The 115,343-nt window shown below is 47.2% G+C and carries 110 protein-coding genes, 2 tRNA genes, 1 rRNA gene and 3 riboswitches (1 of these 116 running past the window's edge); of the genes, 82 read left to right on the forward strand and 31 right to left on the reverse strand.

Annotated features, from left to right (window positions below; all coding sequences use genetic code 11):
• From rrf to ligA, 21 genes are all read left to right on the forward strand, one after another.
• A 5S ribosomal RNA gene (rrf, locus tag KNP91_RS12190) occupies window positions 1-89 on the forward strand; the annotation flags it as partial.
• Between the two features lie 98 nt (window positions 90-187).
• Window positions 188-394 (forward strand): NETI motif-containing protein, encoded by a 207-nt coding sequence (locus KNP91_RS12195; protein ID WP_214766541.1) that lies wholly within the window; start codon window positions 188-190, stop codon window positions 392-394.
• A gap of 223 nt (window positions 395-617) precedes the next feature.
• A riboswitch (purine riboswitch) is annotated at window positions 618-719 on the forward strand.
• An 89-nt stretch (window positions 720-808) separates the two neighbouring features.
• Window positions 809-1,300 carry a 5-(carboxyamino)imidazole ribonucleotide mutase gene (purE, locus tag KNP91_RS12200; protein WP_012369353.1) on the forward strand — a complete coding sequence of 164 codons (492 nt, stop codon included), beginning with the start codon at window positions 809-811 and terminating at the stop codon, window positions 1,298-1,300.
• Window positions 1,297-2,400, forward strand: coding sequence for a 5-(carboxyamino)imidazole ribonucleotide synthase (gene purK, locus KNP91_RS12205; RefSeq protein ID WP_214850261.1), 1,104 nt, complete (start codon window positions 1,297-1,299; stop codon window positions 2,398-2,400). Before purE ends, purK begins: the two co-directional genes overlap by 4 nt.
• Window positions 2,397-3,692 (forward strand): adenylosuccinate lyase, encoded by a 1,296-nt coding sequence (gene purB, locus KNP91_RS12210; protein WP_214850262.1) that lies wholly within the window; start codon window positions 2,397-2,399, stop codon window positions 3,690-3,692. The genes purK and purB overlap by 4 nt, the downstream gene beginning before the upstream one ends.
• Before the next feature lie 60 nt (window positions 3,693-3,752).
• Window positions 3,753-4,460 (forward strand): phosphoribosylaminoimidazolesuccinocarboxamide synthase, encoded by a 708-nt coding sequence (gene purC, locus KNP91_RS12215; protein ID WP_214766545.1) that lies wholly within the window; start codon window positions 3,753-3,755, stop codon window positions 4,458-4,460.
• Window positions 4,457-4,705 (forward strand): phosphoribosylformylglycinamidine synthase subunit PurS, encoded by a 249-nt coding sequence (gene purS / locus KNP91_RS12220; protein WP_214766547.1) that lies wholly within the window; start codon window positions 4,457-4,459, stop codon window positions 4,703-4,705. Before purC ends, purS begins: the two co-directional genes overlap by 4 nt.
• Window positions 4,702-5,385, forward strand: a complete 684-nt coding sequence (gene purQ / locus KNP91_RS12225) for a phosphoribosylformylglycinamidine synthase subunit PurQ (protein WP_214766549.1) — start codon at window positions 4,702-4,704, stop codon at window positions 5,383-5,385. The genes purS and purQ overlap by 4 nt, the downstream gene beginning before the upstream one ends.
• Entirely contained in the window at window positions 5,366-7,585 is a 2,220-nt protein-coding gene (gene purL, locus KNP91_RS12230) for a phosphoribosylformylglycinamidine synthase subunit PurL (protein WP_214850264.1), read from the forward strand. Before purQ ends, purL begins: the two co-directional genes overlap by 20 nt.
• Complete coding sequence (gene purF, locus KNP91_RS12235) at window positions 7,561-8,970, forward strand: amidophosphoribosyltransferase (protein ID WP_012369360.1); 1,410 nt, start codon at window positions 7,561-7,563, stop codon at window positions 8,968-8,970. The genes purL and purF overlap by 25 nt, the downstream gene beginning before the upstream one ends.
• Before the next feature lie 19 nt (window positions 8,971-8,989).
• The gene (purM, locus tag KNP91_RS12240; RefSeq protein WP_012369361.1) at window positions 8,990-10,024 is read left to right on the forward strand and encodes a phosphoribosylformylglycinamidine cyclo-ligase; all 1,035 of its coding nucleotides are present in this window, start codon (window positions 8,990-8,992) and stop codon (window positions 10,022-10,024) included.
• Window positions 10,021-10,596, forward strand: a complete 576-nt coding sequence (gene purN, locus KNP91_RS12245) for a phosphoribosylglycinamide formyltransferase (RefSeq protein WP_214850266.1) — start codon at window positions 10,021-10,023, stop codon at window positions 10,594-10,596. Before purM ends, purN begins: the two co-directional genes overlap by 4 nt.
• Complete coding sequence (gene purH / locus KNP91_RS12250) at window positions 10,593-12,113, forward strand: bifunctional phosphoribosylaminoimidazolecarboxamide formyltransferase/IMP cyclohydrolase (protein ID WP_214850269.1); 1,521 nt, start codon at window positions 10,593-10,595, stop codon at window positions 12,111-12,113. The genes purN and purH overlap by 4 nt, the downstream gene beginning before the upstream one ends.
• 15 nt (window positions 12,114-12,128) lie before the next feature.
• Window positions 12,129-13,385, forward strand: coding sequence for a phosphoribosylamine--glycine ligase (purD, locus tag KNP91_RS12255; RefSeq protein ID WP_214850273.1), 1,257 nt, complete (start codon window positions 12,129-12,131; stop codon window positions 13,383-13,385).
• 218 nt (window positions 13,386-13,603) lie between these two features.
• The gene (locus KNP91_RS12260) at window positions 13,604-15,343 is read left to right on the forward strand and encodes an adenine deaminase C-terminal domain-containing protein (protein WP_214850276.1); all 1,740 of its coding nucleotides are present in this window, start codon (window positions 13,604-13,606) and stop codon (window positions 15,341-15,343) included.
• A gap of 67 nt (window positions 15,344-15,410) precedes the next feature.
• A complete protein-coding gene (locus KNP91_RS12265) occupies window positions 15,411-15,725 on the forward strand; it encodes a YerC/YecD family TrpR-related protein (RefSeq protein WP_012369366.1) in 315 nt (104 codons plus the stop codon).
• A gap of 39 nt (window positions 15,726-15,764) precedes the next feature.
• Window positions 15,765-17,144, forward strand: a complete 1,380-nt coding sequence (locus tag KNP91_RS12270; RefSeq protein WP_214850278.1) for a TrkH family potassium uptake protein — start codon at window positions 15,765-15,767, stop codon at window positions 17,142-17,144.
• 12 nt (window positions 17,145-17,156) lie between these two features.
• Window positions 17,157-17,381 carry a hypothetical protein gene (locus KNP91_RS12275; protein ID WP_131504454.1) on the forward strand — a complete coding sequence of 75 codons (225 nt, stop codon included), beginning with the start codon at window positions 17,157-17,159 and terminating at the stop codon, window positions 17,379-17,381.
• An 84-nt stretch (window positions 17,382-17,465) separates the two neighbouring features.
• The gene (gene pcrB / locus KNP91_RS12280; protein WP_131504455.1) at window positions 17,466-18,149 is read left to right on the forward strand and encodes a heptaprenylglyceryl phosphate synthase; all 684 of its coding nucleotides are present in this window, start codon (window positions 17,466-17,468) and stop codon (window positions 18,147-18,149) included.
• A gap of 44 nt (window positions 18,150-18,193) precedes the next feature.
• A complete protein-coding gene (gene pcrA, locus KNP91_RS12285) occupies window positions 18,194-20,419 on the forward strand; it encodes a DNA helicase PcrA (protein ID WP_214850279.1) in 2,226 nt (741 codons plus the stop codon).
• A 14-nt stretch (window positions 20,420-20,433) separates the two neighbouring features.
• Entirely contained in the window at window positions 20,434-22,428 is a 1,995-nt protein-coding gene (ligA, locus tag KNP91_RS12290; protein ID WP_012369371.1) for an NAD-dependent DNA ligase LigA, read from the forward strand.
• Between the two features lie 93 nt (window positions 22,429-22,521).
• Here the strand turns inward: ligA and KNP91_RS12295 are convergent, their stop codons facing one another.
• Window positions 22,522-23,094: a class D sortase gene (locus KNP91_RS12295; RefSeq protein ID WP_114596947.1), complete on the reverse strand. Its 573-nt coding sequence runs from the start codon at window positions 23,092-23,094 to the stop codon at window positions 22,522-22,524.
• 134 nt (window positions 23,095-23,228) lie between these two features.
• Between KNP91_RS12295 and KNP91_RS12300 the strand changes: the two genes are divergently transcribed.
• The 3 genes from KNP91_RS12300 (at window position 23,229) to KNP91_RS12310 (ending at window position 26,668) form a co-directional block, all read left to right on the forward strand.
• On the forward strand, window positions 23,229-24,407 hold the full coding sequence (locus KNP91_RS12300) for a CamS family sex pheromone protein (protein ID WP_026829293.1): 1,179 nt from the start codon (window positions 23,229-23,231) through the stop codon (window positions 24,405-24,407).
• Window positions 24,408-24,625: 218 nt separating this feature from the next.
• The gene (locus tag KNP91_RS12305; RefSeq protein ID WP_214766567.1) at window positions 24,626-25,480 is read left to right on the forward strand and encodes a MurR/RpiR family transcriptional regulator; all 855 of its coding nucleotides are present in this window, start codon (window positions 24,626-24,628) and stop codon (window positions 25,478-25,480) included.
• A gap of 12 nt (window positions 25,481-25,492) precedes the next feature.
• Window positions 25,493-26,668 (forward strand): amidohydrolase, encoded by a 1,176-nt coding sequence (locus KNP91_RS12310; protein ID WP_214850281.1) that lies wholly within the window; start codon window positions 25,493-25,495, stop codon window positions 26,666-26,668.
• A 64-nt stretch (window positions 26,669-26,732) separates the two neighbouring features.
• Here KNP91_RS12310 and KNP91_RS12315 read toward each other — a convergent pair whose 3' ends face one another.
• On the reverse strand, window positions 26,733-26,924 hold the full coding sequence (locus tag KNP91_RS12315) for a YwbE family protein (RefSeq protein WP_012369376.1): 192 nt from the start codon (window positions 26,922-26,924) through the stop codon (window positions 26,733-26,735).
• A 192-nt stretch (window positions 26,925-27,116) separates the two neighbouring features.
• Between KNP91_RS12315 and KNP91_RS15880 the strand changes: the two genes are divergently transcribed.
• The 3 genes from KNP91_RS15880 to glsA all read left to right on the forward strand — a co-directional run bounded on the left by KNP91_RS15880 (window position 27,117) and on the right by glsA (window position 31,643).
• A complete protein-coding gene (locus KNP91_RS15880; RefSeq protein ID WP_214850283.1) occupies window positions 27,117-27,983 on the forward strand; it encodes a DnaJ C-terminal domain-containing protein in 867 nt (288 codons plus the stop codon).
• Window positions 27,984-27,990: 7 nt separating this feature from the next.
• A complete protein-coding gene (gene clpB, locus KNP91_RS12325; protein ID WP_214850285.1) occupies window positions 27,991-30,564 on the forward strand; it encodes an ATP-dependent chaperone ClpB in 2,574 nt (857 codons plus the stop codon).
• Between the two features lie 146 nt (window positions 30,565-30,710).
• Window positions 30,711-31,643, forward strand: coding sequence for a glutaminase A (glsA, locus tag KNP91_RS12330; protein WP_012369379.1), 933 nt, complete (start codon window positions 30,711-30,713; stop codon window positions 31,641-31,643).
• On the opposite strand, the gene KNP91_RS12335 is transcribed toward glsA, so the two are convergent.
• A complete protein-coding gene (locus KNP91_RS12335; RefSeq protein ID WP_214766571.1) occupies window positions 31,640-32,422 on the reverse strand; it encodes a CHAD domain-containing protein in 783 nt (260 codons plus the stop codon). The genes glsA and KNP91_RS12335 overlap by 4 nt on opposite strands.
• 96 nt (window positions 32,423-32,518) lie before the next feature.
• Here KNP91_RS12335 and KNP91_RS12340 point away from each other — a divergent pair, with 96 nt between their 5' ends.
• From KNP91_RS12340 to KNP91_RS12360, 5 genes are all read left to right on the forward strand, one after another.
• On the forward strand, window positions 32,519-33,874 hold the full coding sequence (locus KNP91_RS12340) for an MATE family efflux transporter (RefSeq protein WP_214766573.1): 1,356 nt from the start codon (window positions 32,519-32,521) through the stop codon (window positions 33,872-33,874).
• Window positions 33,871-36,429, forward strand: a complete 2,559-nt coding sequence (gene mprF / locus KNP91_RS12345) for a bifunctional lysylphosphatidylglycerol flippase/synthetase MprF (protein ID WP_214850288.1) — start codon at window positions 33,871-33,873, stop codon at window positions 36,427-36,429. Before KNP91_RS12340 ends, mprF begins: the two co-directional genes overlap by 4 nt.
• 148 nt (window positions 36,430-36,577) lie before the next feature.
• On the forward strand, window positions 36,578-37,723 hold the full coding sequence (gene nagA, locus KNP91_RS12350; RefSeq protein ID WP_214766577.1) for an N-acetylglucosamine-6-phosphate deacetylase: 1,146 nt from the start codon (window positions 36,578-36,580) through the stop codon (window positions 37,721-37,723).
• A gap of 6 nt (window positions 37,724-37,729) precedes the next feature.
• Window positions 37,730-38,488, forward strand: coding sequence for a glucosamine-6-phosphate deaminase (gene nagB, locus KNP91_RS12355; protein WP_026829284.1), 759 nt, complete (start codon window positions 37,730-37,732; stop codon window positions 38,486-38,488).
• A gap of 212 nt (window positions 38,489-38,700) precedes the next feature.
• Window positions 38,701-39,798: an LCP family protein gene (locus KNP91_RS12360; RefSeq protein WP_214766579.1), complete on the forward strand. Its 1,098-nt coding sequence runs from the start codon at window positions 38,701-38,703 to the stop codon at window positions 39,796-39,798.
• 122 nt (window positions 39,799-39,920) lie between these two features.
• Here KNP91_RS12360 and phnF read toward each other — a convergent pair whose 3' ends face one another.
• The gene (gene phnF / locus KNP91_RS12365; protein WP_012369386.1) at window positions 39,921-40,655 is read right to left on the reverse strand and encodes a phosphonate metabolism transcriptional regulator PhnF; all 735 of its coding nucleotides are present in this window, start codon (window positions 40,653-40,655) and stop codon (window positions 39,921-39,923) included.
• Between the two features lie 128 nt (window positions 40,656-40,783).
• On the opposite strand from phnF, the gene KNP91_RS12370 reads away from it, so the two are divergent.
• The 12 genes from KNP91_RS12370 to lysA all read left to right on the forward strand — a co-directional run bounded on the left by KNP91_RS12370 (window position 40,784) and on the right by lysA (window position 53,298).
• Window positions 40,784-41,935 (forward strand): alanyl-tRNA editing protein, encoded by a 1,152-nt coding sequence (locus KNP91_RS12370; RefSeq protein WP_214850291.1) that lies wholly within the window; start codon window positions 40,784-40,786, stop codon window positions 41,933-41,935.
• A complete protein-coding gene (locus KNP91_RS12375) occupies window positions 41,932-42,360 on the forward strand; it encodes a GNAT family N-acetyltransferase (protein ID WP_214766583.1) in 429 nt (142 codons plus the stop codon). The genes KNP91_RS12370 and KNP91_RS12375 overlap by 4 nt, the downstream gene beginning before the upstream one ends.
• Window positions 42,361-42,480: 120 nt before the next feature.
• A complete protein-coding gene (locus KNP91_RS12380; RefSeq protein WP_214850294.1) occupies window positions 42,481-43,686 on the forward strand; it encodes an argininosuccinate synthase in 1,206 nt (401 codons plus the stop codon).
• On the forward strand, window positions 43,683-45,053 hold the full coding sequence (gene argH / locus KNP91_RS12385) for an argininosuccinate lyase (RefSeq protein ID WP_214850295.1): 1,371 nt from the start codon (window positions 43,683-43,685) through the stop codon (window positions 45,051-45,053). The genes KNP91_RS12380 and argH overlap by 4 nt, the downstream gene beginning before the upstream one ends.
• Before the next feature lie 70 nt (window positions 45,054-45,123).
• Window positions 45,124-45,302, forward strand: a riboswitch (Lysine riboswitch).
• A gap of 113 nt (window positions 45,303-45,415) precedes the next feature.
• Window positions 45,416-46,615 carry an aspartate kinase gene (locus KNP91_RS12390; protein WP_012369391.1) on the forward strand — a complete coding sequence of 400 codons (1,200 nt, stop codon included), beginning with the start codon at window positions 45,416-45,418 and terminating at the stop codon, window positions 46,613-46,615.
• A gap of 12 nt (window positions 46,616-46,627) precedes the next feature.
• Window positions 46,628-47,620 carry an aspartate-semialdehyde dehydrogenase gene (locus tag KNP91_RS12395; protein ID WP_214850296.1) on the forward strand — a complete coding sequence of 331 codons (993 nt, stop codon included), beginning with the start codon at window positions 46,628-46,630 and terminating at the stop codon, window positions 47,618-47,620.
• Between the two features lie 20 nt (window positions 47,621-47,640).
• Window positions 47,641-48,522, forward strand: a complete 882-nt coding sequence (gene dapA, locus KNP91_RS12400; protein WP_012369393.1) for a 4-hydroxy-tetrahydrodipicolinate synthase — start codon at window positions 47,641-47,643, stop codon at window positions 48,520-48,522.
• Window positions 48,519-49,265 carry a 4-hydroxy-tetrahydrodipicolinate reductase gene (dapB, locus tag KNP91_RS12405; RefSeq protein ID WP_214850297.1) on the forward strand — a complete coding sequence of 249 codons (747 nt, stop codon included), beginning with the start codon at window positions 48,519-48,521 and terminating at the stop codon, window positions 49,263-49,265. The genes dapA and dapB overlap by 4 nt, the downstream gene beginning before the upstream one ends.
• Complete coding sequence (gene dapD / locus KNP91_RS12410) at window positions 49,252-49,959, forward strand: 2,3,4,5-tetrahydropyridine-2,6-dicarboxylate N-acetyltransferase (protein WP_214850298.1); 708 nt, start codon at window positions 49,252-49,254, stop codon at window positions 49,957-49,959. The genes dapB and dapD overlap by 14 nt, the downstream gene beginning before the upstream one ends.
• Before the next feature lie 25 nt (window positions 49,960-49,984).
• Window positions 49,985-50,917 (forward strand): branched-chain amino acid transaminase, encoded by a 933-nt coding sequence (locus tag KNP91_RS12415; protein ID WP_012369396.1) that lies wholly within the window; start codon window positions 49,985-49,987, stop codon window positions 50,915-50,917.
• On the forward strand, window positions 50,914-51,972 hold the full coding sequence (alr, locus tag KNP91_RS12420; protein WP_214850299.1) for an alanine racemase: 1,059 nt from the start codon (window positions 50,914-50,916) through the stop codon (window positions 51,970-51,972). The genes KNP91_RS12415 and alr overlap by 4 nt, the downstream gene beginning before the upstream one ends.
• 12 nt (window positions 51,973-51,984) lie before the next feature.
• Window positions 51,985-53,298: a diaminopimelate decarboxylase gene (gene lysA / locus KNP91_RS12425; protein ID WP_214766599.1), complete on the forward strand. Its 1,314-nt coding sequence runs from the start codon at window positions 51,985-51,987 to the stop codon at window positions 53,296-53,298.
• A gap of 53 nt (window positions 53,299-53,351) precedes the next feature.
• Here lysA and KNP91_RS12430 read toward each other — a convergent pair whose 3' ends face one another.
• Window positions 53,352-54,374, reverse strand: coding sequence for a LysM peptidoglycan-binding domain-containing protein (locus tag KNP91_RS12430; RefSeq protein ID WP_012369399.1), 1,023 nt, complete (start codon window positions 54,372-54,374; stop codon window positions 53,352-53,354).
• Between the two features lie 205 nt (window positions 54,375-54,579).
• Between KNP91_RS12430 and KNP91_RS12435 the strand changes: the two genes are divergently transcribed.
• Window positions 54,580-55,707 (forward strand): ABC transporter ATP-binding protein, encoded by a 1,128-nt coding sequence (locus tag KNP91_RS12435; RefSeq protein WP_214766601.1) that lies wholly within the window; start codon window positions 54,580-54,582, stop codon window positions 55,705-55,707.
• On the forward strand, window positions 55,704-57,287 hold the full coding sequence (locus KNP91_RS12440) for an ABC transporter permease/substrate-binding protein (RefSeq protein ID WP_214766603.1): 1,584 nt from the start codon (window positions 55,704-55,706) through the stop codon (window positions 57,285-57,287). Before KNP91_RS12435 ends, KNP91_RS12440 begins: the two co-directional genes overlap by 4 nt.
• Before the next feature lie 144 nt (window positions 57,288-57,431).
• On the opposite strand, the gene KNP91_RS12445 is transcribed toward KNP91_RS12440, so the two are convergent.
• On the reverse strand, window positions 57,432-57,629 hold the full coding sequence (locus tag KNP91_RS12445) for a hypothetical protein (protein WP_012369402.1): 198 nt from the start codon (window positions 57,627-57,629) through the stop codon (window positions 57,432-57,434).
• A 108-nt stretch (window positions 57,630-57,737) separates the two neighbouring features.
• Window positions 57,738-58,277, reverse strand: a complete 540-nt coding sequence (locus tag KNP91_RS12450; RefSeq protein WP_214766605.1) for a gamma carbonic anhydrase family protein — start codon at window positions 58,275-58,277, stop codon at window positions 57,738-57,740.
• 124 nt (window positions 58,278-58,401) lie between these two features.
• Between KNP91_RS12450 and ade the strand changes: the two genes are divergently transcribed.
• Window positions 58,402-60,132, forward strand: coding sequence for an adenine deaminase (gene ade / locus KNP91_RS12455; RefSeq protein ID WP_214766607.1), 1,731 nt, complete (start codon window positions 58,402-58,404; stop codon window positions 60,130-60,132).
• A gap of 187 nt (window positions 60,133-60,319) precedes the next feature.
• Window positions 60,320-60,577: a hypothetical protein gene (locus tag KNP91_RS12460; protein WP_012369405.1), complete on the forward strand. Its 258-nt coding sequence runs from the start codon at window positions 60,320-60,322 to the stop codon at window positions 60,575-60,577.
• A gap of 87 nt (window positions 60,578-60,664) precedes the next feature.
• Here the strand turns inward: KNP91_RS12460 and KNP91_RS12465 are convergent, their stop codons facing one another.
• Both KNP91_RS12465 and KNP91_RS12470 read right to left on the reverse strand, forming a co-directional pair.
• On the reverse strand, window positions 60,665-62,299 hold the full coding sequence (locus KNP91_RS12465) for a peptide ABC transporter substrate-binding protein (RefSeq protein ID WP_214766608.1): 1,635 nt from the start codon (window positions 62,297-62,299) through the stop codon (window positions 60,665-60,667).
• Window positions 62,300-62,407: 108 nt separating this feature from the next.
• The gene (locus tag KNP91_RS12470; RefSeq protein WP_214766609.1) at window positions 62,408-63,091 is read right to left on the reverse strand and encodes an MgtC/SapB family protein; all 684 of its coding nucleotides are present in this window, start codon (window positions 63,089-63,091) and stop codon (window positions 62,408-62,410) included.
• A gap of 118 nt (window positions 63,092-63,209) precedes the next feature.
• Here KNP91_RS12470 and KNP91_RS12475 point away from each other — a divergent pair, with 118 nt between their 5' ends.
• Window positions 63,210-64,604, forward strand: a complete 1,395-nt coding sequence (locus tag KNP91_RS12475) for a basic amino acid/polyamine antiporter (RefSeq protein ID WP_214766611.1) — start codon at window positions 63,210-63,212, stop codon at window positions 64,602-64,604.
• 85 nt (window positions 64,605-64,689) lie between these two features.
• Here KNP91_RS12475 and KNP91_RS12480 read toward each other — a convergent pair whose 3' ends face one another.
• Entirely contained in the window at window positions 64,690-66,747 is a 2,058-nt protein-coding gene (locus KNP91_RS12480) for a sensor domain-containing protein (RefSeq protein ID WP_214766613.1), read from the reverse strand.
• A gap of 173 nt (window positions 66,748-66,920) precedes the next feature.
• Here KNP91_RS12480 and KNP91_RS12485 point away from each other — a divergent pair, with 173 nt between their 5' ends.
• The 3 genes from KNP91_RS12485 (at window position 66,921) to nagE (ending at window position 70,134) form a co-directional block, all read left to right on the forward strand.
• Entirely contained in the window at window positions 66,921-68,123 is a 1,203-nt protein-coding gene (locus KNP91_RS12485) for an ornithine--oxo-acid transaminase (RefSeq protein WP_012369410.1), read from the forward strand.
• A 145-nt stretch (window positions 68,124-68,268) separates the two neighbouring features.
• Window positions 68,269-68,466, forward strand: coding sequence for a CsbD family protein (locus KNP91_RS12490; RefSeq protein ID WP_012369411.1), 198 nt, complete (start codon window positions 68,269-68,271; stop codon window positions 68,464-68,466).
• 159 nt (window positions 68,467-68,625) lie between these two features.
• A complete protein-coding gene (gene nagE, locus KNP91_RS12495) occupies window positions 68,626-70,134 on the forward strand; it encodes an N-acetylglucosamine-specific PTS transporter subunit IIBC (RefSeq protein WP_012369412.1) in 1,509 nt (502 codons plus the stop codon).
• A 30-nt stretch (window positions 70,135-70,164) separates the two neighbouring features.
• On the opposite strand, the gene KNP91_RS12500 is transcribed toward nagE, so the two are convergent.
• The 4 genes from KNP91_RS12500 to yhfH form a co-directional block, all read right to left on the reverse strand.
• Window positions 70,165-71,070: an EamA family transporter gene (locus KNP91_RS12500; protein WP_214766615.1), complete on the reverse strand. Its 906-nt coding sequence runs from the start codon at window positions 71,068-71,070 to the stop codon at window positions 70,165-70,167.
• A 93-nt stretch (window positions 71,071-71,163) separates the two neighbouring features.
• Entirely contained in the window at window positions 71,164-71,814 is a 651-nt protein-coding gene (locus tag KNP91_RS12505; RefSeq protein ID WP_214766617.1) for a YkyA family protein, read from the reverse strand.
• A 12-nt stretch (window positions 71,815-71,826) separates the two neighbouring features.
• Entirely contained in the window at window positions 71,827-72,675 is an 849-nt protein-coding gene (locus KNP91_RS12510; protein ID WP_214766619.1) for a polysaccharide deacetylase family protein, read from the reverse strand.
• Between the two features lie 205 nt (window positions 72,676-72,880).
• Window positions 72,881-73,027: a protein YhfH gene (gene yhfH, locus KNP91_RS12515; RefSeq protein WP_251135546.1), complete on the reverse strand. Its 147-nt coding sequence runs from the start codon at window positions 73,025-73,027 to the stop codon at window positions 72,881-72,883.
• Between the two features lie 195 nt (window positions 73,028-73,222).
• Between yhfH and KNP91_RS12520 the strand changes: the two genes are divergently transcribed.
• Together KNP91_RS12520 and KNP91_RS12525 are read left to right on the forward strand one after the other, a co-directional pair.
• Window positions 73,223-73,834: a nitroreductase family protein gene (locus KNP91_RS12520; RefSeq protein WP_214850303.1), complete on the forward strand. Its 612-nt coding sequence runs from the start codon at window positions 73,223-73,225 to the stop codon at window positions 73,832-73,834.
• A gap of 143 nt (window positions 73,835-73,977) precedes the next feature.
• Window positions 73,978-74,050: transfer RNA gene (locus tag KNP91_RS12525), tRNA-Val, on the forward strand.
• A gap of 43 nt (window positions 74,051-74,093) precedes the next feature.
• Here KNP91_RS12525 and KNP91_RS12530 read toward each other — a convergent pair.
• Window positions 74,094-74,660: a YdhK family protein gene (locus KNP91_RS12530; RefSeq protein ID WP_214766623.1), complete on the reverse strand. Its 567-nt coding sequence runs from the start codon at window positions 74,658-74,660 to the stop codon at window positions 74,094-74,096.
• A 152-nt stretch (window positions 74,661-74,812) separates the two neighbouring features.
• On the opposite strand from KNP91_RS12530, the gene KNP91_RS15735 reads away from it, so the two are divergent.
• From KNP91_RS15735 to KNP91_RS12545, 3 genes are read left to right on the forward strand one after another with little or no spacing between them, the layout of a single operon-like run.
• Window positions 74,813-76,174, forward strand: a complete 1,362-nt coding sequence (locus KNP91_RS15735; RefSeq protein WP_214766625.1) for a sensor histidine kinase — start codon at window positions 74,813-74,815, stop codon at window positions 76,172-76,174.
• Between the two features lie 4 nt (window positions 76,175-76,178).
• The gene (locus KNP91_RS12540) at window positions 76,179-76,859 is read left to right on the forward strand and encodes a response regulator transcription factor (protein WP_131973655.1); all 681 of its coding nucleotides are present in this window, start codon (window positions 76,179-76,181) and stop codon (window positions 76,857-76,859) included.
• Window positions 76,860-76,872: 13 nt separating this feature from the next.
• Window positions 76,873-77,433 (forward strand): histidine phosphatase family protein, encoded by a 561-nt coding sequence (locus tag KNP91_RS12545; RefSeq protein WP_214766627.1) that lies wholly within the window; start codon window positions 76,873-76,875, stop codon window positions 77,431-77,433.
• A 47-nt stretch (window positions 77,434-77,480) separates the two neighbouring features.
• Here the strand turns inward: KNP91_RS12545 and KNP91_RS12550 are convergent, their stop codons facing one another.
• Together KNP91_RS12550 and KNP91_RS12555 are read right to left on the reverse strand one after the other, a co-directional pair.
• Complete coding sequence (locus KNP91_RS12550; protein WP_214766629.1) at window positions 77,481-78,965, reverse strand: phytoene desaturase family protein; 1,485 nt, start codon at window positions 78,963-78,965, stop codon at window positions 77,481-77,483.
• 22 nt (window positions 78,966-78,987) lie between these two features.
• Window positions 78,988-79,533 carry a methyltransferase family protein gene (locus KNP91_RS12555; protein WP_214766631.1) on the reverse strand — a complete coding sequence of 182 codons (546 nt, stop codon included), beginning with the start codon at window positions 79,531-79,533 and terminating at the stop codon, window positions 78,988-78,990.
• A 235-nt stretch (window positions 79,534-79,768) separates the two neighbouring features.
• Here KNP91_RS12555 and KNP91_RS12560 point away from each other — a divergent pair, with 235 nt between their 5' ends.
• Both KNP91_RS12560 and KNP91_RS12565 read left to right on the forward strand, forming a co-directional pair.
• Window positions 79,769-80,581, forward strand: a complete 813-nt coding sequence (locus KNP91_RS12560; protein ID WP_012369425.1) for a D-alanyl-D-alanine carboxypeptidase family protein — start codon at window positions 79,769-79,771, stop codon at window positions 80,579-80,581.
• A 94-nt stretch (window positions 80,582-80,675) separates the two neighbouring features.
• Complete coding sequence (locus KNP91_RS12565) at window positions 80,676-81,152, forward strand: DUF456 domain-containing protein (protein WP_214766633.1); 477 nt, start codon at window positions 80,676-80,678, stop codon at window positions 81,150-81,152.
• A 44-nt stretch (window positions 81,153-81,196) separates the two neighbouring features.
• On the opposite strand, the gene KNP91_RS12570 is transcribed toward KNP91_RS12565, so the two are convergent.
• A complete protein-coding gene (locus KNP91_RS12570) occupies window positions 81,197-84,301 on the reverse strand; it encodes an efflux RND transporter permease subunit (RefSeq protein ID WP_214850306.1) in 3,105 nt (1,034 codons plus the stop codon).
• A gap of 176 nt (window positions 84,302-84,477) precedes the next feature.
• On the opposite strand from KNP91_RS12570, the gene KNP91_RS12575 reads away from it, so the two are divergent.
• Window positions 84,478-84,550, forward strand: a tRNA-Val gene (locus tag KNP91_RS12575).
• Between the two features lie 92 nt (window positions 84,551-84,642).
• On the opposite strand, the gene KNP91_RS12580 is transcribed toward KNP91_RS12575, so the two are convergent.
• On the reverse strand, window positions 84,643-85,665 hold the full coding sequence (locus tag KNP91_RS12580; RefSeq protein ID WP_041261459.1) for a PTS sugar transporter subunit IIC: 1,023 nt from the start codon (window positions 85,663-85,665) through the stop codon (window positions 84,643-84,645).
• A gap of 338 nt (window positions 85,666-86,003) precedes the next feature.
• Between KNP91_RS12580 and KNP91_RS12585 the strand changes: the two genes are divergently transcribed.
• On the forward strand, window positions 86,004-86,738 hold the full coding sequence (locus KNP91_RS12585; RefSeq protein ID WP_214767287.1) for a metallophosphoesterase family protein: 735 nt from the start codon (window positions 86,004-86,006) through the stop codon (window positions 86,736-86,738).
• A gap of 52 nt (window positions 86,739-86,790) precedes the next feature.
• Here the strand turns inward: KNP91_RS12585 and KNP91_RS12590 are convergent, their stop codons facing one another.
• From KNP91_RS12590 to KNP91_RS12605, 4 genes are all read right to left on the reverse strand, one after another.
• Window positions 86,791-87,069: a hypothetical protein gene (locus tag KNP91_RS12590; protein ID WP_147269821.1), complete on the reverse strand. Its 279-nt coding sequence runs from the start codon at window positions 87,067-87,069 to the stop codon at window positions 86,791-86,793.
• A gap of 78 nt (window positions 87,070-87,147) precedes the next feature.
• Complete coding sequence (locus KNP91_RS12595; RefSeq protein WP_214767289.1) at window positions 87,148-87,708, reverse strand: TetR/AcrR family transcriptional regulator; 561 nt, start codon at window positions 87,706-87,708, stop codon at window positions 87,148-87,150.
• Window positions 87,695-90,136, reverse strand: a complete 2,442-nt coding sequence (locus KNP91_RS12600; protein ID WP_214767291.1) for a YhgE/Pip domain-containing protein — start codon at window positions 90,134-90,136, stop codon at window positions 87,695-87,697. The genes KNP91_RS12595 and KNP91_RS12600 overlap by 14 nt, the downstream gene beginning before the upstream one ends.
• A gap of 191 nt (window positions 90,137-90,327) precedes the next feature.
• On the reverse strand, window positions 90,328-91,293 hold the full coding sequence (locus KNP91_RS12605; RefSeq protein WP_214767293.1) for a quinone oxidoreductase family protein: 966 nt from the start codon (window positions 91,291-91,293) through the stop codon (window positions 90,328-90,330).
• Window positions 91,294-91,398: 105 nt separating this feature from the next.
• Between KNP91_RS12605 and yidD the strand changes: the two genes are divergently transcribed.
• On the forward strand, window positions 91,399-91,665 hold the full coding sequence (gene yidD / locus KNP91_RS12610) for a membrane protein insertion efficiency factor YidD (RefSeq protein ID WP_214767295.1): 267 nt from the start codon (window positions 91,399-91,401) through the stop codon (window positions 91,663-91,665).
• Window positions 91,666-91,716: 51 nt separating this feature from the next.
• Here yidD and KNP91_RS12615 read toward each other — a convergent pair whose 3' ends face one another.
• Both KNP91_RS12615 and KNP91_RS12620 read right to left on the reverse strand, forming a co-directional pair.
• Window positions 91,717-92,106 (reverse strand): tautomerase family protein, encoded by a 390-nt coding sequence (locus tag KNP91_RS12615; RefSeq protein ID WP_012369434.1) that lies wholly within the window; start codon window positions 92,104-92,106, stop codon window positions 91,717-91,719.
• A gap of 66 nt (window positions 92,107-92,172) precedes the next feature.
• A complete protein-coding gene (locus KNP91_RS12620) occupies window positions 92,173-93,657 on the reverse strand; it encodes an aldehyde dehydrogenase family protein (RefSeq protein ID WP_214850309.1) in 1,485 nt (494 codons plus the stop codon).
• A 192-nt stretch (window positions 93,658-93,849) separates the two neighbouring features.
• Here KNP91_RS12620 and KNP91_RS12625 point away from each other — a divergent pair, with 192 nt between their 5' ends.
• The 6 genes from KNP91_RS12625 (at window position 93,850) to KNP91_RS12650 (ending at window position 98,463) form a co-directional block, all read left to right on the forward strand.
• Window positions 93,850-95,055: a DUF2254 domain-containing protein gene (locus KNP91_RS12625; RefSeq protein WP_214850312.1), complete on the forward strand. Its 1,206-nt coding sequence runs from the start codon at window positions 93,850-93,852 to the stop codon at window positions 95,053-95,055.
• A gap of 63 nt (window positions 95,056-95,118) precedes the next feature.
• Window positions 95,119-95,601, forward strand: a complete 483-nt coding sequence (locus tag KNP91_RS12630; RefSeq protein ID WP_214767302.1) for a DUF456 domain-containing protein — start codon at window positions 95,119-95,121, stop codon at window positions 95,599-95,601.
• Window positions 95,602-95,745: 144 nt separating this feature from the next.
• Window positions 95,746-97,131 (forward strand): hemolysin family protein, encoded by a 1,386-nt coding sequence (locus KNP91_RS12635; protein ID WP_012369438.1) that lies wholly within the window; start codon window positions 95,746-95,748, stop codon window positions 97,129-97,131.
• 146 nt (window positions 97,132-97,277) lie between these two features.
• A complete protein-coding gene (locus KNP91_RS12640; protein WP_012369439.1) occupies window positions 97,278-97,718 on the forward strand; it encodes an Ohr family peroxiredoxin in 441 nt (146 codons plus the stop codon).
• 31 nt (window positions 97,719-97,749) lie between these two features.
• Window positions 97,750-97,920 (forward strand): hypothetical protein, encoded by a 171-nt coding sequence (locus tag KNP91_RS12645; RefSeq protein WP_012369440.1) that lies wholly within the window; start codon window positions 97,750-97,752, stop codon window positions 97,918-97,920.
• A 30-nt stretch (window positions 97,921-97,950) separates the two neighbouring features.
• A complete protein-coding gene (locus tag KNP91_RS12650) occupies window positions 97,951-98,463 on the forward strand; it encodes a type 1 glutamine amidotransferase domain-containing protein (RefSeq protein WP_214850314.1) in 513 nt (170 codons plus the stop codon).
• A 54-nt stretch (window positions 98,464-98,517) separates the two neighbouring features.
• Here KNP91_RS12650 and KNP91_RS12655 read toward each other — a convergent pair whose 3' ends face one another.
• Complete coding sequence (locus KNP91_RS12655; RefSeq protein WP_214850316.1) at window positions 98,518-98,925, reverse strand: VOC family protein; 408 nt, start codon at window positions 98,923-98,925, stop codon at window positions 98,518-98,520.
• A 255-nt stretch (window positions 98,926-99,180) separates the two neighbouring features.
• On the opposite strand from KNP91_RS12655, the gene KNP91_RS12660 reads away from it, so the two are divergent.
• The 7 genes from KNP91_RS12660 to KNP91_RS12690 all read left to right on the forward strand — a co-directional run bounded on the left by KNP91_RS12660 (window position 99,181) and on the right by KNP91_RS12690 (window position 105,580).
• Window positions 99,181-100,623, forward strand: coding sequence for a murein hydrolase activator EnvC family protein (locus KNP91_RS12660; protein ID WP_214767304.1), 1,443 nt, complete (start codon window positions 99,181-99,183; stop codon window positions 100,621-100,623).
• A 209-nt stretch (window positions 100,624-100,832) separates the two neighbouring features.
• Entirely contained in the window at window positions 100,833-102,119 is a 1,287-nt protein-coding gene (locus KNP91_RS12665; RefSeq protein ID WP_214850318.1) for a murein hydrolase activator EnvC family protein, read from the forward strand.
• A 60-nt stretch (window positions 102,120-102,179) separates the two neighbouring features.
• Window positions 102,180-102,290: riboswitch (TPP riboswitch) on the forward strand.
• A gap of 117 nt (window positions 102,291-102,407) precedes the next feature.
• The gene (gene thiD, locus KNP91_RS12670) at window positions 102,408-103,217 is read left to right on the forward strand and encodes a bifunctional hydroxymethylpyrimidine kinase/phosphomethylpyrimidine kinase (protein ID WP_214767306.1); all 810 of its coding nucleotides are present in this window, start codon (window positions 102,408-102,410) and stop codon (window positions 103,215-103,217) included.
• A complete protein-coding gene (thiM, locus tag KNP91_RS12675; RefSeq protein ID WP_214767308.1) occupies window positions 103,198-103,968 on the forward strand; it encodes a hydroxyethylthiazole kinase in 771 nt (256 codons plus the stop codon). The genes thiD and thiM overlap by 20 nt, the downstream gene beginning before the upstream one ends.
• Entirely contained in the window at window positions 103,958-104,596 is a 639-nt protein-coding gene (thiE, locus tag KNP91_RS12680) for a thiamine phosphate synthase (protein WP_012369447.1), read from the forward strand. The genes thiM and thiE overlap by 11 nt, the downstream gene beginning before the upstream one ends.
• A gap of 14 nt (window positions 104,597-104,610) precedes the next feature.
• Window positions 104,611-105,054, forward strand: a complete 444-nt coding sequence (locus KNP91_RS12685) for a hypothetical protein (protein ID WP_251136039.1) — start codon at window positions 104,611-104,613, stop codon at window positions 105,052-105,054.
• A gap of 160 nt (window positions 105,055-105,214) precedes the next feature.
• Window positions 105,215-105,580: an ArsR/SmtB family transcription factor gene (locus KNP91_RS12690; RefSeq protein WP_214767312.1), complete on the forward strand. Its 366-nt coding sequence runs from the start codon at window positions 105,215-105,217 to the stop codon at window positions 105,578-105,580.
• Between the two features lie 35 nt (window positions 105,581-105,615).
• Here KNP91_RS12690 and KNP91_RS12695 read toward each other — a convergent pair whose 3' ends face one another.
• Window positions 105,616-106,260: a CHASE3 domain-containing protein gene (locus KNP91_RS12695; protein WP_214767314.1), complete on the reverse strand. Its 645-nt coding sequence runs from the start codon at window positions 106,258-106,260 to the stop codon at window positions 105,616-105,618.
• 163 nt (window positions 106,261-106,423) lie between these two features.
• Window positions 106,424-107,293, reverse strand: coding sequence for a YitT family protein (locus tag KNP91_RS12700; RefSeq protein WP_214767316.1), 870 nt, complete (start codon window positions 107,291-107,293; stop codon window positions 106,424-106,426).
• A gap of 139 nt (window positions 107,294-107,432) precedes the next feature.
• Here KNP91_RS12700 and KNP91_RS12705 point away from each other — a divergent pair, with 139 nt between their 5' ends.
• On the forward strand, window positions 107,433-108,041 hold the full coding sequence (locus tag KNP91_RS12705; RefSeq protein ID WP_012369452.1) for a hypothetical protein: 609 nt from the start codon (window positions 107,433-107,435) through the stop codon (window positions 108,039-108,041).
• 183 nt (window positions 108,042-108,224) lie between these two features.
• The gene (locus tag KNP91_RS12710) at window positions 108,225-109,061 is read left to right on the forward strand and encodes a formate/nitrite transporter family protein (RefSeq protein WP_012369453.1); all 837 of its coding nucleotides are present in this window, start codon (window positions 108,225-108,227) and stop codon (window positions 109,059-109,061) included.
• 80 nt (window positions 109,062-109,141) lie between these two features.
• On the opposite strand, the gene KNP91_RS12715 is transcribed toward KNP91_RS12710, so the two are convergent.
• Window positions 109,142-109,561, reverse strand: coding sequence for a DUF1232 domain-containing protein (locus KNP91_RS12715; RefSeq protein ID WP_148206662.1), 420 nt, complete (start codon window positions 109,559-109,561; stop codon window positions 109,142-109,144).
• 98 nt (window positions 109,562-109,659) lie between these two features.
• Here KNP91_RS12715 and KNP91_RS12720 point away from each other — a divergent pair, with 98 nt between their 5' ends.
• Entirely contained in the window at window positions 109,660-110,883 is a 1,224-nt protein-coding gene (locus KNP91_RS12720) for an aminopeptidase (RefSeq protein WP_214767320.1), read from the forward strand.
• Window positions 110,884-110,979: 96 nt separating this feature from the next.
• On the opposite strand, the gene murB is transcribed toward KNP91_RS12720, so the two are convergent.
• On the reverse strand, window positions 110,980-111,894 hold the full coding sequence (gene murB, locus KNP91_RS12725) for a UDP-N-acetylmuramate dehydrogenase (RefSeq protein WP_012369457.1): 915 nt from the start codon (window positions 111,892-111,894) through the stop codon (window positions 110,980-110,982).
• 260 nt (window positions 111,895-112,154) lie between these two features.
• Between murB and KNP91_RS12730 the strand changes: the two genes are divergently transcribed.
• From KNP91_RS12730 to KNP91_RS12745, 4 genes are all read left to right on the forward strand, one after another.
• A complete protein-coding gene (locus KNP91_RS12730; protein ID WP_012369458.1) occupies window positions 112,155-112,670 on the forward strand; it encodes a GNAT family N-acetyltransferase in 516 nt (171 codons plus the stop codon).
• 29 nt (window positions 112,671-112,699) lie between these two features.
• Window positions 112,700-113,167 (forward strand): GNAT family N-acetyltransferase, encoded by a 468-nt coding sequence (locus tag KNP91_RS12735; protein ID WP_214767324.1) that lies wholly within the window; start codon window positions 112,700-112,702, stop codon window positions 113,165-113,167.
• Between the two features lie 56 nt (window positions 113,168-113,223).
• On the forward strand, window positions 113,224-113,583 hold the full coding sequence (locus tag KNP91_RS12740; protein ID WP_012369460.1) for a hypothetical protein: 360 nt from the start codon (window positions 113,224-113,226) through the stop codon (window positions 113,581-113,583).
• A 117-nt stretch (window positions 113,584-113,700) separates the two neighbouring features.
• Entirely contained in the window at window positions 113,701-114,633 is a 933-nt protein-coding gene (locus KNP91_RS12745) for a hypothetical protein (protein WP_214767326.1), read from the forward strand.
• On the opposite strand, the gene KNP91_RS12750 is transcribed toward KNP91_RS12745, so the two are convergent.
• Window positions 114,622-115,343, reverse strand: partial view of a GNAT family N-acetyltransferase gene (locus KNP91_RS12750; RefSeq protein WP_214850320.1) — the 3' portion only. It continues 121 nt past the right edge of the window; only the last 722 of its 843 coding nucleotides appear in the window; its start codon lies off the right edge, out of view — the gene reads right to left on this strand; its stop codon occupies window positions 114,622-114,624. The genes KNP91_RS12745 and KNP91_RS12750 overlap by 12 nt on opposite strands.

Here is a 115,343-nt window from a genome sequence, read left to right on the forward strand (position 1 = left end):
CCCGTTCCCATGCCGAACACGGAAGTTAAGCACTTGAACGCCGAAAGTAGTTGGGGGCTTCCCCCTGTGAGGATAGGACGTTGCCAGGCAAACGGTGGTTCTGGAGCATACGCTCAAGGGCCGCCGCTTTTTTATGGACTTTTTTTTGGTTTTTTCATATATATAATAAGGAAGGAATGTGATACTCATGGCAAAAAAACAAAAAATGCGCGTTGCCGTAGAAGAAAATGAAACGATCAGTGATTGTTTGGATCGGATCGATGCCATGGGTTATCGTCCGACCGTCCGGCGGGAAGAACCGATTTTTGGACTGGATGCGAATGATGAACCGTATCCCATCCGTCAGCAAATCATCTTTGACTGTAAACCGAAACTCGAAGCTGAAAATGCCTGAATCGTGATAACTTCTTATACATACGACTCTTTCATAAACGAAAGGGTCGTATTTTTTTGTCGTTTTCTTATTAATAATGTTGACTGCTTTCAAATTTCCGAATACTGAACTAAATGAACAGAACAATTTAAGCTTAAAAGCGAACGATAAATTTTCAGATAATTAAATTGTTCGCCTTTGGTTGACGAACCGACTCGAGTCTTGTTAAGATGAAGGCGTGATAGGAAGATTGAATATAACACCTCGTATAATAGCAGGGATATGGCTTGCAAGTTTCTACCCGACGACCCTAAATCGTTGGACTATGGGGTATATGGATGTTCGTCGATAATTCTTTGGCGTACCTTTTTATACCCTAAGCCACCCTTTTAGACGTGGTTTGGGCTTTTTTTATGCAAAAAGGAGGAGACGCAGATGAGTAAGGTGGAAATCGGGGTCATCATGGGCAGTCAATCAGATTGGGTGACCATGCAGAAAACGTGTGATGTACTGGATCAGCTGGACATTGGTTATGAAAAGAAAGTTGTGTCGGCACACCGGACACCTGACTTGATGTTCCGTTATGCCGAGTCTGCCCGGGAACGGGGACTCAAGGTCATCATTGCCGGTGCAGGCGGAGCCGCTCACCTTCCGGGAATGGTAGCTGCGAAGACGACATTACCGGTAATCGGTGTCCCAATTCAAAGCAAAGCACTTCAAGGCATCGATTCCTTACTCTCCATTGTCCAAATGCCCGGTGGTGTTCCAGTCGCGACAGTTGCAATTGGTGACGCCGGAGCCAAAAATGCGGGTTTACTTGCTGCTCAGATTCTTGGAACGGTTGACGAACGGATTGCCCGAGCTCTTGATCATATGCGTGTCGAACTGGAAGGAGACGTCATCGCTTCCGAGGTGTATCTGACATGAAACGGGTTGGTATCTTAGGTGGAGGTCAATTAGGTCGGATGATAGCTTTATCTGCACGCCAAATGGGCTATTCGCTCATCACACTTGATCCAACTGAAAACGCACCGTGTGCGCAAGTAGCGGATCAACAGATTCAAGCACCGTTCACGGATGTCGAGGCCGCAAAGCGACTTGCTGCTGAATCAGACGTCGTGACCTATGAGTTTGAGAATATCTCACACGAAGTAGCGGAAGCAATCGGTTATAAACTGATTCACGGGACAGAGCTTTTGTTTCGGACCCAACACCGGATTCGGGAGAAAGAACTGATTGAACAGCTTGGTTACAAGGTGGCACCGTATCAGGGAGTTCAGACAAGTGAAGATCTCCTTGGAGCCAAACGGCAGTTAGGTTTCCCATTCGTCTTGAAAACAGCCCGCTTTGGTTACGACGGGAAAGGCCAGACGGTCATTCGGACAGAGCTGGATTTACAAACAGCGATGAAGACCTTTGAAGCAACCGAATATGTTGCTGAAAAATGGTTACCGTTTGATCAGGAGATTTCCGTCATCGTCACGCGAAGCGAGCGGGAAACGAAGGTCTTCCCGGTCAGTGAAAATATCCATCAAGACAACATTCTGCATCTGTCAATCGTTCCCGCCCGCATCCCAATCGACTTGGAACAAAAAGCGATTGAACTGGCGACACGTCTCGCAAACGATGTCGATTTGATTGGCACACTGGCAATCGAACTGTTCGTCGTCGGCTCCGAACTGATCGTCAACGAACTGGCGCCGCGCCCGCACAACTCGGGTCATTATTCGATTGATGCGTGCGAGACGTCACAGTTCGAGCAGCATATCCGGGCCATCTGCGGTCTCCCGCTCGGTGATACCCGCTTGACGACACCGGTCGTCATGGCGAACATCCTAGGTCAACATATCACAGCATTATACGAGGAACTACCAACGTTATCTTCACGGACGAAAGTCCATTTATACGGGAAACAGGAAGCAAAACAAGGTCGAAAGATGGGACATTTGAACATCCTAGCTGATTCAGTCGAAGAAGCATTGGCTGAAGTTGCACGCCTGCAGATATGGAAGGAGACGGTTAGATGATCGAACGTTATACACGTCCTGAGATGAAAGCGATCTGGACAGAACAGAATAAATTCGAAGCCTGGTTGAAAGTTGAGATTTTAGCATGTGAAGCCTGGAGTGAACTCGGTGTGATTCCAAAAGAAGACGTCCAGTTGCTCTGGGAAAAAGCTTCGTTTGATGTCAACCGCATCAATGAGATTGAACAGGAGACACGCCACGATGTCATCGCCTTTACCCGCGCTGTTTCCGAGACGCTTGGCGAAGAGCGCAAATGGGTCCATTACGGGCTGACGTCAACGGATGTCGTCGATACGGCATTATCGTACTTGCTGAAACAAGCCAATGATATCTTGGCGGCCGATCTCGATCGTTTCACCGAGATTTTAAAAGTCAAAGCCAACGAACATAAATATACGGTCATGATGGGACGTACACACGGCGTACACGCCGAGCCGACGACGTTTGGTTTGAAGCTGGCGCTTTGGTACGAAGAAATGAAACGTAATAAAGTCCGGTTCGAGGCAGCACGGGAAACAGTCGAATACGGCAAAATGTCAGGAGCGGTCGGAACGTTTGCGAACATCGATCCGTTCATCGAAAAATATGTCTGTGAAAAGCTTGGTACGAAACCGGCACCGGTCTCGACACAAACGCTCCAACGCGATCGTCATGCGCATTACATGTCGACAATTGCCTTAATTGCGACATCGATCGAAAAGATGGCGACGGAAATTCGTGGTCTGCAAAAAACAGAGACGCGGGAAGTCGAAGAATTTTTCGCCAAAGGTCAAAAAGGATCATCGGCGATGCCGCATAAACGCAATCCAATCGGTTCCGAGAACATGACGGGGCTTGCCCGGGTCATCCGCGGCCACATGGTGACAGCGTACGAAAACGTCTCGCTGTGGCACGAACGCGATATTTCGCACTCGTCGGCGGAACGGATCATTTTGCCGGACGCGACGGGATTACTCAACTATATGCTGAACCGCTTCGGTAACATCATCAAAAATCTGACGGTGTTCCCGGAAAACATGAAACGCAACATGGACCGGACATTTGGTGTTATCTTCTCCGGTCACGTCTTACTGGCGTTGATCGAAAAAGGCTGGTCACGTGAAGCAGCCTACGACTTTGTTCAACCACGGGCGATGCAGGCATGGGAAGAACAAATCATGTTCCGTGATGTCTTATGGCAGGAAGCGGATATCCAACAACTCTTTACAGAAGAAGAACTCGATGCTTGTTTTGATCCGACGTATCATACGAGCCGGGTCGATGAAATCTTTGAACGGTGTGGCTTGAACTAATCAACCTGAGACGGGAGCATGGCTCCCGTCTACATCTTAGGATCATGGGGGACGAAATCGATGCAACCACTTTATGAAGGAAAAGCTAAACGATTATACACGACGCAGGATCAGGATGTGCTCCGCATCGTCTACAAAGACGAGGCTACGGCATTTAATGGAGAGAAGAAGGCAGAGTTTGCCGGTAAGGGAGAACTCAACAACCGTTTGACGAGCCACTTTTTTGAGGTTCTCGCAGCGGCCGGAATTCCGACCCACTTCATTGAACGGACATCGGAGCGCGAACAGCTCGTACGTCGTGTCACCATCATTCCACTCGAAGTCGTCGTTCGAAACGTCGTCGCCGGCAGCCTGAGTAAACGGCTCGGTATCGAAGAAGGAACGGTCCTCGAAACACCGATCGTCGAGTTTTATTATAAGGATGACAGCCTAGGCGATCCGCTTGTCACACCGGCACACATCAATTTACTGAAGATTGCGACGACGGAGGAGCTTTCCTTGCTCGAACAGGAAGCGCATCGCGTCAATGATGTCTTACGGCCTTACTTTGATGAAAAAGGAATCACCCTGATTGATTTTAAACTTGAATACGGTAAAACACCGGCAGGAGAAATTTTACTCGCAGACGAAATCTCACCGGATACATGCCGGTTATGGGATAAAGAAACAGGCGAACACCTCGATAAAGATGTCTTTCGCCGTAATATCGGATCACTCATCGACACGTACCAAACACTATTCAATCGCCTAGGGGGAAACGGACAATGAAAAAGGTTACAGTAGCGGTCGCATTACGGGAAAGCATTTTAGATCCACAAGGGGTTGCGGTCAAAGGTGGATTACAACAGCTTGGTTTTGAAGGTGTCGAGGAAGTCCGGATCGGTAAACGAATTGAATTGCTTGTTTCAGATGAGACAACGGACACGATGATTCATGAGATGTGTCAGAAACTGCTCGTCAACACTGTCATGGAAGACTACCGTTTTGATGTAGAAGAGGTGACGACCGTATGAAGTTTGCCGTCATCGTGTTTCCAGGATCGAACTGTGATCTAGATATGTACCATGCTGTGAAAGACGCACTCGGTGAAGAAGCAGAGTATGTCTTCCATACGGAAACGTCACTTGAAGGATATGACGGCGTCTTGTTGCCGGGCGGTTTTTCTTACGGCGACTATCTCCGGTGCGGAGCGATCGCTCAATTCTCACCGATCATGGAGGAAGTCAAACGCTTTGCAGCAGAAGGCAAAACGGTTCTCGGCGTCTGCAACGGCTTCCAGATCCTTGTTGAAGCCGGACTTCTCCCAGGTGTCTTACACCGTAATACGGGACTAAAGTTCATGTGCCGGACGGTTGAACTGAAGGTTGAAAACAATGAGACACGCTTTACATCGGACTATGCGGCACAAGAAACGATTACGATTCCAATCGCACACGGAGAAGGCAACTATTACTGTGACGATGCGACGTATGCGATGTTACAGACGAACCGGCAAATTGCCTTTACGTATACGGATAACCCGAACGGATCACGCGGCGACATTGCCGGTATCACGAACAAAGCCGGGAACGTACTCGGTATGATGCCACACCCGGAACGGGCAGTCGAACTGCTGACCGGCGGAACCGATGGACTTAAGTTATTCACTTCACTCGTCAAACAGGGGGCACACCATGCTAAAACAACAGTCTGAACCAACGATGGAGCAAATTCAGGAACAACGGATCTACGCAACGATGGGACTGAGCGACGCAGAATACGACATGGTCGTCAAGTTACTCGGGCGTCAACCGAACTATACAGAAATCGGATTGTTTTCCGTCATGTGGTCGGAGCATTGTTCGTACAAGACATCGAAGCCAGTCTTACGCCAGTTTCCGACGACAGGTCCACGCGTCCTGCAGGGTCCCGGCGAAGGAGCAGGTGTCGTCGACATCGGGGACAATCAAGCCGTCGTCTTTAAAATCGAGAGTCACAACCACCCGTCAGCCGTCGAACCGTATCAAGGGGCAGCGACTGGTGTCGGTGGGATTATCCGCGATATCTTTTCGATGGGAGCCCGTCCGGTCGCCTTGATGAACTCGCTTCGGTTCGGACACCTCGGCACACCGCGTGTCAATCAACTGTTTGAACAAGTGGTCGCTGGAATTGCCGGATACGGGAACTGTGTCGGCATTCCGACGATCGGGGGAGAAGTCGGCTTTGATCATTCGTATGAGGGCAACCCGCTTGTCAATGCGATGTGTATCGGTTTAATCAACCACGAAGACATTCAGAAAGGTCTTGCCAAAGGAGCCGGCAACTCGGTCATGTACGTCGGAGCCGCAACCGGACGCGACGGGATTCACGGAGCGACCTTTGCTTCAGAAGATCTTGGGGAGGATACGGAAGCAAAACGTCCGGCTGTTCAAGTCGGTGATCCGTTCATGGAGAAGCTGTTAATCGAAGCATGTCTCGAAATCGTCGGTCATCCGGCGCTCGTCGGGATGCAGGATATGGGAGCTGCCGGACTGACATCATCGTCGGCTGAGATGGCTTCAAAAGCCGGTATGGGCATCGAGATGCATCTCGACGACGTCCCGCAACGGGAAACCGACATGACGGCTTACGAAATGATGTTATCGGAATCACAAGAGCGGATGTTGCTCGTCGTCGAACGCGGACGCGAGTCGGAAATCGAAGCAATCGTCAGTAAATGGGGACTGCATGCGGTGCACGTCGGAGAAGTCATCGACGAGAAAGTATTGCGTCTCGTCCATCACGGCAAAATCGTCGCCGAAGTACCGGTTGATGCGCTCGCGGAAGAAGCACCGGTTTATAACAAACCGTCACGCGTTCCGGCTTATTATGAAGAATTTCAGGCAATGGATGAAACGTTACCAGTCGTTGACGATGTGGTCGAGACATGGCGTGCCTTGCTCAAACAACCGACGATTGCTTCCAAACGTTGGGTCTACGATCAATACGATCATATGGTCCAGACGTCGACTGTCGTCGCACCGGGTTCTGATGCCGCCGTCATCCGGGTTCGCGGAACGAACAAAGCACTCGCGATGACGACGGACTGCAACAGCCGGTTCGTTTACCTCGATCCGTTTGTCGGCGGACAGATTGCCGTCGCCGAAGCAGCCCGCAACATCGTTGCGAGCGGTGCGACACCACTGGCCATTACCGATTGTCTGAACTTCGGGAATCCGGATAAACCGGAAGGCTTCTGGCAACTGCAGCAAGCGACGGCCGGAATGGCTGAGGCGTGCCGGGTCCTTGAGACACCGGTCATCGGCGGAAATGTTTCCTTATACAACGAATCTGCCGGAAAAGCAGTTCATCCGACACCGGTCGTCGGGATGGTCGGTCTCCACGAACAAACGGAGTGGATTACGACACAACACGTCAAGCAAGCAGGCGACGCGGTTTACCTGCTCGGAGAAACGAAAGCTGAATTCGGCGGCAGTGAACTGCAATATCTGCAATTCGAAAAATCATTCGGAAAAGTACCGCAGATTGACCTAGCCGTCGAACAAGAACGGTTGCTGGCCTTGCAGGAAGCGGTACAAACGGGACAAGTCACAGCAATCCATGACGTGGCGGAAGGCGGTCTCGCCGTTGCTTTAGCCGAAATGACATTCGGAACGACGCTTGGTCTGGACGTGACATTTGACGGTCCGGCTCTGCACCTGTTCAGTGAATCGCAATCACGGTTCGTCGTGACGGTGAAACCGGAACAGGAAGCCGCCTTCGTCAAACAGACAGGCGCGCATAAATTAGGGTATGTTACCGATCAAGATGCTTTGCAAATCAAGACAAACGATACATTCATCGAAGCGACACGTTCAACACTGCAAGCCGACTGGGAAGGGGCGATCGCGTGTTATATGACATCAAAGGATTAAACGAAGAGTGTGGGGTGTTCGGGATTTTCGGACAACCGGAAGCGGCGCAGCTTGCGTACTACGGACTCCACAGCCTCCAACACCGGGGACAGGAAGGAGCAGGAATCGTCGCGAGTGACGGGAAACTGCTTCTGCCGCACCGGGGACAAGGGCTCGTCACGGAAGTTTTTTCGCAGGAGACGCTTGATTCCTTATCGGGGCACCATGCCATTGGACATGTCCGTTATTCGACAGCCGGGGGAAATACGCTCGAAAATACACAACCGCTCCATTTTAAATCACGGACGGGCGACTTGGCGCTTGCGCACAACGGAAACCTCGTCAATGCTGATTCGTTAAAACATTTACTTGAAGCGGAAGGCGCCATTTTCCAAACGACGAGTGATACGGAAGTCGTCGCGCATCTCGTCAAACGGAGTAAGTTACCGACGCTTGAAGACCGGATTGCCGATAGTCTGGCGCGACTCGTCGGAGCGTTCGCTTTCCTGTTCTTAACGGAAGATACATTGTATGTTGCGGTCGATCCACACGGTCTGCGGCCGTTGTCGCTCGGTAAAACACCGGACGGCGGCATCGTCTTTTCATCCGAGACATGTGCCTTTGACATCGTCGGTGCCGAGTTCATCCGTGATATCGAGCCGGGGGAGCTCGTGACGATTACGACGTCCGGTATGTCATCACGCCAGTATATGGAACCGCATGAACGGGCAATGTGTTCGATGGAATACATCTACTTTTCCCGTCCCGATTCGATGATCGATGGGGTCAATGTTCATACAGCACGAAAAGCACTTGGTAAAAAGATGTTCGAAGAAGCACCGGTCGAGGCCGATGTCGTTACCGGTGTGCCGGATTCAAGCATCTCGGCAGCGATCGGTTACGCGGAAGCAAGCGGCATTCCATATGAAATGGGATTGATTAAAAACCGTTACGTCGGTCGGACGTTTATCCAACCGTCACAGGAACTGCGCGAACGCGGCGTCAAAATGAAGTTATCGGCGCTACGAGGTGTCGTCAACGGCAAACGGGTCATCATGGTTGATGATTCAATCGTTCGCGGGACGACGAGTCGCCGCATTGTCGGACTGTTACGGGAAGCCGGGGCAACGGAAGTTCATGTCCGCATCACGGCACCGCCGATTACGAATCCATGTTATTACGGGATCGATACGTCTTCAAAAGATGAATTGATTTCCGCCCGGTTGACACCAAGTGAAATCTGCCAGGAAATCGGAGCGGATTCACTTGAGTTTCTGACGGTCAATGGAATGGTCAATGCAATCGACCGCCCGTTTGACGGACCATTAAAAGGTCAGTGTACGGCTTGTTTCACAGGCGAATATCCAACACCAATCGGTGCATTAGAACTAGAAGCCAAACTTTGAACAGACGGGGGAACAAAGCATGAGTAAACAATACGAAGCAGCAGGTGTCAGCCTGACAGCAGGATACGAATCCGTTTCCCGCATGAAAAAACACGTGGCCCGCTCGATGCGCAAAGAAGTCATGACGGGACTTGGCAGTTTCGGTGCAATGTTCGACCTCAGCCAATTAAATCTAAAAGAACCGGTTCTCGTCAGCGGGACGGATGGCGTCGGCACGAAGCTGAAGCTTGCCTTCGCCCTCGACCAGCACGATACGATCGGAATCGATTGTGTCGCGATGTGTGTCAATGACATCATCGTCCAAGGGGCGGAGCCGCTCTATTTCCTCGATTACATTGCTCTCGGAAAAGCGATTCCCGCTAAGATCGAGCGGATTGTTGCCGGTGTCGCGGAAGGCTGTGTCCAGTCCGGCTGTACGCTGATCGGCGGGGAAACGGCAGAAATGCCGGGCATGTACGCCGACGGTGAGTACGACATTGCAGGCTTTGCCGTCGGTGCCGTCGAAAAACAAAAATTGATCACAGGAGAACACGTTCAACCGGGAGACGTCATCTTAGGTCTCGCTTCGTCGGGCGTTCACTCGAACGGCTTTTCACTTGTCCGGAAGATCGTCGCCGAAAGTGGTCTGCGATACGAAGATGAGTTGATGATGTTTGGCAGTACGATCGGCAATACGTTGCTGATGCCGACACGGATTTACGTCGAAGCGGTCAAAGCCGCGCTTGAGACAGAAAAAATTCAGGCGATGGTCCACATTACGGGCGGTGGTTTTTACGAAAACGTCCCGCGTGTGCTTCCGGAAGGTTGCGGGGCGACGTTTGATCCGAAAAAATGGCCGACGTTACCGGTCTTCGACTGGCTCGAACAGGCTGGAAACGTTCCGCGTCACGATATGTACAATGTCTTCAACATGGGGATCGGCTACATGATGATCGTCAAACCGGAAGATGTCGCAGCAGTCTCGGCACGACTTGCTCGTGAAAACGAGACCGTCTATACGATTGGGACCGTGACGAGTGAACCGGGTGTCCGGATTCTTGGAGTCGACCAATGAAGATTGCCTGTTTTGCCTCGGGAAGTGGCAGTAATGTCGAAGCTTTATTCGAAGCAGTTGAAACAGGACGTCTGCAGGCTACGATTGAACTCGTCGTCTGTGATCAAAAACAAGCAAAAGTGATTGAACGGGCTCAGGCCCGCGGCTGTGATATCTTCGTCTTCACAGCCAAAGACTACCCGGATAAACCGTCGTTTGAACGGGAAATCGTGGCGGAACTGGAGCGGCGGGGCGTGGAACGGATTATCCTAGCCGGATATATGCGCTTGATCGGAGACGTCCTGCTGTCGCATTATGCTGGACGGATCGTCAACATCCACCCGTCGTTGCTCCCGGCATTTCCAGGAAAAGATGCGATCGGGCAAGCATTTCGTGGCGGAGTCAAAATCACAGGTGTTACAATTCATATAGTCGATGAAGGCATGGATACAGGACCAATCATCGCCCAAGAAGCGGTTCGGATTACAGAGGATATGACACGGGAAACGCTCCAACAAGCGATTCAGCAGGTGGAGCATAGATTGTACCCGCAAGTCATCGAAGAGTGGATCAAAGAGGAGGCAAACGTATGAGAGCGTTAATCAGCGTATCAGACAAAACAGGTATCGTCGAACTCGGACAGGCGATGCATGACGCCGGGATCGAATTGATTTCGACAGGCGGAACACATCAAGCCCTTGAAGCAGCAGGACTTCCGGTCATTGGCATCAGTGAAGTCACACAATTTCCGGAGATGCTCGACGGCCGGGTCAAAACCCTTCATCCGATGGTCCACGGTGGACTGCTCGGACGCCGTGATCTTGAGAGCCACCGCGAACAGATGGCGGAACAACACATCAAGCCGATTGATTTTGTGGTTGTTAATCTCTATCCGTTCAAAGAAACGGTCATGAATGAAGATGTGTCGTATGCCGATGCGATCGAGAACATCGATATCGGCGGACCAAGCATGATCCGTTCGGCTGCCAAAAATCATGCGGCGGTAACTGTCGTCGTGGATCCGGCCGATTATCAGGCGGTCATCGAGGAAATTCATCTGGGCGGAACGACATTCGAAACACGCCAGAAGCTGGCAGCCAAAGCATTCCGTCACACAGCGGCGTATGATGCCTTGATTGCCGATTACTTCCTGACACAGACCGGTGAAAAATTCCCCGATCAGTTGACGATTACGCTCGAAAAAGTCCAGGATTTGCGGTACGGAGAAAACCCGCACCAGGAAGCTGCCTTTTATAAAACACCGATTTACCGCGGGGCATCACTCGCGTCCGCGAAACAGCTCCACGGGAAAGAATTGTCTTATAACAATATCCAGGATGCCAATGCGGCACTGGAGATTCTCGATGAGTTCCGCGAAGCGGCAGCCGTCGTCGTCAAGCACATGAATCCGTGCGGCGTCGCCGTCGGTCCAACGATTGATGAAGCGTTCCGTCGTGCACATGCAGCGGATCCGGTTTCGATTTTCGGCGGAATCGTCGCCTTGAACCGGGAAGTTGATCTCGCGACAGCGGAACAACTAAGCGGTATTTTCCTTGAAATCATCATTGCTCCATCCTTTACGGAAGACGCATTTGCGTTACTGTCGGCGAAGAAAAATCTCCGGTTGCTCGAACTGGACGTTAAACGGGTCCAAGCAATCCGCTATACGGCAGTTGCCGGCGGCATGCTTGTCCAGGACAGTGATGACGAAACACTTGATGATGCATCAGCACGTGTCGTCACCGATCGTAAACCGACGGCCGCTGAATGGGAAGACTTAAAACTCGCTTGGCGTGCGGTTAAACACGTGAAATCCAATGCCATCGTCATCGCGAAAGATGAAGTGACGGTCGGCGTCGGTGCCGGACAGATGAATCGTGTCGGTTCAGCGAATATCGCGATTACGCAAGCCGGTGAGAAAGCAATCGGTGCTGCCATGGGCTCAGATGCGTTCTTCCCGATGGGCGATACGGTCGAAGCAGCAGCAGCGGCCGGTATTACAGCCATCATCCAACCGGGCGGATCGATCCGTGATCAGGAATCCATCGATGCCTGCAACAAACACGGCATCACGATGATCTTTACGAACGTGCGTCATTTCAAACACTAAGCGGAGGCGATCCGAATGAAAGTATTAGTAGTCGGTAAAGGTGGACGCGAGCATGCGCTCGTTTGGAAATTGGCACAGGACGTGCGTATTGAAACCGTGTATGCCGCACCCGGCAACGTCGGGATGACGGAGGCGGTCTGCGTGCCGATCCGGGAAGATGCGATTGAGGAATTGGTTCAGTTCGCACGGGACGAGCAGATTGACTGGACGATTGTCGGACCAGAAGGACCGCTTGTCCTCGGAATCGTCAATGCGTTTCAAGCAGCCGGTTTACAGATTTTTGGACCGTCACGCGAAGCGGCAGCGATTGAGGGCAGTAAACAATTCGCAAAAGCTTTGATGGACCGGGCCGGTATTCCGACGGCAGATCATGCCGTCTTTACATCAGCGGCGGAAGCGATAGCTTACATCCGTCGCCAGGGTGCACCGATCGTCGTCAAAGCCGACGGACTGGCAGCCGGGAAAGGTGTCACTGTGGCGACGACGATTGAACAAGCCGTTCAGGCGATTGATGAAATTTTCGCCGGTGACTTTGGTCAGCAGAGCAGTGTCGTGATTGAAGAATGTCTCGTCGGTGAAGAATGTTCGCTGATGGCTTTCGTGCATGAAGAAACCGTCCTTCCGATGGTCTTGTCGCAAGATCATAAACGGGCTTTCGACGGAGACACCGGTCCGAATACAGGCGGGATGGGGGCATACAGTCCCTTGCCGCAATTTGACGAACAGGCCGTGACGGAAGAAGCGATGCAACGTGTCCTCCGTCCGCTTGTCGAGCAGATGGCAAGCGAAGGGATTCCGTTTACCGGCTTCTTATACGCGGGTCTGATGTTAACGAGCCGCGGACCATCCGTCATTGAGTTCAATGCCCGTTTCGGTGATCCGGAAACGGAAGTGATTTTACCGCGGCTCGAGACGGAGTTGCTCGACGTCATCATGCCATTGATGCAGGGTGACGTTCCGGAAGTCGTCTGGTCGGATGACGCGGTCGTTGGTGTCGTCATCGCGGCGAACGGTTATCCGGAACAACCGGTGACGGGTCAGCCTGTTTCAACAGATACAATCGGGTCAAATCTCCTTGTCTTCCACGCGGGCACGGCCGCAGGGGATGATGATGTGATTCTTTCGGCCGGAGGACGTGTCCTCGTCTGTGTGGCGAAGGCAAAAGACATGAAGCAGGCCGTAGCGAGCGTTTACAGCGGACTTGATTCATTTGACCGGACCGGCTTCTTTTACCGGACGGATATCGCCAAAAAAGCATTTCGCACGACATAATTTCTTACTTTCCATAAGCCGGTTCTGCTCACATCAGTGTGAGAGGACCGGCTTTTTTGACGGGTACGACAAAACGTAACTTGTCTTCCGTGGCAGTTTTGTGTTATTTTGGCGAAATGACTCGAATTGACGACGAATAAGCTTGAAACTTTTCCGGTAACATTTTAGTATAAGAACTATAAGAAAGCGTTTTCAAATATAAAGGAGGTCGAGCTTTCATGAAAAAAAATTGTGGACGGTCCCCATGGACGAAAACAGAAGTCCGCACGCATCAAGCGGTCATCAACGGAAAGCTTGCACCTACACTCGTGATTGAAAATGCGACGTACTTAAATCAAGGACTCAAAACATGGCGGACAGCCAACATCTGGATCAGCGGCGACCGGATTATCTACGTCGGACCGGACATGCCGGAAACGGCGGATGAAGTCTACGATGCGACGGGAAAATTTATCGTCCCCGGCTACATCGAACCGCATGCCCATCCGTTCCAATTGTATAATCCGGCGACACTTGCAAAATTTGCGGCAGAGCGCGGAACGACGACACTCGTCAACGATAATATGCTGCTTTTATTAGAGCCGACGGAGCAAGCGTTTGCGCAGGTCGACGCACTGGCAGACCTTCCAACATCGATGTACTGGTGGGCGCGACTGGATGCTCAAACAGAACTGGATGCCGACAGCATCACGATTGATAACCGACGAATTCAAGCGTGGCTGAAACATCCACAAGTCATCCAAGCCGGTGAATTAACGGGCTGGCCGCGACTGTCGCAAGGTGATGATGAGCTATTGCAATGGATGCAGGACGCGATGAAGCTCGGTAAACCGATTGAAGGACATTTCCCGGGGGCTTCTGCAAAGACGTTAACGAAAATGGCGTTGTTCGGTGTCACGAGTGACCATGAAGCGATGACGGTCGAAGAAGCGCTGATGCGTCTCGAACTCGGCTACACGACAACGATCCGCTATTCCTCGATCCGTCCGGATTTACCGGATATCTTTGCCGGTCTCGTTGAAGCGGGATTACAAAATTACGAGAAGGTACTGGTGACGACAGATGGCTCGACACCATCCTTTTATAAAGCCGGTCTGATGGATGAGACAATCCGTCTGATGCTTGCCGCCGGGATTGCGCCGGAAGAAGCGTACCGGATTGCGTCGTACAACGCAGCGCGTCACTTTAACCTCGATCATCTGCTTGGCAGTATCGCTCCGGGACGCATTGCCCATTTAAACATCCTCGAAGCAAAAGACAAGCCGACACCGGTTGACGTCGTCGCCCGCGGGACCTGGGTCCGCAAAAACGATATCCCGTGTTATCCGGTCGAAGCGCTCGACCGGGCGATCGATTTGATGCCGGCTTCACAAGTCGGTCTTGAGTTGACGGAACAGGACTTTTCGTTCAGCATGCCGGTTGGCCTTGAAATGGTCAATTCGGTCATCATGAAGCTCTATCAGGTCGAACACGATACCAGCATGCAGGTGCTGCCTGCCGGATGCAATGAGTCATTTTTGATGCTCGTTGACCGGGAAGGAAAATGGCGTCTGAATACCGTGCTGAAAAATTTTGCGACCCATGTCGGCGGGCTCGTCAGTTCGTATTCGATCAGCGGCGATATCCTGCTGATCGGAAAATCGAAACGGGATATGCAGATTGCCTTTGATCGGATGAAAGCATTCGGCGGCGGGGTGGTTCTCGTCGAAGACGGCGAAGTGGTGGCAGAAGTTCCTTTGACCTTGATGGGGCAGACGTCCGATTTACCGCTTGAAGATTTGATCGTTCAGGAAACGGCGCTCCGTGAAGCACTGTTCGCCCGTGGCTATCAGTTTGAAGATCCGATTTATACGCTTTTGTTCCTGGCGTCGACCCATTTGCCGTATGTCCGGATTACGCCGCAAGGAATTTACGAAGTCTTACGGAAAAAAGTACTTTTCCCGGCAATTTTGCGATGACGCTTGAAATTTAAAACGTCGCACTTTAAACTGTTAAAGAGTAACAAATGGGAAAGGGAGTTAGACGATGCAACTCGATAAATTGCGTGGAAAAGAACTCGATCAATTATTTACAGCCATCATGAAGATGGATTCATTAGAAGATTGTTATACCCTGTTTGAAGACTTGGCGACGGTCAATGAAATTCAGGCCTTGGCACAACGTCTCGAAGTCGCCCGTCAGTTACGGGAAGGCAATACGTATCATAAAATCGAAAAGGCGACAGGTGCTTCGACAGCCACGATTTCGCGTGTGAAACGGTGCCTGAACTACGGTTCCGGCGGCTACGACTTGGCGCTCGCACGATTAGGTCTCGTAGAGGAGGAAGTAGCGGATAACTAATTGGTTATCCGCTATTTCTGTGAAGGAGGACGAAGCCGGATGGATTTAGCGTATCAACAAAAACTGCAACACTTCATTCGAAAACTGACGCCGATCCAGTCACTCGTCATCATTTATTTTGTTGCCGTCATCATTGGTGTCATTTTACTTGGGTTACCCTGGTCGACAAAAGGCAATTACGACTGGGATTTCACGGATCTCGTATTCATGGCCGTCAGCTGTGTCAGCGTGACCGGATTGACGACCGTCTCCGTCTCGGACACATTTACGACGTTTGGGTACTTTATGATCATGATTTTGGTCCAGGTCAGCGGAATCGGTTTGATGTCCCTGCATATTGCGATGTGGGTCATCCTTGGCAAGCGGATCGGCTTTCGGGAGCGGCAACTTGTCGTCCGTGACCAAAACCAGACGACGATGCAAGGGGTCGTTAAATACATTCGGGAAGTCATCATCATTATCGTGTCGATCGAAATCATTGGTGCTCTTATTTTAGGTTTGTATTATACGAAGTATTTTCCGACCCTCGGCGAAGCGATGTTGCAAGGACTATTCGGTTCCGTCAGTGCGACGACCAATGCCGGATTCGATATTACCGGAGAATCACTCCTGCCGTTCCGGGGAGATTTATTTGTCGTCTTCATGCAAATTCTGCTGTTGACGCTCGGTGCAATCGGCTTCCCGGTCCTGGTTGAAGTCCGGCGGTACATCTCGTACCGGGCGACCCGTCAAGCGACCCGTCAACCGTATCACTTTTCATTATTCACGAAATTGACCGCTTCGACGTTCTTTATCCTGGTCTTATTCGGAACGGTCAGTCTGTTGCTGTTTGAGTGGAATCAATCGTTTAAAGGATTGCCGGTTAATGAAAAACTGGTCGATGCCCTGTTCCAATCCGTGACGACCCGAAACGGCGGACTGACGACCGTCGATATCACATCGTTCTCACAGGCCTCGATCTTTGTTTTGTCGATTCTGATGTTCATCGGAGCGTCGCCGTCCTCCGTTGGGGGAGGGATTCGGACGACGACATTTGCCGTCGCCGTCCTCAGTGTCATCGCCTTTATTCGCGGCGAATACGGCATCAAGATTTTTGGACGCGAGATCGGACAGTCGGACATTTGGAAAGCCTTTGTCGTCATCGTCGTTTCGACCGGTGTAACGATGATTGGACTGATTGTCCTGCTGATCTTTGAAGATGCCCCGTTCCTCGTGCTGTTTTTTGAAGCCTGTTCCGCGTTCGGAACTACCGGATTGTCGCTTGGAATTACAAATGAGTTATCCGATGTCGGCAAATGGACCTTATCCGTCCTGATGTTCATCGGACGGATTGGTGTTATTTCGTTTGTCCTGTTGCTGAAGGCGAATCAACCAAAACGGAATTACAATTATCCGAAAGAATCAGTCATCATCGGTTAAGGAGGTTGTGACGTGAATCGGACATTTTGGATCAACTTTGGTTATATCTTTATGGTGCCGGCTTTACCGTTTTTAGCACTCGTCAACGGACGGGCGCTCTGTTCGCCGGATTCCCCGTTACTGGATATCCCGGTCCTGGGTTTTTTCCTGGCAGAACCGTGGGCGTTTGCCGTCCTTTATGCCTTTTTTGCACTGGGGCTTGCCGCGTTGTTAACGAAACGCCAGGTCCGGACTTGAATGGCTTCTCCCATCCCGCTCTGCGCGAGATGGGATTTTGTTTTATACTGGGTACAGAGAATGAGAAGAGAGGATGGAACGAACATGTTGTTACCCTATAACGAATGGCGTCATGTCTTTAAACTCGATCCGGCAAAAGAGATTGAAGAGGCTGCTCTTCAAGCGATTGCGACTTCGGGAACGGATGCCATCATCGTCGGAGGGACCGATGATATCACCCTCGATGCGACACTGGATTTACTGATGCGCTTGCGGCGGTATCCGGTCGCTGTGGCACTGGAAGTATCGGAGCTTGAGGCCGCGACGATGGGATTTGATGCATATTTGACGCCGAGTGTCCTCAACAGCGGAACGCTTGAGCACGTGATTGACAAGCAAGTCGAAGCGCTGGAAGAAGTCGGACATATGCTCGCGCATCAAGATCTGGTCGGGGAAGGGTATATCGTCCTGAACGCTGACGCCAAGGTCGCCCGTGTCACACAAGCAAAACCTCTTAATGATGATCAAGTGGTCGCTTACGCGCAACTGGCGGACAGTGTCTTTCGGATGCCGATCATTTATCTCGAGTACAGCGGTATGTATGGTGATCCGTCACTCGTCGCCTCCGTCAAACGGGTCTTGAAGCAAGGCCGTCTGTTCTACGGCGGTGGTATTGATTCCATCGAACGGGCACAGGAGATGTTGACACATGCCGATACGATCGTCGTCGGCAACATCATCTATGACAATTTAGAAGCGGCACTTGCGACTGTCGCAGCAACACGATAAAATATAAGAACAAAAGTTCGGAATATAGAAATGAGGCTATTTAGATGTTTAATTTAAGTGAACAGCTTGTCAGCGGATTGAACCCGGAACAAGCAAAGGCAGTCAAACACACCGATGGACCGCTCTTGATCATGGCGGGAGCAGGCTCCGGGAAAACCCGTGTCCTGACACACCGCGTTGCCTATTTGATGGCAGCAAAACAGGTCGCTCCGTGGAATATCCTGGCGATTACGTTTACGAATAAAGCGGCACGTGAGATGCGTGACCGGATTTCACGGTTGGTCGGCGGTGTCGCGAATGACATCTGGGTCTCGACCTTCCACTCGATGTGTGTCCGGATGTTACGGCGTGACATCGAAAAAATCGGCTATAACCGGAACTTCACGATTCTTGATTCGAGCGATCAACAGTCAGCACTGAAGCTCGTCTTAAAAGAACAAAACCTCGATCCGAAGAAGTGGGATCCCCGGTCGATGCTGTCGATCATCTCGAGTCAAAAAAATGAACTGCGCAGTGCCGAGTTCTACGCGTCCATCGTCACGAATCCGTATGAAAAAACGGTTGCTGAGATTTATAAAGGATACGAAGCGGTCCTGCGTCGCAACAACGCCCTTGATTTTGATGACTTGATCGGGAAGACGACAGAACTGTTTAAACAAAATCCGGACGTCCTGTCGTTTTATCAACGAAAGTTCCAATACATCCATGTCGATGAGTATCAAGATACGAACAAAGCCCAGTATGATCTCGTCAATCTCCTGGCAGCAGCCCACCAGAACCTATGTGTCGTCGGGGACTCAGATCAGTCGATTTATCGCTGGCGCGGAGCCGACATTGCGAACATCCTGTCGTTTGAGGAAGATTATCCGACAGCAAAAGTCATCCTGCTCGAACAAAATTACCGGTCGTCAAAACGAATTCTCGATGCAGCGAACCATGTCATTCAAAACAACAGTACCCGTAAAGACAAAAAACTCTGGACGGAAAACGCGGAAGGCGAAAAACTAATTGTCCACACGGCGGAAAACGAACGCGAAGAAGCGTTTTATATCGTCCAGGAAATCCGGAATGCGTTACGTTACGGCATGAAACTAAACGATATCGCGATTCTGTACCGGACGAATGCCCAGTCACGGGCGATTGAGGAAACGTTGCTGAAATCGAATGTTCCGTATAAGATGATCGGCGGCACGAAGTTCTATGACCGCAAAGAAATCAAGGATGTTCTGGCCTACCTGCGCCTGATTTCCAATCCGAACGAAGACTTGTCGTTTGCCCGGATCGTCAATGAACCGAAACGCGGTATCGGAGCGACGACGATTGATAAATTGCGTGATTTTGCCGACCTGCAGGGTGTCTCCCTGATGGAAGCGATCCGTGATATCGAATTGTCGAGCATTGCGCCGAAAACGGCAGCCAAACTGACGGATTTCCGGACGATGATTCTCGGCTTACAACAAATGCAGGAATTTATCAGCCTGTCTGAACTGGTGGAAGAAGTCCTTGAGAAAACCGGATACCGCCAAGTGTTAAAAGAAGACAAAACACTCGAAGCACAAAGCCGTCTTGAGAACATCAACGAGTTCATCACGGTTGCGCAAAACTTTGAAAAAGAGACCGAAAAAGCCGATCCGGAAGAACAAACAATCATCGCGTTCTTAACCGATTTGACGTTGGTCGCCGATGTCGATTCGCTCGATGAAAGTGATCCGGGGGAACAGGTCACCTTGATGACGTTACACTCCGCCAAAGGGCTTGAGTTCCCAATCGTCTTCCTGATTGGAATGGAGGAAGGTTTGTTCCCGCACAGCCGCTCCCTGCAGGATGAAGACGAAATGGAAGAAGAACGTCGTCTGGCGTACGTCGGGATTACACGGGCTGAAAAACGTCTGTATCTCTCACACGCGCGGATGCGTTCGCTGTATGGTCGGACGAATGCCAATCTCGAATCCCGTTTCCTTGCCGAATTACCGGAGGAAGTACTGGAGCGGACCGGTAAAAAACCGAAACCGTTGCCATGGGAAGACCGTCCGGTACCGCAAGGGAAAGCCGTCATCGGTCGTTCGGTCACGAAACCGACGGCGATGAAGACATCAGGCGCGGAGTCACTCGGCTGGAACGTCGGGGACAAAGCGGAACATGGAAAATGGGGACGCGGAACCGTCGTTCAGACACGCGGAGCAGGGGACAGCTTAGAAATCGATATCGCCTTCCCGGAAGTCGGTGTCAAACGGTTGCTTGCGAAATTCGCACCAATCAAAAAGGTATGAGTGGAGGCGTCAAGATGATAGAACAGGCACGAATCGAGGAATTACGCCAAAAGTTGAACCAATACAGTTACGAATATTACGTGCAGGATCAACCGACTGTTCCGGACAGCACCTATGATCAATTGTTACGGGAACTGACGGAACTTGAAACGGCACATCCGGAACTGATCACGCCAGATTCACCGACGCAACGCGTCGGTGCTGCGGCGCTCGATGCCTTCGAGAAGGTGACTCATGATTTACCGATGCTATCGCTCGGCAATGTCTTTGACGAAACAGAAATCCGGGAGTGGGTCGCCCGCATCGAACGCTCACTCGGCCGGTCGACGACGTATGTGGCAGAGTTGAAGTTTGACGGACTTGCGATTTCCTTGAAGTACGAAGACGGACAACTTGTCCGTGGTGCGACGCGGGGCGACGGAACGGTCGGCGAGAATATTACACAAAACCTGCGGACAATCAAAGCCTTACCCCTTCGGTTACGTCGAAATGAGACGGTCGAAGTCCGAGGGGAAGCCTATATGCCGAAACAATCATTTGAACGCTTGAATGCGGACCGGGCAGCACGTGAGGAAGCCTTGTTCGCCAATCCGCGTAATGCAGCAGCAGGGAGCTTACGCCAGCTCGACTCGTCGATTACGGCATCCCGCAATCTGTCCTTATTCGTCTACGGTGTCGGTGTCAATACACTGAGTGCCCGTTCGCACAGCGAAGCGATGCTTCAGCTGGCTGAGCTCGGGTTACCGACGAACAAGGAGATGCAGACGTGTGAGACGGTCGAAGAGATTTTAGCCTACATTGCCCACTGGACGATGGAACGTTCTAATTTACCGTATGAAATCGACGGTATCGTCCTGAAAGTTGACCGGTATGACGATCAGGAAGAACTTGGCTTCACGGCGAAAAGTCCCCGCTTTGCGACGGCGTATAAATTTGCCGCGGAAGAAGTCATGACGACAGTCGAAGAAGTTGATTTCAGTGTCGGACGGACAGGGAAAGTCACGCCGCGCGCCCGGTTTGCGCCGGTCGTCGTCGCCGGATCCACCGTCAGTTATGCAACATTGCACAACGCGGACTTCATCACGGAAAAAGATATTCGACTGCACGATCAAGTCATCATCAAAAAAGCCGGAGACGTCATACCGGCAGTCGTCAGCGTCGTCGTTTCAGAACGGACAGGGAACGAACAACCGATCGAATTTCCGGCTCATTGTCCGGCCTGCGAGTCGGAACTTGTTCGATTGGAAGGCGAAGCGGATATTCGGTGTGTCAGTCCGGAGTGTCCGGCCCAGCTTGTCGAAGGCATCATTCACTTCGTCTCGCGTCAAGCGATGAATATCGACGGTCTCGGCGAAAAAGTCGTGCGTCAATTGTATGAACATGAAGCCATCCGGACGCTCGCCGATTTGTACCGCCTCGACCGGGATGAATTGTTGACGTATGAACGGATGGGTGAAACGTCGGTCGATAATCTTCTGACTGCGATTGAAGCGTCGAAGCAAAATTCTTTGGAACGGTTGATGTTTGGTCTCGGGATTCGATTGGTCGGTCAAAAAGCGGCGTACCTGCTGGCAGAGCGGTTTGATTCACTCGACGGCATCGCACAGGCGGAATATGAAGATATTTTAGCGATTGATGGAATCGGCAGTAAGATTGCCGATTCTGTGACGAAGTATTTTGAACATCCGGAAGCGCAAGCCTTGATCAAGGACTTAGCAGAACTCGGACTGAACCAACAGTTTCTCGGACAACGGGTCGATCAATCGAATGCACCGCTCGCCGGTAAAACGATTGTGTTGACCGGAACGCTCGAATCACTGAAGCGTTCAGAAGCCGGGAAACGGCTCGAGTTGCTTGGTGCGGACGTGACCGGCAGCGTCAGTAAGAAAACGGACATTTTGGTAGCCGGAGAAAAAGCCGGTTCGAAATTAACGAAAGCCGAGTCGCTCGGAATCGAGATTTGGAATGAAACACAATTGCTTGAAGAGTTGGCGAAATACGAAGGATAACAGAAAATCCGTCAAACAGATGATTTAAATAAAAACAGGGGAGGTGGCATGCATCATGCGCCTTCCCTGTTTCGTATTGAAGTGTACGGAGAATTACAACGATTCGGTTTTGATTAAAATCCCTTGTTTAATCAAACGATTGGTTGCCGTTTCCGGCGGATCACACGTAATCAGTGTAAGGGTTGCTTGCTTGACGTCTTGATTTAAGACGGACAAATCCGTTGGTTTGACAAGTTGTGAGGTCTTCATTTGATAGGTATACCGATGACTTTTTGTCGTCACGATGACATGTGCACCCGTTTTCAACTCGGGCAGACGGTTGAAATGCAGTCCTTTCGTGAAACTTCGGTGTCCCGCTAAGGCGTAATTCCCTTTACCGGGCGCGCCGGTTCCTTTCAGATGACCGATGCTTTGATCAAGAATGGTCGTCGAAGCACCTTCTAAGATGACCTGTTCAAAATCAAGTGATGGAATCGTCAGTAAGCCGCTACCGTTTGTTGCGACCGGTTTCTTCGTTTCCTTGGCATCGACCGCCTTTAAATTTTGTGTCCATTGCTGTTTTAGTTCGTCAGCGGCCTGTTGTTTTTGATGATTGGTATACATCGGCCAAAGAATGAGCAGGATGCCGGCAATCAAAAGAAGAAGACCAAGAAGTCGTCGTTTCATAAAAAAATCCTTTCATCTGCTGAAAAGCAGGATATACTTTTTTGAAAATCAGGGAAAAACTACACCTTCCCCGATGGAAAACTATTCTGTTATGATAGAGAGAACGATTTTGAAAACATGGGGTGCGAAAACAGATGAAATCTAAAAAAATAGTCGCGTTGACGTTGACGAGTACATTATTCCTCGGCGCGTGTTCGTTTGATTTATCACAAAAAAGCGATACAAAAGAAGTCATTACAGAGAGTGAACAAGGAAAAGAAGTCCAGGCTGTCGTCAGTCCGGCGATTGATACGACCGATTCCTATTACCGGACCGTCTTACCGTTCCGGCCGAGTGTCGCTCGCGGGATGACACAAAAACGAGTCAGTTCACGCCTGGAGCTGGATGAAATCGAGACCGGATTGATGCGTCACTCCACTCAATTTTTTGCTCCGGATAAATACTATTATCAAGAAGGACAACTGCTCGAGGCCGATCAAATTGCCCAGTGGTTGTTACGAAAAGGAAAAGCCGGGGATGGTGTCAGTGATCCGAACGGCTTGAACCCTGCCTATACGACCGGAAAGTCTTACAAAGAAAAAAACCAAAAGTCTCCTTTGATTCTATCGCACATTTTGGAACAGGACTACATGTTGGAAGAAGATAAAAAACTCGAACTCGGCGGGACATCCGTCGCTTTAGTCTTAAACAGCGAATATGTTTTCCAGGATGAAAACTACGGTCCGACCTATACCGTGAAACTCGACGAGAAAAAAGTCATCGCAGAAGGAAAACGGATGGCAAATGAATTGGTCAAGAAAATGCGGAAAACGGACGGTATCAAAACGACACCGATCCACGTCGCCTTGTATTTGCAGGAAAGTGAAGGGTCACCGGTTTCCGGACATTATGTATCTTCCGCCTTTATCGGGCGCGGCAATCAGATCAGTTCGAACGACTGGAAGAACTATGATGAAAAATATTATTACTACCCATCGGGTGCCGCGACGAACGATGTCCGTGATGATGCCGCGAAGTTTGATTTGTTCAAGGACCGCCTCGAAGACTATTTCCCGAACTACACCGGTATGATGGGAGAAGGCTTTTATCAGGAAGGTGAACTGAAGAAGTTGGAAATCAAGATTCCGGTTCAGTTTTACGGAAAAGCAGAACTCGTAGCGTTCATTCAATATGTGACCTACTTGCTCGAAAATCGTTGGGAATACAATCGGAATGTCCCGACAACGATTACCGTCACGAACTTGAACGGCGATACGGAAGCGATGTTATTCATCGAGCCGGATACGAAAAAACCGATTGTCAAAATCCGTTGATTTCATTTGAACAGACAGGCTCCTTGCGCAAGCAGGAGTCTTTTTTGTTGAGTCTAAGCTGACTTTTAAGCACAACAAAACAACGATTTACTATTGTCAGATTTCTTTAGATTTACGAAAGTCGTCTTGAAAGCGCATAATAGAAAAGAAGCATCATGCGAATCAGCAGAGACACGCTGGATTCGCCTGTTTTAATCCATGGTAAGGGAGCGGGTCGCATGAAAGGTGGTATTTTTTCACAGATTAGCGCCGTCCACGAAGAGTTGCCTTCTTCTTCGCGGAAAGTCGCTGATTTTGTTTTAGCGCATATGAATGAAATCGCGGGGATGACGATTCATCATTTAGCCGAGGAATCGGGAACAAGTGCCGCAGCGGTCGTCCGTTTTTGCCGGGCACTCGGTTTAAAAGGATATCCAGAACTGCGGATGCGGATTTCAGCGGATACGGCACGAACCGATTTAAAGGGGTATCATGATATTGAAAAAAATGAACGGCCTGCTGACTTAGTGGAAAAGACGGTCAGCAACAGCATTCAAGCCTTACAAGATACGGCGAAACAATTGAGTGAAGACCGGATTGCCGAAGCGACGGACGTCTTGGACCAGGCACGTGCCATTTACTTTTACGGAATCGGGGCATCGAACGTCGTCGCGCTGGATGCTGCCCAAAAATGGACACGCGTCGGGAAACTGACGATTCAGGAATCGGATCAACATCTCGTCGCGACGATTCTTGCGAACGCCAGTCCGGATGATGTCTTTTTTGCGATTTCTTACAGTGGTGAAACCGAGGAAGTCGTCGAGTTAATCCGGCTTGCCAAGATTCGCGGGCTGAAAGTCATCAGTTTGACGCGGTTCGGGGATAACCGGGTCAGCCAGTTGGCGGATATCGCCTTATGGACGTCACGGGCGCCGGAAGCGCCGTTACGCAGTGCGGCCTTAAGTTCGCGTCTCGCCCAGTTGTTTGCGATTGATGTGTTGTTTTTATCCTATGCTGCCGTCCATTATGACGATACGATCGAACGGCTGCAGTATACACGGGAAAGCGTCAAGATGTTGCACAGTAAAAAATAGGGGGCGTACATAATGAAACAGACAGTGGAAGAGATGGTGGAGCAGTTATTTCCAGTGATGGTCGAACGGCGTCGGTATTTACATCAACATCCTGAGTTGTCGTTTCATGAGGTCGATACCCCGCAATTCATTGCGGATCGATTGACGGAGCTTGGGATTGAAGTCCGGACCGGTGTCGGTGGCCGGGGGGTAGTCGGAACGATTCGCGGAGGAAAACCGGGAAAAACGGTCGCACTGCGGGCAGACTTTGATGCGTTGCCGATTCAGGATGAAAAAACCGTCGATTACCGGTCGACCGTGCCCGGTGTCATGCATGCATGCGGACATGACGGCCATACAGCGACGTTACTTGCCGTCGCCGAAATTCTGGTCCGTCAGAAAGAACAGTTGGCAGGGAACGTCGTCTTGATTCACCAACACGCGGAAGAAGTCGTTCCGGGCGGGGCACGGGACATGGTTGCCGACGGATGCCTCGACGGTGTCGATGTCATCTTCGGAACCCATCTGTGGTCGACGACGAAACTTGGAACGATTGGTTACCGGATCGGTCCTGTCATGGCAGCGGCCGATAAGTTCGAGTTGACGTTGTTCGGGCGCGGGGGACATGGCGCGAAGCCACACGAAACGATTGATGCCGTCGTACTCGGGGCGACGGTCGTCAAAGAGTTGCAAAGTATCGTCAGCCGCCGACTCGATCCCCTTCAACAAGCGGTCTTGACCATCGGAACACTGCATGCCGGGAATACGTTTAATGTCATTGCCGACAGTGCGGAACTGACCGGGACAATCCGGACATTTGATCCGGAAGTCGCTGAGCAAATCGTCCACGAAATGGAACGGACGATTAAAGGCGTGTGTGACGCGGCAGGGGCGATCTATTCGTTTACGTACGAAAGAGGATATCCGGCGGTCGTCAATCATCCGCAAGAAACGAACCTTTTACGGACCGTTGCGTCTGACATCATGGGTGCGGATCACGTCTTTGAAATTGCTCCGACGATGGGTGGCGAAGACTTCGCGTATTATCTGCAACAAGTACCCGGCACCTTTTTCTTCACAGGAGCAGGCGACGAAACCTTTTATCCCCATCACCACCCGAAGTTTGACTTTGAAGAGCAGGCGATGCAGCATGCAGCCCGTATTTTAATCGAAGTGACCTTACGTTATCTCGAAGAGTCCAGTAATTGACGAAAAGACACCCGTTCTCCGGCAGATGATGACCGGAAAACGGGTGTCTTTTTCATGTGCTGTCTTATAAGATTTCCTGAACCCGACCGACTTGTCCGTCTTCGAGACGGACTTTGATTCCGTGCGGGTGATTCGGCGACTTGGTCAACAGGTCCTTGACGATTCCTTCCGTCCGTTTACCTGTCCGCTGGTCTTGTTTTAATACGATACTGACGTGTTGTCCGATTTTAACATCGGCGCGTTTTTTACCATCCATGTCTTGATCGCTCCTTTTTCATAATGCTAGTTGTCAGTATATCATGGTTTCCCGGAGCGAAACTTGTTTGAGGAAAATGCGTAAAGTGAAAAGAACAAAAGAATCGTCAAAAAAAGTTTGACTATATTTGACCAATTGGCTGACCAATTCTATAATTAAGATACAGAACAAAAAGTTAAGGGAGTGATCAGCGTGGCGAAAGACTATTATCGAACGCTTGGTGTCGAGAAGACAGCATCGAACCAGGAAATCAAACGCGCATACCGGAAGCTTGCGAAACAATACCATCCGGACGTCAATCAGGAAGCGAGTGCGGATCAGCGTTTCAAAGATATCCAGGAAGCGTTTGATGTCCTCGGGGATGAAGAAAAACGGGCACAGTATGATCAATATGGAAGTAACTATGAACGGATGGCTGGAGCGGGGTATGGACAGTCAGCCGACTATGACGATCTTTTCCGCCAATTCAACGGGCGTCAATCCCGATCGACCGGATCGGCAGGGCAATCGTTTGGATTTGAAGATATGTTCGGGTCATTTTTTAGTCAAGAACCGGAAGAAACGGACGAAGAACTCGAATTGACGGTTCCGTTAAGTCATCTCAGTCAGAATGACAAGGTGACGATCCGACTGGCGACAGGAGCCATTCAAATGAGTCTGCCGAAAGATTTGTATGACGGAAAAAAAGTCCGGTTACGCGGGAAAAGTTCGAAACGCAACCGTAAAGGAATTGCGGGAGATGTGTACGTGACGATTCATCTGAAGGATGATGAGCAATTCCGCCGGCAGGAAACCGACGTCATCTCGACTGTCCGTGTCTATCCGACGGTATTTGTTCTCGGGGGAGAAGTCGTGGCAGATACGTTGGAAGGAAAACGTGTCAAATTAAAAATCAAGCCCGGCACAAAACCCGGGTCCCGTCTCCGTATCCCGAATCGGGGACTTAGTAACCGGGAAGGACATCGCGGTGCCTTGTTGGTACAACTGGAAGTCAAACTGCCGGAAATGGAACCATCGTTTTATGAAGAATGGGAAAATCGTTTATCTGTGAAGGAGTGACGGAAAAATGGATTTCGAAAAATTAACGGACCGGGCACATGAAGCCATCGTATCGGCACAAGCCATTGCCAAACAACGTCGACACAGTGAGATTACAGAGTGGCACTTGTTGCTGGCTCTGCTTTCACAAGAAGAGGGGATTGCACGGATTGTTTTTGAGAAGCTCGACCAACGGATTGATCAGCTGGAGACAGGAGTCAATGAAGCACTCGGACGGTTACCGGCGCTTGCTCAATCTTCGACGCCGCGAATCAGCAACTCCTTATTGCAGGTGTTGACGGAAGCAGAAACCGAAGCCCGTTTGATGCAGGACGATTACGTTTCTGTCGAGCACTTATTGTTAGGTCTTGTGAAACAATCGAGTCCGGCGACACAATATTTGCGGAGCCAGGGTGTGACCGAACAGGTCTTGCGGGAAGCGATTGTTGAAATGCGGGGCAACCGGAAGGTGACGACAAAAAATCCGGAAGCGACCTTTGATGTCCTGAAGAAATATGGACGGGATCTTGTCGCGGACTTCCGGTCCGGTAAAACGGATCCGGTCATCGGACGGGATGACGAGATTCGCCGGGTCATCCGGATTCTCAGCCGCAAAACAAAAAATAATCCCGTCCTGATCGGCGAACCGGGGGTCGGTAAAACGGCAATCGTCGAAGGACTGGCCCAACGGATTGTCCGGGGCGATGTACCGGAGAGTCTCAAAAACAAACAGTTGTTCAGCCTCGATATGAGTACACTTGTCGCGGGTGCCAAATACCGTGGCGAATTTGAAGAACGTCTCCAGGCAGTCTTAAATGAAGTCAAGGAAGCCGAAGGACAGATTCTGTTATTCATCGATGAATTGCATACGATTGTTGGTGCCGGAAAAACAGAAGGCGCGATGGATGCCGGAAACATGCTGAAACCGATGCTTGCCCGCGGCGAGCTGCATTGTATCGGTGCGACGACTTTAGATGAATACCGGAAATACATCGAAAAAGATCCGGCACTCGAACGCCGTTTCCAACAAGTGCTGGTCGCGGAACCGGATGTCGAAGATACGATTTCGATTTTACGTGGGCTGAAAGAACGGTTTGAAATCCATCATGGTGTCCGGATTCATGATAATGCCCTGGTTGCGGCAGCCATCTTGTCAGACCGGTACATCACGGACCGTTTCATGCCCGATAAAGCGATTGATTTAGTCGATGAAGCATGTGCGATGATTCGGACCGATATGGAATCGATGCCGGCGGAACTGGATTCGTTAGTCCGACGTGTCATGCAACTTGAAATTGAAGAAGCAGCACTGAAAAAAGAAACCGATGAAGCATCCCGGAAACGACTCGAGACTCTGCAACAGGAACTCAGTTCTGTCCGGGAAGACGAAAATGCGCTCCGGACACGATGGGAACGCGAGAAAGACAGTTCCCAAAACGTTCAGCAGTTGCGGGCAGATCTTGAAAAAGCAAAACTCGCTCTTCAGGAAGCAGAAGGACGATATGATTTGAATACAGCGTCTGAAATCAAATACGGACAGATTCCGGCACTTGAAAATCAGTTGAAAGTGGCGGAAGAATCAGCGGAACACGTCTCGCATGAACTCGTCCGGGAAGCTGTGACAGACGAAGAAATTTCCGATATCGTGTCGAAGTGGACGGGAATTCCCGTCAGCCGTCTTGCACAAGGGGAACGCGAAAAGTTACTGTATTTAGAAGATACGTTGCATGAACGTGTTTTTGGTCAGGATGAAGCAGTCCGGCTGGTTTCGGATGCTGTCATCCGCGCACGGGCGGGAATCAAAGATCCGAATCGTCCAATCGGTTCGTTCCTGTTCCTTGGACCGACAGGGGTCGGGAAAACGGAGCTTGCGAAAGCTCTCGCAGCAGCCATGTTTGACAGTGAGGAACACATCGTTCGGATCGATATGTCCGAATACATGGAGAAACACAATGTTTCCCGCCTGGTCGGAGCACCTCCCGGTTATGTCGGTTATGAAGAAGGCGGTCAATTGACGGAAGCCGTCCGCCGGAGTCCGTATTCGGTGTTGTTGTTTGACGAAATCGAAAAAGCACATGGTGACGTCTTTAATATTTTACTTCAAGTATTGGACGATGGCCGTTTGACTGATGCTCAAGGACGAATGGTCGATTTCAAGAACACAATTGTCATCATGACATCTAACATCGGATCGAATATTTTGCTCGAAGCGGCAAAAGACGGGGAGATTGATGCGGCAGAAGAAGAAGCGGTCCGTCAAGAGCTGAAAAAGTATTTCCGGCCAGAATTCCTGAACCGGATTGATGACACGATCCTCTTCCATCCTCTCCACCGGGCGGAAATCGAACGGATCATCGACAAAGCAGTCAGCAAGATGGCAGATCGTCTGTCCGGTCGTGAAATTACAATCGATGTAACAGAAGCGGCAAAAACGTTAATTTTCAACGAGGCGTTTGAACCACAATACGGTGCACGTCCAATCAACCGGTACATCCAGCGGACGATTGAAACGAAACTGGCACGGGCTCTGATTAGTGGCTCCATCCAGGATGGTTCGCATGTCGCGATTGATACAGACGGTACAGAATTGGTTATCCGCTAAAGTATAGTTCAAAAGGTCGTCTCATCCTCTGACTGTCAGAGGGGAGACGACCTTTTTCATGAGAGGGAAAACTAAAAAGAACAACGGCATATCTCGTGACGAAAAAGCATGATAAGCTAATGAAAACGACAGGAAGAGGGACTACGATGAACGTAACGCAACAACAACTAGAAGAGTTGATCGCTGAATGTCGCCCCTATACCGTACTTGGACAGGTGGCGAGTTATATACCAGAACTGGCAAAATCGGAACCGACCCAGCTTGGAATCGCTGTTTGTAATGCAGACGGCAGTTTTGTATCAGCGGGAGATGCCGAAACGATGTTCACCTTACAAAGTGTTTCAAAAATCATCACGTTAGCCTTTGTCCTCGAGACATTTGGTGAAGATTACGTGTTCTCGAAGGTCGGTATGGAACCGACGGGAGACGCATTCAACTCGATTGCGAAGCTTGAAGAGACGATCCCGACGAAACCCCTTAATCCGATGATCAATGCCGGTGCACTCGCGGTGACGAGCATGTTACCGGGGGAAGACGCCGCCGATAAGCTGAACCGGTTACGCCAATTCATTGCCGATCTGCTGGACATCGAACTTGATATGGTCAAATACGACGCAGAGGTCGCTAAATCCGAATTCGAGACGACCGACTTAAATCGGGCTCTGCTGTACTTCATGCGGTATCATGGAGTCATCGAAGGAAACGTGGAAGAAATCATCGATGTCTATACGAAGCAGTGTGCGATTTTGACCAATTGTAAAGGACTCGCAATGATGGGGAAAATCTTAAGTCAGTCCGGAAAAACACCATCCGGGAATCAAGTCATCTCCCGCCGGAATGCACGGATTATCCGGGCGATCATGACGACATGCGGCATGTACGATGCGTCCGGTGAATTTTCAGTCCAGGTCGGGTTACCCGGAAAAAGCGGGGTATCGGGTGCCATCGTGGCCTGTGGTCGCAGTGACTTCGACATGGCGGACCTTGGAATCGGTATCTTCGGACCGGCACTTGACCTGAAAGGAAATTCGATTGCCGGAACGAAGATGCTGGAGTTGCTCGTCCAGCGTCATCCTTAATCAAACGACAGTTGATCGAGCAGTTTCGAAAGCTTTTTCTCAAGACGGGTGATTTCTTTTTGTTGTTGCGCAAGCTGGTCGTCAGGAACGCTGAAAAGACGCCAGCGTTCGAGGCGGTTATACGTATCATTGATGTCACCTAATTGGGTTTGAATCCGTTTTAACCGGTCGACGGACGATTTCGGAAAATCGGTATAAGGACGTAAATACTCGACCGTATAGCGGTAAAACTTCGTTGCAAGCCGTAACTCATGCATCATCTGAATCCGCTTGTTCCCTTCCTTATGCTGAATTTTTTCATAGTGAAGTTTCTTTTTATCAAATCGTTTTTCAGCTGTCTGAAGAAGATCTTTTTCATCAATCCGTTTTAATTGTTTTGTTAACCGGCCGGCTAAAAATCGACGGACGGAGCGGTCCAGTTCATCAGAAATCAACAGATGCATCGTTTCCAGTAACGTGGCCCGTTTGCCTTGTAGTTGTAAGGCAAGATGTTCCGCGAATAACTGTTCAATGGGAGAAGTAACAGCTTGTTGACTAAGTTGGACATCAAGATCCCGGACTTGACCGAACGCAGCCATCAATCGTTTCCAAATGAGATAAATCGGTTCCTCCGTTTGATCCACCAACTTCGCGAATGTGATTAATTTACGTAAACGGATCCGCGCCTGGTGAACGTCTTCCGGGTTTTTAAATGTTTGGGCTTCCTCGGCATAATGATTAAATGTCGACCAGGTCTCAAGTAATTCAAAAGTTAGATTTTCCGCATCACGATGATTCAAATGAATCCCTCCTTAAATAATTTACGTAGAACAAAGAGCGAACCTGGATGTTTTAATAAAAATAGGGGGCAGATGGCCCTGAAATGTGGTGGAACAATGTTAGAGACAACTACGCTATCGGGAAAGATTCAACAGTTCATGAAAATTTTCTTTCCGATTCTGGTTACACAGGTAGCGTTTTACTTAATTAGTTTTTTTGATACGGTCATGGCAGGTCGATACGGTTCGGCTGATTTAGCAGGCGTCGGCGTCGGAGCCAGTCTGTGGGCACCGGTTTACACAGGATTGACAGGGATTTTATTAGCCGTGGCGCCACTTGTGTCCCAAGCAATGGGGGCACGAAAAGAACGAGAAGTGAAGCGGATTGTGATTCAGGCTTTATATGTGTCCGTCGTCATCATCGTGTTGACGATTGTACTAGGACTGGTGCTCGTGAATCCGATTTTGAACCAAATGGAATTATCGGATCAGGCACGTCATGTTGCCCGCATCTATCTCGTCATGTTAGGTTTTGGAATTATTCCGATGTTCGTCTTTTTTGTCCTGCGTACCTTAATTGATTCGTTAGGAAAGTCGAACATCACGATGACGTTATTATTATTCTCTTTACCCATTAATGTTGCTTTCAATTATCTGTTTATCTTCGGAAAGTTCGGTTTCCCGGAACTAGGCGGCATCGGAGCAGGCGTGGCGACAGCCATCACCTACTGGATTTTATGTATCGCGGTTGTCGGTGTCGTCTTAAAAGGCGAACTGTTTCAACGGCTCGGGATTCTCCGTCGTTTTTATAGACCGGATGTAAAGAGAATCAAGGAACTGGTCTTGCTCGGTGCGCCGATCGGTTTAGCGATTTTTTCGGAAGTCAGTATCTTTTCAGCTGTGACTTTGCTGCTTGGCGCCTACGGCGATGTCGTCATTGGAGCCTATCAGGCAGCCATCAACTTTGCTTCGTTCGTCTATATGATTCCGCTCTCGGCCGCATCAGCCCTGACGATCACGGTCGGGTTCGAAATGGGTGCCAAACGGGTCAAGGACGCTGTTCAATACGTATGGATTGGCCTGTTGCTGTGCCTGGTTGTCTCCCTTTTCTCAGGTGGATTGCTGTACATTCAAAATGAACGGATTGCGGCACTTTACAGCAACGATCCGGCGGTCATCAAAATGGCGGCTCATTTCATGATTTTAGCGATTTTCTTTCAATTGTCCGATGCGGTCGCAGCACCCACTCAAGGGGCGCTTCGCGGATTTAAGGATGTCAACGTCACATTTATTTTGACGATTACCGCGTACTGGGTCATCGGACTGCCACTCGGATTTTATTTTGAGCGGTTTACGGAACTTGGACCAGACGGATATTGGTGGGGTTTGATCATCGGACTCGCTGTCGGAGCCAGTCTGCTGTTGTTGCGCCTGATGCATCTTGTCAGAAAATCAAAGGAGGTCGCGAAATGAGATTCAATAAACAACGTTTGCTGACGGTGGCGAAAATCATTTTGCCGATTGTCTTGATTGCGTTCATTTTTTATCAGGGACAAAACGAATTAAGAAGCTTATCGTTAAAAGAATCGATTCGGGCGATTCAGCAAATTCCGTCCTGGAAGTTCATTTTATTGATTGTGTCGGGACTTGCAGCGGTCGCGACGATGTTTTTTTACGATTTCTTTTTATTGCGTTCGCTTCAAGTGAAGGTTCCGATCGGGCTGATTTTCCGGGCATCTTGGATTGCCAACTCGTTTAACGGGATCATCGGTTTTGGAGGACTTGCCGGAATGGGCGTCAGAACAGCCCTCTATCGACCGTTCGTCGAAGGAACCCGGTTATTGAAAGCCATCGGTTGGATGGCTCCGACACTGATCAGCGGATTATCGATTTTATCGGCATTATCCTTATTAAACGTTTTTCCGGCGTTTGAAGTGTTGGATTTAAAGAAATGGTTATGGCCGGTCATCATCGGTGTTGCCTTTTTCTTCCCGGTCTATCTGTTGTTTACTTTCCGACGGGGGAGCAGCAGTATCCGTCCGTCATCCATTGCCCTCTATTCGCTTGTCTCACTGGCGGAATGGTTCAGTGCGGGAGTCGTCGTCTATTTCATTCTGGCGGCACTCGGAACGGATGTCAGTTTTTCTAAAGTCATCGGTGTTTTCATCATCGCCGCAACTGCCGGATTGATTTCGATGGTGCCAGGTGGATTCGGTTCGTTCGACTTGGTTTTTTTGATTGGCATGCAGCGCGCCGGTGTCGAAGAAGGTATCGTCCTTACCGGATTGCTGATTTATCGTCTGGTGTATTATTTGATTCCATTCGTGATCGGCGTCATTTTCTCGGCGCGTGAGTTCAGTGGTCCGGTCGTCAAGATGATTGAGGATAAACCGATTGTCGGTCCGTCTGTTGAGGTCGGTGGTGTCATTTGGCGGCTTCAGTTACGCTTTTTAAGTAAAGTACGACATTTTACGTTAGCCTTAATTACGTTACTCGCAGGCATCGCGATTTGGGGGTTGGCGATTTTACCGCCTAACTCGACGCAGTATGAATACTTGGAAGCCCGTCTGCCGCATGAATTGTTGCTGCTTGCGAACAGTTTCTTTTTGATGGCCGGCTTGTTGTATGTACTGCTTGCCCCGTCTCTGTACCGACGGACGAAACGTTCGCTGTATATGATTTATGGTGTTTCGGCTTTTGCTTTGATCGGGATGGCACTGCGCGGATTTAACTTGATTTCCTTGTCTGTCGTGTTGATCGTACTGGTTTTAGTGACGATGTCACGAAGTGCCTTTCATCGTGAACGGACGCTGATCACGACGACTCGACTGATCCGGGCCGCTTTTGCCGGTTTTTTATACCTCGGTGGATTCATCTTTTTCGGATACGCCTTTTACACACTCGGTTCGGCTGACGGGACAAGGGTGTATCCTGCCCATGAGATCTTCATGTTTGCCGCGAGTGCAGCGATTTTTGCACTTGTCTACACACTCGTCTTCATTCGTTTGTTCAATACCTTTAATCAGCCGGTCTTGGGTGAAAAGTTAGATCTGCAAAAAGTTAAGGATGTCTTGACGGAAGAAGGGGGAAATTATTTAAGTCACCTGGCTTTTCTCGGCGATAAACGCTTTTTCTTCTCCGAATCCGGACGTTCATTTATTCAGTTCAGTCAGACCGGAAACCGGATTATGATGCTTGGTGATCCGAGCGGAAATCCGGAAGAGCATTCCCAGTTGATTGCCTGTTTCTTACGGCGTGTCGAGGATTTAGGTTATATCCCGAACATCTATCAGATTCAGGCACAGAACATGTCGTTGTATCATGATTTCGGCTTTAATTTCTTTAAGCTTGGTGAAGAGGCGATCGTCGACATGACGACCTTTACCGTTTCCGGGAAAAAACGGGCCGGCTTACGTTCCATTAAAAATCGTTTTGAACGGGAAGGGATGACGTTTGAAGTCGTATCGCCTCCGTTTAGTGAAGCGTTATTGGATCAATTACGTGACGTCTCGGATGAGTGGTTGGGAGGGAAATTCGAAAAAGGATTTTCATTAGGTTATTTCAACGAGTCTTATTTGAATCAAGCGCCGATCGGCATCATGCGTGATGCCAATCAGCAGATGCTTGGCTTCATGACATTCATGCCGGCGTATCAGGAAGGTGTTCTCTCGATTGATTTGATGCGTTTTCGTCCGGATGGTCCGAACGGGATTATGGATGCCATGTTTATCCGCTTGTTTGACTATGCGACTGAGCAGGGCTACCATACCTTTAATATGGGAATGGCTCCGCTCTCATCCGTTGGTGAGGACGAAACATCATTTTGGCAGGAACGTGTAGCTGCCGATGTATTCAACAACATCCGCTACATGTACAGCTTTACCGGGTTGAGACGCTATAAGGAAAAATATGATCCGAAGTGGGAAGGACGTTACCTCGCATACCGTAAACGTCAATCGTTAACGATTGCGATTTTAAAAGCGACACGTCTGATTTCAAAGAAAAAAGACCGGATTTTATTGCCGTAAGTAAAGAAGATTCTGGACTAGACTCCGGAATCTTCTTTTTCATAGTTGATTAAATGTATAAAGGTCTATACAACTAGAATCAACAACGGTATACTAATGGTGAAGATATATCACTTGTCGGAATTGAAAAGAGAAAGGAAGAAACAAGATGCCAAGCATGATTCATGCAGAAATTTATACGGGACAAACCGTCATTCAAGATGGATTCATCCGCTTTGAAGAGACCATCCAAGAAATCGGAAAGATGTCAGATTACACACCACGCGACGAAGTCGTCATCAATCTTGAAGGGAAACGACTGATTCCAGGAATGATTGATGTTCATATCCATGGTGGATATGATGTCGACACGATGGATGCGGATGCGGAAGCGATGCACCGGTTGAGTAAGGCGATGCTTGCGGAAGGCGTCACGTCTTTTTTTGCGACGACGATCACACAAGACTGGGATCAGATTACGCAGGCATTGAAAGTCACGCGAGATGTCATCGATTCCCGGCAGACGACGATTGAAGGCATTCATCTAGAAGGACCATTCATCAATCCGGACTATGCCGGAGCCCAACCGTTGGAATACATCGTCGAACCGGATGCGGATCAATTTTTAAAATGGCAACAAGCATCCGGAAATCAGATCAAACTGGTCACGTACGCTCCGGAACGGTCGGGTGCCCGTGATTTTGAAGCGGCTGTTCGAGAGACGGGCGCGATTCCATCTGCCGGACATACCGATGCGACATTTGACCAAAATCATTTAGGCAATGTCACCCACGGGACACATCTCTATAATCAAATGCGTGCCTTGCATCACCGGGAACCCGGCACCGTCGGATATTGCCTCCTCGAACGATCGGTATACGCGGAAATCATTCCGGACGGGATTCACAGTTCGAAAGAGATGGTCGAATTTGCTTACCGGATGAAAGGACCAGACCGTTTGACGGTCATCACTGATGCCATGCGAGCGAAGGGATTGTCGGACGGAGAATATGAACTCGGCGGACAGACGGTGCACGTCAAGGATGGAGCTGCGCGTCTTGCCAGCGGGAACTTGGCAGGCAGTGTCCTGACGATGGATCAGGCATTACGCAATATCATCACCTTTACCGGTTGTTCACTCGAACAAGCAGTACAGATGACTTCAATCAACCAGGCAGAAGAATTTGGCTTAACACATAAAGGACGACTCGAGCGGGGCAAGGATGCTGATTTTGTTGTATTGACGGCAGACTTGAAAGTGGAACAAACCGTTCACCGCGGGGAAGTGCACCGATTTACAAACGGAAAGGGGTAACAACTGATGAAATGGATGATTGTAGAAAAAGCAGAAGAATTGGCAAATGTCTCTTACCAACTGCTCAAACAGGAGATTGTAAGACACCCGGAAGGATTGACGATCGGACTTGCGACCGGCAGCTCTCCGCTCGGTGTATATGAAGAATGGCGCAAGGATCAAGTCGATTGTCGGCATGTGACGACCGTCAATTTGGACGAATACGTCGGACTCAGTCCGGATCATGCGCACAGTTATCATACGTTCATGCAGGAGCATTTGTTTGATGCGGTCGACTTCAAAGAATCGTATGTACCGATTGGAAATACAGTTGATCCAAGTCAAGAGAGTGAACGGTATGAACAGCTTGTCCGGAAGTTAGGCATCGATATTCAGTTGCTCGGCATCGGTTCGAATGGTCATATCGCGTTTAATGAACCCGGCACACCTTTTGATGCCAAAACCCACGTCACCCAACTGACCGAGTCGACCCGGATTGCCAACCAACGATTTTTTGACCGGTTGGAGGATGTGCCGACAGAAGCTATTACGATGGGGATTGGAACGATCATGGAAGCGAAGAAGATTCTGTTAGTGGCTTCAAGCGAGCGAAAAGCGGAGGCGATTCGCGATATGATGGAAGGTCCGGCGACGACTGCATGCCCGGCAACGATTTTACAACGGCATGCCGATGTGATGGTTGTCCTGGACGAAGAAGCCGCAAGCTTGTTATCGGACGAAGCGAAACGAACAGGCCGAGCTGCCTATACGAACTTCATGAAATGAAACAACAACTCGTCTTTGATGAGACCGGACTACTTTAGACCGGTCTTCTCAAGAGGCGAGTTTTGTATTTAATTTTGGTTTAGCTGTTTCATCGCAAAAACAGTGAAATCACATCTTCTTAATCGAATCGTAAATTGACATTTTAATAAAAGTCGGGATAATGGAGAATAGTGAACTTTACAGAAAATTTACATGAAAATGAGGGCTTACAGATGCAGACGAGATCAGCAAGAAAGAGGAAACCGAGTGCTGGCAAGATGTTCATCAAAGTGATCGCTGCCTTGTTATTACTTTTGACCGTTATCGGTTCCGGTTATGCGGGAGCGGTTTTCATAAAGACGCAGGAAACTCTGGCGAGAACACAAATCAACATTCCGGGTTCGAAAGTCAGTTCGAAATATGATGATGTTCCGTCCGAATCTTTTTTGATTCTAGGAACGGATGAGACAAAAGCTAGTAAAGAACGCAAGGAACCGGCACGATCGGATGTCATGATTGTCGGTGTCTTGAATAAGAAGACCGAGCAATTGGTACTGACTAGTATTCCACGGGATTCACTCGTCAATATTGATTACTCTAAGTACGATGTGCCGTACGGAAAAACGGGTGTCGAGCAGGATAAAATCACCCATGCGCATTATTTTGGTTCGATGGACAAATCGAGTTCATACAACGGCATTAAACTGGCACGTGAGACGACTGAAAATCTGCTTGGCATTGAAATCAACCATGTCGTTAAAGTTAACTTCCAAGGATTCGTTCAGTTGATCGATGCGCTTGATGGAGTTGATATCGATGTGCGTTATGCGTTCAAAGAACAGGATTCAGCTCGTAAAGCAGGAACGATCACTGTTCCGAAAGGTCTGCAGCATTTGACTGGGGAACAGGCACTCGCTTACGTCCGAAATCGCCATGATGATCCACTCGGAGATATTGGCCGAGGACAAAAGCAGATGCAAGTCATTCAAGCTGTTGCGAAAGAAGCGGCAAGTTTCCGTTCGCTCGGTGCGTATCGCGACATCTTAGACGCTGTAGGCGACAATGTCGAGACGAATTTAGGTCCAAACGATTATCTCCGTTTAGCTGATTTTACGACAGCTCTACGTAATACGACGGAATACCAGCTCGCAGGTGAAGGATACATCGGAATCAGCGGGAAATGGGAATACCATCTTGATCCGAATCAACTTGATCGTGTCAAAGCCAACTTGACCAAGGCGATGCAAGGACAAGAAGTATCACCAATGAAAGAAGAGACAAGCACACCGTCGGAAACGGATTCGACGACAGTCGAGCAGCCGGTTCAATAACCGTTTAAGACGAATGATCCTAAAAAAGCACATGTTTCAGATACTTTCTTGAAAAGTATCTCGAAACATGTGCTTTTTGATTTGAAAACAGGAGAGGGCTCTCTCCTGTTTTCAAATCAGACTCAGCGTTGCCGTTCCATTTCGACTGTGAATGTGTACCGATCGCCACGATAAGCGGAGATGACGTATTCAAACGGTTGATCGGTGGCAAGGAAAGTCAGTTGCTCGACGGACAAAACAGGTGAACTGACCGACAGACCGAGATGTTGCGCTTCTTCTTTTGTCGCGAGACGTGATTCGAAAGTTTGACTGGCACGACCAAGATTCAGTCCACTGGCTTCTGCAAAGGCATAAAGTGACGTGATGGCAACGTCCTGGTTCAAACCGGGTAACAACTGTTCAGGAATATAGACGGTTTCGAGCGCAAGCGGTTGTTCGTTTGCGATGCGTAACCGTTTTAATTCATAAATTTTGGCACCTTCACGAATCCCGAGTTTATTCGCAATCGTCATTTCAGCAGCAATCGTTTGATAAGACAGCAGTTCACTCGCCGGTTCCAAACCAAGATGTTCCATCTCTTCGGAAAAACTGGTTAATCCGGACAGTTGCATGACGATTTTTTTGTTGGCGACGAATGTGCCGCGTCCTTTTTGACGAATGAGATAACCAGCGTTAACAAGATTCGAGATGGCTTGACGGACAGTCATCCGGCTGATTTGATGGGCTTCGGCAAACTCGCGTTCCGAGGGGATCAAATCGCCGGGTTGTAACAGACCCTCCTCGATTTGTTGCTTCAAGGCAGCCTCGATTTGGTAGTAGATTGGAAGTGGTGAATTTTTATTGATATGCTGAATCACGGCATTTCGTCCCTTCGCGGTCGATAGTCTTTCATCTAGTGTACTAGGAAATGGAGATGTCGACAAACGATTGTAAGTGATTTGTGTCATAATAGAAGCAAATTCAGTGCTGAAAAGGTGGAATGAAGATGCGTTCAGAGCAAATTTATCCGGACGTCCGGACCTTCGAATCAATCGTGACAGGTACGAAGGAAGAACAAGGCTACTGGGTAAGATTAGAACAAAGTTACTTTCATCCGGAGAGCGGGGGGCAGCCTGCCGATCGGGGAACACTCAACGGGGTTTCCGTCCTCGATGTCCAGCTTCAAGAAGGGGATGTCTGGCACCTGCTCGACAGTCCGCTTCTTGAAAACGAAGTGCAAGGTGAGGTCGATGATGTCATTCGAACGGATCATGCGGCGCAACATACAGCACAACACGTTATTTCTGCCATTCTTCAAGACGAATTTCAAATCAAGACAGTCAGTTTCCGAACCGGCACAGAAGAATCGACGCTTGATCTCGATCTCGGTGACTGGGATGAGACGCTTCAAAGTCGTTTGGAGGAACGTTTACGGACGGTGATTCAAGCGAACCTCTTGATTACGGCAACGGAATATACAGAAGAAGAAGCATTGCAGTTACCGTTACGAAAAACACCACAAGTCACAGGAAAAATCCGGGTCGTTCAAATCGGTGAACTGGATTACAGTGCCTGTGGAGGAACGCATCTCGCCTCGACGTCGGAACTGGAACTGATTTTATTCACGGGACTTGAAAAGGTTCGCGGGAATATTCGTTTAGCGTACGTTGCAAAAGACCGAGCGTTTCGATTACTGACGACCGAACGGCGTGTCCTGACAGAAACTGCACGTGCAGTATCAGCTAAAAAAAATCAGGTCCATCTTGTTGTGGAAGACCTGAAACAGGAGCAAGTCCGTCTGAACCGTCAAATCGGACAGGCAGAAGATCTGCATGTCAAAACGGTCTTAAAACAGTTGCTCGCAACGGATGAACCGGTTCTCACCGTACGGCATGATCAAGAGGATGTCCGTTTTTCAGAAAAACTGTTGAAAGCCCTGGCTGAAACAGGACGGACAGGATTCGTCTGGAACGAAAACGCCAAAAAATTATTCATGTGCAGCGCTGGATCCATTCATCTCGGAAAATTTGCCAAAACCCATTTAAAGCAGTTTAATGGACGGGGCGGCGGAAGTGAAAACAATGCCCAAGCAGTATTCCAAACGTATGAAGAGGCACAAGCTTATGCAGAAGCATTAAAGGAGGAATTACATACATGACAGTGATTCAAGTAAAAACAACCGAACAAAAACAAGCGGTCCGAATGATCCGGGAACGGGTTTTCGTCGAGGAACAAGGCGTTCCGAGCCATTTGGAATATGATACGCATGATGAAACAGCGATTCACTTGCTTGTCCTCGATGAGATGAATCATCCGGTTGCGACGGGGCGGACCCGTCCGTACGATGAGCAACGGATGAAGGTCGAACGCGTCGCGACCCTTGCGGCGACAAGAGGAAAAGGATACGGCGGCGAGCTGATGCAGGCGATGGAGCGGATTGCCCGCCGTGAAGGTCGGACGATTTTGACACTCGGTGCCCAGGTCCAGGCAATTCCGTTTTATCAAGGGCTAGGTTATGCGATTGTTTCCGATGAATTTGACGATGCCGGCATCCCGCACCGGACGATGGAGAAAAAAATTTAATGCTGATTTTTTGAGAAATCCTGAAAAAAGGGTTTCTTTTTTTAAAAGTCTATGTATATATATAATTCATAGTGAATTTTTATACAGAAAGATACAGTCGAATTCAAGGAGGAAATAAGAATGACAAAACAAAAATTGATTTTAGCGTATTCGGGTGGACTGGATACTTCAGTCGCCATCAAATGGTTGAGCAAGGATTATGACGTCGTCGCATTGTGTATGGATGTCGGCGAAGGAAAAGATTTGTCGGTCATCAAAGAAAAGGCGTTACTCGTCGGTGCGATCGAATCGATTGTTCTTGATGTCAAAGACGAATTCGCAAATGACTTTGTTTTGCCAGCCCTTCAGTATGGTGCGCATTATGAAGGAGCCTATCCTCTGATTTCCGCTTTATCTCGTCCGTTGATTGCTGAAAAACTGGTCGAAGTGGCACATGCCCACGGTGCCACAGCAGTCGCCCACGGATGTACCGGAAAAGGAAACGACCAAGTCCGGTTCGAAGTTTCGGTTGCTGCTCTTGATCCGTCGCTCGAAGTCATCGCACCGGTTCGGGAATGGAAATGGTCACGTGAAGAAGAAATCGCTTATGCAAAAGAAAACAACGTTCCGATTCCGATTAATCTCAACAGCCCGTATTCAATCGACATGAACTTATGGGGACGCAGTAACGAATGTGGTGTCCTTGAAAATCCATGGACAGAGCCGCCGCAAGATGCATACGCTTTGACGGTCGCACCGGAAGACGCACCGGATCAAGCGGAAGAAGTCATCATCGGTTTTGAAGCAGGTGTTCCGGTTTCGATCAACGGGACAGCGTATCCGCTGGCGAAGCTGATTACAGAACTGAATATCATTGCCGGTGCACACGGTGTTGGACGGATTGACCATGTCGAAAACCGTTTGGTCGGCATCAAGTCACGTGAAGTGTATGAGTGCCCGGGTGCGACAGTCTTACTCAAAGCCCACGCAGCACTTGAAACGATCACATTGACGAAAGACGTTGCCCACTTTAAACCGATTCTCAGCAAACAATATGCAGAAACGATTTACAACGGATTGTTCCATGCCCCGCTGACAAAAGGTCTCAAAGCGTTCTTGACGGCAACGCAACAGGACGTGACCGGTGAAGTCCGTGTCAAACTGTATAAAGGGAACGCAACCGTCACAGGACGTCAGTCAGCAGTTTCGCTCTACGATGAGAAACTCGCGACGTATACAAAAGAAGATGCCTTTGATCACGAAGCAGCGAAAGGATTCATCAAATTACACGGTCTTGCGATTTCGACACATGCCAGTGTCCATCGTCAGGAAGGCGTGAAAAAATGACGAAACTATGGGGCGGACGTTTTACGGAAAGTGCTTCCGCTCAAGCGGAGGCCTTCGGAGCATCGATTTCGTTTGATCAGAAATTAGCAGCCGTTGATTTACAGGGGAGTCTTGCGCACGCGCAGATGTTATATGAACAGGGAATTCTTGAAAAGACCGAGTGGGAACAAATCGAAGCCGGTCTTAAACAGTTGCAAACGACACTCGAGCAACACGTCTATACGACAGTGGATGAAGACATCCACATGAATCTCGAGCGGTTACTGACGGAACAGATTGGTCCGGTCGCCGGTAAACTGCATACAGCCCGCAGTCGAAATGACCAGGTCGCGACTGATCTCCACCTTTGGATGGAACAGCATGTTTTAGAACTCCTGTCGAGTCTTCGCAACCTGCAATCCGTCATTACGGAACAGGCGGAGCAACATGTGGAGACGGTCATGCCGGGTTATACCCATCTGCAACGGGCGCAACCGATCTCACTCGCGCATCATCTGCTCGCTTATTTTTGGATGTTTGAACGGGATGCCGATCGATTGACCGATAACCTGAAACGGATTCGGATGTCGCCGCTCGGTGCCGGGGCACTGGCGGGAACGACTTTCCCGATTGACCGCTTCAAGTCAGCCGAGTTACTTGGGTTTGAACAGGTCTATCCGAATAGTTTGGACGCGGTCTCAGACCGGGACTTCGTGATTGAATACCTTGGCATCGCGTCGACGGTCATGATGCATCTGTCACGCTTTTGCGAAGAAATCATCATCTGGGCGTCGCAAGAATTTTCGTTCATTGAGCTGTCCGATGCGTTTTCGACGGGATCAAGCATGATGCCGCAGAAAAAAAATCCAGATTTCGCGGAACTGATCCGCGGCAAAACAGGTCGTGTCTACGGAAATCTGATGGGTTTCCTGACGACGATGAAAGCATTACCACTCGCATACAATAAAGATATGCAGGAAGATAAGGAAGGTGTCTTTGACACCGCTGATACCGTGTTACAATCCGTTCAAATTTTTACAGGCATGATCGAATCGGCTACGTTTAAGACAGAAGCGCTCAAGAAGGCGACGATGCAAGACTTCTCGAATGCAACGGAACTGGCGGATTATCTGGTCACAAAAGGGATTCCGTTCCGGGAAGCACATGAAATCGTCGGGAAAGCCGTCTTACATTGTGTCCAAAGCGGCTGTTTCTTAAAAGATTTGACGCTGTCCACGTATCAGACGTTCCATCCGGTCATTGCAGAAGATGTCTATCCGTTGTTAGATCCGGTTCAGGCGGTCGCGCGACGGGGAAGTTACGGCGGGACCGGTTTTACGGCCGTCCGGGATCAACTCGCATTAGCGAAGAAGCAACTTGAAAAATGATAAAATTCAAAAAAAGTTTGGCAAATCACTGGATTTAACAAAAAATGTTTGCTATAACTGTAACTAACAACCGACAGATAGAGGCGCGGATGACATCAGTAGCAACACTTATTCAAGGCAAGCATGCCAAGTGATGTGAAAGGGGAAATCCGCCGAAGTGAACAAGAAAATGCTTTTTCTTGATTGCTGGTACAACGGTTAAGATCCGTTGTACTGCCGAAACCCACGTTTCGGAGCGCTATCTTACGTAAAAGAACGTATGACGCTGTCATCGTTTGTCCGATCGTGATAACGACGGGCCGTAGGAACGCTCCTACCGGCCCGTCGTTTTTTTCTGTTTCGGGACAAAAGGAGATAGGATTGTGACAACTGTACTTAAATTTGGTGGTAGTTCGGTTGCGACTGTCGAACAGATTCAGTCAATTGCGAATTATTTGAAGAATCGGACGGAACAAGGAGAAAAATTAGTCGTCGTCGTGTCGGCAATGGGGAAAATGACCGATTCATTGATTGCTCAGGCGCAGGCGATAACGGACCGTCCGGAACGACGCGAACTGGACCGGCTGCTTGCAATCGGTGAAGAACAGACGATTTCATTACTCAGCATCGCCCTGAACTCACTCGGGATAAAAGCCTTGTCGCAGACAGGGGCCCAGGCAGGCATCAGCACGATGGGACTGCACACGAAAAGTAAAATCAAACAGATTGACGGCGAATTGCTCCGGAAAAAACTGGAGACATACGACGTCATCATCGTCGCCGGTTTCCAGGGCGTCAATGAGCTCGGGGATGTCACGACACTCGGTCGCGGCGGATCGGATACGACAGCCGTCGCATTGGCCGCGGTTCTTGATAAACGATGTGAAATTTACACGGACGTCGACGGTGTTTACACAGCTGATCCACGGATTCATGCAACGGCACAACCGATTCCACACATTTCATACGATGAGATGATGGAAATGAGTGCACTCGGTTCAAAAGTCATGGAGATGCGCAGTGTCGAACTCGGTAAAAAATACGGCGTCCACATCTTCGTCGGAAAAACATTAGAATCGGAAAGAGGGACTTGGATCATGGAGGCAACGGAAACGATGGAACAAAAAGCGGTCACGAGCGTCAGTGTAACGAAAAACGTGTTGACGGTGTCAATCAAGCATGTACCGCAGACGAACTCGGCGGTCGCGGATATCTTTGAACTGTTATCAGGACGTCACGTCAACATCGATATGATCAGTCAGACGACGTTTGACAGTGACATCTTCCTTTCCTTCTCTTGTCCGCTGGATGAAGAAGAGTTTTTGGAAGAAGCACTGCAGGATATCATCAATCGTTTCCCGACGGTCAAAGTCGACCGTCATAACCAGCATGCCAAGTTATCCGTCGTCGGAATCGGGATGCGGGACGCAACCGGGGTCGCTTCGAAATTGTTTGCGACGTTCCGGGCGGAAAACATCACGTTTTATCAAGTCACGACATCAGAAATCAGCATCTCATATACGATTGCCCAGGCCGATATCGAACGGACTGTCGCAGCAATCGCAAAAGCATTCGATCTGTAAGGAGGAAATCATATGTATCATGTCGCAGTCATTGGCGCAACCGGTGCCGTTGGTCAAAAAATGTTACAAGTCCTGGCGGAACACGATTTTCCGGTCCGTCAGATTTCAGCTTATGCTTCAGCCCGTTCAGCCGGGAAAATCGTTCAGTTCAAAGGACAGGACGTCACGATTCAAGCGTTATCGGAAAACATCACGAAAGACGGGATTGATGTCGCACTGTTCGCAGCTGGCGGTACCATCAGTGAACAGTATGCCCCGTTGCTTGCTGCAGCAGGAACACTCGTCGTTGATAATTCCAGTGCGTTCCGGATGCAGGCAGATATTCCGCTTGTCGTACCGGAAGTAAATTCGCAGGCAATCGGACGGAACGATCGTTTGATCGCCAATCCGAACTGTTCAACGATTCAATCGGTCGTCGCCTTGGCACCGCTTCAACCATTTGGTTTGAAGCGCGTCAACTATACGACGTATCAGGCCGTATCCGGTTCCGGTCAAAAGGGAATCGAGGATTTAGCCCGCGGCAGTCGCGGCGAAGAACCGGTCAACTATCCACACCCGATTCATGATAATATTTTGCCGCATATCGATGTGTTCTTACCGGACGGTTATACAAAGGAAGAACAGAAAATGATTGACGAAACTCGGAAAATCTTTCGTTTGCCGGAGTTGCCCGTCAGCGCGACGTGTGTCCGTGTCCCGGTCACGAATTCACATTCCGTTGCCATCAATGTCACGTTTGAGCAGGAAACAAGTGTTGAAGCGATTCGTGTTGCTCTGGCCGAAGCACCTGGCGTCGTTTTAGTCGATGATGTCAGTCATAATCAATATCCGATGCCGCTTGATGCAAGCGGAACAGACGACGTCTATGTCGGACGAATTCGTCAGGATCAAAGTCTCGCCAATACGTTCCACATCTGGTGTGTCGCCGATAATATCCGTAAAGGGGCCGCTTCGAACGCTGTCCAGGTAGCACGGCAAGCACTTGAAAGTTCAATCCATTCGTAAGAAACGAGGAGGAATCCGATATGTTTAAAGGAGCAGGAACAGCACTGGCTACACCATTTACATCAACCGGTGAGCTGGATTTAGCGGTATTTGAACAACTGATCGAACAACAACTCGCAGCGAACATTCAAGCGTTAGTCGTCGGGGGAACGACCGGAGAAGGGTCAACGTTGACGAATGAAGAGTTTGAAACGTTACTTGAAACGGCAATCCGTGTGACAGCCGGACGTGTACCGGTCATTGCCGGGACCGGAACGAACAATACGGCTCAAACGATTGAAAAAACACAGACGGCAGCCCGACTTGGTGCTGATGCTGCCATGCTGGTCACACCTTACTACAATAAGACATCACAAGCAGGACTCGTCGCCCACTTCACGGCGGTTGCGGATGCAGTCGATTTGCCAATCATGCTCTACAATGTTCCGTCACGGACAGGGGTCGCGATTTCCGTCGAAACAGCCGTCACACTTGCCAAACATCCGAACATCCAAGCGTTTAAAGAAGCAAGTGGAGACGTCAGTTTCATGGGGGAATTGATGACGGCCTTACCAGATGGCTTTGCAGTCTTCTGCGGTAACGATGATCAAATTCTTCCTTATATGGCATGGGGGGCACAAGGCGTGATTTCCGTCTTGTCGAATCCATACCCGGCAGAAACGCAAGCTTTGGCAGAAGCGTTACTTGCGAATGACTATACGACGGCACGCCGGATTCAAAGTGATTTGATGCCTGTTATCTCAGCATTGTTTAGCGATGTCAATCCGATTCCCGTCAAAGCAGCACTCGAAGAAATCGGCCTTGCTGTCGGGGCACCTCGTCTGCCGCTTGTTCGCCAGTCGGAAGCCGGTCATGCCCATCTGCTTGAGACGATGCGGAGTTACAAAGGAGTGGTTGGATGAGACTCGCCATTCACGGATACGGAGCGACCGGACATTACGTGCATGAACTGGCACCGGATGCCGTCGTCGCCGTCATCGACAAAACGAAAACAGCGGAACAGGTCCCGTCTTACGGTACGCTTGCCGAAATGACGGAGTCGGTCGATGCGATCATTGATTTTTCGCATCCGAGTCTTTTGCCGGACTTGCTTGCTTACGGGATCAAAACGAAAACCCCGCTCGTCATTGCGACGACCGGTTTCTCGGAAGCAGAACTGCAGACGATTCGCGATGCTTCGACACAAATTCCGATTTTCCAATCGTATAACATGTCGTTTGGGATCGCGATGATGCAACAGCTGTTAAAAACACTTGTTCCGCTCGCCGGCGCATTCGACATCGAACTGCTGGAAAAACACCATAATCAAAAAGTCGATGCACCAAGCGGAACGGCGGAGCTGCTACTGCGGACGATTCAAGATTTGCGGAACGTCACACCCGTCTACGAACGGGAATCAACACGCGAGAAGCGCGAAGCAAATGAAATCGGGATGCACTCGATGCGTGGGGGAACGATCTTCGGGGAACATGAAGTATTGTTCGCCGGTGTTGACGAATTGATTGAAATCAAGCATACGGCGTTGTCAAAGAAAGTCTTTGCTTCAGGTGCAATCAAGGCAGCAGAAGCACTCATCCAAAAATCAGCGGGACTCTATACACTGGAGACGCTTTACACACAGGAGGATTCACATGTTATTAACTGATGCTTTTGAAATTGCGAAATTCATTAAAGATGCTAAAAAACAAACACCGGTCAAACTGTACGTTAACGGGGACCTGGCAGGACTGACGATTGAAGGGGCAACAGCTTTCGGAACCGATCAATCTAAAATTTTCTTCGCGGATGCAGGACTTGCGTCAACTTTCTTAGAAGAATATGCAGACCGGATCACGGAAGTTCACGTCGAGTATGACCGCCGGAACAGTGCCGTACCGATGCTTGATACGCGCCATTTAAACGCACGCATTGAACCGGGTTCATGGATTCGTGATCATGTCGTCATCGGTGACAATGCTGTCATCATGATGGGAGCAATCATTAATATCGGTGCATCAATCGGAGATGGTACAATGATTGATATGAACGCCGTTGTCGGAGCACGTGGCACAATCGGGAAAAACGTTCATGTCGGCGCCGGCGCCGTGGTCGCAGGGGTTCTTGAACCGCCTTCAAAAACACCGGTCATCATTGAAGATGGTGTCTTAATCGGAGCGAATGCCGTCATTCTTGAAGGTGTCCGCGTTGGAAAAGATGCCGTCGTCGCAGCAGGCAGTGTCGTCACAGAAGACGTTCCTGCCGGTAGCGTAGTTGCTGGTACTCCAGCACGTGTTATCAAACAGAAAGACGAAAAAACAGCAGAGAAGACGCAATTGGTGGATGATTTACGTTCACTCTGATTGACGTCGAAGAGGAGGAAAACACATGGCAGTGGATACACAGTATGGAGAAGCAATTTGGTTAGACGGAGTTTTTCATGATCCAAAAGAGGCAAATACGAGCGTCATGTCCCATGCGATTCATTACGGAAGCGGATTCTTCGAAGGTATCCGTGCGTATGCGACACCGGATGGTCCGGCGATTTTCCAATTGACGGAACACATTGAACGTCTGTTCCGCAGTTGCGCGTTCTATCACGTGACGATTCCTTATACAGTGGAAGAACTTGTCCAAGCGACAATTGATCTGGTCGCCAAAAACGGCTTTGAATCTTGTTACATCCGCCCGTTTGTTTTCCTCGGTACACCGTGGCAGGCATTGATGGCAAAAGATACGACGGTTCACGTCGGAATTTCTTGTTGGGAACTGGGCGAGTACTTCGATAAAGGCGCCGGTATCCGCGCGAAAGTCGCTTCTTACCGCCGCGTTTCGTCGACAATGATGCCGATGCAGGCAAAAGCTGCCGCCAACTACATGAACTCGCAGCTCTTAAAAGGCGAAGCACAACGTGACGGATTCGACGAGGCGATTGCCCTCGATATGAACGGAAACGTCAGTGAAGCGAGTGTCGCCAACCTGTTCATGTTGAAAAACGGCACGATTTATACACCTTCACTCGACTGCTCGGTATTAGACGGCATCACACGTCAAGTCATCATGCGTTTGGCGCAGGATCAAGGGTATCCGGTCGTCGAGCGTCATATCGGCCGTGATGAGTTATACGTCGCAGACGAAATCTTCTTGACGGGTACAGCAGCAGAAATTACAAGTGTCGGAGAAATTGATCACATCGTCATCAACGGCGGAACACGGACTGTCGCGGATGAGTTGCTTGATCTTTACCGACAGACGGTCTCAGGTCAATTGCCGCAATATGCGGACTGGTTGACACATGTGACACCTGCTGTCGCCGAATGAGTTCAAGAACTGTCGTTACCATTGATCGGGAAGCGGTGCGGCATAATGTCGCATCGGTTTTCGCCCGGTCTAACAAGCAGATTTTTGCCGTGGTCAAAAACAATGCTTACAACTTAGGGATGATTGAAATGGTCGCCACATTGATGGAAGCCGGTGTCCGGCATTTCGCAGTGGCGGAAGTTTATGAAGCAATTGAAATCAAAACGAATTTTCCAGACAGTTATGTCCTGGCGATGAATCCGGCATCGGATTTTAAAGAGGTCCGCTTGCATGGAGTAGCGCTCGGAATTCCTTCGCTCGATTGGCTGACACGTCATCAGGCGGATTTATCGGGAATTGAACTGCATTTAAAAATAAATGTCGGGATGAACCGTTTTGGTGTCAGTTCGCTCGAAGAAGCATTAGCGGTGCTTGAAACCGTACAGGAGCAAGAGCTGACGTTAACAGGGCTCTACACGCATTTCCCGCTTGCCGATGAACCGGGAGCCGATCACGACGGTCAGGTTGAACGGTTCCTTGAAATCGGAAATCCGTTACAGGCGAAACATAGCTTTACTTATATCCATGCCGAAAACAGTGCAACGATCGTCAAGCATGATCCGCGCCTCGCCTGTTGCAATTACGTCCGGCCCGGTATATTCCTGTTTGGATATTCGCCGATCGAAAAAATGGATTGGCTCGTCCCCTCACTCCGGATGACGACGGAGGTTGTTGAAATCCGTGAAGTGGCAGCAGGGGAACACGTCGGTTACGGAACATCGTATACAGCACCGACAGCGATTCGTGTGGCGGTTTTGCCGGTCGGCTACGGGGACGGGGTTGTCCGCGGACGGTCGTCACTGCCGGTCATCATCAACGGAAAACGTTATCCGATCATCAGTAAGTTATTTATGAGTCATACGTTCATCGCCGTCGATTCGACGGTGGAAATCGGTGATAAAGTTGTTCTGTACGGAGACGGCATCGAAATTGATGACATCACCCGGACCGGGACAGCCAATAATTCGGAACAGATGTGTGCCCGTTCGTGGCGTTTAACACATCGTTATTTATAAGGGGGAAGCAAGATGTACGGAAGCCGCTATTTGACGGAACAAAACAATGAACTACAGATTGACGGGGTGGCAGCAACAGAGCTTGCCAAACAATACGGGACACCGCTTTATGTCATGGCAGAACGTGAATTGACGGACCGTCTGGCGACCGTACGCGACGCCTTTTTAAAGAAATATCCGAATACGTATGCTTCGTTTGCTTCTAAAGCCTTGACAATCGGTGCCGTTTACCAGCAAGTTGTCCGACATGGTCTTGGCATTGACGTCGTCACAGGCGGCGAACTGTTCATCGCCCGTAAAGCCGGTGTGCCGGCGGAACGGATTTATTTCCACGGTTCAAATAAATCGACGCAGGATTTACGGTATGCCGTCGAAGAGGGTGTCGGGAAAATCGTCATCGATCATTACGGGGAAATCGCTCAACTCAACCAGATTGCGGGCGATACCTGTCAAACCGTTCAGGTTCTGATCCGGATTGTTCCGCAAGTCATCGGTGGTGCGCACACGAAAATCCAGACCGGTGGTGTCGATACGAAGTTTGGTTTTTCGACGCATGATGATTCGTACCTGCAAGCCGTCGAAGCTGTTTTAGCAGCGGAACATTTGGTGTTACTCGGTATTCATTGCCATGTCGGATCGCAAATTCAAGAAATTGAACTGTTTGAGCGGACGGCCCGGACGATGATGGGATTCGTCGAAACGATTCGCGAGCGGACTTCTTTCGTCGCAAGCGAAGTCAATCTCGGCGGTGGATTTGGAATTGCCTATACGCAAGATGATCAGCCGCTTGATTTCGAACAAACGATGGAGCGGGTTATGGCGATCATCGATGAAGAAACAACGCGTCTTGCGATCGATCGTCCGCGAATCGGGATTGAACCGGGGCGGTGGGTCGTCGCAAATGCCGGAACGACGCTGTACACGGTTGGTGCTATCAAGGAAGTACAAGGTGTACGAACGTACCTATCGGTGGACGGCGGAATGGCGGATAATATCCGGCCTGCTCTATACGGAGCGGTGTACGAAACCGTGATTGCCAATCGAATCAAAGGAGAAACACGTCATGTGACAGTTGTCGGTGCAGCGTGCGAATCCGGCGATCTGGTTGCTGAGTCTGCTGATTTAGCAGAACCCGTCAGTGGAGATACGTTAGCGGTCTTCGGGACAGGCGCTTATAACTATTCGATGGCAAGCAACTACAACCAATTTTTACGACCGGCTGTTGTTTTCGTTAATCAAGGTGAATCGCGTGAAGTTGTCCGTCGCCAGACGTACGCCGATTTAATTCAATGTGATCTGGGTCTTGAAAATATCCCGTCTTCTTAAGAACTGAAACCATTCAAAAGCGTCCTGGTCGTAAAGACCGGGACGCTTTTGTGTTACTTCGGAATGACAAGGACTTGCCCGACGGAAATCAAATTGACATTCGTGATTTTATTGGCACTGGCAAGCGCGGTGACCGTCACGCCGTACTTCGTTGCAATGGAGTAGAGCGTGTCCCCGGCTTTGACGGTATAGGTGACTGTTGTTGGCGGAGGAGGTGTCGTTCCCGGAATGACAAGCACTTGTCCGACAGTGATCAGATTGTAGTTCGTGATGTTATTGGCTTTAGCGAGAGCAGCGACGGTGACATTGTAGAGGTTGGCGATTTTATAAAGGGTATCGCCCGATTTAACCGTATACGTTTTACTGCCGCTTGGAGGCAATTTTAATAATTCGGAGATTGTGACGAATTTATAGCCTTTCGCTTTAAGTTGCGAAATCATCGATGGAAGTGCAACCGGTGTACCGGGTGCACCAGCCCCCGTATGCATCAGAACGATGGATCCCGGGACGATGTTCGGAACGACACGCGCCAAAATGGCTGTTGAACTGATACCTTTCCAGTCAGTTGTATCGATGTTCCACTGAATCGTTTTCGTGTATCCGGCATTCCCGACGGCGGCAAGGACAGCGCTGTTGCTCGCGCCAAATGGTGCGCGGAAAATCGGTTTAGTCGTCCGTCCGGTCAATGACTTGATTAAGTTTTCGGTTTTTGAGAGTTCACTCGTCATCTGAGTGGCGGTTAATTTCGTAAAATCAGGATGCGTATAGGAGTGATTTCCAAGCTGATGCGTCGGAGTTGCAGTGGCGATGTTTTTAATCAATTGTGGATGATTATTGGCACCGGTACCTGTTAAGAAAAAGGTTGCTTTGACATTGTTGGCTTTTAAGATACTCAAAATCTTAGTGATGTTTCCACCATCTGCTCCGTCATCAAACGTCAGTGCGACGACTTTACTCGTCGTCGATCCTTTTGTGACAAACGTCGAACTGGCTGCATCTGCCGTCAAACCGTAACTAAAGAAAGGAAAAAGCGATATTAACATGATCATGATGATCCGAATCCATTTCCCGTGCATGTGTACGTCGCCTCCTTTTTCTAGGATGACTGCCTCTCACTTGACTCTACTTATCTATTACCCTTTTTGAGCAAAAAAACTAAAAAATAGGGAGATAATTCCCGAATTTTTATGAGTCTAAACGGATTAATCTTAAATAATTGTTTAGCCCTGAAATGAATAGGGAACATATGGTATATGGAAATAGTAAAAGGAGTGGAAACGAATGATTGAATTTAAAAACGTCGGGAAGCAATTTAAAGACAACGTTGTCTTAAAAGGCTTAACTCTCGAAATCAAAGAGGGCGAGCTGGTTGTGTTCATCGGACCGAGTGGATGTGGGAAAACGACATCCTTAAAAATGATCAATCGTTTGATTGAACCCTCGTCAGGAACGATTTTAGTCAACGGAAAAGACATCATGAAGACGGATACGATTGAATTGCGTCGTCATATGGGATACGTCATCCAACAGACCGGTCTCTTTCCACACATGACTGTACGGGAGAATATTCAATTGATTGCCGGGCTCGAAGGGAAAGACCACGATCAGATGGATGTTCGAACAGAAGAATTATTACAGATGGTCGGTCTTGATCCCAAACAATTCATTGACCGTTATCCGAGTGAACTCAGTGGTGGACAACAGCAACGTGTCGGGTTTGCCCGAGCCTTGATGAATGACCCGGACGTCATCCTGATGGATGAGCCGTTCAGTGCGCTTGACCCCGTTACACGCAATGACCTCCAAGAAGAACTATTTAATCTCCAGGAAGAAGTCAAGAAAACGATTGTGTTCGTCACACATGATATGGATGAGGCGATCAAGCTGGCCGATCGGATCTGTATCATGCGCGATGGAGAAATCGTTCAGTTTGATACACCGGAAGAAATCCTGCGTCATCCGAAAGACGAGTACGTCGAATCCTTTATCGGAAAAAATAAAATCTGGAGCAGTCCGGCGTTCATCAAAGCAGAGGACATCATGATTGAAGATCCTGTTTCCATTAGCGGAAAACGAACGCTGTTGCAGGGAATTGAAATCATGCGCGGACGTAAAGTCGACAGTCTGTTGATCACGGACCGTGACCGGATCCTTCAAGGAATCGTTAAATTGAAGAATATTCAAACGGCTCCTGATAAAGGGGTTCGGATTGAAGACGTCATGGAAGGGGAACTGGTTGCGGTTGATGAGCAGGACTCCTTGCTTGATGTACTTGAAGTCATGAACCATGAAGAAACAGGCTATCTGCCTGTTACGAATAAAGCAGGACAATTACGTGGATTAATTACAAGAAGTAGCTTGCTTTCTGTCTTGAGTGAGCAGTTCATTCAGGAGGAGGAAGTTCAATGAATGGATTTTTAAATTACGTTCAAAACAATACCGGTCAAATTTTTGACCTGTTACTCGAACACTTGCAGTTGACTGTGCTGGCCGTCGTCATTGCCGTCGTCCTCGGGATTCCGATTGGTATTCTCATCACACGGTATCAACGTTTTGCGAAACCGGTCCTTGCTTTGACAAGCGTCGTCCAAGCCGTACCGAGTCTTGCCCTGCTTGGATTCCTGATTCCGTTCATCGGAATTGGTTCGACACCGGCCATCATCATGGTCGTTCTCTATTCACTGCTTCCAATCGTTAAAAATACGTATACCGGATTATCGAGCATTCCGGGAGATATGCTCGAAGCAGCCAAAGGAATCGGCTTAACGGATCGTCAGATTTTAGGTAAAGTTCAAATTCCATTGGCGTTACCGATCATGATGGCCGGAATTCGGATTTCTGCCGTCACGGCCGTCGGTCTGATGACGATTTCTGCCTTCATCGGTGCAGGCGGATTAGGATATCTTGTTTTCTCCGGGATTCAAACCGTTGATAACAATCAAATTCTGGCTGGTGCCATTCCTGCCGGTATCTTAGCATTAGCCATTGATTTCATTGTCAGCCGGATTGAATATTCGGTCGCACCAAACGGAATTCCGCTTGCAGACGGCCGGGTGAAGAGCCGCGCACGCAAACGCCGTAAAGCGATGTCAGCCGGAAAGAAAATCGCCATTGCAGCGATTGTTTTCCTGCTGATTGGCGGAACGGTCGCCTATTCGTTCTTAAAAACGGATAAAATCGTCATCGGTTCAAAAAACTTTACGGAGCAATTGATTTTAGGAAATATGTTAGCGGATCTCATTGAAGACAAAACAGATTTAGAAGTCGAGCGTCAACTCAATCTCGGCGGAACAAAAGTCGCCTATGGAGCACTTGAAACAGGCGAAATTGATGCTTATGTCGAGTACACGGGAACATTATTGATTGATGTCCTGAAACAAAAACTGGAAACTGATCCGGAAGCTGTTTATAAAAAGGTCGGAAAAATGATTCCGGAAAAGAGCCAGGTTGATGTTCTCGATCCAATCGGTTTTAACAACACGTACGCTCTTGCGATGACAAAAGAAGATATTAAAAAATATGACTTGAAAACTGTTTCCGACATGGCAGCAGTCAGTAACCGATTGATTCTCGGATCAACGATTGAATTCGCCAACCGCGAAGACGGGTACTTGGGATTAAAGAAAAAATATCCCGACATGAAGTTTAAAGATGTCCAGCCGGTCGACGGCGGATTACGTTATACGGCTTTAACGAACGGAAAAACCAATGTCATCGACAGCTTCTCGACAGACGGTCTACTGAAAAAGTTTAATCTGACAGTTCTTGAAGATGATAAAGAATTTTTCCCGCCATATTACGCTGTACCACTTGTTCGTCAAGAAACACTCGAAGAACATCCGGAATTAAAAGAAGTCCTGAACCTGTTAAAAGATAAGATCACAGATAAAAAGATGCAGGAATTGAACTTTAAAGCAGATGTCGAAAAAGAACGTCCGGAAGATGTGGCACGTGAATTCTTGATTGAAGAAGGACTCATTAAAAAGTAAAAAAAGAGAGCCGAGGCGAGAATCCGCTTCGGCTCTTTATCATGCGCGCTGACGCGCTATATCGTTTTGGAAAATAGGTAATCCTAGTAGATCATTATTTTTTGATTCGACTAGCGAGCCAAGCGCGAACTGTATTTTGCTGAATCATACATGTTCTTCCTCTCTTGATTGAATTATTCCTAAACTCAAGGATTTTTGCTCGGCATCATTAACAATACGTGCTTGCAACTCTTTCGTCAACCCATCTGTTTCGTATACAGGTAAAGTCGGCAAACCGTAACTCGGATTATTTGTGGATGAAAACAAGTCAGCCATCAACCGTTCTTCGAATAATGGTGTCATTTTAAATCCTCCCCCGTCGTGATTCCTGCCTTACTTCTACAGTGTAAGGGAGAGATGTAAACAAACGAGAGGTAAATTGTTAAAAACAGGTGAACTTTGTAAACGTTTTCACATTGTCGTCAAATCTTCTTCGAGTGGCGTGCAGTCAGCAGCATATTGTTGACCCCGTTTGACGTATTTCCGGATCGTCCGTTCCATGATGAACCGGTCATGATCACTGATTTCACGAACGATTTTTGCCGGAACGCCCATGACCATCGAATTCGGAGGAACGACCATTTTAGGTGGGACCAGACTGCCGGCTGCAACGAAGGCACCGCTTCCGATTTCAGCTTCGTCCAAAATCGTCGCCGACATCCCGATCAAAGCGCCTTGGCGAATGATTCCCCCGTGAATCATTGCCATGTGTCCGATCGTGACATCATCTTCAATGATGGTCGGATACCCTTCATACTGATGAATCATGGACCCGTCCTGAATATTGACACGCTCGCCAATTTTAATCGGACCTTCATCTCCCCGGATGACCGTATTGAACCACACAGTCGAATCTTTACCGATTTCGACCTCTCCGATGACTTTGGCGCCGTCTGCGATATAGACGCTCGGGTCAACGTTTGGAACCAATTGACCTACACGATATTTCATGTCTGTTCCTCCCTTTTACTTTCAAGTGTACGTTTTCATCTTGACTGTTGGAAAAATAAATTGCAACTGCTTCCAAACTAATTGTAAGATGGTAAAAATACCGTTCACACCAGGAGGAAACAGGATGAATCAGACAGTTCGGGCACGACTTATTACCATCGCCGCAAAAAAAGAAAAAGCAGCAGTCGTCTATCAAGGCATTCAGGTCATCGATGTCATGACACGTGAGACGTATCAAGCGGATGTTGCGGTAGATTCCGGCTACATTGCCGCTGTCGGCGACGGATATGAAGGAATTGAAATGATTGACGGAACAGGAAAATTCATTGCGCCGAGTTTCATTGACGGCCATGTCCATATCGAGTCATCGATGGTGACACCAAGTGAATACGAACAGGCAATTTTACCGCTCGGTGTAACGACCGTCATTGCCGATCCGCATGAGATTGCGAACGTAAAGGGAGCGGAAGGGCTCCAGTTCATGTTGGACGATGCAGCAGGACTGTCGCTTGACGTGCGGATGATGTTGCCGAGCTGTGTTCCAGCGACATCATTTGAACATGCCGGGGCATCGCTCGATGCAGCGGCACTCGCATCTTTCGTGGATCATCCGGGCGTGCACGGCTTAGGAGAAGTCATGGACTATCCGGCGGTGGAACGGGCGGATCAGGATATGCTGAAAAAAATCGAACAAATCGAAGCTGCCGGGAAACTCGTGGATGGTCATGCCGCAGGACTCGGTGCACGTGAATTGAACATCTACGGTGTGGCAGGCATCCGGACGGATCACGAAGCGGTCAGCAAGCAAGAAGCGATTGAACGGGCGCGACGCGGATTATACGTCGAAGTCCGGGAAGGGTCGGCTGCCCGGAATCTCCAGGAAGTGCTTGATGCGGTCACGGAAAGTAATGCCGGTCGATTCCTGTTCTGTACGGACGATAAGCATCTGGACGATACGTTACGTGAAGGCACGATTGACTATAATATCCGCTATGCCATACAACACGGGATTAAGCGGGAAACGGCTTATGCGATGGCTTCTCTTCATGCAGCCAATGCGTATCAACTAAATGACCGTGGAGCAATCGTCCCGGGACGCCGTGCGGACTTTGTCATTTTGCAGGATGCCGATCAAGTGACGATTAAGGAAGTCTTCGTCAATGGACAGGCGGTCGCCCGAGCCGGTAAAACAATCATCTCATCCCAAAAGATAGCGGTACCGTCGACATTGCGCGGCGAACTGAAAACGAAGCCGATCACGGATCAAGTTTTTGAACTCGTATTAGAAAAACCGAAAGCGCATGTCATCGGAATCATCCCGAAAAGTATTGTCACGGAACATTTGATTTTGGATGTGCCTTTACAGGACGGGAAATTTGTCCCCGTCCCGGAACAGGACTTATTGAAAATCGCCGTCATCGAGCGTCATAATGCGACCAACTTCTCAGCAGTCGGCATCGTTAAAGGGTTTGGCATGAAGCGAGGTGCCATTGCGGCGACGGTCGCCCATGATTCGCATAACCTTGTTATCGTCGGAACATCGGATGCCGAGATGAAACTTGCGGCAGAGCGTCTGATCAAGGCGGGTGGAGGTGTCATTGCGGTCAACGGGACAGAAGTTCTGGCGGAGTTGCCGCTTGAAATCGCTGGATTGATGACGAGTCGTCCTTTCCAGGAAGTCGGAGATACCCTCGAAGCGCTCAATGATGCACTTGATGTACTCGAAGCCGACCGCTCCTTTAATCCGTACTTGACGATGTCGTTCCTCTGTTTGCCTGTCATCCCGAATCTGAAGTTGACGGACAGCGGATTGTTTGACGTTAAAACGTTCCAACATATTGCAGTACAAGCTTAAATGAAAAGGTAAAGTTCACGAAAGGTGATGATGTGGACTTTACCTTTTCTTAATAGTTTTCCGGTTGAATCATTATTTGATCCTTGTTATAGTAGGTCTTATATCTTTGTGAAAAGTGTAGCTTGATGAAACTTTTCAGGAGGATACTCCGTAGAAAAGAAGAGAACAATCAGAAAGGACAGATTCAATGGATAAGTCATATTTTGAAGGTCATGAAAAGTTGATTGCTGATGTATACCGTTCATTTATCGACCAGTTTCATGAGTTACCAAACAACCGGCGTACAAAACGTCAGTTACGAAATCTTGCGTTTTCAGTGATTCGACAGGCTGGTCCGACCTATCAGGAACGAACCGTCTTATACGCATTTTTTGCTGAATTTTTCCGTGCGGTCGAAGAAGGACAGCGGGAAGAAATCGAATTTTATAAACAAATCGCACAGTAAAGACCCCGATCGGCTCCGGCAGAAGGGGTCTTTGTTGTATACAAAAACCGGTCACCAAGGGAATCCTGGTAACCGGTAGGAAGATACTTATTTTACTTCCATCCATTTGAAGCTCATGTCTGCTCCGAATGGGTGACGATATAGTTTGTCGATGTTCGCACGTTGCAAGTATGCTTCACCTTTTTGGTAGATTGGAGCAATCGCATAGTCTTCTGCCAAGAGCATTTTTTCAGCTTCTTGAAGCGTCGACCAGCGTTTTGCTTCATCCGGCTCTGCTTTTGCTTCTTTAATCATCTTATCGAACTCTTTGTTCGAGTATTCCATACGGTTAAAGCTTCCGCCTGTTAACCACATATCGAGGAACGTCATTGGATCCTGGTAGTCAGGGCCCCAACCGGCAGCAGAGATGTCGTAATCGCCTTTAGACTCGAGGTCCAGGAAGTTTTTGAACGGTTGTTGCTTGATGTTGACCGTAAGACCCGGTAAGTTTTTCTCGAGATCACCTTTTAAGAATTCAGAAACTTTCTTGAAGGCATCTTCATCACGTGACAACATATCGAGTTCTACTGTTTTGACACCGAGTTCTTTTAGGCCGGCATCCCATGCTTTTTTCGCTTCTGTTGCATCAAAGCTTTGGAGATCTGGATATTTGGCACGGAAATCTTCCCCATCCGGAGTGAATGTAAAGTCTTTTGCGACGATGAAGTTAGCCGGTTTTGAACCGTCATTTAAGATGACGTCTGTAATTCCTTGTTTTTCAAAACCAAGTGCAAGCGCTTTACGGATGTTTTCGTTTTTAAGTGCTTTATTTTTTTGGTTGAATCGGAGGAAGTTGATCCGTGCATCTGGACGTGTCTTGTAGTTGTCGGATTTTTCGTATTGTGAGACGAACTCCGATGTGATAGGTGCGAAGTCGACGTCTTTCGACTCGAACAAGTTGACACCAGTCGAAATTTCTTTAACGACTTTTACATCGATTTTTTCCATTTTGACGTTTGCTTTATCCCAGTAATCCGGGTTTTTCTTATATGTCCAACCGGAATTAGATTGCCACTTATCCAAGATGAATGGTCCGTTGAAGAGCATCGAGTCGACGTTTGTCGCAAACTTGTCGCCGTTTTCTTCGACAAACGATTGCTTGAGTGGTAAGTAAGTCGGGAAACTTGTCAATCCGAGGAAGTATGGAGCCGGAGCTTCCAATTGCACTTCAAGAGTTTGATCGTCCACTTTCTTGACACCGAGCGAATCGAGTTCTGCTTCACCGGCTAAGATTTTGTTAGCATTTTTTAAATCCTGAAGGATGTATGCGTACTCTGCTCCTGTTTTTGGATCGAGTGCACGTTTCCAAGAGTAGATGAAGTCGTCTGCCGTAACAGCTGAACCATCTGACCACTTGGCATCTTTACGGAGTTTAAATGTATATGTTTTCTTATCATCTGATACTTCGACACTTTCTGCGATTCCGGCAGTCGGTTTGTTGTCGCCGTCAAGACGGTAGAGACCTTCAAAGACGTTGTTCGTAACGATGATGGATGTTGAGTCCGTTGTTTTTGTTGGATCAAGTTGTGGCACATCCGTAGTCGAGATGAGTGTCACCTCTTGTTTTTTTTCTTTTGAGGAAGAAGAGTTTCCATCTGATTCATTGCTTTGGCCACAAGCTGCTACTGCGAGCAGCGCCATGCTGGATAGTCCAGCAAAGGCAATTTTAGTTTGTTTCTTCATGTGAAAGATGACCCCCCGATTAGATTGAAATGATTTCAGAAAAGTGTGAACATAATGTAAATTTAAGTGAAAGCGAGTAAAAATGCAACACAAATTTTCTGACAATTTCTATTGATCAAGGTCTATATGCTCAATTCCGAGTGTTTTCAAGTAGTCATAAAGTATGAATATCGTCAGTTTATGAGGAGAATACATCCGTAAAGTCAACTGCCGCGCATGACCGCGTAACCGGATATTAGTAATGCGGACTCCTTTTTTTTCTAATGCTGCTTTGACCGTTTGAGCATCCGTATCCGCTGCGAGAGTCAGGTGGGCAACGATGACGTTAGCTTCGAATCGGCTATTGTTGACCCGCTTCATGACCCAAGTCAGTCCTTCCAATGAAAAAAATAAAAAGAGGACTAAAAACGTGGCTTCTAGGATAAAGCCAGCTCCGAGTGCAATGCCAATTCCACTGGCTGCCCAAATGATGGCAGCAGTCGTCAAACCACTGACGATATCGTGCGGACGTCTTAAAATCACGCCGGCGCCGATGAAGCCGATTCCGGCGACGACTTGAGCGACAAGACGCATCGGATCCATTTGGACATTGGGGGCAATCGTACTGTACAGCACGACAGACTTAATGGATACGATGGTTAACAGACAACTGATCAGGGTAATTACGAGGCTAGTACGTATACCAACAGGCTTATTTTTGATTTCGCGTTCGAATCCGATGATGATACCGAACAGTGCGGCTATCATCAATTTAAAAAAGTCCTCTAGTTGGAACGAATGGATCCAATTCATATTGATCAAATCCTTTCTTTACAATGGCTTTGATTTTGTTATAATGAATTTTGTGTCTTTCGAATTAATATACGTTTGATATGAATAGATATACAAGAAATAAAGGACGTGTTAGAGGATGAATCAACAAAAAATCGGCTTTTTTGCTTTAGCCGCAATGGTCATTGGATCGATGGTCGGTGGAGGTGCCTTCAATCTGCCGGGAGCAATGGCTCAAAAAGCGAGTGCAGGTCCGATTCTAATCGGATGGGGAATTACTGGTCTTGGCATGATTATGCTGGCGCTGGTCTTTCAACACTTGGCAAACAGTAAACCGGAACTTGAAGGCGGCATTTACGCATATGCCCGTGAAGGATTCGGACGATTTGTCGGTTTTAACAGCGCCTGGGGATATTGGGTCTCGGCCTGGATCGGGACAGTTGCCAACATAACGTTGGTCTTTAATGCACTCAGTTACTTTTTCCCGATTTTCTCATCAGAAAATCGTGTATTTTTGTTAGTGATGAGTATCGTTGTCGTATGGGGACTGTTTTTCATCGTCTCGAGCGGGATTAAAGAAGCGACACTTGTCAACCTGATTACGACGATCGCAAAGCTCGTTCCCATTTTGATTTTTATTTTATTGGTAGCAATTGCTTTTAATGTGAAGACGTTTAACCTGAATTTTTGGGGAGAAGGAACGGAATTAGGCAGTATCTTTACGCAAGTCAAAGGAACGATGCTTGTGACGCTTTGGGCCTTCGTCGGGATTGAAGGGGCTGTCGTCTTGTCGACACGCGCCAACAAACGGAGTGATGTCGGGAAGGCGACAGTCGTAGGGCTTGTCGGAGTACTTGTCATCTACATCCTGATTTCCGTCTTATCGCTCGGTGTTTTGAACCAGGAACAGTTAGCAGGATTACAAGAACCGACAATGGCTTATGTGCTCGAAGCTGCGATTGGTCCGTTTGGAGCAACCTTGATTATGGTCGGACTGATCATTTCGTTATCCGGAGCACTGCTCGGATGGACGATTCTGGCGTCTGAAATTTCCTACCTCGTTGCGAAAGATGGTGCGTTTCCAAAGTTCTTTGCAAAAACGAACCGGAAAGGGGCGCCGGTCGGTGCGTTGCTGATCACTCAAATTGCGACCCAGTTCGTTGCAGGTATCGCCTTATTTTCTGCACAGACGTATTTAGTCTTATCCAGTATTGCCGGAATTTGTGCATTGTTGCCGTATCTGTTGTCTGCCGTGTACAGTGTCCGTTTTTCACGGGCAGAACGCAATACAAAGATGCTGATCTTCTCGACGATTGCCGCCGCCTATTCACTGTGGCTCGTCTACGCTTCAGGGATTTGGTATATCGTCATCGCAGCCCTCGTCTATGTACCGGGTATCATCGCCTATCTGATGGCGGAGCGGGAGCAGAAGCGGGGCGGTATGTCGCGTTACGAAATGATTGCGAGTGGAATTTTAATTATCTTAGCTGCCGTTGCAGTTTACGGGATGATCGGTGGACAAATTCAATTGTAAGACAATGGACGAATCTCATCGGCGGACTTCAAAAACCGTCTTTATACGAAAAACAGGAGCCGGAGTCTAGTCCGGCTCCTGTTTTTTAGTTGTCCTTATTGTCCGGTTCTTCAGGATTGGATGAACCAAAACGCAGTTCTACTTCCTCAACAGACAACGGTTCGGAAAAAATGAATCCTTGCATCTGCTGGCAGGCGGTCGCTTCCAGATAACTCAGGGCAGTCGTCGTTTCGACGCCTTCTGCGACCAGATTCAGCTTTAAGTTTTGACCAAGTTGAATGATTGAGTCGAGCAACCCGTTTTCTCCTAAATCGATGCCGTCAATGAAGACTTTATCGATCTTGAGTTCATCAATCGGAAAAGCACGCAAATATTGTAAGGAAGAATAACCTGTTCCAAAATCATCAATCGATAATCGGAAACCAAGCGCTTTGATCAGTTGCATCCGTTCAATTGTCCGCTGTGTCTGTAAAATTGCAATATTTTCCGTCAGTTCGAGTGTCACGAATCGGGGATCGATCTTTTTTTGAGACACGACATGCTGTAAGGTCCGGACAAACGAATCGCTTTGGAACTGATGCGGTGAAATGTTGATGGCCATCGTCAAATCAGGTGCAATCTGTTTCTGCCAAAGTGCGAGTCGTTCGCAGGCTTCGATGACAACCCAGTTGTTGATGGGTGTAATCAAAGCCGCTTCTTCGGCAAGGGGAATGAACTCATCCGGAGGAATGCTCCCAAGTGCCGTATGATTCCAACGCAACAGCGCTTCAAAACCATCGACATGCTTGGTTTTCAAGTTGATGATCGGTTGATAGACCAAATGAAGGGCTTGATCCTCTAAAGCCGTAAATAATGAGCGTTCGAGCTGTAATTTCCGGGTGAACTGCTCATCCATTTCATGGGTCAAATACTGGATTGTTCCTGTGCCGATTGATTTTCCGGCATACAGGGCCATCTCCGAACGACGGTACAAATCTTCAAGTGATTTGGCTTCCGAAGGATAGACGGTAATTCCGAACGTACAGGAGATGATTAAGGAATGCCCATTAATATAATAGGGACGTTGCAATACTTGTTGCAGTTTCCGGGCATATTGGAACAAGGCATTCCGGTCTGTCACTTCGAGCACCACACCAAACAAGTCACTCGTCGGATGGAACGTTAACAGCTGTTTTGCATGTTCGGACAAACGTTTGGCTAACGCTTGTAAAAGTTGGTCGCCGACATGTGTCCCGAAGGAATCGTTGATGACTTTAAAACGATCAATATCAAATAAGATGAGTGAGATCGGGAGATCATCAGATGCTTTGGAGAATAAGACCTGACCTTCCCGAAGAAAGCCACGTCTATTCAGTAGATGGGTCAATTCATTATGATGAACTAAAAAATCAAGTTCCTGTTCGAGATGTTCGGTTTCCGTAATATCGGTACCAATGAAAAGATGTTGGAAACGGACACCGTTTACGTCATAAACCGGAATCAAAGTGGCATGAAACACTTTTTTAGACTCATCCTGTGTCGATATGGACAACTTCCCGGACCAGGCTTTTTTCTTCTTGATTTGAGAGCGAATCATGGGAAGGACGTCTTCAGACGAATCTAGTAATATCGTCCAAGGTTGACCGAGCAACAGGTGTGGGCAAAAACCCGTAACATCCGTCAAATTGGTATTGGCGTATTGAATCGTTCCCCGTGCGTCGAATATTGCGACACAAGCGATTTGATCAAACGCATAGCGTAAGTCCATCAATCCTTGAAATAACGGTTTGGTTGCATTCTGTTGAGTGGAAGAAGGCAGCTGACAGAAAAAAGCACCAGAAGGTTCGTTTTTTTCATCAAAGAGCGGTGAGACGAGCAACGTCGATGTCGAACGGTCACCTGATTTATGAAGAAATGTTGTATTCGGTAATTGCATCGATTGCCGCTTTTCTAAAAATGAATACCAGATTTGCCGGCTGAACGCAGCATCTTCCGGGTCAAGGAGCGGGACCAGTTGTCCGGTAACTTCTTGTGCCGACCAGCCCCAGCAGGATTCGGCAGCCTCATTCCAAGAATGGACGGTTAAATCGACGTGTAGGATAAATGCAGGTAAAGGAAATCCTTGCATGACAGTTTCGTAGGAACTAATGGTCGAACGATCCATTATGGACGCACACTCCTTTTAAATGATCAGAGATGACGGTTCACTTGTCTTGTCTATTCCCAGTATATTCAATTTTCATGCGAATAAATCCTGTATTTCGATTGAAGATTATCCGTGTGAATCTGTTATAATCAGAATGAAAGCGTTTTCCAAGCGAAAAAGGGGGATTTATCATGAATCAAACAGAGAAAATCATTACACAGACAGAGAAATTCGGGGCACACAACTATCATCCGCTTCCAATCGTCATCTCGGAGGCAGAAGGGGTGTTCGTCAAAGATCCGGAAGGCCGCGAATATATGGATATGCTTAGTGCCTATTCAGCTGTGAACCAAGGACACCGTCATCCGAAAATCATCGAAGCCTTAAAACGGCAAGCGGATAAAATTACGCTGACATCGCGCGCGTTTCACAATGACCAGTTGGGGTTCTTTTATGAGAAGGTCGCGCAATTGACAGGAAAAGATATGGTCCTGCCGATGAATACGGGAGCGGAAGCGGTCGAGACGGCAGTTAAGGCAGCACGTCGCTGGGCGTACGAAGTCAAACAAATTCCTGGAGATGCTGAAATCATCGTCTGCGAAGGGAACTTCCATGGTCGGACGATGACGGCTGTTTCGATGTCAACAGAAGCCGAGTATCAACGTGGATTCGGACCACTCTTACCGGGCATCAAAACGATTCCATACGGGGATTTGGAAGCATTGAAAGGCGCCATCACGGAAAATACAGCTGCCTTCATCGTTGAGCCGATCCAAGGTGAAGCGGGTATCCTGATTCCGTACGAAGGATTCTTGAAAGATGCCCAGGACGTCTGTAAGGAACAAAACGTATTGCTCGTCTCGGATGAAATCCAATCAGGACTGGGCCGTTCGGGTAAATGGTTTGCTTCGGACTGGGACAATGTAACACCAGATATGTACATCTTAGGAAAAGCACTGGGGGGCGGCGTGTTCCCGATTTCTTGTGTGGCTGCCAACCACGATATCCTGAGTGTCTTTAATCCGGGATCGCATGGTTCGACATTCGGCGGAAATCCATTGGCCTGTGCGGTATCTGTCGCTTCACTTGAAGTTTTGGAAGAAGAGAAGTTACCGGAACGTTCACTAGAGCTCGGAACATACTTTATGAACCGTCTAAAAGAAATCGACAATCCGATGATTAAAGAAGTTCGTGGGCGCGGATTATTCATCGGTGTCGAATTGACAGAAGCGGCTCGTCCGTATTGCGAAGCATTAAAAGAAAAAGGATTGCTCTGCAAGGAAACACATGAGACAGTCATTCGTTTTGCACCACCACTCGTCATTACAAAAGAAGAATTAGACTGGGCATTCGAACGGATTGAACAAGTCCTCGGCGTCTCGGTTGCACAGTGACAGTCCACTCCCTATCGGAAAGCGATAGGGAGTTTTTCGATTGATGGACCCCTAAGACTGGGAGCAAATGAGAGCAGAGAAATGTTTGAATCTGTTTCAGGTGGGAACATACTACTATGCGTTAAAAAAATAGGGGGTAATGAACATGTCACATGATAGCGGATTAAACAAAAAAGCTGATGGTTTAGTTGATAAAGTTGCCGGAAAAGCGAAAGAAGCGCTCGGAAAAGCAACAGGAGATAAATCAACAGAACGTGAAGGCAAAAAAGATCAGCTTAAAGGCGATGCTAAAAAAACAGTTGGTAATGTTCAACAGAATCTTGAAGATACGAATCGTCGTTAATCTGTACCCGTAAGGTCCCTTATCTAAAGGGATCTTTTTTTATGAAAAAATATGTATAAAGGTCTAGTCATTTAGACGTGTATGTGGAATAATAATAGATGTTAAAGCGTTTTCATCGTCATGTCATTATTTGTTTTTATTTAGGAAAGGATGAAGTGTATGTTGCAGTTTCTTCAACGAATCGGTAAAGCTTTAATGCTGCCGATCGCCGTTTTACCAGCCGCGGGAATTGTCCTTCGACTCGGTTCAGCCGATATGTTGGATATTCCGTTAATGGTGGCAGCAGGTGGTGCGATTTTTGATAATCTTCCACTGATTTTTGCGATTGGTGTTGCGATTGGATTATCCATTGATGCCAGCGGAGCTGCCGGATTGGCAGGAGCAGTCGGGTATTTGGTCTTAAAAACGGGCGTTGACTCGATGAATAAGGATTATTCAAATGCCCAGATTCAGGCCAAGTACGATGCGATTGCCGCCATTGTCAATGACTCCTCGACGAAAGTGGACGGAGCGACCTTAAGTTCCATTGCCAATCAGGCAACCTTAGGATCAATGGTCAACATGGCTGTCTTCGGCGGAATTATTGCCGGTATCGTTGCCGGTTTGTTGTACAACCGATTTTACAATATTAAATTACCGGATTGGTTAGCATTCTTCGGCGGACGCCGTTTTGTTCCGATCATCACGTCAGCCGCTATGCTGGTCTTAGCGTTTGTCTTTGGTTACTTATGGCCGTTCATTGAAGACGGAATCAATAATGCGGGAGAATGGATGGTCAGCCTTGGAGCAGGAGGGGCCGCACTGTTTGGATTCTTCAACCGTCTGTTAATTCCTGTCGGTCTTCACCATGTCTTGAACAATATTTTCTGGTTTGTCTTCGGTTCATATGAAAAAGCGGATGGAACAATTGCGAATGGAGATATCGCACGCTTCTTCGCTGGAGATCCGACAGCCGGTATTTATCAAGCCGGATTTTTCCCGATCATGATGTTCGCTTTACCGGCTGCAGCAGCAGCCATGGTCATGGCGGCACGCAAAGAAAATCGGAAAGCCGTCGCAGGGGCGATGATTGGTCTTGGATTAACATCATTCCTGACAGGGATTACGGAACCGATTGAGTTTTCATTCATGTTCTTGTCACCGGTCTTATATGTCATGCACGCCGTGTTGACGGGTGTTTCCATGGCAGTCGTCAATTTACTCGGTATCTTGCACGGGTTCTCCTTCTCTGCCGGTTTCATTGACTATGTCCTGAACTTCGGAATCGCGACAAAACCGTTGCTTTTACTCGTTGTCGGTCTCGTATTCGCCGTCATTTATTACTTCCTGTTCTACTTCATGATCACGAAATTCGATCTGAAAACGCCGGGTCGTGAAGATGAATCACTTGTAACGGATGCAGGCCCTGTCACGGGTGTATCAGACGATAAGTACGAGCAACAAGCAGCACGTATTTTTGCAGGCTTACAAGGAACGGACAACGTTACAGCGATTGATAACTGTGCGACACGTCTCCGTCTCCAGGTAAAAGATTCAACGATCATTGACGAAGCTGCAATTAAAGCGGCCGGCGCAAAAGGTGTTATGAAGATGGGCGCGAAAAACGTCCAAATCATCATCGGTACGGATGTCGAGTTCGTCGCTGATGCGATGAAACGTCAAAAATAATGCTATAAAAAAACGACCTTTCCTGATTGCTCAGGAGAGGTCGTTTTGACGTGGAACAGAAGTAGTCGATTGTTTCAGACTGCTGACGTAAATCGGATAGAAAATTCCAATCAGGATGATGATGATCCCGATCCACTGTGAACCGGAGAGATGCTCACCGAGGATGAGGACGGAACAGATGACGGCAGTCGGCAGTTCGGCTGCACCAAGCAAGGAGACGCTGGCCGGGCTTAAGTGTGGGGCACCTGCTGCGAATAACAGCGGTGGCAGAATTAAGGCGAACAGACCCAGTGGAAGTGCGTACCAGATCAGTCCCTGTTCGAAATTCGCTGCAGTCAGGAAAGTCGTCGGCGGATACATAATCATGACGAAGAGAAGTCCGCCTGTCATCATATAAAAGCTTTTTTTAATGACCGGTACATGGTTTGCGACCCGTCCGCTCGCAAGCAGGAAGATCGAGAAACTGACGGCTGCGCCGAGTCCGAACAACGTACCGCGCACGTCAAGGGCGCTCGTATAAGCAGCGCTCGCTAAAATGGCACCGCCGATCAATAGGACGGCAGACAAGAAATGAGAACGCGACGGCAGACGTTTTGCCAAAATCGAATCAATCACGACACCAATCCATGTGAATTGGAAGAGGAGAATGATGGCGACTGAAGCGGAGACGGTTTGTAGGCTCTGATAATACAGGTAACCGGTCGTGCCGCTTGAAATTCCGATGGCCATTAAAGTAAGAGCTGTTTTCGGATTCAGACGAAGATTTTTTGACAGCAGGGCTAAGACAAAAATCATCAGCCATCCGAAGAAAAATTGACTTCCGGAAACAGCGGCTGAGTCAAAACCGGCACCGTAAGCCAGTTTGACGATGGTCGACAGGACGCCGTAACTGATGGCGCCGATTAAGACGAAAAGTGTTGCTTTTGAACGATTCATACAGATCCCTCCATGTTTTAGAACGCACAAAAAAGGTTGCAACGGGGCCTTGTCCAGGTTTTTTGGACAGGGTTTGGTTGCAACCTGTGTGAGTTATTTAATGTTGAGTCCAGCCTTTTTGTAAAAGGTTGGCTTTAATTCATTGTAGCGGACGGTCAATTGATTAAAGGTTTTGAGTGCTTCTGTCGCTTGACGGGAAGTCCGGTTTAAATCAGCTGTTGCTTCATCAATCTTAACGAAGTTCGGTTTTTCGGTCAAGTAGGAAAGCACTTTCTTTTCTGAATCAATCGTCGCCGCATAACGTTTCAAAAACGTATCAAAAGCCTTCTCCCGCTCTTTAAAGATATTGATAAGGGCTGTCCCGTCTTTTTTAGCGGCAGGCAACGAAGATAGGGTACTTGTTAATTCCGCAAGGTCTAACTCATCAAAAGCATGGGTACGGATTGTCTGTTCTTGTTTTAACAATTTGACACGGTTTTGATTCAGAGCGGTCAATTCATCCCGTTCATTTTGTGCCCGTTTAATATCATCGGCCCCGGCTTCGAGGACGGCTTGGTAGGTATTGACGGAAATTTCATCTTGGCGTGTCCGTTGCTCGGCGACGACTGCTGCTTTTTGTTCGGACTTCGCTTGTTCTTCCAACTGCTCGTATACCGAAGCAGCCGGATCACTCGAACAGGCACTGAGAAGCAAGAGGCCGAGACAGGTCAAACAACTGGTGAGGATCATCCGTTTATTAATCATGAAAGGAACTCCTTATAAATTAGAGAATTTTGCGAAATTATACGGGACATGAAAATCTTCATCATAGATGGAAAATTGATAGCCTTTTTTCTTTAATCCGGCGACAATCGCAGGCAATGCCTGCAATGTTTGTGGTTGTTCATGCAACAGGATGATTTCGACCGGGCCTTCCGCACGGCTGATGACAGTGTTGGCAACTTCCTTGGCACTATCTTTGTAGTACCAGTCCATCGAATCGATCGACCAGTCCCACACCCGAAGTTTCGCCTGTTCGATCTCTTTTGCAATCGACTTGGTAATGCCGGGTGTTGATCCATAAGGCGGACGTGTCAACAACGGGCTGTGATTCGTCAGTTGGTTGATTTGTTTCTGTACCCGCAGCATCTCGGGAACATACTGCTTTTTCTTATACAACGTGTCGTAATCATGAGTTTCACTGTGTGGTCCGATGTAATGTCCAGCCTTTGCCATCGAGCGGACGACATCCGGTTGCTCATTGATGTTACTTCCGATCAAAAAAAAAGTCGCTTTAACTTCTTGTTCTTTTAATGATTTCAAGATGTCTGAAGTCAAAGCGGTCGGTCCGTCTTCAAATGTCAGATACGCCACTTTTTTAGTAATCCCGTTCCATTTCTCGACGCGTACCTTGTCCAGGTTCGGAGTCGGAACTTCCTGTAAAGATTGGACGGTTTTTACGCTCGCTTGTTGTTGTGTCGAAGTCAAGTACTGATAAACGATGTAACCGCCAATCGGAAGAAGAATCAGCGCCAGCACGATCAAAAGCTTAGCGAAATACTTTCGTTTGGGTTTTCGGTATCTTGGACCAAGTCCGATGGGATTGCCTGAGTTGTATGAATCCATTGATGTCTGAGCTCCTTTACGGAAAATCTTATGAGTTAAATGTAACATTTTGTCTGTTTCATTTGTAACAAAAATATTACAAAAAGATGACTGGATAACCTGTAATTCAAAAAAAGTTGATTAAGATAGAAATAATGTTATATTTTCAAACAAAAAAAGAAGTCCATCCGCTACGGTAGACTTCCTTCTTCAAGCAAATTTGCGATTAGTGTTCTGTAACAGCACACTCATCACATTCTGTTTTATACGATTCGCATTGTTCATCCATTTCTTTTCCGCAATGGGAGCAGGTTTTGACCGGAAGTTGACGGTAAAACTCGGGAGAGGTCTCTTGGTAAAGGGGTTGTTCCATGATTGTGTTCCTCCTCTTAGTATATGGATGTACCAGCAAACAACACTGAATTTATTTTATTGTACTAGTACAGAAGCGGTATGTCAATCTTTGTTTTATAACAGAAGTTTCTTTAGCAAGTCTTGTCATATGACAGGTAAGCGTAGAGGATGATACGATAACATAGTAAACAGATGTACCTAGAGGGGGATCATTATGAATCAAACATTATCTGACACACTATCGATTTTGACAGAACGCCGGTCAGTTCGTCATTACGATGAGACATTCACGCTTTCACAAAAAGAAGTACAAGAATTGGTTGAATTGACGACAGCTGCGCCAAGTGCCTGGAACCTGCAACATTGGCATTTCGTTGCCTTCCATTCGGAAGAAGCGAAACAACGATTAGCTCCAATCGCTTACAATCAGCCGGCCATCAGTTCTTCTTCCGTCGTCATTGCCGTACTAGGGGATTTACAGGCAAACCGAAACTATAATCCGGTTTATGGACCAGCTGTAGAAGCAGGAGGCATGACGGAAGACTTGTTTGACTCGATCAAAGGACAAGTAGAAGGGGCTTACGCGAGAGATGCAGCCATGTCAAACGCAAGTTTAGCTGCGATGCAACTGATGCTAGTTGCTGAAGCAAAAGGACTCTCGACACTCGCGATGGGCGGATTCAATCACCAACTCTTTACAGAAACGTTTATTACAGACGAACGTTATGTCCCGGTCATGTTGATTGCTGTCGGGAAAGCAATCGAAGACGCGAAAAAACGTCCGGCGCTCCGTTTACCGGTCGATCAAGTGACGACTATTCTATAAGTAAAAGAGAGGGGCTGAATCAACATTGAGTTCAGCCTCGTTCATTTTTATTTTTCATATTTTTTTAGAAAAGTACTTGTCAGATGGTTAGTTTCTTGCTATATTAATACATGTCCTAGCAAGTACATAACGTACTGCATCATGATTCTGTAGCTCAGCTGGGAGAGCGCTACCTTGACAGGGTAGAGGTCGCTGGTTCGAGCCCAGTCAGAATCATACCAAAAACCCGTTCATCCTTGGATGAGCGGGTTTTTTTGTTTTAATCATTGGTTTGAAGTTCATCTTCTGTCACCCATTTATGATTTTTAATCGTTTTTCCACCGGTTGTCGGCTTAAAATCGACCATATACACGGTTGTCTGATCGGCTTGATCAATGGTCGCTTTTGCACCATCCATCCCTTTCATGTGATCAGCCGCTAAAGTCACCTCATCACCTGCTTGCAACGGTGAAGCCGGAACCGGGTTGAGTTCTTCCTGAATCACCCATTTATGATTACTGACTTTTTTACCACCGTTCGTTGGTGTATAGCTGACTTCATATACTGTTGTATCAAATGAATCGACGATTGTTGCTTTTGCGCCATCCATTCCTTTCATATGATCAGAGGACAGAAGGACGTCTGATCCGTCTTTAAACTTCGGATTTTCAGCTTGTTTCAGTCCAGCGGGAATTTTCCCGTCACTTGAATGCATCATCCCTGCATGGGAATCGTTCTTATTATCATGCATATCGTGTGAAGTAGAGGAATTGGAATCAGATCCGCAGGCACCTAAACTTAGGACAGCAGAAAGAGCGAGTGATGTAACGAGTAGTTGTTTTTTCATGAAAATTGACCTCCTGTAGTAATTTGGTTATGTGACTACTATACCCGTGTTTCGTGCAGAAACCGTGCAGAAAGAGTGACAATTCAATTACCTGACTGAATGAGTCATTGGAAAAGTGTATCGTAATAGTGAAGAAAAAGGAGGAGCAGGGCGTGCGGCATATTTCATACTACATTGGTCTACTTTTTTTGACTGCCATTCTTGTCATCGGCGGCATTCTGTTCAGTACCCTCTATTTAAACCTTGTGAATCAAAGGACGAATGAAGTGGTCCTCGGTTTGCTGAACCGAGGGAACACGCACCGCGATGTCCTCGAGGAATCATTTCATGCGGAAACATTGGAACATGTCAGTTTGATGGAATCAGCATCCGAATTTACCGTCGTTATCACGGATCAAAAAGGAAAAATTTTAAAGGCTTCGCATCCACTTACTCCCAAAATGAAAGTAGAGCTTATCCATACGGAATTTCAAACACAACGAAAAGATCGGATTTTAAGAGCTCAAGCGGAAACGAAGGGTTTTTTTATGACAGATAGTCCAATCACGATTTCAGGTGTTCATCGTGGGCATGTCTTCATGTTTGCTCCGGAAACGTTAATTCAACAAGTCGTCGACCCGTTAAGACAACAATTCATTCAAGTTGGTATCATTGCCGTCCTTCTGTCGCTTACGACTGTCGTGCTGTGTACACGATTGATTTCAAGACCACTCATTGAGATGGAGCGTGCGACGGCCAAGTTGAAAGAAGGAAACCTTGACGTGGATTTACCGGTAAACCGCTCGGATGAGCTTGGGGCACTGGCACGCTCCATCACACAGTTGGCAAAAGATCTTGATTTTTTGAATCGTGAACGGACAGAATTTTTAGCAAATATCTCGCACGAACTTCGAACTCCGCTGACCTACATGAAGGGTTATGCGGATATATTACATCGTCCAAACTTGCCGGAATCTGAAAAAACAGCTTATCTGTCGATTATCAAAGAAGAAAGCGATCATTTGAGCACATTGATTGAACAGCTGATGTTACTGGCACGTTCCGATACGAATGCATTCTCAGTCGAACGAGTGCCGCTTGCGCTCGATCAATTGATTGTCTCGACGACAGAGAAAATGCGACCTGCAATTGAAGAAAAAGGGCTGCATTTGCATGTATCAGGGGAACCGGTAGAGATAGCAGGAGATGAAATTCGGCTCAAGCAAGTGCTGATAAATGTATTGGATAACGCAAAAAAATATACAGCAACCGGTGAAATCGTCGTCCGATACGGCAGGAATGAAACAGGACCGTATTTTCAAGTACGTGATACAGGAAGCGGCATCAGCCAAGAAAGTTTACCCCATGTGACAAAACGTCTGTACCGCAGTGAACCGTCACGATCACGAAGCCGGGGCGGATCAGGGCTTGGTTTGACGATTGCCTTGGCAATCGTTCAAGCACACGATGCGACATTAGATATCAAGAGTGAAAAGAATGCCGGGACGAGTGTGATGATTCAATGGAAGGTGTGAAGAAATGGCTCGAATTTTAATCGTTGATGATGAACAACGGATGCTTCAATTAATGAAGTTATATCTGGTACCCTATGGTCATACATGTCATTTAGCCGACACGGCCGAAAAAGCGCTCGACATCGTCAAGACCGTTCCCATCGATTTGGCCTTACTCGATGTCATGATGCCCGATATGGATGGATGGACGTTGTGTGAAAATATAAGACGAATGGCTGATTTTCCAATCATTATGGTGACAGCGCGGAATCAAATGGAAGATGTGCTACGGGGGCGCAAAGTCGGTGCAGATGATTATGTGGCAAAGCCGATTCATGAAGGAGAATTATTAGGACGAATCGAACTGTTGATTGGTCGAGAAAAGCGGGAGCAGTATGCATTTCATGGACTGCAGTATGACGTCGCAGGATATCATTGTACATTCGACGGACAAAAAATCTTACTGACGAAAACAGAGTTTCAACTTTTAGGAAAACTCTTGACGTCCGTGAATGGCGTCTTATCAAGAGAACAATTGGTTTTGTCGCTGTGGGGCGATGATCAATCGATTGAACCACGAACGATTGATTCTCATATGCGTCATCTTCGTGAGAAATTGCGCCGTTCCGGTTTTCCAATCGATGAGTATTTGGAGACTGTCCGAGGTGTGGGTTATCGTTTACTGGAGCAGACAAAAGACAGCTAAAAGGAGAATTGAAATGACAACGACAATTTATTTAGTCCGCCATGCACATTCGACCTATTCTACAGACGAAGAAGCACGTCCTTTATCAGAACAGGGGAGAGACGATGCGGAACAACTGACGACTCTTTTTGAAGGGATTAAACCGGACCAGATTTACGCGAGTCCGTATCGGCGAGCGATTGAAACGGTCCAGCCTTTAGCAGAACAATATGGATTAGTCATTCAAGAAGCAGCGGCTTTTCAAGAACGGTTATTGGCGCCCGAAGAACTGCCGGATTTTCAACAGGCTGTCGGTTATGTATGGGAACATCCGGATGAAAATCCGTATGGAGGTGAATCAAACGTTACGGCACAACGGCGGATCGTGCCTGAAATCAAACGATTACTAGAAAAACATAAAGATCAAACCGTCGTCATCGGAACACACGGGAATATCATGGTGTTATTAATGCAACATTTTGATCCGGCATATGGATATGCGTTCTGGAAAACGCTAAAGATGCCGGCTGTGTATCAAATGACATTTAAAGACGAAACCTTCCTTCAGATTGAAGAAGTTTGTCAGCATAACTAAAAAAACAGGAGATTGTCCCTTCGATAAGGGACCTTCTCCTGTTTTGATTATGCTTTTACCTTTTCATGTTTTTGGATTAAATCTGCCGTCAGTTGACCCGACAAAGTGACCATCGGAACGCCACCGCCCGGATGTGTTGAACCGCCGACGAAGTAAAGCCCTTCGTAGAGATCACTTTTCGATGGAATCTTGAAGCCGCCGTTCTTTTTCCGATCGGCAGCCACACCGTAAATCGAACCGCCGTTCGGACCGTATAGTGATTTCAAGTCTTCCGGTGTAAAGCGGTATTCGAATTCAATCGATTCACGTAAGTCGGTCAGTCCCATCCGTTCTAATTTATCAAGGACGACTTCACGATACGCATCCCAATCGGTTTTGCCGTCTTGTTTCGTCAGTGGCGGAACGTGCGTCAGGACAAACAGATTGTCTTTTCCTTCCGGTGCCTGGGAAGCATCTGATTTAGAGGAGACACCGACATAAATCGTTGGATCTTCTGGCGGAACACCATCCTTGAACATTTGGGCAAATTCCCGTTCCGGATCATCCGAGAAGAAGAAGTTATGGTGCTTAAGATCTTTATACTCGCGGTTCACACCAAGTAACAGGACAAGACCGGAAACGGACGGAACGAAGGACTGATTTAACTTTTTAGCCTGTTTTGGTCCTTTTTTCTCTGAGATGAGATGTTGATAGGTCGGAATGACCTCCAGGTTTGAGACGACGACATCAGCCGGATAAAATGTACCGTCTGTCGTTTCCACGCCGACCGCACGTTTGCCCTCTGTGACGACACGTGCGACAGGTGTATTGACATGAATCGTCACCCGGAGTTCGTCAAGCACCGTCTTCATGGCACGGGCGATATTGTACATGCCGCCTTTGACGTAATAGATACCAAGTCCCATCTGAACATAAATCATCTGGTTGAAGACGGCAGGAGCTTCGTAAGGGTTGGAGCCGACGTACATGACCATATAATTAAACAGTTGCTCCAGATACTTGTTGTTCAAGTGTTTTTTCGTACCGCTTGCTACTGTATTGAGTGGATCCATCTTAAGTAATTCAGACATCGTATGGTATTTTTTTAAGTCTTTTAAATCTTCGAGACTGTATTTGTAGAAACTGTCTAAACACAGGTCATACATCTTTTTAGAATAACTGAACAATTCGACGAAATCCGCTTGATCGGAAACTTTTTTAAATTCCTCAAGCATTCCCGGGAGATCGCCTTTGACGTCAAGTTGTGTACCGTCTTCAAAGAAAGTCCGCCATTGCGGTTCGATGCGTTCGATTTCCAAATAGTCGTCGAGTCGACGGTGGACGCTCGTAAACAATTGTTCGAGTACCCAAGGCATCGTCAAGATTGAAGGACCGGTATCGAACGTAAATCCTTGGCCGCTACGTTGGTTTAATTTCCCGCCAACATTTCCATTTTGTTCTAGCATCGTGACTTCATAACCGTCTCCCGCAAGGCGGATTGCTGCTGACATACCTGCTAAACCTGCTCCAATAACGACTGCCTGTTTCTTCAAAAAAATCACATCTCCTTATGTTTTAGTAAATAAACGGAATCAAACGTTTTCTTTTGCGGGCCCAGTCCGTGTAAGCAGGACCAAATCCTTTGGTTAACATCTGTTCCTCGATTCGAATACGGTGAAGCAAAGCGATGAACATCAGGATTCCGGCACATAACGTGACAAACAAATTCCCGAAGTATAACGGGAAACTTAACGTGATAAAAAACAGACCGGAATAGAGGGGGTGGCGTAATGCCCGATAAGGACCCGTGCTGACAAGCCGGTCGCCCGGATTGACAGCAACATGGCGGGTGAACTGATGCTTGAGATGATAAATCCCCCAATAGCGCAGAACGACACCGGAAGTCAAAAGGAGCAATCCGATTTCACGTGACAAGGGAAGTCGAATTGAATCACTGAACAGAACGGAAAAAAGGATTGTGGTGATTAACGTAGCTAAAATCCAATAAAAACTTTGCCGTTCTTCCAGTGGAGAAGGTTCCTTCTTACGGTTTCGGAACAGAAACAATTCGAATAACCAAAGAAGAGAGACGGCAATGAACACTTTATCTAAAATGGTCATAAGATTCGCCCCTGACTGATACTAATCATTATTTAAAGAAAACGCATACAAGAAATCTTTACCCGAAAGGCTGAACATTCAATCCTTGTGTCGGACAATCCAGCTTCTTTTGGCAAACTGAGAATTAATTCATTTTGATTACACCTGTACAAAAAATGGTGGCATTTTGAAATGAATGTTATTCTAAAATTAAAGACTAATTACCCTGTTTTGGAAAAAAGGAGTTTTAAGAGATATGAAAAAATTAAAGCAAACGGTGATCGGGTTACTGGCGATTCTCCTCTCACTCGTCAGTTTTTCACTGGCCGCAGAAGCATCCAGTTACCGCCAGGCGAAAACACCGCTCAATCTTCGAAGCGGGGCTTCGACAACAAAAGCAGTCGTCGCAGTGATTCCGACTACTGTCTATGTCAATGAAATCAGCCGACTCGGGACATGGTCAAAAGTTCGTTATGGAACACAGACAGGGTATGCCAGTACAAAATATTTACTGACCGATCAACAAATCGGTGGGTTACGCATCGGCAAGACATTAATCGTTAATCCAAATCTTCCGTTACGTTCGACGTATGCGCCGGGAGAAAGTACAGTTGCACGGGCCGCATTTGAAAAAATGAAACGGGCTGCCAAAGCGGAAAAGATTACGCTGGTCGCATTCAGTACATACCGTTCATATGCGTATCAAAAAGCCTTATTTGAAAAATATGTGGCACGGGATGGTTTTGAGAAAGCCAGCACGTACAGTGCCCAGCCGGGAAAAAGTGAACATCAAACAGGACTGGGTTTTGATATCGGAGGCGCCGATTCATCAAAATATGCCAAGTTCAGCTTCTCAAGTACAAAAGAAGCAAAATGGCTGGCTGCCAATGCCCACCGTTTTGGATTCCATCTCCGTTACCCGCTCGGAAAAGAATCATGGACAGGCTACACATATGAAAGTTGGCATTACCGTTATGTCGGAGCAACGCTTGCGGCGCAGCTGAAAATGACCGGATTGACAATGGAAGAATACTATCAATTGGCACCGGGTAAACCAAGTACACCGTAACAGGTTTCACTTCAAGCTTTAAATGGTAAAGAAATGGTGTATTCCTCATCGTCAGCAGCAGCGGTCTGCCTTTTTTCGAAAGAGGTGGAAAGTTGTGGCGAAAAAAGAAGAAAAGCACCATATCATGACCTTTACATTTGAAGAAGAAGCGACCTCGTATCAGGTATTCAGTGAATTAAAGAAATATCATGCGAATGGCCAAGTCGATTTTGAACAAATCGCTGTCATTAAACGAAGTGAAAGCGGAGCTTTTTCCTTTGAAGATGCTGTCGACTTGAGCGGCTCCAACAAAGCCTTTAAAGGTTCTTTAATCGGTATGGCAGTCGGGATTCTCGGGGGACCGTTCGGTATTTTATTAGGTTCGATGACCGGGATGCTGATTGGCGGATCAAAAGACTTAAAAGAGAATCAAGCTGTTCAAGAAACATTTAAACGGACACTTGGTGTGATTCCACCTGGTAAGACGGGAATCATTGCAATCGGGGAAGAATTCGAACCATCCGTACTGGATGGACTGGTCGCGAAACATAATGGAACGATTGATCGGACAGATGAATTGCTCGAAAAATAATCAAAAAAATCCTTCCCTCATCAAGAGGGGAGGATTTTTTTAGATTAAGATTGACGTTCTTTTTTTACTTTTTTGAAGAAGAAGAGCTCGTAGACGACCGGGACGATGATGAGCGTCAAGAGTGTTGACGTCGTCAATCCGCCGATGACAGTCAAGGCGAGACCTTTTGAAATCAGGGTACCGGATGACGTTGTCAGTGCGAGCGGGACAAGCGCCATGATAGTAGCGAATGCCGTCATCAGGATGGGACGAAGTCGTGTCTTACCGGCTTCAATCAAGGATTCCCGAACCGGAAGTCCACGTGTGATGTTCTGACCAATCCGGTCAACAAGCACAATCGCGTTGGTCGTGACGATTCCGATCAGCATGAGGAATCCGATCATAACACTGACAGACAATGGTTCGTTAGCTAGGAACAGTGTAACGAGCGAACCGATCGGAACGAAAATGAGCGATGACAAGATGATGAACGGAATCCGTGCTTTTCCGAACGTGATTAACATCGTCAAGTAAACGAGACCGATGGCAACGACGATGGCAATTCCGAGAGATTGGAAGATTTCAACCGTATCATCATTTCCGCCGCCACTTGTTAAGGAAACGCCGTCCGGCAAGTCAATTTTTTCGACAGCAGCTTTGACGTCACTGGAGACCGTTTGGACGTTATCGCCTTTGACTTGACCCGAAACGCGGGCATAGACTTTACCGTCCAGTTTTTGAATCGATGTGAAGGTATCGACTTCATTGACGGTTGCGACATCTTTTAAGGCGACAGGACCGGCAGCCGAGAAGAGCTGGACATTTTCAAGATCTTCTTTCGACGTCAAGTCTTCCTTGTAAGACAATTGGACGTCCTGATCTTTGTCATCAAGGTTCAGTGTACCGACCGTGACAGGTTTAGTCTGGTCGTTGACCGTACCAAGAATCTGGAAGCCGGATAAACCACGATCACTGGCTTTTTCAGAATCAATTTCGACAAGGAATTGTTTTTGTTTCTCGCTAAAGTTATTCGTAACATATTTCAAATCATTGTTTTTGTTCATATTGTCTTCCACCAGTTTAGCTGCTTTTTGGAGCGCTTCTAAATCAGTCGAGAACAAATCAACATCTACATTATTATTGGATGGGGGACCACCTGTCGACAGTTCAGCAACGCTGATTTTGACGTCGACACCATCTTCTTTTGCGATATCATCCATTTTGGTTTCGAGGGATTTGATCGTTTTTTCGACATCAGCCCCGTCTTTTAAATTCAAGAAGTAGCTGGCTTTGTTGTCAAGTCGCAATCCGGTCGTGAAGTCACGTGCTCCGACGGATGTCGTGACATCAGCAATGGCGTTTTCCTGATCAAACATTTTTTCCATGTTCAGCGAAACATCACTTGTTTTCTCAAGCGACGTTGCAGCAGGAAGCTCCAGTGAAGCAGTCAATGTTTTTGAAGCTTCATTCGGAATGAACGTAAAGCCGAGTTGCGGTACGATGGCAAGCGAACCACCGAGTAACAAGAAGGAAACAACTAAGATGATCGCTTTATGCGACAATGATTTTTCAATCAGTGTGCCGTACCACCGTTGTAAGACGCCTTCTTTTTCTTCCGCCGGTACCTTTTTAAAGGCGAACTTCGCTAAGATCGGTACAATTGTAATCGCGACAAGTAGGGAAGCGAGTAACGAGAAGATGATGGTTAAGGCGAACGGTAAGAAGAATTTACCTGTGATACCGCCGACAAAGCCGATCGGCAAGAAGACGACGACGGTCGTAAGCGTCGAAGACGTGATGGCTTTTAAAATCTCTTTTGTTGATTGTTCGATGACTTCATCTGTCATACCGTCATCTGATTTTCGGACCCGTCGGAAAATGTTTTCAATGACGACGATACTGTCATCGACGACCCGGCCGACAGCAACTGCCATACCACCGAGTGTCATGATATTTAATGAAATAGCTTGCCAGTTCAAGAAGATGGCCGCAATCAAGAGTGACAGCGGAATTGAGACGATTGCAATGATCGTCGCCCGGATATTCCGTAGGAACAAAAGGACAGCCAGTGAAGCGAACAAGGCCCCGAGTAATCCTTCTTTGACAAGCGTAGCGACGGATTCTTCGATGTCTTTCGCAGAATCAATACCAATCGTATAATCGATTTGGTCATCATATTTGTTTAAGATTTTTGTGACGCCGTCAGCAATTTCAACCGTATTAGCGTCTTGTTTTTTGGTGATCGCCATCGAGAGAGAATCTTTTAAATCATAACGTGTTTTTTCACTTTGCTTCGAGACAGCTTCAATGGTAGCGATGTCTGAAAGACGAACCGGTTCCGCTTGTTCTGTCGGAGCACCCGTTTCGTCGGTAGCACCAGCCGGGGGTCCTGATTGGGCAGGTTGACCCTGGCCGCCGGAAGCAGCACCGGAAGCAACACTTGACGTCAATTGAAGATTTTTTAATTTATCCAAGTTTTCCAGTTTTTCTTCGACCCGGATCGGAATCTTCGAATCACCTTCTGCGAGCTGACCAGACGGGAAGGAAACATATTTGGCATTGATTTGTTCTTTAATGCTTGATAACGATAAACCGGCCGCTGTTGCCTTTTTGTTGTCGACAGTAATCTGGACTAAATCATCTTTGTAACCACCAACAGAAACACTGTTGATGCCCGGAATTTTATTCAGTTCCGGTTCGATTTCATTTTTTAGAAGGGACTCAATCTCTTTTCCGTCTTTACTAAAGAAGGAAATGTTGTAGATTGGGAACGATCCAAATGAGAAGCGGTTTAACTTCGTTGTCGCTTCTTCCGGAAGGTTAGCATCCTGGATCGCAGCATCGATTTGTTGTTCGACCTTGTCCATATCGGTATCAAATGGGAATTCGATATTGATGATCCCGATACTTTCATAAGCAGAGCTCGTGATTTTTGTCGAGCCCTCGATCCCTTTCAGTGCTGTCTCGAGTTTTGAGACGACCTGTTTATCGACATCATCCGGAGATGCGCCTGGATACACAGCTTCTACTGAAATTTGAGGAAATTCAATTTCAGGAAATTGATCCACTTTAAGCTGAGAAAACGAATATACGCCGCCCAAAACTAATAAAATAGCAATAATAAATACAGCGACAGAGTTCTTTAAACTAAACCTTGTTAAAAAATTCAACAGTTACCCCTCCTTTATTTTATATGTGCTTATTTACATAGTAGAGGACGAAACGAAACCCTGCAACTTTGAACTGTAGAGCAGAAAGAAAAAATATAATAAAAAAAATCAGAGAAAAGTCTTTACAGTTTTCAATATGTTGCTATAATAAACATATACCCAGGACACACGATCATGATTCTGTAGCTCAGCTGGGAGAGCGCTACCTTGACAGGGTAGAGGTCGCTGGTTCGAGCCCAGTCAGAATCATACCGAGCTCCCGTTCATCACACGATGAACGGGAGTTTTTTCATGTAAAAAAGCTGTTCCTTCATTATATGAGGGAACAGCAACGTGAGCACCTATTGAATTTCTAATCGAAGGTCGCCCATCTTTGTCCAACCGGCCATCGTCGTCATGCGGTAAAAGACGAGCGTCAAGACACCGGGAAGGACGACGCCGGTTGCAAAAAAGATCAGGAACGCATTAAAACCCTGATTAACGAAGATGTTGAGTGGGGCAATCATTGAATTTAATCCGAGACCCGCAAGTTCATAAGGTACTTCAAGTGAAAGAACAAGTGTGGCGATGGGTGCCGAGATCATCGCGGCCAGGAACGGAGCGACGACAAGTCTTGGATTCTTAACGATGTTCGGAAACTGAACCTTTGGTGTGACGAAGAACGAAGCAATCAAACCGCCGGGATCTGTTTGACGATATGCCATCAATGTAAATCCGACAAACTGAGCTGAACAACCGATTAAAGCAGCGGCACTGGCGACCGGGTCGAGTTGAAGGGCGATTGCGAGTGCAGCCGATGAAGCGGGTGACATCAATAAGACACTAAAGATAAGAGCAATAACAAGTGATGTTGCAATCGGTGAAGACTCGACGGACGCAGTAACCATTGCGCTGAATCGTGTGAGGAGAGGTGTTGTGACGGCAGCGGCACCAAGACCGGTAAAACCGCCGGCGAGAACAGCACTGACCGGGATGACCATCATGTCGAATTTTGTTTTCCCTGTCATCCGTTTTCCGACGAAGACGGCCACAGCAGCTGCGAGTAACGCACTGATTGGTTGACCCGGTACGAGGACAAGACCGGCATCCGTCGGTTGAAGTGCGGCTCCGCCAATCGTCGCGGCAATCATCGCACTGAATAAGACTAAGGTGTTTCCGCCAAGCTGATAAGCAATTCCGGCTCCGAGTGCGGGGGCGAGTAAGACTTTGGCGACGCCGCCGATTGTCAGTAACATTTCAATATGTAAGAGATTTCCGAACGTCTCAATCAATAATCCTACCCCTAACGTCACTAACACGGCATTTGCCATCCCGGCAGATACTTTCACCATTCGATCCATCGCATATTCTTTCAACTCACTCATCCTCTCTCTATTTCGCTTTGCCATGAAAAAAACCTATCCGGTATCGGATAGGCGCCAGTATTCCTGCGGGCGCCTCATTCGATGCATCGAAAGGAGGGCCCAAAATCAATTCCGAAAATCAGCGGAAAAGGTTTCAGTCCCTCGAGCATAGAATAATCAGTCGGCCAGCAATGTGGTTTACATACATAAAGTGTATTCCCCTCTCCGTGAATTTTTCTAAGCCTAACACGGGTAAGATGAATAATCAATATTTTCTGACAATTTATTTTTCGTGATTTTTGAACTTAAAATCAGGGGAAAGATAAGAATGGCATAAGTTGAACATTGGAGGCGGTTTCATGAAATTTGCAGTCATTACGGATATTCACGGCAATGCAACGGCATTAGAAGCAGTTTTAAAAAGAATAACGGAAGAAGCAGATGTCTCAGAAATTTTCTGTCTCGGAGATTTGATTGGCATCGGACCACAAACGAATGAAGTCATCGAAATTGTGCGATCGACACCACACATGACGACCATCAGCGGAAATCATGACGAAAATGTCCTTGCGTTGATCCATAGTCAAAAATATCCGGATAGTTACCGTCATGCGAAAAACCATCATCAATGGATTGCCGATCAGTTAACACCGGACAATCAACGTTTTTTGGAGCAGCTCCCAAGAACCGTCCGAAAAACATTTTCGGAACAGGAAGCATTGTTTACACATTATGCGTATCTGGATGAAACAAAAGCGATTGGAGAGGAACCGTTGGCAGATACGGTGGACGGAACAGAACAATCCCTGCCCGAGCTCTTTAAAGGCGAGCAGGCGAGTCTGATTTGCTTTGGGCATCATCATCCGAAACAGTTGGTCCGGGCGATGGGGATAACTTACCTGAATCCGGGGGCGCTAGGCTGTCAGCCGGAAGCTGTAGCACCATTTGCGGTAGTCGAACTGAACAGCGGAGAGTGGAACGTGAATGTCATTGAAGTGAAGTACGATGACCGACCGTACCTTGAAGCGTTTAATGCGGCACCGATGCCGGAAAAAGAACTGTTGCGTAAACTGTTTTTAGGCGGAAGAACATGAAAAAACGATCCGCTTGAATAAGCACGGATCGTTCGATGGATGACACATGTGATTATAAAAAACGGCTTACAAGAACGAGCATTAAAGGGACGGCGATAAGTAAAATCCCGATGATCCGTTTCGTCCGGCTTCGTTTCCATTGAAAGGCAAGCGCAAGGAAAGGGGATACAAGAAATCCGATAAATAAGGTGATCAATGTTAAAATGAAAAACAGAAAATCTGTTTTGGAGCTGGTGCGGGTGTACGATTTCCACATATCAACGAGCGATACAATGACGTAGACCAGCAAAGCTAACGTGAACAGAAAATTGGACAGTAAAAGCTGGGACAAATAAAACACTCCATTCAAGTACGAGTAAGGATCGATCACGCAAAAACAGCCTCTCCATTCATCGAGAGGCTGTTTTCATTATAACAATTTTAACATCGCTTGACTGATTGTTTTTAAATCAAGCGGTTTCCCAATCAGCGGCCATTCAGAAATCAAGGCAATATACGTCTTGAACAGTAAGAACGCAGTTACTTCGACCGGAACGGCCGGAGAACGTTTTTCAAGTTCCAACCGTGTTTCCAGCAGATTCTTTATATATTCGACGATATGCTGCTCGATTCGAATCCGTAGCTCCGACATCTCCTGAAGTTTCAGTGTCTGGGTTTCTTGTGTGATTTGTAAGATAAACAGATGCTGCTGTTGATGATTGACAATGGCATCAATCATCGCCTGTTTATTTTCTTCGACAGAAGCTGTCGTCGTATAGGCGTTTTCCGCTTCTGCTTTCATCTCCTGCAAGACCCGTGTGACGAGGGATTCAAACAAATCAAGTTTACTTTCAAACAATTGATAGACAGTTGGTTTTCCAACATGAGCTCGTTTGGCAACCCGTTCGATGGTCGTTCCTTTATATCCGAGTTCTGAAAAGCAGGACATCGCTGCATCTAAAATGAGATGTTCTTTATCAGACAGTGTCATGGCGTTTTCTCGCTTTCGTTGAGAGTAAGATTCGTTTTCCGCCTAAAGCACCAGCGAAGCTGATAACAAGTGCAGAAAACAGAATCAAACCAAGGATTTGTCCGTTTGTGATGAGTGTGTCAGTAACGCCGATTCCAAGTGCCTCACGGAAACCTGTGACTGAATATGTCATCGGCAGGAAGCGGTGAATCGATTGGAAAAAGCTTGGTGTCATTTCGACCGGGAATGTTCCGCCGCTGCCGCCAATTTGCAGTAACAACAGTAGGAAGGCGCTGAATTGTCCGACCCGACCAAAGAGCATTGTTAACGTAAAGAGTAACGTAATGAAGGTCATACCTGTTAAGGCGGCAAATCCGTACAGCGCAGGCGTACTTGCGACATCGGCATCGAGTACATAGACGATAGCGACGGAAGCCGCAATCCCTTGTAGCGCACCAATCGGTAAGATGATCGATAGTTTACCGACGAGGAAACGCCATGTTAATGTCTCGCCGTGTTCAGGACGGATCTGGTAAACGGAAGAGAACATCAACGCACCGGCGAATAAAGCGATGCTGAGAATGTAAGCTGCAAGACCGGATCCGTAGTTGTTGACGGTTGAATAATCGTGTTCTTTTAAGACGACGGGCTCAGCGAGCATATTATCCCGGGCATTCGATGGTTTCACAGTCGCATCTTTTGCCCCTTTACCGAGTTCCGTTTTCAATGTGTTGGCTCCGTCTGCAAGTTTAGAGTTACCGTCTGCGAGACGCGATGCTCCGTCTGTCAGTTGACCGGCACCGGAGGAAATGGCAACGGCACCGTCCGATAACTGTCCGAGACCTGAGGTCAATTGACCGGATGCTGTACTGGCATCGTTCGCACCGGTTGCCAGCTGTTGTGCCCCAGCTGTTAACTGGCTGCTTCCGGCAGCTGCTTTATGCACGCCGTCTGTATAAGCCGTCAAACCTTGCGTGAGCGTGCCTTGTCCTTGTTCGAGACTTTTTGCACCGGCAAGTAGTTGAGTTTGTCCTTGCTCTAATTGTTTTGAACCAGCAAGTAGTTGGGTTTGTCCTTGTTCTAATCGTTTTGAACCGTCAAGCAGTTGTGCTAGCCCACCATCGAGTTGCGAAACAGCAGAAGCGATACTTTGACCACCAACTGCAAGCTGATTGATTTTTTCTGTGGCGTCATTTGCTTGAGCAAGACTGGCATCAAGAGCAGATTCTTGCTGTGCTAAATTTTGAACGTTTTGTTCCATCGTTGCGATGGATTGAAGCAAAGCACCTTTTTCTTCTTCCGTTAACGTTTCAGATGAAGCAATGACGTCCTTGATGCTCGCGACGTTTGCTTCAAGCGCTTCACGACGTGAACTCAACTCTTGTTTCAGCGTATCCGCTGCCGCGTTGACTGCTGCCAGCGAGGCATTGGCTTCTTGAGCCCGGGCGTTCAATTGGTCGAGACCGGCTGTGAACTGTGGCAAGTTCTTGTCGAGCTTCGACGCACCGGCCGAAGCTGTTTCGAGACCTTGACGGAGTTCCGTCGATCCGGCAGCTGAACTCTCGAGACCTTGACGAAGTTTCGTCGATCCGGCAGCTGAACTTTCGAGACCTTGGCGAAGTTTCGTTGATCCGGCCTGCAAATCGGCTGAACCTTTCATTAACTTCCCGCTGTTGTCATCGAGTTGATTGAGGCCGCTCGATAATTCACCAGATTTCTCAGCTAGTGTTTGTGTTCCACCGCTTAATGTGTTGAGACCGCTTGTCAGCTGAACGGAACCGTCTGCGGCTTTTGTTAAGTTTGTGGACAACTCATTTGTCCCGCTCGTTAATTTACTGAGATTCGTCGTCAGTGTTTTGGCGCCATCTGTTGTTTTCTTCGCTCCGTCCTCGAGTTTCGCCGAACCTTCGGATGCATCTTCGAGTCCTTTGGCAATTTTTTTAAGGGATCCGAAAATCGCACTGCTGTATTGTTTCGTGACGGATTTACGGATTTTTTCGTTTAATTGTTTGGCAGCGGCGCTGGAAATCTGCGTACCGGAATAGTTTTTGGCCGGATTCAGATAATACTCCAGCTCAATTTTTTTCGGGTGATCGTCGAGTAACGTAGTCGCATTATGAGAAAACTTCTTCGGGATGACGACTGTCATGTAAATATCACCGGCGCGAAGCTTTTTAGCCGCATCTTTGCGTGAGAGATACTGCCAGTCAAAGTCATCATTTTTTTTCAGTTTTTTGACGAACTGATTTCCGATGTCAATTTTTTCTCCTTCGAACTTCGTCGCCTTGTCTTCATTGACGACTGCGACCTTGATGTTTTCTGTCTTACCATACGGATCCCAGAAAGCAGATAAAAAGATCGAGTTGTAAAGAAACGGGACGAGGATAAGTGCAAGAATCACGATGATCATCATCGGGCTTTTTAATTTTTTCCATTCTGAGCGAAACATAAATCAAATCTCCTTCTTGAAACTAAAAACTAATTTAAGTTTCTGGTTTTTATGAGATTTACTTTACGCTCTTTTAGGAAGGAAAGCAACTACTTAAGTCGATGAATTTCTGATATGAAGAATTGTTTCTCTTTTGTAATCATTCCAGACGAAAAACGCATCCAACCAATAAAGGAAGGATGCGTTTAGACTTAGGGAATCAATAAAATTTTTCCGGTGCTCTGACGGCTTTCCAAATAATCATGAGCCCGTTGTCCGTCCGAGAGGGAGAAGATAGTCGGAGAGGCGATTTGCAGTTGACCGGATTCCAACCAACTGAACAGTTCACCGGCCCGACGGATACGTTCTTCACGAGTCGTCAGGACGTTCCATAAGTCCCCGCCGGTCAATGTTTTCGAAGTGTCCATCAGGAACCGTGGATCAACTGAGACCGGATCCCCGCCGGCCATGCCGTAAAAGACGACTGTTCCGTGGATTTTCGTCACTTCGAAACTGTTCATCAACGTCGATCCGACCGATTCGTAGACGACATCGACGCCACGCTGATCCGTCAGTGTTAAAATCTGTTCGACCCAGTTATCCGAATATAAAAAGACATGTTCGGCACCGGCTTGTTTAGCGATATCCGCCTTTTCCATCGATGACGTTAAACCAATCGGAATGGCTCCGTGTAATCGGACAATCTGTGTCAACAATTGACCGACGCCACCGGCTGCTGCGTGGACCAATACCAAATCTTTCGGCCGGATGGTATAGCTGTCCCGTGTCAGGTAGTGCGCAGTCAAACCTTGTAATAGAACGGAAGCCGCTGTTTCGTACGAAACAAAATCCGGTAAAGGAATCACTTTATCGACGGGTGCGGCAACGAATTCGGCATTCGCGTTCGGGACGTCGGCAAAGGCTACCCGTTGCCCGACTTGAAGATCAGTCACAGCAGCACCGATTTGTGTGATGATCCCTGAACCCTCGTAACCGAGCAGGTAAGGCGGCGTGCCTTCCAAATGATAATTGCCTTTCCGGCGGTAGATGTCGGCAAAGTTTAATCCGATAGCCTTCATTTCAATTAATACTTCATTCGACTGGATTTCAGGAGTCGGGTGTTCTTCGTAATGCAGTACACTTGAATCTCCGAAGGTACGAAATGTGAGAGCTCGCATAGTAAATACACGTCCTTTTTAGTAGTTGTCAAAGGTAGTATAATTCACTTAAGCAGAAAATCCTTTTCATATGCGTTAGAGTAAGGAAAAAGAAGGTGACACTATATGAAACAAATCCTGCTCGGTGGGATTCATTTTTATCAAAAAGTGATTTCACCGATGAAACCGGCGACCTGCCGATTTTATCCGACCTGCTCGCATTACGGAAAAGAAGCAATCGAGAAACACGGTGCCTTAAGGGGCGGTTATTTGACGACCCGTCGTTTGTTACGTTGCCAACCGTTCCATCCGGGCGGACTCGACTTTGTACCGGAGACATTTGACTGGAAAGCGCCGTTACAACGGGAAAACCCGGCAGAACATCAAAAGTAATTCAAAAAGAGTCTGAGCTCGTTAAACGAGTTCAGACTCTTTTTTTGAATGTTACAGATCACCGGTTAAAAATTGTGCTTTTCCTAAACCGAAACTCCAGTCAGCTGCATCATTCTCGACGATTGAGACCATCAGATCAGCAGGCGAGAGTCCACATACAGCTTCCAACCGTTCAGCCAGTAAACGATAGAGTGCCTGCTTTTTCTCCTCTGTCCGTGTTTTACTTGTCACGCTGATAACGACGACTTGATTGGAACGTGTCAACCCGAGTCCGGTATCCTCAATGATCATTTCGTTCGCTTTATGCGTATGAACGATTTGATAACGATCCCGTTCCGGTACGTCAAAAGCTTCCAGCATCGCCTCATGGGCAGTATCGAGTAAAAGTTTCAGTTCTTCATCCGAGCGCCCTTCAATGACATCAAAACGCAGTAGTGGCATAGTCATCTTCCTTTCTATCTATATGTAGAAGTACGGGAAACCCCGTACTTCATATTTAAGCTTATCTTATTCAAAGAATGGTTTGTACTGACGGCGTTCGTGCATGACAGACAACCACTGCACAGTCGAGAATTCTTCAAGGACCCATTCTCCGTTGAAGCGGCCGAGACCTGAGTCTTTTTCGCCGCCGAACGGCATATGCGGCTCATCGTTGACGGATTGGTCATTGATGTGAATCATGCCTGTTTCGACTTGAAGTGCAAATTCTGTTGCGCGTTCAATTGAAGAACCGTGAACAGCACCGCTTAATCCGTAAGGAAGTGAGTTGGCGAGTTCAAGTGCCTCTGCGTCGTCTTTAAATGGAATGATGACAGCGACTGGTCCGAAGATTTCGTTTTTAGCAAGCGGCATATCGTTTGTAACGCCTGTTACGACCGTAGGAGCGATGACGTTTCCGTCTGCTTCACCGCCGACACGGACTGTTGCACCCGCTGCTTTAGTTTTTTCGATTTCTTCCATGATGCGGTCGACTTGCGATTGGTTGATCAACGGTCCGACTTGTGTGCGTCCGTTTGATGGATCACCAAATTGAAGTTCTTTGACACGCGCAACGTATTTTTCAACGAATTCATCATGAATGGATTGAGCAACCAAAATCCGGTTCGTCGACATACAAATTTGACCTTGGTGATAGAACTTGCTGTAAACCGCTGATTCGACGGCACGATCAAGATCAGCATCGTCCAGTACGACGAATACATTGTTTCCGCCGAGTTCAAGCGCTGTCTTTTTCAAGTGTTTTCCTGCAAGTTCACCGATGTGACGGCCGACTTCAGTAGAACCCGTGAATGAAATCAAACGTGGAACCGGATGCTCGACGATGGAGTCGCCGATTTCTGATCCGCGACCGACGATGACGTTTAAAACACCTTTTGGTAAGCCGGCTTTTTCAAAAAGACTGGCGAAAATCAAACCGCCTGAAACCGGTGTATCAGTTGCCGGTTTGACGACGACCGCGTTCCCGATAGCGATAGCTGTTGCGATTGAACGGACAGCAAGGTGGAACGGGAAGTTCCATGGGCTGATGACGCCGATGACACCAAGCGCTTTCCGGTAAATCCGGTTTTCTTTGCCAGGTACGACAGACGGACGAATTTCGCCGTGCATCCGTAATGGGAAAGTAGCAGCTTCTTTGACGATCAAGACAGAGGCAAGGAACTCGCCTTCAGCTTTAATGCGTGTACTGCCGGACTCCTTAATCAGCCAATTGACGATTGTTTCTTTTTCTTCGTACATGACTTTTAAAAATTCTTCAATCAATCCTTGGCGTTTCAGTGCCGGCACTTTTGCCCACTCTTTTTGGGCGACTTTGGCAGATTGGTAAGCATCATCCAAGTCATCGTTGTTAGCTGCTGAAATCTCAAACAGCGTTTCGCCCGTGAAAGGATTCGTATTTGTCATATTGCTGTCACTTGCGCCTTTGCGCCACTGACCGTTAATGAAAATTTTAGTGAAATCTGTGTTGAGTGTTGATTCAGTATGCTCTGACATAGCTTTTCATCTCCAATTCGTTTTGATAACACTTAAGTTATTCACGTTATGTGAAGAAGTAAAACACAAACCGACACTTTCACAAAGTGAATTGACTCGGCGGATTTTAATAAAGATGCCTGAGGACGTTTTACTAGATGAAGAAACAGGAATTAAAAATATATCGATATATTAGAGTGGAGTGGATGGAATGTGCAAAAGCTGAAATTGGTTTACCGGGAAACGAATTGGTGGTGGCCGCTCCTTTATGGGGTAGGCGGAGCAGTGTTGACGGCGGTTGTTCTGATGGTGGATTTGTGTGCAAAAGAACTGTTTCCGAATGACTGGAAAACAACACTCGGTTTGGCTCAGACCATTCACAGTGCAGTCTTTACCGGATTATTAACGATGATGACATTTACGTTCTCGACGATTTTGGTCGTCCTGACAACCTATTCCTCACAATTTTCTCCCCGTACCTTACCGAACTTTATTGAAAATCGACAAGTTCAACATATTTTCGGGATTTTTATCGGAACCGTCACGTATTCGATTACGATGTTGTTCTTCATGCGACCGTCATTGAAAGATAGTGTCGTCGCTTCTGCCGTCGCCGTTATCGTTGTGTTAATCGCGGTCATTGCCTTTGTCGCATTCGTGCATATCGTCAGTCAATCGATTCGGGTCACGACGCTACTCGATCGTTTACATGAAGAAGGCTGTACGCTGATTGAAGAGCATGTGGAAGCGATAAACGGAGGTCAGTATCAATTGGTGCCGGAAAACCGGTCGACGTATTCATTCGGACTTACCGCTCTGCAAACCGGTTATTTACAGGCAATTGATTATGAATTACTGATGAAGTCAGGTGAACGCGTCGCGATTGAGGTGACGATCGGAAGTTACGTCACGCAAGGACAACGGATCGGCAGTGCCGAAAAAGAGAACGTGGAACAAGGAATTCTTGTCGGCCCAACGCGTTCGGCAGAACAAGATTTTACGTTTGTGATTCAAAAGCTGTCTGAGGTGGCACTTCGGGCGATTTCACCCGGTATCAATGACCCGAATACAGCACGCCATGCGATGCGGCAAATCGGTGATTTATTCAGACGGTACACCATGCTTCCGGACGGTAATCTCCTGGTCAACGGGGAAGGGTCGGTGACAGTCAAGCGGCTCGCGTTTTCTGAACTGTTGTACTTGACGTTTTATCAACTGCGGCATTACGGCGAAGAGGATATTTCAGTCCTTTCGACGATGCTTGAGTCACTTGAAATCATGAAACGGAATGCTTTACCGGAACATAGAGCGAGCATTGACCGGTTCATTCCATTTGTCTGCTCGGAGGTCGACTGGTCGGCATTAAACGACTGGGACCGTCAACATTTGGAGCAGGCTCAAAAAAGGGCACTTTCATGAAACCAGTCGCAGCTTTTTAACGTAATCAAGAGAAGAAAGAACAGCAGAAAGTAGGAGATTGGCATGACTATCATATTATGGAGTTTGATTGCAGTCTGTTTTTTGGCTGCGTTCGCAGGACTTGTCTATCCTGTCATTCCAAGTGCACCGTTACTCATCATTGGATTTTTGATTTATGGATTTGGATTCGGTTTTACCGAGTTGACCGTCAGTTTCTGGGTCATTCAAGCTATCTTCGTTATCCTGTTATTTACGTTAGATTATTTGGTCAGCTCTTATACCGTTGATCGACGCGGCGGTTCACAGGCCGCAAAAATCGCGACGACCGTCGGTTTGATTGCCGGTCCCTTTATCCTGCCTGGGATTGGATTGTTGATTTTCCCGTTCGTCTTTGCGATTTTAACGGAAAAAATCATCAGTAAGAAAACATGGAAGGATTCTGTTTCAATCGGAATCGGGACTGTGTTGGGCATTCTGTCGAGTGCCTTATTAAAAGGGATCGCCATGCTGTTAATGATTGTCGTATTCATCCTGTATGTCGTGTAAGGGAAAAGAAAGATTATCTGCAAGTACACATTTTCCGAGAGTTCCGTTATAGTATGAATATGAAAAAGTAGAGAAGCTTGTTCATTAAAAACAAGCTTCTTTTTGGTGGAGAAGACCGATGAGAAGCTGATCGGCTTAATTTAAATGGAGGTGAATCCCCTTAGTTTGGGGAAACGATTGGACAGTACACACGCAGTGGAGACATTCGATACAACAACGATTATCATTCGGCTTTTGATTATTGCACTTTTAATTGTGCTGACCGCTTTTTTTGTCGCAGCAGAATTTTCAGTTGTCAAAATGAGAATGTCCCGAATCGATCAATTGATTACAGAAGGCAGTAAAACCGCGAAGACGGCGAAAAAATTATTAGACAACCTGGATTATTATTTATCTGCCTGTCAGCTCGGGATTACCGTGACGGCCCTTGGACTGGGTTGGTTAGGCGAATCGACGGTCGGTGCGATTCTCGCGATGGTATTCAAGGAGATTGCACTTCCGGAATCCGTCTCGACGGTCGTTTCCTTTACGTTAGCCTTTTCCGTCGTGACATTTTTACACGTCGTCCTCGGAGAACTGGCACCGAAATCACTGGCGATTCAAAAAACGGAAGCTATTACGATGTTGCTTGCCCCGCCGCTTTATTGGTTCGGGAAAGTAATGAAACCCGTCATTTGGCTGCTCAACGGCTCAGCACGGGTCTTCTTGCGCCTGTTTGGTGTCGAACCCGTTGGTCATGAAGACGCTCACTCGGAAGAAGAAATCAAAATCATCATGACACAAAGCTACAAAAGCGGTGAAATCAATCAAACTGAGTTGTCGTACATGCAAAACATCTTTTCGTTTGATGAACGGATCGCGAAAGATATCATGTTGCCGCGGACGGATCTGATTACGATCTCAAACGATGCATCGATGGAGGACATCATTGCCCTTGTTGAAGAATACCAGTTCACCCGGTATCCGGTTGCAGAAGAAGGCGACAAAGATAAAATCTTAGGATTTATCAATGCGAAACAATTGTTCACGGATCATATGGCGAACAAAGGGAAAGCACTGAGCTTCTATGTGCACAACCTGCCGATTGTATCGGAATATTCTCCGTTACAAGACGCGATGCTGAAGATGCAGGTCGAACGTACACCGATGGCGCTTGTCATCGATGAGTACGGTGGAACAGCCGGCGTCATCACGATGGAAGATATCCTGGAGGAAATCGTCGGTGAAATTCGCGATGAGTTTGATAAAGATGAAAAAGCGGACATCGAACAGATTCATGAGCGCTTGTACCGGATTTCAGGTCGTGTCTTGATTGACGACTTGAACGAACGGTTTAATCTCGGAATTGAAGAAGAAGACATTGATACAATTGGCGGCTGGGTCATGGCACAGGATACGGAAGTATCGAGCGGTCAGGAATTCCGTTATAAAAACCATACGGTCAAAGTCATGGAAGTCGACAATCATCAAGTTAAATCGATTTATCTACAGTTACCGGAAAAAGAACCGGTGACGGAAGAAATCGTTTGAATGTAAGACGGAAGACTACACTTCGGTGTAGTCTTTTTTTGTGAAAAAGAACACCTTTCATTGTTTATTCTTGTCGAGACAGTGGTAATACAGTTTATGTGGCCGAAACAAGCTACTAAAATTAGCGGATAAAGGGGTTCTTATTCATGACGAAAACAATTCTTACTTCACGTGCAACTGCAGTAGGGGGACGCGATGGAAAGGTCGCCTCTGACGATAACGTAATTAATTTAGATCTTGTCATGCCAGGTACGAAAGGCAAAGAAGATATTCCTACTTCAAATCCAGAACAATTATTCGCAGCAGGATACGCTGCATGCTTTGACGGGGCATTCAACCTGATGGCTCGCCAAGATAAAAAACGTGTTGAGACACGTACGAATTCTGAAGTCAGCTTACTTGAAGACGAAGAAGCAGGCGGCGTCAAAATTGCTGCTAAACTTGTTGTCGAAGTAGTTGGCGTAACAGAAGAAGAAGCACAGGACTTGCTGGAAAAAACGCATCAGTTCTGCCCGTATTCAAAAGCAACACGCGGCAACATCGATGTGGATTTGTCAGTAAAAGTCGTGGATTCTTTAGACAACTAAAATTTTATCCTCGTTGAAGGAGGGGAAGCAGATGGCTCCAAAAGAAACGGAACGACCAAACGAACAGTTTGAAGACGAACGAAAACGTTTGACGGACAAGGAACGTGAGCTTTCACCCGAACAACAGGAAGAAGTATTAAAAGGAAAAGACGAGATGCCGGACGATCCGGTTTCACCGCGAGACCGGGGAATGGACAAGTAACAAAAACTTTAATTTGGGGGATGAGCAACAATGGGTAAAAAAGTAGCAGTCGTGCTTGCTGATCATTTTGAAGATGTCGAGTTTACAGGTCCTGTCGATGCGTTAAAAGAAGCGGGTCATGAAGTAACAGTCATCGGAACAGAAAAAGATGCAGAACTCGTCGGGAAACAAGAAGAAGCAAAAGTAACAGTCGATGTAACGATTGATGAAACATCTTCTTCAGACTTTGACGCACTATTGATTCCAGGCGGTTTTTCTCCGGACTTACTCCGTGAAGACGATCGTTTCGTCACATTTACGGAAGAGTTTGATACATCTAAAAAGCCAATCTTCTCAATCTGTCACGGTCCACAATTGATGATTAACGCGAAAATCGTCAAGGGACGCAAAATGACAGGATATAAATCGATTCGAATCGATTTAGAGAATGCGGGAGTGTCGTATGAAGACAAGGAAGTAGTCGTCGATGACAACTTCGTGTCGAGCCGTCAACCGGATGATATTCCGGCATTTAATCGCGAAATGCTAGCTAAATTAGGATAACTGCTTAAAGTGAAAATGAGCGCCCGCTGACTTCGATCAGCGGACGCTCATTTTTTAGTTTTTCGGATAATCACAAAGTTCCGTAATGACCCCATGCGAATGACGGGGGTCCATATAGATTAATCGTCGGCCGAGCGGAGTTTGACGGTAGGTGTCCTCTAAAAATGTAATTCCCCGTTGTTTTGCTTCCAAAATGGCTTGGTCCAAATCATCAACACGATAGGCAATATGATGAACGCCTTTTCCCCGTTGTTTTAAAAAGCGGGCAATCGGACTTTCCGGACTTGTCGGAGTCAACAATTCAATATGCGCATCTTCAAATTCAATGACAGCAATATTAGACGCAACCCCCGGTGTCGGATTGCTGTACTCACGAATTAACGTTCCTCCTAAAACGGTCGTATAAAACGTAATCGCTTCCTGCATATCCCGAACAGCGATGCCGGTATGATCTAAATACATAACAGTTCCTCCTTTACTTCGATAGTCATAGTGTGTCAAACTCTTTTCCAACACGCAATGAAGAAGATCCGGTTGGGGTGTCTGGATAGGAGCGAAAAGAGAACTTATCCAAAATGACATCTCACTGAAATATAATACAAGGAAAATGAATGCTATAATCAAAAACGTTCTTATAATTTTTAAAAAGTATTACTAAATTTAAATATTATCATTCGATTACTTATATAAACTACACAGAAAAAGAGGGAATACTACATGAAAAAAACGTTCGCGTCGCTCATCGTTTCGGCACTTATTCTTTCATCGACTCCTCACTTCGTAGCAGCAGATGACTTAAGTGAACAAAAAGCTAAAAACGAACAGAAGCAACAAGAAAATGCCAAAACACAAAAAAACTTAGAATCGTCCGTTAATCAAGAAGGACAAAAAATTTCCAAGACTCAGCAAGAAGTTAACCGCTTGGACGAAGCATTAAACGAAAAAATGTTTGCAGTTGAAACAAAAGACCGTCAGATCAAAGCAACTGAAGCAGAAATCGTTGAACTTGGAAAGCAGATCGAAAAGTACAAAGCGAAATTAAAACGCCAAGAAAAACTGCTTGGTGACCGTCTTCGTGTCATGCAAGAAAATGATGGGAACTCCATTAAATGGGAAGAAGTCATTTTTGGATCAAAAGATGTCGGGGATCTGGTCAGCCGCGTTTTAGCGGGGAAATCCATCTCACAACAAGATGATAAAATGATTACCGATTATCAAAACACACAAAAAAAATTAGCAGCTGCTCAACAAGAATTAAAAGATAAAAAAGCAAAACTTGTGACGGAGAAACAAGAGTTGAAACGTCAACAAGCGGAACTTGAGCAACAGCTCAAAGAACGTAACAAACGCTTAAAAGAACTCCGGAAACAGAAAAAGAAATTTGAAACTCAGTTGATGGATGCAAAAGAAGTACAACAAATTTTGATCGCGCAAGAGCAAGCAATTGCAGCTGAAAAAGCAGCTCGCGAACGTGAAGCACGAATCGAAAAAGAGCGTCAAGCGCAAGCGGCACGTGAAGCAAAAGCACGTGCAGAAGCACAGGCAGCACAAGCAGCAGCGGCTCAAAAAGCAGCAGCTGAACAACAGGCGGCAGAAGCAGCCGCTGCTAAAGCAGCAGCCAAAGCGGAACAAAAATCGTCAACACCTGCTACGTCGACGAAACAATCTACGCCATCTGTGACTGTGCCGAAAGCAGCACCGGCACCAACACCGGAACCGGCAGCACCAACACCTGCTCCATCATCTTCTTCTATGTTTATTCACCCGACAAGTGGATCAATCACACAAGGATATGGTTCAGCAAGCGGTTCGAACGGTTATTCTTTCCACAATGGAATTGATTTCGGAGCGCCGGTCGGTACGCCGATTGTTGCAGCAGCAACAGGAACGGTTATCACTGCATCAAGTGGTGGTCCGTACGGTAATCATGTCATGATCGCACACCAATTAAATGGAAAAACATATACAACGGTTTACGCGCATATGAGTTCATTAAATGCACATGCTGGACAACGTGTCAGTCAAGGACAACAAATCGGTGCCCTTGGCAGCACAGGGAATTCAACAGGCCCGCACTTACACTTTGAAATTCATGTAGGTGGTTACAGCTACAGTGCTTCAGGACCGGCGAATTCTGTAAATCCAATGTCGATGTTATAATTACGGAAAAAGCGATTGCTATGGCAATCGCTTTTTTTTGTGTGTCTTGATCAAAATGAAAAATGTTATATTACAAAAAAACGCTTTCACTTGAAACATAAATGAAATTTTACTGAAACTACTACGATGCTATAATCAATCTCAGACATAAATACTTTGAATTAACTACTTTTCAAATAAGAAATCATACATAAGTGAGGAAATGAGACATGTTAAAAAAATTGTTGTCAACGGTATTGTTAGGAGTGTTGCTCGTATCAACTGCGCCGACTTCTGGTCATGCTGCAACGATTAAAGAAAAGAAATCTCAAAATGCGACAGAACAGCGTCGATTGGAAAAAGCCATTAAAAAGCAAGAAGCCAAAATATCGGCGGAACAACGCGAAATCAATAAAATTGATGCAGCGATTAATGAAAATATTTTCCGGATTTCCGAAAAAAATAAGCAGATTAAACAACTAAACCTTCAGATTGAAGATCTGGAAGCGGAAATCGTCCGCTATGAAATCATGCTCACACGTCAAGAAGAGTTGCTCGGAGACCGGTTACGTGTACTTCAAGAAAACGACGGTAATTCGATCAAATGGGAAGAAGTCATTTTTGGTTCGAAAGACCTGGGGGATTTATTCAGCCGTGTCATGGCTGGTAAAAAAATCGCCGAACAAGATGATAAAATGATTTCTGCTTATTTGGAAACACAGGAAAAGCTGGCGGAAATGAAAAAGAACCTCATCACTAAAAAAGAAGAGCGTGTTCAAGAAAAAAAATCATTGCTCATTCAAAAGAAACAATTAAAACAACAGATGAAAGAACGGAGCGCGACCCTGAATAAATTACGTAAAGGGAAAACAAAGTTCACGACTAAACTGTTAAATGCAAAAGAATTACAAGCGACTTTAGAGGCTCAAGAAAGAGCGATTGCGGCAGCAAAAGCAGCAGCGAAAGCAGCAGCAGAAAAAGCGGCGGCCGAAAAGGCAGCAGCGGAAAAAGCAGCAAAAGCAGCAAAAGAAGCAGCAAAATCAAAGCCTGAATCAAGTGAATCAACGGTTGTTCCGACTCCTGTCAGCAGTGGACCGACCGGATCGGCGAAGTTTGTTCGTCCGGCTTCGGGTGGTGTCTCACAAGGATTCGGACCGGCCAGTGGAGCGAACGGTTATACTTTCCATAACGGTGTCGATTTCAGCGGACCTGTCGGATCGCCAATTCGTGCGGCGGCTTCCGGAACAGTCATTACGGCCGGAAGCGGCGGACCTTACGGGAATCACGTCATGATTTCCCATTTCCTTGACGGTCAAGTGTATACAACGGTGTACGGTCATATGAATTCGTTATCGGTTTCAGCAGGTCAAACGGTCACTCAAGGTCAAAGGCTTGGTACTCTTGGGAGTACGGGTAATTCGACAGGACCGCATTTGCACTTTGAACTGCATATTGGTGGATATCAATATAGCGCGTCAGGACCTGCTAACACGGTTAATCCACTTGGATACTTGTAAAAACGAGCTTCGGCTCGTTTTTTTGATGGTGCTGTGATACAGTGAAAAAGAATTTAAATTACGAGCAACTAGGGGAGCTGGAGGAGTCCGGCTGAGAGGAAAACCATTCTGTTTTCGACCCTGTCACCTGAACTGGATAATACCAGCGTAGGAAAGTTGAGATCGAAGACATGATTACTTTAACCGGTGAACCTGGTTATTCATGGCGTCGTCTGCTTTTTTACAGCGGACGGCGCTTTTTGTTGTCCGTTTTCTCCTTATTTGCTCACGGGAAAGTGAGGAATTGGAATGAAACACGTATTAACGATCGCCGGATCCGACTCCGGTGGCGGAGCGGGAATTCAGGCGGATTTAAAAACATTTTCAGCACTTGGTGTATATGGCATGAGTGTCATCACGGCGATTACGGCACAAAATACATTGGGTGTTCAAGCGGTTGAAGACGTCTCTCCCGAACTTGTGGAGGCACAGTTAACCTCGATTTTTTCAGATATCCGTGTCGATGCCGTCAAGATTGGAATGGTTTCTAATCAGGAAACGATTCAAGTGATTGCCCGACAACTGGAAAAGTATCCTCTGCCGATTGTTCTTGATCCGGTCATGGTCGCAAAAGGTGGCCATGCTTTGTTACAACCGAATGCGGAACAGGCATTGCTCGAACAGCTGTTACCACTTGCGACCCTTGTGACACCGAATATTCCTGAAATCGAGCGGATGATCGGTGGAACCGTCCATTCACTTGCTGATATGAAGCAAGCAGCGGTCAAGCTGATTGAACGACAAACAGGAGCTGTGTTGCTCAAGGGCGGGCATTTGGAAGGGCAAGACGCCACTGATCTTTTATATACGGACGAACGGTATGTTGTCTTTGAACAAGAACGGATTGAGTCCCGTCATACGCACGGGACAGGCTGTACGTTGTCCGCTGCTATCGCTGCCAACCTGGCTCTTGGTCATTCACTGGAAGACAGCGTCCGTTATGCGAAACGTTATGTGACCGAAGCGATTCGTCACGGTTTTGCTCTTGGACACGGAATTGGACCGACACATCATTTTCATGAACTTTGGAGGGATACACATGCTACGACGCATCCATGATAAAAAACCATTAATTCATCATTTAACGAATACCGTCACGATCAATGATTGTGCTAATATGACACTTGCGCTTGGAGGATCTCCTGTCATGGCAGAGGACCTGCTCGAAGTCGAAGAGATGGTTGGTCTTTCAGACGCCGTCGTGATTAATACAGGAACCATCAATCCGGACATGCGCAAAGCACAGCTGCTAGCAGGGAAAACGGCTAACCGGCTGGGGAAACCGGTCATTTTGGATCCGGTGGGCGCGGGAGCCACGACATTAAGAACGGATTTTATGAAACAACTGATGGAGGAAATCACCTTTACGGTCATCAAAGGAAATGCTTCGGAAATTAAAACGTTGCTTGGACAGGCTGCTCGAACGAAAGGGGTCGATGTGGCGGAAGGAGAATCACTCGATCTTCAAAGTGTTCACGCCTTCGCTTCCCAGACGAAACAAGTCATCGTCGTCACCGGACCCGTTGATTTTGTGACAGATGGAGTCCGTCAACATCATTTGGACGTCGGAACAAAACGACTCGGCCAAGTGACGGGAACAGGATGTATGACCGCTTCCTTGATTGCGACTTTTTTGGGAGCAGGATACGATCATTTCGACGCAGCTGTATTTGGGACGTACGCCATGGGAAAAGCAGGGGAAACGGCCGGAAATCGTCCTGGTATCGGCAGTTTTCGGACCGGATTGTTTGATGCGGTCAGTCTGATGACAGAGGAAAGTTTGCCGGAGGTGCAGATGAATGGACAGTGAATACTTGATTTATGCAGTGACGGATAGACGTCTGCACCCGCATCTTCCCTTGGAGGATGCTGTCGAAGCAACGATTAAGGGCGGTGCAACGATTGTTCAATTACGGGAAAAAGAGATGTCGGGTAAGAATTTTCTCGAATCAGCCGTTGTACTGAAGGATCTGACTGCCAGTTATAATATTCCGTTGATTATCAATGACCGGATCGATATCGCTTTATTAGTCGAAGCGGGCCTGCATATCGGTCAAGATGATATTCCTTTAACGGAAGCACGTCGATTGTTACCGACGGCGACGATCGGTGTTTCCGTTTCAACGGTCGAACAGGCTGTGGCAGCAGAGCAGGACGGTGCAGATTATTTAGGAGTCGGGTCACTTTTTCCGACGGCGACGAAACAAGATGCGACATTCATGTCACGTGTGACATTAGAGCAAATCAGGAAAGCCGTTCGCATCCCGTTAGTAGGCATCGGTGGAATTAGCGAAACAAATGTATCGTTACTTGATTCTCTCGTAGATGGATATGCCGTGGTGTCCGCTTTGTTTGCCAATCCGGAAATTGAACGAACGACGAAAAAGTTTAAACAGACCGTCGAACAAGTGCGTCAGAGCGTTTCAGACAGGGTATAATCCTTCTAGAGGTGATGGTCGTGAAATGGCAGTCTGTTCGATTTCGAGGACGATGGATTCGATATAAAATCGAACCGCAAATCATTCGAGTCGAAAATCGCGGGAAATATCATTTAGGGGCAGCTCTATTTCCTTTCCCGAATCGTTATTCCTATCAACTGGCGGTCTTATTAAAGAATAAATACCAGCAACAGTATAAACGTTCCTTACTCATTCAAACGAGTTCCATCGCAACGGAAATCTGGGGACACACACATCTGGACATTTTTTACCGGATGCTGCTGCCGCTTCCGTTACCCCGTTTTTTACGGAAACGTTACCAGGAGCGTTTGAAAAGTACAGGTGTGATTGATATCGGTGTACGTGCCGTCGATTCCAATCGTATCGTATGGGATATCGGAAATTTTTTGGGCGGTTGGTTCTTTTATGCCGTCTCAAGACGAAACCGTGACAAATGAACAGGTCTGCTTTCCGCTTTGGATGAACGGGAAGCAGACCTGTTTTGTTTTTCGATGTTCAGTTACCGGATTTAAAGGAGTCAGTCGTTGGAGTCTTGGAGTGATTTCCTTGCAATTCATTTGAAACGATGGTGGAATTAAAGGGAAAGAGGTGATGACTGTGGATGCACCACGTTGTGAAACGATTGCGATTGATCAGGTACGTGCGCAAGAGATTGAGCAAGTCGTCGATACGATTCCGACGACAGATATCGGAAAGTTATTCAAAGTCCTGTCAGATGCCACGCGTCTGCGGATTGCTTACGCCTTAACGGTAGAAGAGGAACTTTGCGTCTGTGATGTCTCGGCTTCGGTAGATTGCTCGATTGCAACAGCTTCTCACCATCTCCGCACCTTGCTGAAACAAGGTTTGGTGAAATATAGAAAAGAAGGTAAGGTCGTCTACTACTCGTTGGACGATCACCATGTCTCATCGCTCGTCCATCTGGCCATGGAGCATGTAAACGAGGGGAAAGCGTCCTCATAAGTCTGCTCCATCACAAAAACAAACACGCATCGTTCTTACGGACGGTACGTGTTTGTTTTGTTTTCGAGAATTGGTTTGGACCGGTGAAATAAAATAATGGTCGTTGCGATTAACAAAAAAGCTAAAATGGATAAGCTGAAGCACATCCGTTTATATTCTGCCGTCATTTCAGTAGTCAATTCCAGTTTTTGCTCCAGATCACGATATAATTTGTCTTTGATCTGCGACAGATCTTCAAGAATTGTTTGAGTCGTTTGAGTCGTTTGTTTCGCCAACTTTTTCGCACGTTGCGGATGATCTGTTTCGTAGACGGTAAACACCTCTTGAATCTCTTCTTCCCACGCATTGTTGCGTGACAATAAATCTTTTACTGCCCCGGGGGTCTGATTGGAGGAATTCAGTAATCGCCGTAAATCATGAACTTTAGAGGTGGAAAAATAGTATTGTTCGATGTAACGATCATCTTCGTATAATAGCAGTCCCCGAACAGCATTCGCCCGGTCGCGATTATGCTCTATCAGTTGGTCCACTTGTTTAATCATTGGAATGTCCTGTGTATGCATCTCTGCCGTCAGCTTCGAAATCGTACGATACCCGCTGAGAGCGTAGAGGAGGGGGATCGAGGCAAACAGGCTGACGACTAGAATAAGGATGATGCGGTGACGCCATAATTGATTCATACAATTCGTCCTTTTTTTTACAAAACGTAATGTCATTAGCTTAACCACTATTTCCCAAAAAGTGAAGGATTCTTCAGAAAAATGTGGAACATTTTCTTTGGATTCGCGTATTATACACAAAAAAACCGCTACAACGAGTGTAGCGGCGACAGAATTAAGGCTATTAAAAAGAATAGGAATGCTCTTTATAGTTACCGAAGACCGTGTGAATTTCAGAAAATGTAACAAAGGCATTTGATTCGACGGAGGAAACAATTTCCTGAAGCTTAAGAATTTCATTGTTCTGAACAACGACATAGACCATCTTTTTCGTTCGTTTCGAATATCCGCCGCGGGCATCGAGAATCGTTACACCGCGCCCAAGTTCTTTTGTAATGACATCATTGATTTCATCGGCTTTTTCACAAATGATGATACATTGTTTAGAAGCAGAGTAAAAACTGTATACTGTCTGAAGTGCTTTTGCTCGAACGAAACTCATGATTAAAGCATACATGACATGTTTTAAATCAAACACGAACCAGACAAGTACATAGATGACTAAATCCTGCATTAAAAAAATACGCGGAAGCGGCCAATTGTGGAAGCGGGCATAAAAGAACTTTCCAAGAATATCAAGACCGCCAGTCGAGGCGCCGCCAAAGAAGATTAAAGCCATTGCCAAACCGGAGACAAGTCCGGCAAAAATGGAAGCGACCAGTGGATCATTTAAAGATTCCGGAACGATTTGAGTCGGAATCCAGTCAATCAGGAATGATGAAGCCAAGACGATGAGACCGGATAAAAACATAAAACGTTTTCTCAAAAAACGAAATCCTAGTAAAAAAAGTGGAATATTCAAGACCAGTTGTGTCAAGCCGATTGGCGTGTGGAATAATTCCTGAACAATAAGTGTGATTCCCATGATTCCGCCGGATCCGATATCATTCGGCGATAAGAGAAGACTGATGTACAACGAGTACAGCAACGTCCCGATCAAGAGGAAACCGATTTTCTCTGTACGTTTTTTCTTTGCGGGCTGTTTAGTTTTCATGTTGATTGATGAGTAATCTCATGCTCCTCCTCCATAAAGTATCTGCCTGCAAGAGTACGCTGATATGAGGATTAATTCAACCCCTGTTTTGAAAAAAGAACAATCAAACCATCTGTTTTTCAGAAAGGAGACCATTTTTTTGAAAAAAATCATACTGGTCATTCTCTGCATTGGACTCGGATTATCGGCAGGATCATGGTTTGTTCTGAATTTACAGCAGCCACCGGAAGAAGAGCGTTTTAAGGATGGTCAGGTGATTGCGCGTCATGTCGGGATATCGGTTTCCAATACGGCTGCGATTGAAGAGCTAGTTAAGCAGTTGCCATTTTCCGAAGCGTTGACTGCTGTATCGATAGAGGGGACGTCCGTGAAGATGACATACGAACCGGCCGGAAAAGAACAGGCGGACTGGACAGGCAGTAATGAAAAGACAATCCGGTCTGCTGGCACTTCTTTTCTCGAGAGCCGATTATCCAAGCTGATCATGCATCATACATTAGCACTTTTTTTAAGTGTCTCTGATTTATCTGAACTTCAAATCCGTTACACCGACACAGTTTCTGACGTCACGTTTGAGACGGACCGACAACGGATTGAAGACTATACACCGCGGGATATTGAACGGGCTACTTCTTCCGCAACCAGATTTAACCGCGTCGTTGTCGAAGACTATGTACTGGTCGAATCCAGACGGTCGGTATTCTTTAAAAAATTCGAGGATGCGTTGCAAATCCTTCCTTCAAACTAGTTGTATTCACCAAGAAAAGGCACTTTTCACAAACTTGACACAATGGTATCGTTTACATCCTGCTCTTTTAATAAAACGTTAAATAGTGTCTATTCATGACTTGAACATCTTATAAGATGGAAGTATGATAATAAATGAACAGACATTGTGAAGTGTTGAACAAAAGAAAGCGGGGTTTCTACAATGAATGAAGTAGAAGCATTAGAAGGGTTAAGAAAAAAAGCTGTCAAATCGACACAAATGCTACGGATGCGTCCGCTGGAATATTTGGTTCGAGCGATGTTAGCTGGAGTATTCATTGGTTTTGCCATCATATTTACACTCAAAGCAATCAACGGTTTATATTTAAATGAATCACCGGTTACGACGCTTGTCGGTGGATTGACATTCGGTGTCGCACTCGTCTTGATCGTCTACGGCGGAGCAGAATTGTTTACCGGAAACACCATGTATTTCACGACGTCGACCATGCGTGGTTTTACTTCGAAAATGGATACATTGAAAGTATGGACACTATGTTTTATCGGAAACGGTCTTGGTGGACTTGCCTTCGCCTTACTCTTTTCACAGACAGGAATTATCCAGGAGCTCGGAATGGAGAACTGGTTGTTTGCTGTTTCCGAAACGAAAATTCATCATACGACATGGGAGATCTTCACACGAGCCATCTTCTGTAACTGGATGGTCTGTCTAGCGATTTTCATTCCGAAAAATATGAAAAACGAACTGGCACAAATCATGATGATGATGATTTTAGTTGCTGTGTTCTTTGCCTCCGGTTTTGATCACGTCATTGCCAACATGGCCTTGTTCTCACTGGCTTTAGTCGTTCCGCATCCGGAAGCGATTTCCTTTGCCGGTGCGATCCATAACCTGGTTCCGGCATTGCTTGGAAACATCATCGGCGGAGCATTGTTCATGGGGATGGTTTACACATGGCTTAATAAATCAAAGCTGGAAGTAGAACAGTCAAACGAACAGGCAGCGACAATCAACATCGCTTCCAAACAAAAAGCTTAAAAATCGTTAAGGACGTCGTTATAAAAACAAAAAAGAAGGATTCGATGAAAAATCGGATCCTTCTTTTTTGATGTCTGTCATTATTCGAGATGTTGAAAACGATCGACATCTGCTGCTAGTTCTTCATAAATGGCTTCGACGATTTGAGCATCATCGAACAGGCCTAAAATATTTTCATCGGGCAGGGCATCAACCGGAGACGTGAAGTACAAAACGGCCGTCAATAAAAGTTGTTCCTGTTCTGGTTGCATTTCGAAACGTTTGTTGTACAAAGCACGTAACATCTCGAGCAACTGCTTGAGCTGGAAGTAAAGAACAAGTTCTGCTTCGCGTTCGACATCCGAGCCGTCCTCAGAGGCAAGATCTGTCGTCAATCGGGCTAATCCGAGTTCCCCTTGAATCAATAAGTCTTCTTGCGCTTTTGCATTTCCGACCGCGTTTAACGCTTGGCGGTGAAAATAGGTGTAAGCGGATTTAAAATCGCCTGGTGTAAATTCCATCATCAACACTCCTTCTGTATCTCTAGTTTCACCTTATTTCTTGCAAAATTGCAACTATTTCGTGAAAATAAGAGTAATAGTTGAAAGGGGATTACATAATGCCGACTCAAGAACAATTAAAAAAATATGCCGCACTTGCGGTACGTACAGGAATTAACCTGCAAGCCGGTCAGCAACTCGAAATTCGGGCGGGGATTGAAAATGCACCGCTAGTCCGTGAAATCACACGCGTTGCCTACGAGGTGGGCGCTTCGAATGTCTACGTCCAATGGTCAGATGACGAAATGACGAAAATCCGTTACTTCGACGCACCGGAAGATTCATTTGATGCGTTCCCGGACTGGCTGAAAGCCCGCTTTGATCAGTTGGCAGAAGAAAAAACAGCCTTCCTGTCCGTTGTCAGTGAAGATCCTGACTTATTAAACGGCGTCGAATCCAGCCGGATTGCCCGGGCGAATAAAGCTGCAGGGGTGGCATTGGCAAATTGGCGTAAGTTCGTCATGAGCGATAACGTCAGCTGGTGCGTCATAGCCGCGCCGTCAGATGCCTGGGCGGCAAAGGTATTCCCAGACTCGGAACACGCTGTAGAAGACCTGTGGGAAGCTATCTTGAAGGCGACACGTGTCGATCAGGACAATCCGGTCGCGGCGTGGGAGCAACATGATGCGAACCTGCGGACGAAAGCAACCTTCCTGACAGAAAAGAAATACAACAAGTTGCATTATTCAGCACCCGGAACGGAACTGACGATTGAACTGCCGGAGCGTCACGTCTGGTTAGGTGGCGGCGGACCAAACGCGGATGGTGTTGACTTCATCGCCAATCTGCCGACGGAAGAAGTATTTACGTTACCGAAGAAAACAGGCGTCAACGGTCATGTTTCGAGCACGAAACCGCTCAGCTACAGCGGGAATCTGATTGATGAATTCACATTATGGTTTGAAGACGGAAAAATCGTCAAAGCCGAGGCAAAACAGGGGCAGGCAGCGCTTGACGAACTCATCTCATTGGATGAAGGCGCCCGTTATCTCGGAGAAGTGGCCCTCGTACCTCACCACTCACCGATTTCAGATTCGGGTATCTTGTTCTACAATACGTTATTTGACGAAAATGCTTCGTGTCACTTGGCAATCGGTCGTGCGTATTCAACATGTCTCGAAAACGGTCCGAGTTTATCAAATGAAGAATTGGCGGCACAAGGCGCAAACGATTCAATGACACACGTCGATTTCATGATTGGTTCAGGTCAGATGTCGATTGACGGTGAGTTGTCTGACGGGACACGCGAACCATTGATGCGTGACGGAAACTGGGCAATCTAATGCAGGAATTTTGACGGAAAGAAAAACAAGGGAGCACCCGGGCAGAATTAACATGCCGCGGTGCTCCCTTGTTTAGTTCGATGGGATGAACAGGAATCAAGCTTCTTCGCCGATGATTTTTACTTCCGGCTCCAGTAAGATACCGAACTTTTCCTGGACGGTTTCCTGAACGTGGCGGATGAGCGAGATGTAGTCGGTCGCTGTGGCATCCTTGATATTGACAATGAAACCAGCGTGTTTTTGTGACACTTCCGCGCCACCGATTCGTGCACCTTGCAAGCCGCTGTCTTGAATCAGTTTACCGGCAAAATATCCTTCCGGACGTTTGAAGACACTCCCGCATGAAGGATACTCGAGAGGTTGTTTCGTCTCACGTTTATGCGTCAGATCGTCCATCATTTCCTTGATTAAAGCAGGGTCGCCTTCTGTTAATGAAAAACGTCCTTCGAGAATGATGTACTCTTTTTTCGAAAAACAGCTTGTCCGGTACCCGAGCTCAAGTTCTTCGTGTGAGATGTTTAACAGCTCACCTTTACGTGTCAAGACCGTTGCACTGTGGAGGCAGTCTTTTACTTCTCCGCCATAGGCACCGGCATTCATGATGAGTGCGCCGCCAATCGTTCCCGGGATACCGCAGGCAAACTCAAGACCGCTTAAGGCGTGGTCGTAGGCGATACGTGAAGCCTGGATGATGGCCGCACCGCTCTGCGCGATCAGTTCATGTCCTTCAACCGAAATATCCGTTAATTTTTCAAAGGATAAAACGATGCCGCGGATACCGCCGTCGCGGACAACGAGATTCGAACCGTTTCCAAGCATCGTCAACGGGAGGTCATGTTCATAGGCATACCGGACAGCGAATGCAGTTTCTTCGTATGTCGACGGGATGAGGAATAAATCTGCCAGTCCACCCATCTTGGTGTACGTATGGTTTTTTAAGGGTTCATTAATTAAAACAGCTTCTTTTGCAATACCTTCATATAATCCAGCTAATAATTGCTCAGTCATCATGTCTCAGTCCTTTTTCATAAATTCCATTCAGCCAAAAAACGCTCAAAATATATTTTACACTAATTCCGTGATTGATGTTTAGCATACTGTTCCCAAAATACAGAGTTGACAGATAAAAAGCAAGCTGTTCGTGAAGAATGTAATCGAATCAACATGTAGATGTTGTTTTCTTTTTATAAAAAATGAGCGGATTGTGAATGAATAAAAGTAAAAAAGGGAAAATTAAAGAAACGACTGTCATCCGGAAAGAGGGGATTTAAATGGAAAGTGAACGACTGGAAATGCGACCGTTCGTAGAAGAGGATTTTACGTTTTATAAAACCCTTGTTCAAAATGAGCAGGTCATGCGTTACATCAACGGCGGTGTCGTCTTAGACGAGGATAAGGCGCGGAGTTGGTTTGAGCGTCAACTGGATCGCTACAAGGATGAGCGGCAAACCGGATTTTTATTGTTAATCAAAAAAGAGACGAATGAACCGATTGGATTTGCCGGACTGCTTTTACAAACAGTCGATGGAATCGAGGAACTCGAAGTCGGCTACTGGTTGACGCCGATTCATTGGAAAGTGGGATATGGCCGGGAAGCAGCCAAACGACTGATGCGCGAAGCATTCGAGCGGGGACATGACCGTCTCATTTCTATCATTCATCCGGAAAATCATTCTTCGCAAAATGTTGCGCGGGCGAATGGGTTACAATGGGAAAAAGACACGTTGTTCAACGGAATTCCGGTCGTTATCTATTCCTGCCGGTTGTCCCGATTGTTCAGAGGTTGAATTTAGAAGCCAAGAGGAGCGAATCAGGTATGTATCAGACAAAGTGGATGGGGTTCAATGAGTTGGATAATACAAGCTTGTATCAATTATTGAAATTAAGAACAGATATATTTGTCGTGGAGCAGAATTGTCCGTACCCGGAACTCGATAACCGTGATCAAGATGCCCTGCATGGTCTCGCATATGACGGCGAACGTTTGATTGGTTGCCTGCGCATTTTGCCGAGGAAGTCGTCAGGCGCCGTTGCAATCGGTCGGGTAGCGGTCCAAACGGATTACCGGTCAAACGGCGTAGCAAGAAAACTGTTGAACGAAGCGATTACTCACATCGAGAAGCAAGGGGAATCATTGATTGATCTCCAGGCTCAGGCACATTTGAAACGGTTTTACGGTTCCTTTGGTTTTAAAGAAACGTCCGATGTCTATTTAGAGGACGGAATTCCTCATCTAGACATGCAAATGAACTTGGGGGAAGATTCAAAAAGACTTCAGGAATAGGACGTACGAACCGATGAAGAGAGCAGGAAGAACTTTGTCTGGAGGTGAGTCAGTCATTGAAAAAAGTACTGGTCATTCTCGCGTTAAGTTTGATTGGCGTATTGTCGTTTGCTGTCGGAATTTCCTACGCTGAACTTCAAAGTAGTCAACGCAGTGCAGAAGAACAGTTGACGAAGATGTTGCAGACACAGCACAACATCGATAAAACGTCACTACTGGAAGTGAAGGCTTCTTTTTCCATTCAACATCGTCAAGTGATTAAAGTACGTTTGCGCGGTGAACCGGCAATTACTTATGAATTCATTCAGCCTAAACAACAGATTGAATACAGCGGCTCGGTTGGAACCAGTGTTGAAAAAACCGGAAAACAGGATGAAGCATTCCGGAATTCACATCTCCAGTTAAGTAAAAAATAAAAATCTTGGTGCTTCTTTCTCCATAAAGAAGCTGCCAAGATTTTTTTTGAGCCTTTCAAGACGATTCAATATTGCGTACACTACGAAGAGAGACATCATGCAGGGGGACAATAATTTATGAAAAGATTTGTTAAAAACGAAGCCATCGCTCCGGCGCTGAATGCTTTTCTTACACTTGAGAACGAAGCCTTTCAAACATATAATCAATTGCTGACAGCACAGGAGCGGCAAGCTTTGAATTTTGTCGGACGGGCCGTCGCGCTTCAATCGGACAAACATCTCGCGTTAGCTCTTGAGACGAAACAGCCGTTGATTGAGATGGACCGTTTACTGATGAAATTGACGGAAATCGAGCAGGGCGCGCTGCTGTTTCGACAGTTGCTTGCATCCGGTCTCGATCTGAATCAACTTATCACAGTCGAAGGTCACCGGTCGCTTGTCAGACAGCCGTTATCTTTTCCTGTAGGCTTGTATACAGTCTATGACCACGTCTTGTTTCAACTTGCCGTCGATTCGGGGTTGGACCTAAACTACACAACGACATTGCAACGGAGTGACCGTTTTCTTGAAACGGATGAAATCAATACCCTGGACATCGTGTTGTTGTTGACGCATGAGCAGGCACCGGATGAACAGAGTCTTCCGTTGTTTCAACATCCGGCGACAGTCGGTCTGGCAGAACGGCTCCAACGAGCGAAGTTTGAAAGCCTGCAATCCATCATTGAGAACACCCGGTATGTTACAACATTTCGATATGCCAAACATTTTCCGCTTTTTTATGCGATCGTCGGTCGTCAGACGGAACAATTCCCGAAGATGCTAGACGATGTTTTGATGGAACAAAATCAGGAGGAAATTCTAAAGGATGCCTTATTGGCATTTCATAATCATCAACCGGGTCTTGCAACAAGTATGGGAACGGATTATTACGAAAGTTTATTTGTCATCGGCGACCATTTAAAGCGGCAGGCGGGTATCGATTTCAATACGTTGGATGATCAATATATACTCAGCGAATACTCGGAAATCGTTCAACGGTTACGTAGTTAACGAAACCGGTTCACAGGAATAACGGTGCCAATTCGAAAAAATTTGAATATCACAAAAAGTTGTCGGTTGATACAGGCGAAGAGCTTCTTGATGGGTCGAAAAACAATACACTTCAAAAGATAAGATATTTTTCTTATGTAATTTCATTTGGAACGTATCGAGAATCCGGCGCCCGTATCCCTGGTTTTTTAATTGGGGTAAACACGTGATTTCCAAAAGGCGGACGACCTGCTTATGCTGTTCAATCAGAAGGGTTCCAACAACAGTGTTCTTGTCGTAGACGAGGTAGGGCAGGACACCTTGATCGACTAAATAATCGAGATGGATAGCATCATAAGGGAAAAGAAAGTCGGAATAACGGATTGCGTCATTGCGAATCGTCAAGAACAACTGACGGTTGCGCAAGGAAAGTGGTTTAAATTGAACGGAGACGGGTCGGCCACGCGTCAGACCAATCAGCCGAAATTGTTCACAGGACAAAGAGTACCCTAAAGCGTTCCAGGTCGTGATGAATCCAAAGTCGTTCGGCGGTATGATTTGGACATCGATATGACGGGGAGAAAACGAGAGTGCCTGCAAATGGACATGGTGAGCGAGAATTTGAAACGCCTGTAGATTGGTATAGGAAGCATTTAAAAGTTGAACGGTATGTTCGAAAACATGAAATCCGAGAGTTGCCTGGACATGATCTTCATGCCAAATCGTCCATT

Origin of the sequence: Exiguobacterium sp. s138 (assembly GCF_018618775.1) — a bacterium.
Taxonomy (GTDB): domain Bacteria; phylum Bacillota; class Bacilli; order Exiguobacteriales; family Exiguobacteriaceae; genus Exiguobacterium_A; species Exiguobacterium_A artemiae.

What these genes read in the sequence shown, in the direction of transcription:
- purB (WP_214850262.1), top strand. Translation starts at nt 2,397, where the DNA reads ATGATCGAACGTTATACACGTCCTGAGATGAAAGCGATCTGGACAGAA.
- KNP91_RS12310 (WP_214850281.1), top strand. Translation starts at nt 25,493, where the DNA reads ATGAAACAGACAGTGGAAGAGATGGTGGAGCAGTTATTTCCAGTGATG.
- KNP91_RS12265 (WP_012369366.1), top strand. Translation starts at nt 15,411, where the DNA reads ATGCAACTCGATAAATTGCGTGGAAAAGAACTCGATCAATTATTTACA.
- KNP91_RS12500 (WP_214766615.1), bottom strand. Translation starts at nt 71,070, where the DNA reads ATGAATCGTTCAAAAGCAACACTTTTCGTCTTAATCGGCGCCATCAGT.
- KNP91_RS12615 (WP_012369434.1), bottom strand. Translation starts at nt 92,106, where the DNA reads ATGCCACTACTGCGTTTTGATGTCATTGAAGGGCGCTCGGATGAAGAA.
- yidD (WP_214767295.1), top strand. Translation starts at nt 91,399, where the DNA reads ATGAAACAAATCCTGCTCGGTGGGATTCATTTTTATCAAAAAGTGATT.
- KNP91_RS12195 (WP_214766541.1), top strand. Translation starts at nt 188, where the DNA reads ATGGCAAAAAAACAAAAAATGCGCGTTGCCGTAGAAGAAAATGAAACG.
- thiE (WP_012369447.1), top strand. Translation starts at nt 103,958, where the DNA reads ATGGACAGTGAATACTTGATTTATGCAGTGACGGATAGACGTCTGCAC.
- KNP91_RS12585 (WP_214767287.1), top strand. Translation starts at nt 86,004, where the DNA reads ATGAAATTTGCAGTCATTACGGATATTCACGGCAATGCAACGGCATTA.
- KNP91_RS12695 (WP_214767314.1), bottom strand. Translation starts at nt 106,260, where the DNA reads ATGAATCAATTATGGCGTCACCGCATCATCCTTATTCTAGTCGTCAGC.
- KNP91_RS12745 (WP_214767326.1), top strand. Translation starts at nt 113,701, where the DNA reads ATGAAAAGATTTGTTAAAAACGAAGCCATCGCTCCGGCGCTGAATGCT.
- KNP91_RS12640 (WP_012369439.1), top strand. Translation starts at nt 97,278, where the DNA reads ATGACGAAAACAATTCTTACTTCACGTGCAACTGCAGTAGGGGGACGC.
- KNP91_RS12630 (WP_214767302.1), top strand. Translation starts at nt 95,119, where the DNA reads ATGACTATCATATTATGGAGTTTGATTGCAGTCTGTTTTTTGGCTGCG.
- purM (WP_012369361.1), top strand. Translation starts at nt 8,990, where the DNA reads ATGAGTAAACAATACGAAGCAGCAGGTGTCAGCCTGACAGCAGGATAC.
- KNP91_RS12655 (WP_214850316.1), bottom strand. Translation starts at nt 98,925, where the DNA reads ATGTATTTAGATCATACCGGCATCGCTGTTCGGGATATGCAGGAAGCG.
- pcrB (WP_131504455.1), top strand. Translation starts at nt 17,466, where the DNA reads ATGTTGTTACCCTATAACGAATGGCGTCATGTCTTTAAACTCGATCCG.
- KNP91_RS12715 (WP_148206662.1), bottom strand. Translation starts at nt 109,561, where the DNA reads ATGGAATTTACACCAGGCGATTTTAAATCCGCTTACACCTATTTTCAC.
- KNP91_RS12370 (WP_214850291.1), top strand. Translation starts at nt 40,784, where the DNA reads ATGCGTTCAGAGCAAATTTATCCGGACGTCCGGACCTTCGAATCAATC.
- dapA (WP_012369393.1), top strand. Translation starts at nt 47,641, where the DNA reads ATGTTTAAAGGAGCAGGAACAGCACTGGCTACACCATTTACATCAACC.
- purN (WP_214850266.1), top strand. Translation starts at nt 10,021, where the DNA reads ATGAAGATTGCCTGTTTTGCCTCGGGAAGTGGCAGTAATGTCGAAGCT.
- pcrA (WP_214850279.1), top strand. Translation starts at nt 18,194, where the DNA reads ATGTTTAATTTAAGTGAACAGCTTGTCAGCGGATTGAACCCGGAACAA.
- alr (WP_214850299.1), top strand. Translation starts at nt 50,914, where the DNA reads ATGAGTTCAAGAACTGTCGTTACCATTGATCGGGAAGCGGTGCGGCAT.
- mprF (WP_214850288.1), top strand. Translation starts at nt 33,871, where the DNA reads ATGAGATTCAATAAACAACGTTTGCTGACGGTGGCGAAAATCATTTTG.
- KNP91_RS12545 (WP_214766627.1), top strand. Translation starts at nt 76,873, where the DNA reads ATGACAACGACAATTTATTTAGTCCGCCATGCACATTCGACCTATTCT.
- KNP91_RS12520 (WP_214850303.1), top strand. Translation starts at nt 73,223, where the DNA reads ATGAATCAAACATTATCTGACACACTATCGATTTTGACAGAACGCCGG.
- KNP91_RS12460 (WP_012369405.1), top strand. Translation starts at nt 60,320, where the DNA reads ATGGATAAGTCATATTTTGAAGGTCATGAAAAGTTGATTGCTGATGTA.
- purL (WP_214850264.1), top strand. Translation starts at nt 5,366, where the DNA reads ATGCTAAAACAACAGTCTGAACCAACGATGGAGCAAATTCAGGAACAA.
- KNP91_RS12465 (WP_214766608.1), bottom strand. Translation starts at nt 62,299, where the DNA reads ATGAAGAAACAAACTAAAATTGCCTTTGCTGGACTATCCAGCATGGCG.
- KNP91_RS12510 (WP_214766619.1), bottom strand. Translation starts at nt 72,675, where the DNA reads ATGGATTCATACAACTCAGGCAATCCCATCGGACTTGGTCCAAGATAC.
- lysA (WP_214766599.1), top strand. Translation starts at nt 51,985, where the DNA reads ATGTACGGAAGCCGCTATTTGACGGAACAAAACAATGAACTACAGATT.
- argH (WP_214850295.1), top strand. Translation starts at nt 43,683, where the DNA reads ATGACGAAACTATGGGGCGGACGTTTTACGGAAAGTGCTTCCGCTCAA.
- KNP91_RS12300 (WP_026829293.1), top strand. Translation starts at nt 23,229, where the DNA reads ATGAAATCTAAAAAAATAGTCGCGTTGACGTTGACGAGTACATTATTC.
- KNP91_RS12435 (WP_214766601.1), top strand. Translation starts at nt 54,580, where the DNA reads ATGATTGAATTTAAAAACGTCGGGAAGCAATTTAAAGACAACGTTGTC.
- KNP91_RS12440 (WP_214766603.1), top strand. Translation starts at nt 55,704, where the DNA reads ATGAATGGATTTTTAAATTACGTTCAAAACAATACCGGTCAAATTTTT.
- ade (WP_214766607.1), top strand. Translation starts at nt 58,402, where the DNA reads ATGAATCAGACAGTTCGGGCACGACTTATTACCATCGCCGCAAAAAAA.
- nagA (WP_214766577.1), top strand. Translation starts at nt 36,578, where the DNA reads ATGCCAAGCATGATTCATGCAGAAATTTATACGGGACAAACCGTCATT.
- KNP91_RS12430 (WP_012369399.1), bottom strand. Translation starts at nt 54,374, where the DNA reads ATGCACGGGAAATGGATTCGGATCATCATGATCATGTTAATATCGCTT.
- KNP91_RS12260 (WP_214850276.1), top strand. Translation starts at nt 13,604, where the DNA reads ATGAAAAAAAATTGTGGACGGTCCCCATGGACGAAAACAGAAGTCCGC.
- KNP91_RS12635 (WP_012369438.1), top strand. Translation starts at nt 95,746, where the DNA reads ATGGAGGTGAATCCCCTTAGTTTGGGGAAACGATTGGACAGTACACAC.
- KNP91_RS12305 (WP_214766567.1), top strand. Translation starts at nt 24,626, where the DNA reads ATGAAAGGTGGTATTTTTTCACAGATTAGCGCCGTCCACGAAGAGTTG.
- purD (WP_214850273.1), top strand. Translation starts at nt 12,129, where the DNA reads ATGAAAGTATTAGTAGTCGGTAAAGGTGGACGCGAGCATGCGCTCGTT.
- thiD (WP_214767306.1), top strand. Translation starts at nt 102,408, where the DNA reads ATGAAACACGTATTAACGATCGCCGGATCCGACTCCGGTGGCGGAGCG.
- KNP91_RS12650 (WP_214850314.1), top strand. Translation starts at nt 97,951, where the DNA reads ATGGGTAAAAAAGTAGCAGTCGTGCTTGCTGATCATTTTGAAGATGTC.
- KNP91_RS12485 (WP_012369410.1), top strand. Translation starts at nt 66,921, where the DNA reads ATGAATCAAACAGAGAAAATCATTACACAGACAGAGAAATTCGGGGCA.
- KNP91_RS12315 (WP_012369376.1), bottom strand. Translation starts at nt 26,924, where the DNA reads ATGGATGGTAAAAAACGCGCCGATGTTAAAATCGGACAACACGTCAGT.
- KNP91_RS12450 (WP_214766605.1), bottom strand. Translation starts at nt 58,277, where the DNA reads ATGAAATATCGTGTAGGTCAATTGGTTCCAAACGTTGACCCGAGCGTC.
- KNP91_RS12700 (WP_214767316.1), bottom strand. Translation starts at nt 107,293, where the DNA reads ATGAAAACTAAACAGCCCGCAAAGAAAAAACGTACAGAGAAAATCGGT.
- KNP91_RS12620 (WP_214850309.1), bottom strand. Translation starts at nt 93,657, where the DNA reads ATGTCAGAGCATACTGAATCAACACTCAACACAGATTTCACTAAAATT.
- clpB (WP_214850285.1), top strand. Translation starts at nt 27,991, where the DNA reads ATGGATTTCGAAAAATTAACGGACCGGGCACATGAAGCCATCGTATCG.
- KNP91_RS12660 (WP_214767304.1), top strand. Translation starts at nt 99,181, where the DNA reads ATGAAAAAAACGTTCGCGTCGCTCATCGTTTCGGCACTTATTCTTTCA.
- KNP91_RS12560 (WP_012369425.1), top strand. Translation starts at nt 79,769, where the DNA reads ATGAAAAAATTAAAGCAAACGGTGATCGGGTTACTGGCGATTCTCCTC.
- KNP91_RS12685 (WP_251136039.1), top strand. Translation starts at nt 104,611, where the DNA reads ATGGTCGTGAAATGGCAGTCTGTTCGATTTCGAGGACGATGGATTCGA.
- KNP91_RS12415 (WP_012369396.1), top strand. Translation starts at nt 49,985, where the DNA reads ATGGCAGTGGATACACAGTATGGAGAAGCAATTTGGTTAGACGGAGTT.
- KNP91_RS12505 (WP_214766617.1), bottom strand. Translation starts at nt 71,814, where the DNA reads ATGATTAATAAACGGATGATCCTCACCAGTTGTTTGACCTGTCTCGGC.
- glsA (WP_012369379.1), top strand. Translation starts at nt 30,711, where the DNA reads ATGAACGTAACGCAACAACAACTAGAAGAGTTGATCGCTGAATGTCGC.
- KNP91_RS12530 (WP_214766623.1), bottom strand. Translation starts at nt 74,660, where the DNA reads ATGAAAAAACAACTACTCGTTACATCACTCGCTCTTTCTGCTGTCCTA.
- KNP91_RS12645 (WP_012369440.1), top strand. Translation starts at nt 97,750, where the DNA reads ATGGCTCCAAAAGAAACGGAACGACCAAACGAACAGTTTGAAGACGAA.
- KNP91_RS12490 (WP_012369411.1), top strand. Translation starts at nt 68,269, where the DNA reads ATGTCACATGATAGCGGATTAAACAAAAAAGCTGATGGTTTAGTTGAT.
- KNP91_RS12665 (WP_214850318.1), top strand. Translation starts at nt 100,833, where the DNA reads ATGTTAAAAAAATTGTTGTCAACGGTATTGTTAGGAGTGTTGCTCGTA.
- dapB (WP_214850297.1), top strand. Translation starts at nt 48,519, where the DNA reads ATGAGACTCGCCATTCACGGATACGGAGCGACCGGACATTACGTGCAT.
- KNP91_RS12360 (WP_214766579.1), top strand. Translation starts at nt 38,701, where the DNA reads ATGCAGACGAGATCAGCAAGAAAGAGGAAACCGAGTGCTGGCAAGATG.
- KNP91_RS12710 (WP_012369453.1), top strand. Translation starts at nt 108,225, where the DNA reads ATGAATGAAGTAGAAGCATTAGAAGGGTTAAGAAAAAAAGCTGTCAAA.
- nagB (WP_026829284.1), top strand. Translation starts at nt 37,730, where the DNA reads ATGAAATGGATGATTGTAGAAAAAGCAGAAGAATTGGCAAATGTCTCT.
- purE (WP_012369353.1), top strand. Translation starts at nt 809, where the DNA reads ATGAGTAAGGTGGAAATCGGGGTCATCATGGGCAGTCAATCAGATTGG.
- KNP91_RS12595 (WP_214767289.1), bottom strand. Translation starts at nt 87,708, where the DNA reads ATGACACTGTCTGATAAAGAACATCTCATTTTAGATGCAGCGATGTCC.
- KNP91_RS12295 (WP_114596947.1), bottom strand. Translation starts at nt 23,094, where the DNA reads ATGAAACGACGACTTCTTGGTCTTCTTCTTTTGATTGCCGGCATCCTG.
- KNP91_RS12580 (WP_041261459.1), bottom strand. Translation starts at nt 85,665, where the DNA reads ATGAGTGAGTTGAAAGAATATGCGATGGATCGAATGGTGAAAGTATCT.
- KNP91_RS12375 (WP_214766583.1), top strand. Translation starts at nt 41,932, where the DNA reads ATGACAGTGATTCAAGTAAAAACAACCGAACAAAAACAAGCGGTCCGA.
- KNP91_RS12340 (WP_214766573.1), top strand. Translation starts at nt 32,519, where the DNA reads ATGTTAGAGACAACTACGCTATCGGGAAAGATTCAACAGTTCATGAAA.
- purQ (WP_214766549.1), top strand. Translation starts at nt 4,702, where the DNA reads ATGAAGTTTGCCGTCATCGTGTTTCCAGGATCGAACTGTGATCTAGAT.
- yhfH (WP_251135546.1), bottom strand. Translation starts at nt 73,027, where the DNA reads ATGGAACAACCCCTTTACCAAGAGACCTCTCCCGAGTTTTACCGTCAA.
- ligA (WP_012369371.1), top strand. Translation starts at nt 20,434, where the DNA reads ATGATAGAACAGGCACGAATCGAGGAATTACGCCAAAAGTTGAACCAA.
- KNP91_RS12445 (WP_012369402.1), bottom strand. Translation starts at nt 57,629, where the DNA reads ATGACACCATTATTCGAAGAACGGTTGATGGCTGACTTGTTTTCATCC.
- purH (WP_214850269.1), top strand. Translation starts at nt 10,593, where the DNA reads ATGAGAGCGTTAATCAGCGTATCAGACAAAACAGGTATCGTCGAACTC.
- murB (WP_012369457.1), bottom strand. Translation starts at nt 111,894, where the DNA reads ATGATGACTGAGCAATTATTAGCTGGATTATATGAAGGTATTGCAAAA.
- KNP91_RS12395 (WP_214850296.1), top strand. Translation starts at nt 46,628, where the DNA reads ATGTATCATGTCGCAGTCATTGGCGCAACCGGTGCCGTTGGTCAAAAA.
- KNP91_RS12270 (WP_214850278.1), top strand. Translation starts at nt 15,765, where the DNA reads ATGGATTTAGCGTATCAACAAAAACTGCAACACTTCATTCGAAAACTG.
- purS (WP_214766547.1), top strand. Translation starts at nt 4,457, where the DNA reads ATGAAAAAGGTTACAGTAGCGGTCGCATTACGGGAAAGCATTTTAGAT.
- KNP91_RS12730 (WP_012369458.1), top strand. Translation starts at nt 112,155, where the DNA reads ATGGAAAGTGAACGACTGGAAATGCGACCGTTCGTAGAAGAGGATTTT.
- KNP91_RS12720 (WP_214767320.1), top strand. Translation starts at nt 109,660, where the DNA reads ATGCCGACTCAAGAACAATTAAAAAAATATGCCGCACTTGCGGTACGT.
- KNP91_RS12735 (WP_214767324.1), top strand. Translation starts at nt 112,700, where the DNA reads ATGTATCAGACAAAGTGGATGGGGTTCAATGAGTTGGATAATACAAGC.
- KNP91_RS12600 (WP_214767291.1), bottom strand. Translation starts at nt 90,136, where the DNA reads ATGTTTCGCTCAGAATGGAAAAAATTAAAAAGCCCGATGATGATCATC.
- KNP91_RS12475 (WP_214766611.1), top strand. Translation starts at nt 63,210, where the DNA reads ATGAATCAACAAAAAATCGGCTTTTTTGCTTTAGCCGCAATGGTCATT.
- dapD (WP_214850298.1), top strand. Translation starts at nt 49,252, where the DNA reads ATGTTATTAACTGATGCTTTTGAAATTGCGAAATTCATTAAAGATGCT.
- KNP91_RS12480 (WP_214766613.1), bottom strand. Translation starts at nt 66,747, where the DNA reads ATGGATCGTTCGACCATTAGTTCCTACGAAACTGTCATGCAAGGATTT.
- purK (WP_214850261.1), top strand. Translation starts at nt 1,297, where the DNA reads ATGAAACGGGTTGGTATCTTAGGTGGAGGTCAATTAGGTCGGATGATA.
- nagE (WP_012369412.1), top strand. Translation starts at nt 68,626, where the DNA reads ATGTTGCAGTTTCTTCAACGAATCGGTAAAGCTTTAATGCTGCCGATC.
- thiM (WP_214767308.1), top strand. Translation starts at nt 103,198, where the DNA reads ATGCTACGACGCATCCATGATAAAAAACCATTAATTCATCATTTAACG.
- purC (WP_214766545.1), top strand. Translation starts at nt 3,753, where the DNA reads ATGCAACCACTTTATGAAGGAAAAGCTAAACGATTATACACGACGCAG.
- KNP91_RS12470 (WP_214766609.1), bottom strand. Translation starts at nt 63,091, where the DNA reads ATGAATTGGATCCATTCGTTCCAACTAGAGGACTTTTTTAAATTGATG.
- KNP91_RS12540 (WP_131973655.1), top strand. Translation starts at nt 76,179, where the DNA reads ATGGCTCGAATTTTAATCGTTGATGATGAACAACGGATGCTTCAATTA.
- KNP91_RS12555 (WP_214766631.1), bottom strand. Translation starts at nt 79,533, where the DNA reads ATGACCATTTTAGATAAAGTGTTCATTGCCGTCTCTCTTCTTTGGTTA.
- KNP91_RS12380 (WP_214850294.1), top strand. Translation starts at nt 42,481, where the DNA reads ATGACAAAACAAAAATTGATTTTAGCGTATTCGGGTGGACTGGATACT.
- KNP91_RS12605 (WP_214767293.1), bottom strand. Translation starts at nt 91,293, where the DNA reads ATGCGAGCTCTCACATTTCGTACCTTCGGAGATTCAAGTGTACTGCAT.